A 115343-nucleotide genomic window follows, 5' to 3' on the forward strand; every position below is an offset into this window, starting at 1 on the left:
GCGGATAAAGTAGAGCTTTTATAGTTAGTTACTAATAGTCACAAAGCAGTCTTTTTGTTTGAATTTTATGCGGCATCGTATCAGGGGCGTCTTTTTTACCAAATTCACCGCAACTTGGCAGATCTGGTTAATACTGTTAGTTGTATTGCTAACCTAAACCGCAAACTTACAGGAGAGAATATGATTAACGCATACGCCGCACTGGAAGCCAACAGTAAACTGGTACCCTGGCAATATGAACCGGGTACGTTGGGCCGCGATGATGTAGAAATAGAGGTGGATTACTGTGGGATCTGCCATTCAGATGTGTCGATGTTAAATAATGAATGGGGCATGTCAGCCTACCCGCTGGTTGCCGGCCATGAAGTAGTGGGCCGCATCAGTGCTGTGGGGGAAGCGGTAAGCCATCTTAACATCGGGCAAGTTGTGGGGCTGGGTTGGCACTCAGATTATTGCAAGGTGTGCAGCAGCTGCGGTAGCGGTGACCATAACCTGTGCAATAAGGCGCAAGGCACTATCGTAGGCCACCATGGCGGTTTTGCCGATAAAGTGCGTGCTAACGCAGCCAGTGTTGTTGCGCTACCTCAGGGAATGGATGCCAAAACGGCCGGGCCGCTGTTTTGCGGCGGTATTACCGTATTTAACCCATTGGTGCAGTTTGATATAAAACCTACCGATAAAGTGGCCGTAATTGGTATTGGCGGGCTTGGCCATATCGCGCTGCAGTTTTTACGGGCCTGGGGTTGTGACGTAACGGCTTTTACTTCCAGTGACAGTAAAACAGAGGAGGCCAAAACGCTGGGTGCGCATCGATGTATTAATTCACGTAATAATGCGGAGATAGAGCAGGCAGCAGATCGCTTTGATTTAATTATCTCTACCGTGAATGTGGCGCTGGACTGGAATTTATATCTGTCGACATTAAAGCCAAAAGGCCGGCTGCACTTTGTTGGCGCTACATTAGAGCCATTGAATATCGGCGTATTTGGCCTGATTATGGCCCAGCGTTCTGTGTCTGGCTCACCGGTAGGCAGCCCTGCAACTATTGCTAAAATGCTGGAGTTTGCCGTGCAGCATGATATTAAGCCGGTAGTAGAAATGTTTAAGTTTGAGCAAATAAATGAAGCGTTAGAACATTTAAAAAGCGGTAAAGCACGTTATCGCATTGTGTTGGAGCGCTAAAACGGTGCACAAGTGTTAACGCATCAAACAAGCCCCAACCAAAAAATGCAAAGCGCCGGGTGATTGCCCGGCGCTTTGCATTACGCGTTAAACTTTATATGGCATAGCGCCCAGGTAGTCTTTTTTGCCGACATCAACACCATTGTGACGCAAAATGGCGTAGGTAGTGGTGATATGGAAATACAGATTCGGCATAACATGCTGGATTAAAAACTCATAACCGCTCAGGTATTTACCTTCCCAGCGTGGTTGAGTGATTTTTTGCGTGTCACCATGGATAAAATCGGCCTCTGTAAAGCTGGCCAGATATGCCACCGTATCACTGATACGTTTTTGTAATTGCGCTAATGTGGTTTCATCATCGGCATGCTTGGGGGCGCTGTCTGTTTTGCCGGTGATTCGGGCGGCACCAAGCTTGGCGGTATCACAGGCAATTTGCACCTGACGGATCAGATGAAATTGATCCGGCGCTAAACGCGAGTTCAGTAAAACCGCGACATCAATTTTTTTACTTTCGGCAAAGGTGGCAGCTTTATCAAGGATGGCGCTTAAATTCTGTAGCATTTTGCTAGATTGCACTACGGTAATATCGTAAAACATGGGTTAACCCTCTAAGTTGGTTGAAACTGTTTAGTTGGAGCTGGTTGGTTGAGTCTTGTCGGCTGAGAATGCGTTGCAACATAGTTGGGGCTTAAAGCCGGGTTTAACAATAGCGGCGCTAAAATAGTTAGCGCCGCAGCAAATGTTAAGCCGTGCGAGTAGTTGTGTTAGCAGCTGTGTTTGCGGTGCACCAGTTTATACAATAAGGGGAGCAGCAGTAACGTAAGCACAGTAGCTGAAATAATACCGCCTATTACCACTGTTGCCAGCGGGCGCTGAACTTCTGCTCCGGCGCCTGTGTTAAACGCCATAGGGATAAAGCCTAAACTGGCCACCAAAGCGGTCATCAGCACCGGCCTTAAACGCATAATAGCACCTTGCGTAATGGCATCTTGCAATACTGCGCCTTGTTCACGCAGCTGTTTAATCATCGCCAGCATGACCACGCCGTTTAGCACCGCTATGCCAGATAGCGCAATAAAACCTACTGCAGCAGAGATAGACAGCGGCATATCGCGCAGCATCAGTGCACCCAGCCCGCCGGTTAAGGCCAGCGGTATGCCGCTAAATACAATAGCGGCATCTTTTGCACTGCCAAGTGCGCTAAACAGCAAGCCAAAAATAAGCAGTAATGTCAGCGGCACCAGCCATGCCAGCCGGGCAGAGGCCGATTGCAACTGCTCAAAACTGCCGCCGTAGTCGAGCCAGTATCCGGCCGGGAGTATAAGCTGGGTATTCATAACCTGACGGGTTTGTGCAATAAAGCTGCCCAAATCGCGCCCGGCGATATTGGCGCTGACGACAATATTGCGCTTACCGCTTTCGCGGTTGATCTGATTGGGTGAGTTAATTTCATTAAAATGGCTGATCTCGCCCAGCGGCACATAGGTTAGTTCAGTTCCGGTATCGGGCAGAGCAACCGGTAACCGCTTTAATTGTTGCGGATCTGAGCGGATATTGTCAGCTAACCGCAGCACCAGCGCAAACGCCTTATCGCCTTCATAAATATGCCCCAGCTGCAGGCCACCGATAGCAGTTTGGATGGTCTGCTGCACCGTAGCGACGTCTATTCCCAGTAGTGCCAAATGGTTGCGCTCGGGTTCAATCGACAGCATAGGTAAGCCAGAGGCTTGTTCCATACGCACATCTTTCGCACCGGCAATATTACTGAGCAGCACCGTTGCCGCTTCTGCAGCTTTAGTCAACTCCGTTAAATCATCACCGTAAATACGCACAGCAACATCGGCTCGTACACCGGCGATAAGCTCGTTAAAGCGCATTTGTATCGGTTGGGTAAATTCATAATTATTACCCGGAATCGCTTGTGCTATCTTGCGCAGTTGTTCTGTTAAAGTGGCTTTGCTCAAATTAGGATCCGGCCAGGCCGATTGTGGTTTTAATATCACAAAGGTATCGGCGACATTCGGTGGCATAGGATCGGTGGCGATTTCTGCGGTACCAATTTTAGAAAATACATGCTTAACTTGTGGCATAGCAGCAATTTCACGCTCCAGCAGCAACTGCATTTGCAGTGACTGCGACAAACTGGTGCCAGGTATACGAAGCGCATGCAGTGCGATATCGCCCTCATCCAGCTGTGGCATAAACTCACTGCCAAGCTTGCTGCCCTGCCAGAAAACCAGCGCAACCAGCAGCAGTGCCGAAGCAATAACCGGCAAAGGATGGCGCAAAGTGCTGCTTAGTAAGCGCGAGTAACCACGTTTTAATATCCGCATTAAGCCTGAATCCTGTTCAGTTACTTTACCGCGGATAAAAATGGCAATGGCTGCCGGGACAAAGCTGATAGCCAGTAGCACAGCACCCGCCAGTGCGGCAATAACCGTAAAGGCCATAGGGTGAAACATTTTGCCTTCAACACCGCTTAAGGCAAATACAGGCAAAAACACCAGCATAATAATCAGTACACCAAATACCGCCGGAGTGAACACTTCCCGTGTGGCCAGATACACCTCGGCTAAACGCTCTTGTAGCGTTAATAAACGGCCATGGCGGTGCTGCGCCAGGCCTAAACGACGCAGACAGTTTTCGCTGACGATAACGGCACCGTCGACAATTAAGCCAAAGTCTATTGCGCCTAAGCTCATCAGATTACCGCTGACTTTATTCAGTGCCATACCACTGATGGCAAACAGCAGGCTAAGAGGAATAACCAGTGCGGTAATAAGCGCCGCGCGGATATTACCCAAAAAGATAAACAACACCACGATAACCAGCACGGCACCTTCAAACAGGTTTTTTTGCACGGTGGCAATGGTTTTATCTACCAAAGTGGTGCGGTTATATACCGGGTAAGCCTGAACACCCTCTGGCAGGCGCAGGTTTATGTCATTCAGCTTAGCTGCTACGGCTCTGGATACTGTTCTGCTGTTTTCACCCATTAACATAAACACTGTGCCCAGCACGGTTTCTTCACCGTTCAGGCTGGCTGCGCCGGTGCGCAGTTCTTTACCATACATAACGTCTGCCACATCACTCAGCCGCACCGGGGCATCGTCCCGCTTGGCAATAACCAGCTCGCCGATATCATTCAGGCTTGTAAACTGGCCGGGGGAGCGAACCAGCCATTGCTCACCACGCTGCTCAATATAACCGGCGCCGACATTGCTGTTGTTACGCTGCAGGGCTGTAGCGATATCATCCAGGGTTAGTTTAAAAGCCAGTAACCGCGCCGGATCGGGTGCTACCTGATACTGGCGCTGGTATCCGCCGATAGCATTAACCTCAGTTACGCCTTTTACTTTGACCAGCTGCGGTTTTATCTGCCAGTCTTGTATCGTGCGTAAGTCTTCCGCGTTGTACGGCTTGCCCTCTGCGGTACGTGCATCTGCACTGGCGCTAACCGAGTACATAAATATTTCGCCCAGCCCGCTGGTTATCGGGCCAAGGCTGGCCTGGCTGTCGGTGGGCAGGTTATCGCGCACACTTTGCAGCCGCTCCGAAACTTGCTGGCGGGCCCAGTAAATGTCGGTGCCTTCATCAAATACCACGGTAACCTGCGACATGCCATAACGTGATAACGAGCGGCTATATTGCAGTTTTGGCAGGCCAGCCATGGCGTTTTCAATAATGATGGTAAGGCGTTGCTCGGTCTCCAGAGGCGAATAACCCGGTGCTGAGGTATTAATTTGCACCTGAACATTGGTGATATCTGGTACGGCATCCATCGGCAGTTTTTGTGCCTGCCATAAACCCGCTATTGCCAGCAGCAGGGTAAGCAGCAATACCAGATAGCGCCGCTGCAACGCCTGTTTTAGGATCAAATCAATCATGGTGTGCTCCTAATGCTGGTGGCTTGCGCCAGATTTTAGTAAATCGGCTTTAAGAACAAAGCTGTTAGCACTGGCATATTCGCTACCAGCCTCCAGCCCGGTGAGCACCTCGATATAGTCATCATCCTCGCGGCCCAGTGTCAGCTTATGTACTTCAAAGCTGTCACCGTGGCGCACAAATACTGCAGGCTGATTATCAATGCGTTGCAGGGCGCTTTTCTTAATTGCAACCGCAACCTTAAGTTCTGCCGTATGGATAGCTGCTTTAATATGCATGCCAGGGCGCCAGTAACCGTCGTCATTGTTAATAAGGGCGCGGGCACGGGCGATATGGCCTTCGGTCATTTGTGCTGAGATATAGCTGATCGTGCCGATGGCTGCTTTGGCCTGATGCAAGCTGAAAACACTAACCAGCATATCCGGTTTTAACTGCGCAATATCAGATGGAAAGGCTGACAACTCTGCATAAACTTTGCTGTAGTTGGCAATCTCCAGCAGGGGCTCATCGCGGATCAGTTCGCCGTCATTTAAATAGCGCCGGGTAACCACACCGGCCAGCGGAGCATGCAGCTGATAGGTTTTTAAACTGCTAAGGTTGGTCAGGTTGGCCAATAATTGGCCTTTGCTGACATTATCACCTTGCTTTACCAGCACCTTATCCAGCACAGCAGCGTAGGGGGCTTTAACTGCTGCTTGCTGCTCTGGCACCGTGGTGATAACACCATACAGGTGAATTTTTTGTACCAGCGCTGTGGCTGCTGCCGTTTCAGTGCTGATTTGGTTTAGCGTTAGCATACGCTCGCTGATCTTTAGCGGTGGCTCATCGCTATGTTCATGCTCATCGCCATGTTCATCGTTGTGTTCGTCACTGTCATCATGCTCGCGGCTATCATCATGTTTATCGTATCGCGAGTCATTCTGTGTCTGGGCGGAGCCATGACTGCTATGTAGCGCTGCAGCGGCATTTGTCTGTAAACCAAGTAGATTAGTCGCCAACAAAACCAGCCAGATAACAACAGACAAGCGCGGTGTTTTTAATGGTTTTACGGTAAGTTGTTGCATTATTCATTCTCCATTGCTGGTAATGGCACAGGGCCGGATAACGCCATCGGTTGTCCCGTCAGGCGTTCCAGCTCAAGTAAGATCAGATGAAAGCGGCTCTGGCTTTCAAGCAGCTCCAGGTTGGCTTGCGCCAGTTCTTCATCAGCGGCCAACACACTGAGTAAATCAATCTGGCCTTGCTGATAGCCTGCGGTGCTGGTTGTCAGCAAATGCCCGGCTTGTGGCAGCAGTTGGTTGGCAATAGCCGCTATGACCGAGCGCAAGGTGTTTAGCTGCAGCAGGTAATGCTTTAGCAACAAGTTCAGCTCGGTATGGTTAAGCTGCTGTTGTGTTGCTGCCAGTTCCTGCTCTGCCTGTGCTGTCAGCCGGCTAGATTTGCTGGTGGCAGCACTGTATAGCGGCATACTGAACCCCAATACCAGCGAGGTATCGTTCTGGGCTTCATTACGCTTTACCCCGGCAGATAAGGTGATATCGGCTTTGCTGTCAGCTTCGGCTTGCTGCAAGCGGCTTTGGGCTAACCGTTGCCGGGTAAGGTAGCGGTTGGTCAGTGGGCTGCGTTGCAGACGGGTTTGCAGTTCGGCTAACCCCGGTAGCAGGGGCAGGGTAGAGAGGTTACCTGTTACGGCGCTAAAATCAGGCTCGGCATTCCAGCGCGCCGCCAGCTGATAACGTTGCAGCTCAAGCTGTTGATCTAATGTTGTTAGTGCAATCTTGCTACGCAACAGTTTCAGCTTAATGCGGCTGATATCTGCTTCATGCAGGTTGCTGGCTTTGCTGCGCTCCAGTGCGGTGTTAAGCAAAGCTGTTTCGCGGCCAATTTTTTGCTCTGTCAGTAGCCTTTGCTGCTGCAAATGCAGTAGCTGAATATATTGCCCGGTAGTATCCGCCAGCACATCAAGGCGGACTAATTCGTAGTCATCTTGCTGCAACTGAGACTGCCAGCCGGCAACATCGAGCCTGCGCTGGCGTTTACTGCCCAGTTCAATCTGCTGGCTTAAACTTAACGTCAGTTCAGCACCGGCCAGGCCTCGGTTGTCGCCACTGCCGAGAATATTTTCAACCGCAACATTCAGTTGTGGTACAGGGCGGTTGCCTGCCTGTAACAGGTTAGCTTCGGCAATTCGTTGTTGATAAGGATAGGCTTGCAGCACTGAGCTGCGCTGCAATGTGTGTTGTAATGCCTGTTGCAATGACAACGGTTCGGCATTTGCATTCAGTTCAGCGTTTGCGCTTAGCCCGGCGTTTGCGCTTATTTCTGCGTTTGCACTTAGGCAATAGCCGGTAACTGCCAGCAAGATGGGCAGCGTAAATCTCATACACATAGGTATGCTCCTGTTAGTTCAAATTAAAGTGAAAAACGAACAGGATTAAACGTTAGGAGGCGGTACCGGAGGGCTGTAACTGATGGTTTGGCAACTGCGGTTTGTGCCGGTGATGGCAACGCTGCTGAAATTAAGCAGCTCAACACCCTGTAAAAAGGCAATATGACAACTTACATGCGCATGCGGGCTGTGCTGATCTGTATCATCGCTGTGGTTGTTGTCGCTGAGGTTTGTATTACTGAGTTTGCTGTCGGTATGATTATCGGTCAGGTTGGTATAGGAGTGAGTATGATCCGGCAAATGCACAACCATAGCATCGCACGCCACGACAGCGTGGTTCAGCATGATTGCCAGCAGAATAATCAAACCTATGGTTTTGCGCAGCATAACACCCTCAATAACAAGGTGTTCATAGTAGCGTGTTGTTGCGCTATCAACAAGCGCCACGTGGCCTTAGCTTTCACGGTACTTGCCGGCGCTGTGGTCTAGCGATATTTTCGCTGGGCTTTACGCTTACGCTCAGCTTCACGTTCGGCTTTTTCTTTAGCTTTAGCGCCTTCTTCAGCTTTGGCGTCAATTTGTTCCTGGCTGACCATTTCCGGTGTTTCCAGGGTTATCGGGCCCAGATTGCCAGCGCGCAGTTCAGTAATTAATATGCTGCCGGCTTTTTCCAAATCCACGATCCCGCCTTTGCGCATTGCGCCGCGTTTAACACCAATGGCATCCATCAGGGCTAAATCGTTTTCTGGCAGTTCGGTTAAGCCAAAACGTTGCATTACTGCCTGAGGGTAGGTTTTTAACAGATAATCGGCAGCAAACATGGCTATATCGGCATAATCAAACACGGTATCTTTTATTGCGCCGGTAACCGCTAAGCGATAACCACAGGTAGGCGGGCTGAGCTTGGGCCATAAAAAGCCCGGTGTGTCGGTTAAAATAACATTATTTTCCAGCTTAATGCGCTGCTGCATTTTTGTCACGCCGGCTTCGTTACCTGTTTTGGCAATGGTACGCCCGGCAAGGGTATTAATTAAGGTCGATTTACCGACGTTAGGAATACCCATTATCATTGCCCGTGCTGCACGGATATCCAGATTACGCTCTGGCAGCATGTCGTTACACAGTTGCAGCAACGCCCTGATTTGCTCCGGGTTTTGCTGGCTGATCGGAATAGCTTTTACGCCGGCCTGTTGCTCAAAATGTTCAACCCAGCGCCGGGTTAGTACCGGATCGGCTAAATCGGCTTTGTTCAGCACTTTAATGCAGGGCGTGTTACCACGTAACTGTGGCACCAAAGGGTTTTCGCTGGAGAAGGGAATTCGGGCATCGAGCATTTCGATAATTATATCGACCTGCGGCATCACTTCAGCGATTTCTTTACGGGCTTTGTGCATATGGCCCGGGAACCAGTTAATAGACATCCGTTACAACCTTAAAATAGCAAATGGCAGGCAGTGGCAGCCATATAGCAAAAGCACCCACTGTTTTAGTGGGCGCTGCTATGATAGCGCAAAATGAATAGCTCAAAAATGGTAAAAGCTATGTTAGTGCAGTACGAACTGATAAAAACTCAGCACAGAAAGTGGTGCCAGCAGGGCTGAATAACAGGCAACACCGGGCAACTTAACAATGCCAAGGTTGCGAAATAACAATAATAGCTGGTACAGCCCCAGCAAAGGCGGCACTAGTGTTATCCAGACAGTACCGGCCAGAGAAGGAAACAACCAGCTTAAAGCTGGTGCGCAACTGCTGGCAACAACCAGTAATGCCACTAACAGTAAGTAGTGCTTGGCACTAAATTCCGGTAAAGGGCTCAGATTTTCCATTTTGCTCTGTAATATTTCAGGTTGGTATAGGTACTATAGAAAAACAATTTGTTATATACCCGCACTGTTTTGTTTAAATATGTAATACGGTCGCAAGCTTAGGCATTTACGCCTGCTTTAGCAATACATTTGTAGCAATTTTTTTACTATAGAGGCCCGTTTGCCTGGCATTATTCCGCAGCGGGAGGATCAAACCGGCGGATCTGCAAAATAATGCCTAGGTGAGGGTGGTCCAGATAATGTATCTCACCGCTGATCACCCGCCGGCTCTGCCGCACATAAACGGTATTTAGCTTATCTGCCGACGGAATACGCAGATTAAATTCGGTGTTAACAAATAAATAGTGATCCAGATGTAGCTTAAATAAGCCATCAAGCTGCCACACCTGGTCCGGTAAGCTACTGAGGCTTTGTTGCTCTGGCGCAATGGCTGGCAGTTGCTCACCAGCAGGTGGCGGTAGTTGGCTGTTAGCACTAAGTTGTTGTAGCAATGTATCAATTTGGCTTAGCAGTTGGGTATCGCTGCCAGTGTCGGTCAGGGAATAGCTTGGCGTGTTGCTGGTTAACGCGGCATCAGCAGTTGCTACTAGCGAATTGCGTGGCTGGCCCCAGTAGTCGAATTGTTGCGAGAAGTTTTTTCCGGCAAACCAGCGGCTGGCTATGGCGCGCCGCTCTGTTACCGGGGCCTGGCGCCAACTGGTGTGCAGTAGCAGTGACATGCCGGCCTGACGGTTAATTTTTTGGGCAATATCGCGCAGCTGCAGAGCGCTGTCATCAGCCAGATAAGGCGTATTCTGATGCTCGCCACGGCCGGTAATAGAGGCTGGCAGTTGTAACGGATAGGCTACTTTATTAATGGTATTACGTGGTTGAAACAGGTTGTATTGTTGCCACGGTTTTACTTGCGGCTCAAAAATACACATTGTTTGTGAGCGCAGCGGCATTAGCTTAAATTCGCTGGCAAAGCCGGTATCCTGTGGGCACAGCGGCAGTTCAGACAGTAAATTGGCGATGTCTGGCTGATAGCGCGGGGTTAACAAATCATAAGCACGGCCGGGTTTAATCGCTTTAACGCTGTCGCCAAAGGTTTCCTGGATCGCTGCACCGGGTGTCTGGCTGAACACCAGCATTTCCACCTCAAACCAGCGTTGTTGCTGAGCGCTTAGCGGGCTAGTTAGTAAAACACTGCTTAACAGGCAATACTTCAGGGCTTTAATCATTTGCTTACCTTATGTCGGGCAAAGTCAGACAGCATGTTTTCTATCAGGCTTAAACGTGCTTTGCTGTCATCTGTATTAATACTAAACCGCAGTTTCTGGCCGCCTTCAAGCTTGAAAATGCGCGACTGCTTTTGGATAAGTTCGATAATATAGCCGGGTGATACGGCGGTTCTGTCGCTGAATTCTATCACACCGCCTTTATTACTGGCTTCAATGCGGCGAATACCCAGCAGCTCTGCCTGTAGTTTAAACTCAGACAATGCTACCAGATTTTTTGCCGCATCGGGCAGTAAACCGAAGCGGTCAATCAGTTCTACCTGTACTTCATCCAGCTCGTCGGTACTGCGGGCAGATGCCAGCTTTTTATAGCAGGATAACCGCAGGTTTACATCGGGTATGTAGCTGTCTGGCAATAAGGCCGGGATACGCAATTCAATCTCCGTTTGCTGGCTTAGCATGGCATCCAGGCTGGGCTCACGGCCATTTTTTAGCGCATTAACCGCTTGTTCCAGCATATCCATATACAGGCTAAAGCCCACAGATTCAATCTGGCCGCTTTGTTCATCGCCCAGCAGTTCGCCAGCGCCACGAATTTCCAGATCATGTGTTGCCAGCGCAAAGCCGGCGCCTAAATCTTCCAGGCTGGCGATTGCCTCCAGGCGTTTTTCGGCATCTTTGGTTAAGCGTTTTGGCGGTGGCGTGAGTAAATAGGCATAAGCTTGATGGTGTGAGCGGCCAACCCGGCCCCGTAGCTGATGCAACTGTGCCAGGCCGAAATTATCCGCCCGGTTAATGATAATGGTATTGGCGGTAGGCACGTCGATACCGGTTTCAATAATGGTAGAGCAGAGTAAGACGTTAAAACGCTGATGGTAAAAATCAGACATGATTTGTTCAAGTTCGCGCTCACGCATCTGGCCATGTGCTATACCGATCAGCGCCTCTGGCAGTAGCTCAGCTAAATCGGCAGCGGCTTTTTCAATGCTGGCTACGTCGTTATGCAGAAAATACACCTGGCCGCCGCGCAGAATTTCGCGCATTACTGCTTCCCGGATCAAGCCGCTTTCGTACTGGCGCACAAAGGTTTTTACGGCCAGGCGCCGCGCCGGTGGCGTGGCAATAATGGATAAATCCCGCATACCCGACATCGACATATTCAGCGTACGCGGAATAGGCGTGGCCGTTAGCGTAAGAATATCGATATCTGCGCGCAGTGCTTTGATTTTTTCTTTCTGGCGTACACCAAAGCGGTGCTCTTCATCTACAATCAGCAGGCCCAGATCATGCAGTTTTATATCGTCCTGCAACAATTTGTGGGTGCCAATCAGAATATCCACTTTGCCATTTTTCACATCGGCCAGAATGGCTTTTTGCTCTTTTGCGCTGACAAAGCGTGATAATACTTCTACCCGTACCGGCCAATTAGCAAAACGGTCTTTAAAGTTTTCAAAGTGTTGCTGCGCCAGCAGTGTAGTGGGTACCAGAATAGCCACCTGTTTGCCGTCGTTCACCGCCACGAAGGCACCACGCATGGCCACTTCGGTTTTACCAAAACCAACATCACCACATACCAGCCGGTCCATCGGTTGCGGGCTTTGCATATCACGCAGCACGGCATCGATGGCATCTTGCTGATCGGCGGTTTCTTCAAACGGGAAGCTGTCAGCAAAAGACAGATACTGCTGTTCATCTAAAGCAAAGGCGTAGCCTTTATGCGCAGCACGCTGAGCATAAACATCGAGTAACTCTGCAGCCACATCACGCACTTTTTCGGCGGCTTTACGGCGGGATTTTTCCCAGGTGTCATTACCCAGCTTATGCAGCGGTGCATGCTCGGCGTCACTGCCACTGTAGCGGCTGAGTAAATGTAAAGAGGTAACCGGCACATACAACTTGCTGCTACCGGAATATTCAATGGTAACAAATTCGGCGCTGATACCGGCGGCATCAAGCAATTGCAAGCCCTGATAACGGCCAATACCGTGTTGTAAGTGTACTACCGGCTGGCCAATGCTCAGCTCAGCCAGATTGCGGATAACGGTATCGCTGGATACCTGCTGGCTGCGCTTTCGCCGCCGGCGCTGGCTAATCTTTTGGCCAAACAGCTCGTTTTCGCTTACCAGTGCCAGTGGTTTTGCCCGGCGCAGCAATACACCTTGCTCCAATGCGCCTACCACTATGCCTAAATCGTCGCTGCTGCGGCTAAAGGCATTAAGATCATCAAATTGTGATACATGCACCCCGGCTTTATGCAGCAGTTGCAGCAGGCTTTCGCGCCGGCCTTCACTTTCAACAAAAAATACCAGCTGGCCCTGTTGCTGCTTTAACTGCAGAATAAACTCTTGCAAAGCCTGCAGCGGGTTTTTTAACTGGTGATTCACGCTTAAATCGGGCAGGGTTTCTGCTGCTGCATTGGCGCTACCGGCTTTGGCGGGCAGTGGTGCAATACTTAAACGGATACGGCCATAGCTTTTTAAGCTGGCAAACAGCTGGTCGGTACTCAGATACAGCTGTGCCGGTGGCAGTATTGGCCGCAGTAAATCAATGGCGCGGTCGTCAAAGCGGCGCTTTAGCTCCTGCCAGAATTTATCGGCGCTATGCTCGGTGTCTCCCAATAGCAGGCAGCGGCTGTTTTCCGGTAAATAATCAAATAAAGTGGCAGTTTTTTCGGTAAATAGCGGCAGGTAATATTCAATACCCGCCGGTAACATGCCCTGGCTAACCTGCTGGTATAACGACTCTTTTTCGTTTCTGGCGTTAAAGCGTTCACGGTACGCCATGCGAAAGCGTTCTATTGCTGCCTGATCGGTTGGAAACTCGCGCGCTGGCAGCAGTTCTATAGCCTCTACGGCTTGCAGGCTACGCTGGTTATCCGGGTCAAAGGTGCGAATACCATCTACGTCGTTGTCAAAAAAGTCGATGCGATAGGGGACGTTGGCGCCCATCGGGTATAAATCTAATATTGAACCGCGGGCTGAAAACTCGCCGTGCTCCATCACCTGTTCAACACTGCGATAACCGACAGCTGCCAGTTGGCGTTTTAACGCGGCTAAATCAGCTTGCTGGCCTTTTTTAATCAGAAAACTGTTTTGTTCGAGAAAATCACGGTGGCAAATACGTAACAGCAGTGTACTAACCGGCACTATCACCAAACCATGCGTCAGGCGTGGTAACTGATACAGCGTTTTCAGCCGCTGCGATACGATATCCTGATGCGGCGAAAATATGTCGTACGGCAGAGTTTCCCAATCGGGCAGCGTAAGCAGCGGGCAGTCTTGCTGCTGATAAAACACGCCCAGTTCCTGCTCCAGTTTTAATGCAGTTGGCGTGTCGGGTACAACCAACAGGTACAAGGCCGGTTGTTGTGTAATCAGTTGCGCCAGTGCCAGTGGCAGGGCTGCGCCTTGTAAATTGCCCCAGTGTAGCTGATCCTGGGCATGTTTAAGCTGTGGCAGAGAAGAGATCAGATCCATTAAAACGACGAAGCCTTACAAAAAATGAAATAGGGTTACAGTGCTGACAGCGCTCTCAGGTGTCTTGCCGTTGACGCTGCTCTGCTTTTTGCTTTAGTAAACGCGATTGCTGATGCAGGCTGGCGCGTACGATCAGTTCGCGGTCTTCTTCACGAATACGGTTAAACACCACTTTTATCTGCCATTGGCCGTCTGCAGGCTCACAGCTGAGTACCTGGCCATAGCAAAATACCGCGCCATCGTTATTATCCAGAAATATTTTCAGTTCAAGTACTTGCATGGGCTGCAGTGCAATATCGGCTAAAAAGCAGCAACCGCTGCCGCCGTAACTCAGGGTAGAATAACGCTGGCTATTGATGTCTTGCTGTTGCAGTACATATTGCAGCAGCAAATCTATTTTACGTGCCTGTTGTTGCAAATAAAGCGCTAATTCTTCAGCCAGTTCGCCTAAGCGGTTTAACGAGCGTAAAGCTGAGTTATTCAGATTGCTGGCTTCAGAGGCCATTAAAAACGGCGCCGGGATCGCATTTTGCAATGCAGCTGCATCGGGTAAGGCAATATCCAGCGGCCGGGCATTGATGCTGATAGCATGTTCAATGCTGAAGTAATCCTGATAAGCATCATCTAACTGCTGTAATGTGAAATCACTCATGGCAATACCTTTGCAAGCTGCTTGTCACGACAGGCAATAATCTCTATGATCGACGCCACTTTACCATCTAACGTGGGCATTGTCCTGAATATTAGGATGCAGTTACCAGTCAGTTTATTAATCGGCTTACGCTATAGCCAGAGCCGAAAGGGTAATGCCTTTATCTCTTTCATTACGTTATTTTCCGTCGCCGGGATCTTTTTGGGCGTGATGGCGCTGACTATTGTCAGCTCGGTAATGAACGGTTTTGAGGGCGAGCTGAAAAAACGTATTCTCGGTGTGATTCCGCATCTGGTGCTGACTACGCCGGCAGACAATTCGCAAGATTGGCAACAACGCCTGATGGCAGGCTCTGCCGTGCTGCAAATTAACCCTTTTTTACAGGCAGAAGCGCTGGTGCAATCGCCCAGGCAGTTAACGGCTGTGTTGTTGCAAGGCGTAACAACCGATGCTTTACCGGCATTTATGCAGCAAGCATTGCTGGTTGGTGATTGGCAGAATTTTGCCTCGCAGCGCTACGGGGTAGTGCTGGGGCGTGGCCTGGCCGAGCAGCTGGAAGTATCAGTGGGCGACCCGGTACGCTTTATGTTGCCGCAGGCTGGTAGCTATACGCCAATGGGCTGGGTGCCGCGCCAGAGGTTGTTTACCGTAGCAGGTATTCTGGAAACTGGCTCTGATGTCGATAAGCTGATTGCAGTAACATCACTGGATGATTTAACCCGGCTATTAAGTGCCGCAGGCAAAGATCAGCAATGGCGAGTTACCCTCAAAGAGCCCTTTGCCGCACCTACACTGGGCGGACAACTTGCAGCAGAATCCGGCTTAAAAGTACAGGACTGGCGACAAAGCCATGGCAAATTATTTGCTGCCGTAGCGATGGAAAAAGCCATGATGTGGCTCATGTTACTACTGATTGTTGCGGTAGCCGCGTTTAATATTGTCTCTGCTCTGGTGATGATGGTAACCGACAAGCAAGCTGAAATTGCCATTTTAAAAACCCTGGGTATGACAGACCGGCAGCTGTTTACCGTCTTTGCGGTGCAGGGGATCAGTAACGGCCTGGCCGGTGCTGTAAGCGGCGCCGTTGCTGGTGTGTTGTTATGCTGGCAGCTAAACCCAATACTGCATATGCTTGGTTTATCAGTAGCTCCGGGCGTAGAGCTGCCGGTAGATATTCAGCTAGAACAAATCTTGTTAATTTTGCTAAGTGCCCTGGCTTTAACACTGATGGCAGTGTGGTATCCGGCAAAACGCGCTGTAGCAATAAATCCGGCGGACATTTTACGCGATGAGTAATGTATTAACGGCAACACAATTGTGCAAAAGCTACCGTGACGGCCAGCAGGTTACTGAAGTACTGCACGGTATTGATTTATCCATTAAACGTGGCGATATGCTGGCAATTGTTGGCAGCTCTGGCTCGGGTAAAAGCACCTTGCTGCATATTCTGGGTACTTTGGATCAGGCCGACAGCGGCAGCTTAAGTTTGTTAGGTCATGATGTCGCCCGGATGACATCGTCGCAAAAAGCAGCTTTGCGTAACGGCCAGCTGGGTTTTATTTACCAGTTTCATCACTTGCTGATGGATTTTACTGCATTAGAAAACGTTGCTATGCCATTGCTGATCCGCGGTTTATCTGCCACTGCTGCTAATCAGCGCGCCAACATGATGCTGGAGCGGGTAGGCCTGTCACACCGCAGCCATCATAAACCGGCAGAACTCAGCGGTGGTGAGCGCCAGCGTGTTGCTATTGCCAGAGCGTTAGTGGGGGAGCCGGCACTGGTATTGGCGGATGAGCCGACCGGTAATCTGGATCAGCATACTGCCGAGAGTATTTATCAGTTACTGCGCACGTTAAACCGCGAGCTTGGTACCAGTTTTATTGTCGTTACACATGATTTGGCACTGGCAGCCCGGCTGGATAGGCACGTCTCTATGCGCGATGGCCGCCTGGAGAACCCGCATGGCTAGTCTGGCCTGGCAGTTAGCACGGCGTTATCGTTCTACCCGCCATAGCAGCGGATTTATCCGCTTTATCTCTGCAAGTTCTACTTTGGGCATTGCGCTAGGTGTGGCTATTCTGATCCTGGCTTTATCGGTAATGAATGGCTTTGAGCTGGCACTGAAACAGCGTTTGTTGTCGGTGATCCCGCATGTAGAGCTGGAAGCTGTGCAGCATAACCTGCACGACTGGCAACGTAAGCAACAGCTGTTTGCTGAGGTTGCCGGGGTTGAAGCGGTAGCGCCTTATATTAAAAGTAATGGCATGCTAAGGGCCGGAACAGAAGTTAAAGCGGCAGAAGTGCGCGGCATTGATATTGTCTCAGAGCGCGGCATCAGTGATTTTGCCAGTTATATCAGTGCCGGGCAGCTTGATACGCTGCAGGAAAGCGACATTGTGCTGGGGCAGGGTATTGCCGATGCGCTAAATGTAAGTGTGGGTGAACAGGTACAATTGCTACTGCCAAAACTAACCGAAGATGGCCGCCTGGCCAGCCACAGCACTGCCAGCCTGACCGTCAGCGCTATAGTTGCTGTAGGCGGCCAGCTGGATTACAGTCATGTCTGGCTGGATATGGCCACGCTGGCGAAATTGTTGGCCTTTGAGCCGGGTACGGTGCAAGGCTTTGCTTTTCGGCTGGACGATATTTTTCAGGCACCGCAAATGGCGCGTGAGCTTGGCCGGGTATCCGAAGATTATGTTTACCTGCTGGACTGGTTTCGCAGCCAGGGCCATGTCTATCAGGACATTCAGATGGTACGCAGTATTTTATATCTGGTACTGGCATTGGTGATTGCGGTAGCCAGTTTTAATATCGTTGCCACGCTGGTCATGGCTGTGCGGGAAAAAGAAGGTGATATTGCCATTTTGCTTACCATGGGGGTGTCGCCAGCGATAATTATACGTACCTTTATGTGGCTGGGCTGGCTTAACGGCTTAATTGGCGCGGTAGCAGGCTTAGTTGTTGGTGTATTGCTGGCCAGCTATATTGAGCCGGTGTTTGCCTTTGTAACGAACGTGCTAGGTAAATCGCTGTTGGACCCAAGTATCTATTTTATTAATTTTGTACCGTCGTTATTGCAGTGGCAGGATGTATTGCTGACCTTTGGTGTGGCAATAGTGATGAGTTTACTGGCAACGCTTTATCCGGCGTGGCGTGCCAGTAAGGTACAACCTGCGCGTGTGCTGGGGCAACGCTAAAACGTTAAAGTGGTGGTTGGTTTTTCCGTTTTAATTTTTTGCCCAGTTGGGCTTTTCTTACCGATAAGCGCCATAGCCAGTCGATAACAAAATAGCCAACAATGGCGGAGCAAATTCCCATCAGCAAACAGCCTGCCAGAAAAGGTTTACCGATAGTATGAATACTATGCGCCAGCCAATCCCAGCTGGCCTCAAAAGCGAAAGGCTCCAGCGGCGTTCTTAGTACAACGCAACCTACCAGATAGCTAATGTAAAACAAAACTGGCATTGTGATAGGGTTGGTTAACCACACCAGCGCTACTGATAATGGCAAATTCACCCGCATCGGTATTGCAACAGCTGCAGATGCCACCATCTGAAATGGGATCGGCATCCAGGCGAAAAACAGCCCAACCGCAAAAGCGCCGCGGGCAGAGCGTCGGTTCAGGTGCCATAAATTACCATCGTGTAAAAGCGAGCCAAATATTTTAAGCAGCTTCTGCTGCTTGATTTTTTCTGGCGATGGTAAATATTTCTTAATAAAGTTCTTTGGCATTACAACCTATTCACAAAAAACAGACATGAAATCTTTTTGTATCGGTGTGCTTGCAGGCAGCCTATTGTCATTATTTTTGCCAATAGTGCCACCTTTTTTCACAGTATTTTTGCTGCTGCCGCTAACTATACTCTTGTTTGCGGTACGCTACCGGTTTTGTGCGGGGCTGGTCGCTTTTTTTTGTTGCTGGGTAACCCAGTTTGCCGCCTATCAAACCGAACAGCTGCAGCTGTTGAACTACAGTGCGCCACTGCACGGTAGCATTGTTGGTATACCAAAACACTATGCTGAGTATAGCCAATTTACATTACGACTGGAAAACAGCAGTGCTGCAGGGTATCAGATCCAGCTGAATTGGTCACAACCTCCTGTTCTGCTTCAGGAGGGCCAGCGCTGGCAGCTAAACGCACGGCTAAGGCCGGTGGCTGGCAGTGCTAACCCGGCCGGAGTTAACCGTGAAGCGCAGGCTTTACTGCAGGGCGTGCTGGCGCAAGGTTCAGTAATGACCGATCCTGAAGCGAAATTGCTGCCCCACTCAGTGTCATTGCGCCAGCGGCTGATAGCGAGGTTGCAGCAGGCCACAGCAGATCTGAATACTGCGCCATTATTACTGGCGCTGACTACAGGACAGCGCCAGTTTTCACCGGCGCTGTGGCACGGGTTGCAGCAGTCTGGTTTAGCGCATTTGCTGGCCATTTCCGGTTTGCATATTGGCCTGGTGTTTGGCTGGAGCTTTTTTGTGCTGCGTTTTATGCCCTGGCCGCTGCGTTACTTAGCCTGTCGCCAAGGCGTAGCGTTAACCGGTGCCCTGTTGGCGGCCTTTGGTTATGCCTGGCTGGCCGGTTTTGCTATTCCTACAATCAGAGCGGCATTTGCCTTACTGTTAATGGTTTTGGCCTGGCTGCAGTACCGGCAGTTGAGTTACAGCCATTACTGGCTATTACTTACAGCAGGGCTGTTGCTGGTACAGCCATTTTTTGTATTAAGTAAAAGTTTCTGGCTGTCGGTGCTTGCTGTGGCGGTTATTTTTACTGTGTTATGGCTGCAACCGCGTTATACCCGCCACTGGCGCAGTAAATTCTACCTGTTTTTGCGTTTTCACTTTTGCCTGACCTTATTTATGTCGCTGCTGAGCCTGTTATTATTTGACGGCAGTTCGGTATTGGCATTGGTATCGAATGTATTGTGGGTGCCGTGGTGCAGTTTACTGGCTATACCGTTGTTGTTTCTCAGTCTGTTGGCTGAATTAGCTCAGCTACCTGGCAGTAATCTGTTTTGGCAGTTAACCGATACACTGTTTCAGCCCTTGCTGTGGTGGCTTAATTGGAGCGCGTTACAAAGCAACAGCTGGTGGGCCTGGCCGGATCAGCACTGGCTGGTAATTTGCAGTTTGCTTATTGCCAGTGCGCTGTATTTATTGTCATACCAACGCCTGTTTCTTTATCTTGGCGTTGTGCTGGTGTTGCCATTAGTGCTGGCATTTGCCAGGCCTGCTCAGTGGCAGTTGCATCTGATTGACGTCGGGCAGGGGCTTGCAGTGTTGCTACAGTATGGTCAGCGCGGAGTGTTGTATGATGTTGGGCCACGTTATGGCCAGCACAGTGCCACGGCATCGCAGGTATTGCCTTATTTGCGCCAGCGCGGTGTACGCCAGTTGGATTATGTTATTTTAAGTCACGATGACAGCGATCATACCGGTGACTGGCAGTTGATCACGGCGTTTTATCCGCAGGCACAAATTTACACTGATATTGACCACATTGATAATGCACAACCTTGCCGTGCCATACCGCAACAATATTTAGCAGCCCGGCTGCAAATGCTGGCCACCGGCGGAGATTTTGGCAACAAGAATGACAGCTCCTGTGTACTGTTAATACAGCTGTATGACTGGCAAATTCTATTGCCGGGCGATATTGGTGCCAAGGTTGAACGGCAGCTTATTGCGCGCTATCCGCAGTTAACCGCTAACGTGCTGGTGCTATCTCATCATGGGAGTAACAGTTCCAGCCATTTTACTTTTTTACACCAGTTAGCGCCGCAATTGGCGTTAAACAGTGCCAGTTTGTATAACCGCCATCAGCATCCCGCCATTGCTGTGCAACAACGCTTGCAGATGCTGGGTATTCCACTACATAACACCGCGCATGGCGGTGCTATCAGACTGGATATTAGTGAGCAGGCGCTGCACTTAAGCGAATATCGCGCGCAAAGAATACCCTTTTGGCTGCAAAAGCCGGTGGGAAATGCTGAAACCTTGCTAACAACACGCTAGAATAAGCAAAATTTTTCTTAGAGAACTATTCTTTGGCTGCGTCTCAGTTTACTTCACCTGCTACTTTTCGTCGTTTGCTCAGCTATGTTAAGCCTTTCCGGCTGGGGTTTGCTGCCGCAGCGTTTGGCATGTTGGGCTATGCCCTGGTGGACGTGTTTTTTATCTCTCAGTTAGAAGACTTTATTGATATAGGCATTAACCAGAAAAACACCGATTATCTGCGCTATGCCCCGTTGTTTATAATCGGCATTTTTATTTTGCGGGGCGTGTTTAACTTTATCGCCAGTTACTGCCTTAACTGGGTCGGTACCCATGTGGTGCAGGAAATGCGCCGCCAGTTATTCCGCCACTATATCCGCTTACCGGTTAGCTTTCATGATCAACATTCTACCGGTGAGTTAATCTCTAAGGTGACTTACAATACCGAACAAATTAAACAGGCCACTTCAAAAGCATTAGCGGTGTTGCTGCGCGAAGGTGTTTTTGTTATCGGCTTGCTGGTGATGATGTTTTGGATCAGTTGGCAGTTGTCCTCTATTTTTCTGCTGATAGCCCCGGTTATTGCCATTGTAGTGCGGCTGGTATCGAAACGCTTTCGTTTGCTCAGCCGTAATATTCAGGGCGCGATGGGTGAAGTAACCACCTGCTCGGAGCAAATGTTAAACGGCCATAAAGTTATTTTGTCGTTTGGCGGGCAGCAGATTGAAGAGCAACGTTTTGCCAGGGTAAACAACCTGACCCGGCGCCAGGACGTTAAAATGGAAGCCACCCGCGCTATTAGTGTGTCGTCTATTCAGATTATTGCCTCTTTTGCGCTGGCGTTTGTTATTTACATGGCCAGTTTCCCCGAAATGCTCGACAGCCTGACTGCAGGTAAATTTACCACTATTGTGGGCTCTATGATGATGTTGCTGCGCCCGCTCAAGCAGCTAACCACTGTGAACAGTGAATTTCAGCGTGGTCTGGCTGCGGCTAACAGCGTATTTGATGTGCTGGACCAGCCGTTAGAGCAGGATACCGGTACTGCAGTTTTAGACAATGTCAGCGGTGAAATTCGCTTTGAAAGCGTAAACTTCAGCTACCCCGGACATGACAAACAAGTGCTGTTTGATGTCAGTTTTAATGCGCCAGCCGGTAAAACCATTGCTCTGGTTGGTCGCTCCGGCAGCGGTAAAACCACCATTTCCAGCTTATTACCGCGTTTTTATGAAATCAGCAGCGGCGGTATCTTTATTGACGGGCATAATATCCGTGATTGTACTCTGGCCTCGTTAAGGTTGCAGATGGCAGTGGTGTCGCAGCACGTAACTTTATTTAACGACAGTATTGCCAACAATATCAGTTATGGTTGCACAGAGCCGGTGTCTGAAGAGCGTTTGCTGGCTGTGGCTGAAAAAGCCCATGTACTGGAATTTGCCAGCCAGTTAAAAGATGGCCTGAATACCGTTATCGGTGAAAACGGCGTCAGTTTATCCGGTGGCCAGCGTCAGCGTATCGCAATAGCACGCGCGTTATTACGCGAAGCGCCGATCCTGATCCTCGATGAAGCCACCTCAGCGCTGGATACAGAATCTGAGCGTAAAATTCAGGCCGCACTTAATGAGTTGTTAAAAGGCCGCACCAGCATTGTTATTGCGCACCGGTTATCCACAATAGAAAACGCCGATAGCATTATCGTGATGGACCAGGGCCGTATTGTAGAGCAGGGTGATCACACCAGCTTACTGGCACAAAACGGCGCTTATGCGCAGCTGTATAAACTGCAGTTTGGCGAGCAGCAGTGAGCTTTATCGAACGGCTATGGTATCAGGGCCATAAAGCTTATTGGTTGTTATTGCCGCTGGCCTGGTTGTATGGCGTTATCACGGCATTACGCCGTGTGTTGTTTCGCTTGGGTATAAAACAGCAGGTAAAAGTAAAAGCGCCGGTTATTGTCGTTGGCAATATCAGCATTGGCGGCACCGGTAAAACGCCGTTTACGTTATTACTGTGCCAAACGCTGCGTAATCAAGGCTGGACGCCCGGCATTGTCAGCCGTGGTTATGGCGCTAACATTAAAGCACCTGTATTGGTGCAAACGGATGCAGCAGCAACAGAGGTGGGCGATGAGCCGTTACTGCTGGCACAGCGCAGTGGTTGCCCGGTAGTCGTGTGTCCGGACAGAGTAGCAGCCGCAGAATATCTGCTGGCCAATACCAAGGTTGATATTATAGTCAGCGACGATGGCTTGCAGCATTACCGTCTGGCGCGCGATGTGGAAATTATTCTGATTGATGGCAGCCGCGGTTTGGGCAATGGTCAGTTATTGCCAGCCGGCCCGTTACGTGAAGGCCCCTGGCGCTTAAAACAGGCCAATCTGGTCGTGGCAAACAGCCAGCCTTATGCTCAGGCAGATGGCGTAATGCAATTGCAGGCGGCAACGGCAAAAGCGCTGTGCAGCGAAGCAACCTTAACGCCTGGCCCGGTAACCCTGGTAGCCGGAATTGGTAACCCGCAGCGCTTTGAGCGCACGGCACTGGCAGCCGGTTTTAGCATAACAGCACGGCATTATTTTGCTGATCATCATAAATTCAGTGCTGCTGATTTTACTGATATTCAGGGCCCGGTGCTGATGACTGAGAAAGATGCGGTGAAATGTCGCGATTTTGCCCGCGCTGACTGGTTTAGCCTGGGTGTGGATGCAGCACTGGATAAGCCACTACAACAAAAACTAGATACCCTTTTAACTAATCTGCGGAGCAGTTATGGCACTTAAAGTAGCATTAACCGAAATTCTGGCCTGTCCGTTATGTAAAGGCAAACTGAAATATGATCAGGCTTCGCCGCAGCTGATTTGTACCTTTGACCGCCTGGCCTATCCGGTACGCGACAATATTCCGGTATTGCTGGCCGATGAAGCCCGTGAGCTGACATTGGAAGAGGCAGAACAATGGCGTTCATAGTGGTTATTCCGGCACGTTTCGCCAGCAGCCGTTTGCCGGGCAAGCCGTTGGCCGATATTGGCGGCAAAACGATGATTGAGCGTGTTTATCAGCAAGCGCAGCAAAGTGGCGCGCACCGGGTTGTTGTTGCCACTGACGACAGCCGGGTAGCCGCAGAAGTAGAGCGCTTTGGTGGTGAAGTCTGCATGACATGCGCAGATCATAATTCCGGCACCGAACGGCTGGCCGAAGTGGTCAATAAATTGCAGCTTGCAGCTGATACGGTAGTGGTTAATGTGCAGGGTGATGAGCCGTTTATTCCGCCGCTGATTATCCGTCAGGTCGCACAAAATCTGGCTGCGCAACAAAAAGCACAGATGGCGACATTAGCGGTGCCACTGATGGATGCGGCAGAGATTGCCAACCCGAATATTGTTAAAGTGGTCAGCGATAAACACGGTTACGCGCTGTATTTCAGCCGCAGTGTGATCCCCTTTGATCGCGATGGACAATTTCAGGCCGAATTAGCCAGCCATTATCGCCGGCATATTGGTATTTATGCTTACCGGGCTGCTTTTATTCAGCATTATATTGACTGGCCAGCCTCTGCGTTGGAGCAGATTGAAAGCCTGGAACAACTGCGTGTACTGTGGCATGGTGAGTCAATCCATGTTGATACCGCGCTGGAAACACCGGCAGTGGGCGTGGATACGCCAGCTGATCTGGAGCATGCCCGCGCTTATGCCGCCAGCCTGAACTGATGGCAGCCGCTTTTACCCTGGTAGCACAAACCGCAGATTTTGTGGTGTTGAATAAAGCCGCCGGCATCAGTTTTCATTCAGATGATGGCCCGGGCTTAGTGGTATTGGCGCAGCAGGAGCTGGGCTATAAGTTGTACCCGGTGCACCGGCTGGATAAAGTGACCTCGGGCTTAATTGTGCTGGCTCGCAGCAGTGCAGCGGCAGCGCAGTTGACACAGCTATTCAGCACTCATCAGATAGAAAAATACTATCTGGCGTTAAGTGTGGCCAAACCGGCAAAAAAACAGGGCTGGGTAAAAGGCGACATGGCATCAGCACGTCGGGGTGCCTGGAAACTACTAAACAGCCAACATAACCCGGCAGTAACCTATTTTATTAGTCAGGGTTTTGCAGAGTTGCCGTTTCGGGCGTTTTTAGTTAAGCCATATAGTGGTAAAACGCATCAAATTCGTGTGGCGTTGAAAAGCGTTGGTGCGGCTATTGCCGGCGATACGTTATACCAAGCGGCTGCCGCAGACAGAGTTTATCTGCACGCCTATGCGCTGCACTTTTTTCTGCATAATACCGAATACTATTATGTGCAAGTGCCAACAGAAGGTGCTTTATATCAACAACTGGGCCAGAGCGGTGCACTGGATAACTGGGCTCAGCCCTGGCAGCTGAACTGGCCACACTACACTTTACCTAAGCAGGTTAGCGAATAACGATGTCCGATTATCAATTACGTTTTGCCGGTATCGCCCGGTTGTACGGTGTGTCCGCGTTGGAGACTTTTCGCAACTCGCACGTTTGTGTTGTCGGCATTGGCGGTGTTGGCAGCTGGGCAGCTGAAGCTTTGGCCCGCTCCGGTATCGGCGAAATTACGCTGATTGACCTGGATGATGTCTGCATTAGCAATATTAACCGCCAGTTGCATGCGCTGAGCGATACGGTAGGGCAGGATAAAGTAGCGGTGATGGCACAGCGTATTAACGCCATTAACCCACAATGTGTTGTGCATCAGATAGAGGATTTTGTCACTACCGACAACCTGCGCGAGCTGATAACAGCCGATATGGATTATGTGGTGGATGCTATTGATTCGATTAAAGCCAAGGTAGCACTGCTGGCGCATTGTAAGCGAAATAAAATCAAAGTAATAAGCACCGGAGGCGCTGGCGGCCAAACTGATCCGACACAAATACAAATTACCGATCTCACCCAAACCATTAACGACCCACTATTGGCTAAAGTGCGTAACAGCTTGCGGCGTGACTACAATTACAGCCGTAACCCAAAACGCCGCTTTGGTATTGAATGTGTGTTTTCAACCGAGCAACTGGTATACCCGCAACCAGATGGCAGCGTTTGTCAGCAAAAAACCGCGCAGGTGAGCGCAGGCGGCGAGATAAGTAGTATGCGGCTGGATTGCAGCGGCGGTTTTGGTGCTGTTACCGTGGTTACCGCCAGTTTCGGTTTTGCCGCTGTGTCCAGAGTATTGAAAAAGCTGGCACAAAGTTAGAACTCTGATTGAGCCGCGCTACTTGCTCACACTGACACGCCGTGAATACGTCCCTGTAGGCTAGATTATAAACTTCATCCATGAAGTTTATCCTGCGGACCAGCGCAGCTGTTCAAATTCGCTCCCGGCGAATTTGTCAGCATCCATGCCTTCAACAACGGTCAGTGCAGAGCAAGCAGCCCGGATTCAAAGTCTGAAGCGTCGGCTTAGCAGCAAGATTTAATACGTTCGGCCATTGCGAGTAAACCATTGCCGCGTGACTGGCTTAAGTAAGGTTTTAAAGCTAACTGGTCAAACTTATGCCATAAGTCAAATTTGCACAGCTCGGCGGTTGTCATGCCATTAACCAGGCACAGCATAATTGCCATCAATCCTTTAACAATACGGGCTTCACTGTCGAGCACAAAGTAGTGTTTATCTGAAGCCTTGTCATGATAGTGCATCAGCCAGGCCCGGCTTTCGCAACCTTTTACCAACAGTTCCGGCTGCTTCATTTTTTCCGGAATAGCCGGCAGCTTTTTACCCAGCTGCATCAGCACCCGATATTTTGCCTGCCAGTCTTTGGCTAGTGCTATTTCCGTTAAATCGCGCTGCTGAATATCCAGCAGGGCGGGTTTGGTATCTGCTAATAATTGTTCTAATGTCATGCAGTTAAAATCTCCACGGCTTGCTCCAATGCGAGCAAACACCGGTTCACATCATCCAGCGTATTATAAGCGGCAAAGGAACACCTTATGGCACCTGGCCGTGCTAAGTAGCTAAATAATGGCATAGCACAATGTTGCCCCGACCTTACCGCTATTTTTTGCTGGTTAAGTAACTCAGCGACATCAGCAGGGTGCTCACTGTCAACATTTAATGCCACTATACCGGCATTATGCACAGACGAAGATAAAATATCTATGCCTTTTATAGCCGTTAACCCGTTGTAGAACTCTTTTAATAACAGCAATTTATGCTGCACGATTTGTTTGTTGTTGATTTTTTGTAGCCACTCAATGGCGGCAGACAGGCCGATAGCGCCTGCAATATTGGGCGTACCGGCTTCTAACCTGAACGGTAATTTGTTGAACGTAGTGTTAACAAAGCTGACACTGTCAATCATTTCACCGCCGGCAAAAATTGGTGTCAGACGCGTTAACTGTGTCGTTTTGCCATATAACACCCCAATACCGGTGGGGCCATAAAGTTTATGGCCGGAAAAAACATAAAAGTCGCAGTCCAGCTGTTGCATATCCGGCTGCTGGTAAACTATGCCCTGAGCACCGTCTACTACCGTAATCGCACCTGCGGCTTTTGCCAGAGCAACCATTTCAGCCACCGGCTGAATATGGCCCAAGACATTAGAAATATGGCTGAAACTGACCACTTTAGGTTTTAATTGCAGTAATTGCTGGTATGCCAGCATATCCAACTGATGATCGGTTGTTAACGGCACTACATCAATGATCACGCCAAAGCGCTGGCAGTGCAGCTGCCAGGGCACAATATTGGCGTGGTGCTCCAGTTGTGTCAGTAAAATACGGTCGCCTGGTTGCAGTACCGTATGCATCAAACCAAAAGCAATCTGATTAAGTGCTGCTGTGGCGCCACTGCAAAAAATAACTTCATGTAAATGCTGGGCATTAATATAGCTGGCAACAGTATTGCGGGCTTGCTCAAACAGCGCGGTGGCCTGCTGGCTTAACTGATGCGCGCCACGGTGTACATTGCTGTTGTATTGCTGATAAAACCGGGTAACAGCCTCAATCACCACCTGCGGTTTATGCATAGTGGCAGCATTATCTAAATACACCCAATCTGGCTGTTGCTGAAAAAAAGTAAATTGTTGGCGAAACTGCTGAACATCAAAAGCGGGCATAAGGGCAGGGAGGTCCACTGGCTAAGATAGCGCGATTTTGCCTGTTTTCTTAAGCTGGCGCAAATGCACCTAAAGGTTAGGCAACAAAAAAGCGGCCGAAGCCGCTTTTGCCAAATCAGTGAGATTAACGCTTATTCAGCGGTTTAAAATCACGGGTGTTGTAGCCGGTGTATAACTGGCGCGGACGGCCGATTTTGTGGCCTTTTTCGCCCAGCATTTCGTCCCAGTGTGAAATCCAGCCTACGGTACGCGACATCGCAAAAATTACCGTAAACATGCTGGTTGGAATACCAATGGCTTTTAAGATAATACCACTGTAGAAATCCACGTTCGGGTACAGTTTTTTCTCAATAAAGTATGTGTCTGACAGCGCAATACGCTCTAATTCCATTGCTACGTCTAACAGTGGATCTTTAACGTTCAGCTCTTTTAACACTTCATGGCAGGTATCGCGCATTACCTTGGCCCGTGGGTCAAAGTTTTTATACACGCGATGGCCAAAGCCCATCAGACGGAAGCTGTCGTTTTTATCTTTTGCCCGTGCTACGAACTCAGGAATACGATCAACAGAGCCGATTTGCTGTAACATCTTCAGGCAAGCTTCGTTTGCACCGCCATGCGCAGGGCCCCAAAGCGATGCTACACCAGCCGCGATACAGGCATAGGGGTTAGCGCCTGATGAACCGGCTAAACGTACAGTAGAAGTAGAGGCGTTTTGCTCGTGGTCTGCATGCAACATAAAGATACGGTCCATGGCTTTAGCCAGAATAGGACTAACTTTGTAATCTTCTGCCGGTACAGAGAACATCATGTGCAGGAAGTTTTCTGAATAGCTTAAATCGTTGCGTGGGTATACAAACGGCTGACCAACAGTGTACTTGTACGCCATAGCTGAAATAGTTGGCAGCTTGGCAATTAAACGGTGTGCGCTACGTTTGCGTTGTTCAGGGTCGTTGATGTCCAGATCTGAGTGGTAGAAAGACGACAGCGCGCCTACTACACCACACAGCATCGCCATTGGGTGGGCATCTACACGGAAACCCTGGAAGAACGAAGCGATTTTTTCATGCACCATGGTGTGGCGCGTGATAGTGTTTTTAAATTGGTTATATTGCTCAGCCTGCGGTAATTCACCTTCTAATAACAGGTAGCACAGTTCAAGGTAATCTGAGTGTTCAGCCAACTGCTCAATAGGATAACCGCGGTGCAACAGCACGCCTTCATCGCCATCAATGTAGGTGATTTTGGATTCACATGAGCCGGTAGACATAAAACCCGGGTCAAAAGTGAAGTAACCATGCTGACCCAAGGCGCGAACATCAATTACGTCAGTGCCGGCGGTGCCAGAGTATATTGGCAACTCGAACGATTTCCCATCGACCTGCACGACGGCCTTTTTATCTGCCATTGGATTTCTCCTGTTGTTGTAGTATCGGGTTAAAGGAATTTAGCAAATTGGTCGCTATTCTACCTGCAAACGACCCCTTAAAGTCAATTTTAATGCGTTTCTGCTTAATAAGTATTCGACTCTAGTATTATTGCTCTACTCTGTAAAATGTGTAATGTTCCAAATACGGATTTTTTCGAGTAAAACCAAACAAAAATTGTAATACCGAGTCGCGAAATATATACTATTGCGGTTTTTAAACAGTTCACTCAGCAAGCACTTTTTGCTGAATCCGGCAGGACTGATCCAGCTTGAGCAAAAAGGTGTATTGGTTTTGGGTGTTGACTGTTTATACAGCAATGACAACGACAATGACAACAAGAGCTCGATAATGGGCATCGATGGGCAAGCACTGTGAAAAAACAAAGACCAGTAAATCTCGACCTCTCTACCATATCGTTTCCGGCACCTGCCATAGCGTCAATTCTGCACCGTGTTACGGGCGTGGCATTGTTTTTTGCATTGGTATTCGTTATCTGGGCCTGGGCTTACTCGCTTCAGGACCAGCAGAGCTTTGACTATGTTAAAGCGCTGATGACGTCTCATCTGGCTAAATTCATTGCCTGGGGCACTATCACTGTTCTTATCTATCATTTGGTTGGCGGTATTCGCCATCTGATCATGGACATGGGGCACTGGGAAGAGCTGAAATCCGGCAACTTAAGTGCAAAAGTGACAATAGTGCTGTGGGTAGTATTAGCAGTATTAGCAGGAGTATGGTTATGGTTTTAAACCAGGCAAGTCTGAAACGCGATGGCGTGCAGGACTATGTATCTCTGAGAGCAACAGCCATAGTGCTGGCGCTTTACAGTGTATTTATTCTCGGTTTCTTCCTTATTACGCCGGAAGTTACCTTTGAAGCGTGGCAAGCCTTGTTTGCCAATACGCTGGTAAAAGTCTTTACCTTGTTAGCGTTAGTGTCTATTGCCGTGCACACCCGCATTGGTTTATGGCAGGTGCTGACTGATTACATCAAATCAGCGGCTCTGCGCGCAGTATTGCAATTCTTCCTTTATGCGCTGGCTTTCTCGTATGTTGCGGTTGGCCTGTTTGTTTTGTGGGGTGCTTAAGTGAATATTCCAGTAAGAGAGTTTGACGCCATTGTAATTGGTGCCGGTGGTGCAGGTATGCGTGCCGCGCTGCAAATTACGCAGTCTGGTTTAAGCTGCGCACTATTGTCTAAAGTGTTTCCAACCCGTTCGCACACGGTATCTGCTCAGGGCGGTATTACTGTAGCACTGGGTAACAGCCACCCGGATAACTGGGAATGGCACATGTTTGATACTGTTAAAGGTTCTGATTATATTGGTGACCAGGACGCTATCGAATACATGTGTAAAACCGGCCCGGAAGCCATTACCGAGCTGGAGAATATGGGCTTGCCTTTCTCGCGCTTTGAAAATGGCCGTGTGTATCAGCGCCCGTTTGGTGGTCAGTCTAAAAATTTTGGTGGCGAACAAGCTGCCCGTACCGCTGCTGCTGCAGACCGTACCGGTCATGCTTTACTGCACCTGCTGTATCAGCAAAACGTAAAAAATAAAACTCAGGTATTTTCTGAGTGGTATGCGCTTGATCTGGTGAAAAACCAGGACGGCGCTGTAGTAGGTTGTACTGCTATTGATATTGAAACCGGTGAAATCGTTTATTTCAAAGCCAAAGCAACTGTGTTGGCAACCGGTGGTGCCGGCCGTATTTATGCCTCTACTACCAATGCGCATATTAATACCGGCGACGGTGTAGGTATGGCCCTGCGTGCCGGTGTGCCGCTGCAGGATATGGAAATGTGGCAATTTCACCCAACCGGTATTGCCGGTGCCGGTACCCTGGTAACAGAAGGTTGTCGTGGTGAAGGCGGTTATCTGCTGAACAAAGACGGCGAGCGTTTTATGGAGCGTTATGCTCCTAATGCGAAAGATTTAGCCGGCCGTGATGTTGTTGCCCGTTCAATGATGACTGAAATCCGTGAAGGTCGTGGTTGTGATGGCCCATGGGGCGTACACATTAAACTTAAATTAGACCACTTGGGCGCGGAAGTATTAGAAAGCCGTTTACCAGGTGTGTGCGAGCTATCAAAAACCTTTGCTCACGTTGACCCGGTAAAAGAGCCGATCCCGGTTATTCCAACTTGCCATTATATGATGGGTGGTATTCCAACTAACGTACATGGCCAGGTTCTTAAACCTACTGCCGATGGCAACGAAACTATCGTGGCTGGCTTATTTGCCTGCGGCGAAATCGCTTGTGTATCAGTACACGGTGCTAACCGTTTAGGCGGTAACTCACTGCTGGACTTGGTAGTATTTGGCCGAGCAACCGGCTTGCACTTGGGTGAAGCATTGGCTGCTACGTCTGAAGCCCGTGCAGCTTCGCAATCAGACTTAGATGCTGCTTTAGCCCGCACTCAGCGCTGGGAAGAGTCCAAACCAGGCCAGGGTGAAGACCCGGTGCAAATTAAGAAAGATCTGCAAAAATGTATGCAGCTGAACTTCTCGGTATTCCGTGAAGGTGCCGCCATGGCTGAAGGCTTGGCTGAATTAAAAGAAATTCGTGAACGGTTAAACTTTGCCCGTCTGGATGACAAGAGTTCAGACTTTAATACCATGCGTATTGAATGTTTAGAGCTGGATAACCTGATGGAAACGGCATTTTCAACTGCGGTAGCAGCTAACTTCCGTACCGAAAGCCGTGGCGCTCATGCCCGTTTCGACTTCCCGGATCGTGATGATGAAAACTGGTTATGTCATAGTGTCTACACGCCGGATACTGAATCTATGTTTAAGCGTAAAGTGAATCTGGAACCTAAGTTCCGTGAATCCTTTGTGCCTAAAGCACGTACGTACTAAGAGGGCACAGCGATGAAGAAATTAGTTTTCTCAGTCTATCGTTACAACCCTGATGTCGACAAAGCGCCGCGCATGCAGGAATATACGCTGGACAACCCGGAAGGCCGGGACATGATGGTGCTGGACGCGCTGATCAAATTAAAAGAACAGGATCCAAGTTTATCGTTCCGTCGCAGTTGCCGTGAAGGTGTGTGTGGCTCTGATGGTCTTAACATCAACGGTAAAAATGGTCTGGCTTGCATTACGCCTTTATCAGCTGCAGGCTTAAAAGGCGGTAAAATTGTTATTCGCCCGCTGCCGGGCTTACCGGTAGTGCGTGATCTGGTTGTCGATATGAGCCAGTTTTACACCCAGTACGAAAAAGTGAAGCCGTACTTAATCAACGACAGTAAGTTACCACCTGCCGGTGAGTATCTGCAGTCGCCTGAAGAACGTGCTAAACTCGATGGCTTGTATGAGTGTATTCTGTGTGCATGTTGTTCAACCTCTTGCCCATCGTTTTGGTGGAACCCGGACAAGTTTATCGGCCCGGCTGGTTTACTGCATGCTTACCGTTTCCTGGCAGATAGCCGTGATACGGCAACAGAGCAACGCTTAAACGATCTGGATGATGCTTTCAGCGTATTCCGCTGCCATGGCATTATGAACTGCGTTAATGTTTGTCCGAAAGGTTTAAACCCAACCAAAGCAATTGGTGAAATTAAATCTATGTTGTTAAACCGGGCGCTGTAATGCGCCCTTTTTTGGTATGTGCGTGAAAGACAGCCAGAATGCATGCAATCAGGCTGTTTTTTTGCTACTTTTTCCAGGTGCGCGGAAATTAAGGGAAACTAAATGCACGAAGGTGTAATGAAGGCGTGGTTAGAGTCTTCTCATCTTGGCGGCGGCAATATGGCCTACGTTGATGAGCTCTATGAATCCTACTTAGCTGAACCTACCAGCGTTGGTGACGAATGGCGTGAGTTTTTCGCCAAATTACCAAAACTTGACGGCGTCGATCTTGAAACCCGTCACTCTGATGTCAGGCAGCAATTCGCAGATTTGGCCCGTAATAAACACCGCGAAGTGGTGGTGGTCAATTCCGGTACAGCTGCTGACAGTCGTCAGGTTAAAGTATTGCAGCTGATTAACTCTTACCGCTTTCGCGGCCATCAGCAAGCTAACCTTGACCCGCTAGGCCTGTGGAAGCAATCACGCGTACGTGATTTAGAGCTGTCTTACCACGACTTATCAGAAAGTGATTACGATACCGAGTTTAATGTTGGATCATTTGCCATTGGCAAAGAAACCATGAAACTGGGTGAATTACACAAAGCGCTGGAGAAAACCTACTGTGGTTCTATCGGTGCTGAGTATATGCACATTGTTTCTACTGATGAGAAACGCTGGATCCAACAGCGTTTAGAATCGATTCAGTCAGCACCGTCTTATGATAAAGCCGCTAAAACCCGTATTTTGAATGGCTTGGTCGCGGCAGACGGTCTGGAAAAATACCTGTCTTCCAAATTCCCGGGTGCCAAGCGTTTTGGTCTGGAAGGTGGCGATGCTATGGTGCCAATGCTTAAGGCCATGATTCACCGTGCCGGTGAACAGGGCGCTAAAGATTGTGTTATCGGTATGGCGCACCGCGGCCGTTTAAACACCTTAATTAACGTGCTGGGTAAAAACCCGTCAAAGTTATTTGACGAGTTTGCCGGTAAATATGAAGTCGTCGGCGCCGGTGATGTGAAATACCACATGGGTTTTTCATCTGATTTTGAAACAGCCGGTGGCAATGTGCATTTAGCGCTGGCGTTTAACCCGTCACACCTGGAAATTGTAAATCCGGTTGTGATTGGCTCGGTGCGTGCGCGTTTAGACCGTCGTGGTTGTACCGACGGCTCACTGGCGTTGCCAGTCACCATTCATGGTGACTCAGCTTTTGCCGGCCAGGGTGTAGTAGCGGAAACCTTTAATATTTCACAAACCCGTGCCTTTAAAGTGGGTGGTACTATCCGTTTAGTGATTAATAACCAGGTTGGTTTTACCACGTCTAAACAGGAAGATACCCGCTCTACGGAATACTGTACTGACATCGCTAAAATGGTACAGGCGCCTATTTTCCATGTAAATGGTGATGATCCTGAAGCGGTAGTATTTGTTGCACAGTTGGCAGTGGATTACCGCAATACCTTTAAGCGTGATGTGGTAATTGACTTGGTATGTTATCGCCGTAACGGCCATAACGAAGCTGACGAGCCAAATGCAACGCAGCCGCTGATGTACCAAAAAATCAAAAAGCACCCAACCCCACGTGAAATTTATGCGCAAAAGCTGGTAGCAGAGGGCTTGTTCAGCACTGAGCAAATCAGTGAAATGATTGAGCAATACCGTAATGCGCTGGATAAAGGCGATTGTGTGGTAGAAGAATGGCGACCAATGACTGAAACATCAGTTGACTGGACACCGTTCTTAGGCCATGACTGGGACTCAACTTATGATGCCAGCGTATCAGTAGAAAAACTGGTCGAGTTGGGCAAAAAAGCCACTGCCATTCCAGAGTCGCATACACTGCAACGTCAGGTTGGCCGTGTTTATGAAGATCGTGCCTTAATGCTCTCTGGCGAGAAGAAAATCGACTGGGGCTTTGCTGAAATTCTGGCTTATGCTTCCACGGTAGCCGAAGGCAGCCGTATTCGTATTGTTGGCCAGGACTCGGCTCGTGGTACTTTTTTCCATCGTCATGCGGTATTACACAATCAAACTGATGGCAGCACCTATACGCCGCTGGAACATATCAGTGACAAACAAGGGCCATTCCAGGTATACGATTCTGCGTTGTCAGAAGAGGCCGTGATGGCGTTTGAATACGGCTATGCTACTGCAGAGCCTCGCGCCATGGTAATTTGGGAAGGCCAGTTTGGTGATTTTGCCAACGGTGCACAGGTAGTTATTGACCAGTTCCTAAGCTCGGGCGAGCAGAAGTGGGGCCGGTTGTGTGGCTTAACCTTGTTGTTGCCGCACGGTTACGAAGGCCAGGGCCCGGAGCATTCATCAGCCCGTCTGGAACGCTTCCTGCAACTATGTGCTGATCACAATATGCAGGTCTGTATTCCGACTACGCCGGCGCAGGTATTTAATATGTTGCGCCGTCAGATGGTACGGCCAATGCGTCGTCCGTTAATTGTTATGTCGCCAAAGTCGTTACTGCGTCATCCATTGGCTACCTCAACGCTGGAAGAGCTGGCAGCAGGCAAGTTCCATAACGTAATTGGCGAGATAGACGATATCAAACCAGCTGATGTTAAACGTGTAGTGTTCTGTAGCGGTAAGGTGTACTACGAGTTACTGGAAGAGCGCCGCAAGCGTGAACAAAAAGACGTTGCTATTGTCCGTGTTGAACAGCTGTATCCGTTCCCGCATGACGAAATGGCTGAAGTGTTAAGCCAGTATCAGCATGTCACTGACTTTGTCTGGTGTCAGGAAGAGCCACAGAATCAGGGCGCCTGGTATTGCAGCCAGCATCATTTCCGTGCTGCTATTCCTAAAAACGGTCAGCTTATTTATACCGGCCGTGATGCTTCGTCATCGCCAGCAGTAGGTTATCTGTCGGTGCATAACAAGCAGCAACAGGCGCTGGTTAACGACGCTTTGACTATAAAATAATTGATTGTCCGGCCTGTATAACGGGCCGGTTAAACGAAATAAGACCAACCGGTAAAAGGTGAAAAAGTGGAAATTAAAGTACCCGTACTTCCAGAATCTGTTGCAGATGCAACCATCGCCACCTGGCACGTTAAAGCAGGCGAAGCCGTAACACGTGATCAGGTATTAGTTGATATTGAAACCGACAAAGTGGTACTTGAAGTTGTTGCTCAGGCCGATGGCGTAATGGGCGAAATCATTCATGACACCGGTGCTACCGTAACTGCTGAAGAAGTTATTGGTAAAATGGAAGCCGGTGGTGCACCTGCAGCGAAAAAAGACGATGCGCCAGCGAAGAAAGACGATGCCAAAGCTGATGCCGTACCTGCTACAGGTTCAGACGACAGCAACGACGATGCCTTAAGCCCGTCTGTGCGCCGCATGATTGCTGAAAAAGGCTTAGACGCCAGCAAAATTAAAGGCACTGGCAAAAATGGCCGTGTGACCAAAGAAGACGTAGAAAAGTTTGTCGCCGGTGCCCCAGCAAAAGCTGCAGCGCCAGCTGCTTCTGCACCCACTGCGGTAACCGGTGATCGCAGCCAGAAACGTGTGCCTATGACACGTTTACGCAAAACCATCGCGAATCGCCTGTTAGAAGCGAAAAATTCTACCGCTATGTTAACGACCTTTAACGAAGTTAACATGAAGCCGATTATGGACCTGCGCAAGCAATACCAGGACGTGTTTGAAAAGCGCCACGGCATCCGTTTAGGCTTTATGTCGTTCTACGTAAAAGCTGTGACTGAAGCGCTGAAGCGTTACCCAGAAGTGAATGCAGCGATCGACGGTGATGACATTGTGTATCACAACTTCTTCGACGTCAGCATTGCGGTGTCTACACCTCGTGGTCTGGTCACTCCGGTACTGCGTGATTGTGACAAAATGAATTTGGCTGAAATTGAAAAAGCCATCAAAGAATTAGCCCTTAAAGGCCGTGACGGTAAGTTGTCTATGGACGACTTAACCGGCGGTAACTTTACTATCACCAACGGTGGTGTGTTTGGTTCTCTGATGTCTACACCAATCATCAACCCACCTCAAGCCGCTATTTTGGGTATGCATAAAATCCAGGACCGCGTGATGGTAATCGATGGCAAGATGGAAATTCTGCCAATGATGTATCTGGCGCTATCTTACGACCACCGCATTATCGACGGTAAAGAGTCTGTAGGCTTCCTGGTAACCATTAAAGAATTGCTGGAAGATCCAACCCGTATCCTGCTGGATATCTGATTATTCGGCAAAAGTAAGCAAAAATGCTGTTGTTTTTTGACAACAGCATTTTTTATCGAACCGGTTGGCACTATAATATGCGCCGATCAAAGTCAGGCTGTACTAAACAGTGCAGCTTTCATATTCAAATGAACGGAAAATAGCCATGAATTTGCACGAGTATCAGGGTAAGCAACTGTTTGCCCAATATGGTTTGCCTGTATCTAAAGGCATTGCCGCAGCTACAGTTGAAGAAGCGGTAGCAGCTGCAGATAAAATCGGCGGCGATATGTTTGTTGTTAAAGCCCAGGTTCACGCTGGCGGCCGCGGTAAAGCGGGCGGCGTAAAGCTGGTTAAGAGCAAAGAAGATATCAAAGCTTTCGCAGAAAAATGGCTTGGCAAGAACCTGGTAACTTACCAAACTGATGAAAAAGGTCAGCCGGTTAGCCGTATCCTGGTTGAACCTTGTACAGATATCGCTAAAGAACTGTATTTAGGTGCAGTAGTTGACCGCTCTTCACGTCGTATCGTGTTTATGGCATCTACTGAAGGTGGCGTGGAAATTGAAACCGTTGCCCACGAAACACCAGAAAAAATTCTGAAAGCAGCAATTGACCCGTTGGTAGGCGCACAGCCATTTCAGGGCCGTGAGTTAGCATTCAAATTAGGCCTTGAAGGCAAGCAAGTGAACCAATTCGTGAAAATTTTCATGGGTCTGGCGCAACTGTTTAAAGACAAAGATTTAGCTCTGCTGGAAGTGAACCCTCTGGTTATCACTCCTGCTGGCGATCTGCACTGCTTAGATGCCAAACTGGTTATCGATGGCAACGCTCTGTACCGTCACCCTGATTTAAAAGCTATGCAGGACCCTTCACAGGAAGATCCACGTGAAGCACATGCTGCCTCATGGGAACTGAACTATGTAGCGTTAGGTGGCGACATCGGCTGTATGGTTAACGGTGCCGGTTTAGCTATGGGTACTATGGACATCGTTAAATTACACGGTGGCCAACCAGCTAACTTCCTGGACGTTGGCGGCGGCGCAACCAAAGAGCGCGTAGTTGAAGCGTTCAAAATTATCCTGTCTGACGACGCTGTTAAAGCGGTATTTATCAACATTTTCGGCGGTATCGTACGTTGCGATATGATTGCTGAAGGTGTTATTGGCGCAGTAAAAGAAGTTGGCGTTAAAGTACCGGTAGTTGTACGTCTGCAAGGTAACAATGCAGAGCTGGGTGCTAAAGTGCTGTCTGAAAGCGGCCTGAATATTATCGCTGACACAGACCTGACTAGTGCTGCCAAGCAAGTAGTTGCTGCAGCGGCTAAGGCATAAGGGGTTATCAATGAGCGTTTTAATTAATAAAGATACCAAAGTAATTTGTCAGGGCTTCACGGGTGCTCAGGGTACTTTCCACTCTGAACAAGCCATTGCTTATGGCACTAAAATGGTTGGTGGTGTGACTCCGGGTAAAGGCGGTCAAACTCACTTAGGTTTACCAGTATTCAATACAGTTAAAGAAGCAGTAGAAGCAACTGGTGCAGAAGCATCAGTAATTTACGTACCAGCTGCTTTTTGTAAAGATTCTATCCTGGAAGCGGCAAATGGTGGCATCAAGCTGATCGTTTGTATCACTGAAGGCATTCCTACACTGGATATGCTGGACGCTAAAGTACGTTGTGACGAATTAGGCGTACGCTTAATTGGCCCTAACTGCCCGGGCGTGATCACGCCAGGCGAATGTAAAATTGGTATTATGCCAGGCCACATTCACTTACCAGGTAAAGTAGGTATTGTTTCACGTTCAGGTACTCTGACCTATGAAGCAGTAAAACAAACTACCGATTACGGTTTCGGCCAGTCTACCTGTGTAGGTATTGGTGGCGACCCAATTCCAGGTTCTAACTTCATCGACATCCTGAAATTATTCCAGGACGATCCACAAACTGAAGCCATCGTAATGATCGGTGAAATTGGTGGTTCAGCTGAAGAAGAAGCGGCTGCTTACATCAAGCAACACGTGACTAAGCCAGTTGTGTCTTACATCGCCGGTGTTACTGCACCAGCTGGTAAGCGCATGGGCCACGCAGGAGCTATCATCTCTGGTGGTAAAGGTACAGCTGACGAGAAGTTCGCTGCACTGGAAGACGCCGGTGTTAAAACCGTGAAAAGCTTAGCCGATATCGGTAAAGCACTGAAAGAATTGACTGGCTGGTAACAGGTTGTTGATTTAGCTTATAAAAACCCGCTTATGTAGCGGGTTTTTTGTTTTAAGCACTAGCATGGTGTTTTATTACAATTCAGTGTACGGTTCAGTTTTAAGATTACACTTGGATTAAACCGATGAAAGTGGGTGTTTTCCCCGGCAAGTTTTTACCACCGCACCGCGGTCATATTACCGCGATACTTCGCGCGCATGCCCTGTGTGATAAATTGTATGTGGTGATCAGTGAGCGTACGGTTGAAGATGGGCAACTGTGTAAAAGTGCCGGTATTGCTTATATCAGCGGCGTACTGCGCCAGCGCTGGTTATCTCAGGAGTTACAAGGGCTGGGTATCGAAGTACTGCTGCAAAATGAAGATGCAATGACACCTTTTCCACAAGGCTGGGGCGCTTACGCCATGCAGCTTAAACACACCGTGCCTGAGCCTTTTAGTGTGATTTATGGCGGTGAAGAAAGTTATCGTGACGGCCACAATCGATATTTTCCTGGCATTGAGTATAAAGTACTAGACCCACAGCGTACTCAGTGGCCCATAAGCGGCACAGAAATTCGTAATCACCCGTATTTGCACTGGGACTATATCGCCGGCTCTGCCAGGCCGTTTTTCGCCCGTAAGGTACTGATCACCGGGCCGGAGTCTTGCGGTAAAACCACACTAACGCGCAAACTGGCCAAAGTGTATTGCACCTCCTGGTCGGAAGAGCTGGGCCGTGACTATCAGCACGATGTTGTCGGCGGCAATGGCGACTTATTTGATCTGGAAGATTTTAATCGTATAACGCATTTGCAGTATGAGCAGGATTTAACCGCCTTGCGCAGCGCCAACAAGGTGTGCTTTTTTGATACCGATGCCGTGGTTACGGCGTTTTTCAGTCAGGTATTTTTAGGCCAGGTGGCAAGCCGGATAGAAAGTTTTATCGATCCAACCAAGTACGACCTGGTGATAGCGCTTAAACCCACTGTGCCATGGGTCGCCGATGGTATGCGTGAGCTGGGCGAGCAGGCCACCCGTGAATTGAGCTTTGACCAACTGATGGCGCTGTATCAGAGCTATGGTTTTGATGTCAGCCGCTTTTGCATGATAGATGCGCCGGACTATTATCAGCGTTTTGAGGGCTGTATCACTGCAGTTGAAAAATTGCTTTATGGCTGTGCTGAATCAACGATATAAAATAAATCTCCTGCCGGAACTTCTCTTAAGACTACTTTAAGTATTCTCCTCCAGACTGGTTGTAACGGTAAAACAGGAGCCCGTTATGACCAGTCTTATGCACAGCGCCAAACTCAGCGGTAGTACAAGCGTCAACAACGTCGTAACTGAGCCCGGCGAAAGTTGCTTACAGTTAGTGTTACCTGATCAGCCACAACGCAGTTCATTGCAGCAATTTATTCAACAAGGTTTTGCTACTAACTATCAGGCTAACGTGCAGCATTTTATGCCTAATTTATTAGGTGTAAGCCGCAATGGGCAGTGGCAGGCCGTATTGGGGTTGCGCAGTGCTGCTAAAACGCCGTTGTTTATTGAGCAATACTTGCCTGATGCCGTAGAGCAATTACTTGCCACTCACGGTTTGTCTGCTGAGCGTCACCAGTTGATAGAAATCGGCCATTTGTATGCGTCAAACCGGCAAAGCTTATTACAACTCTTCGTACTGATGGCTTATGCGCTGGACCAGTTAAATTACCGCTATTTATTATGTGCCGCCACGACACAGGTACGCGGTATTTTAAGCCGCCATGGCATTGAGCTGACCGAATTGGCTGAGGCAAAAGCGGATGCTTTAGGTGAACAGGCGGCGAGTTGGGGAACCTACTACGACACCAATCCAAAAGTGTGCGTGATGGATTTAGCCGCCGTGACCCGGCTTATTCATCGCGAAGAGAAGCTCACGGCTTTAGCGCATCAGCACTGGCCGCAGTTACATCAGTTGGTTGCCCGCTTGCCGGCAGGAGACTGCTAATGCGTATTGAATTACCCGCCACGGCTATGCTGCGCGATCTGGCAACGGAGATAAGTTACCCGCAAGCCCAGATCAAAAAACAGATGCGCTTTTGGCAGGAACTATTATCAGGCTATGGTGCGCGGCGTATTGCGTTGGCTGCCAATAGCTCAGCGCAGTGGGCGCTGCTAGATTTAGCCTGTCTGGATGCAGATTTATTATTGGTGCCACTGCCAACTTATTTGACTGGTAGCCAACTGACGCACGTGATGTCGCAGTTGCAGCCAGATATTTATATTTCAGATACTGAGCAACTGACAGCCGAATTTACCCTGTTGGAACAAGTCGGTGATTTATTAATGTATCGCCGTGAATTAGCCGGCTCTGGTGCAGCTATTACACCGGGTTGTCAAAAAATCACCTTTACTTCAGGTTCAACCGGACAGCCAAAAGGTGTGTGTTTATCGGCAAAAAGCCAGCTTGATGTGGCGCACAGCCTTATTGAACGTATTAAACAACATTCACCTAAACACCTGTGTTTATTGCCTTTAAGTACGCTATTGGAAAACATCGCAGGTATTTATGCGCCATTGTTAGCGGGTGGCGAGGTGCTGATAGCACCGGATTTAATGCGCGGTTTTAACGGGAGCCAGCTGGTTAGCCCACAGGCTTTACTTCAGCTTATAACTAGCGTAGCACCCAAAAGTCTGATTTTAGTACCGGAATTACTGCAACTGCTGGTGATGGCGAGAACTCAGGGCTGGCAAGCTCCGTCGTCACTGCAATTTATCGCTGTAGGAGGTGCTCATGTTTCTGTTGCGTTATTGCTGCAGGCGTCACGGCTTGGATTGCCCGTGTTCCAGGGCTATGGCTTAAGTGAATGTGCATCTGTGGTCGCGCTATCAAGTTTTGATGCCCGGCAAAGTACCGCCTTGGAACTCGAATTAGTCGGTTTGCCGTTAGCGCATCGTGATATCGAAATTATCGATGGCGAAATTGTCGTAAACCAACCTTTTTTGGGCTATTTGGGCGATGCTGCCTCTGCTGGCAATAAGGTTTTTACCGGTGATTTAGGCGAACTGGATGCAAAAGGGCAGTTACGCATTCTGGGGCGGCGTAAAAACTTACTTATTTCCAGCCTGGGCCGAAATATTTCACCGGAATGGCCTGAAGCCTTGCTTACACAAAGCGGTTTAATTCGCCAGGCGGTGTTGGTTGGTGATGCCAAGCCTTACTGTGCGGCACTTTTATATCTTGCTGATCCCAAGTCGGCAGCGTTGTTGCCAGCCTATCTGCAGCAGGTGAACCAGCAACTACCAGATTATGCGCAAATAAAAGCTTATCACCTGCTAACCCAGCCTTTATCTGTGGCAGATGGCACCCTAACAGCCAATGGCCTGCCGCGCCGTGCTGAGGTGGTTAAAAAATACCAACGTCAAATTCATGATTTATTTGTACCTACTACAGCAATTGGAGAGTCCTATGAGTTTTTATCAAACGTTGGTTAACGCAACGCAAGCAGAGCGGGCTTATTTGCTGGACGCTCCGATGATCCGCCGCACTTTTGCCGGCGACTTTACGCTGGATCATTATGTGGCTTTTTTAAATCAGGCATATCACCACGTTAAACATACAGTACCTCTGTTAATGTCGGTGGGAGCTCTGCTGCCAGAGTCGAAAGAATGGTTACGCGAAGCGGTGGCAGAATACATCGAAGAAGAGCTGGGCCATCAGGAGTGGGTGCTAAATGACATAGCCGCCTGTGGTTATGACAAAGAGCAGGCCCGCACCAGCACACCAGCCTTTGCTACTGAGCTGATGGTATCTTACGCCTATGACTCGGTGCGTCGGGTTAACCCGTTGTGTTTTTTTGGCATGGTACTGGTACTGGAGGGGACATCCATCGCATTAGCAGAACAGGCCGCCGGCAAAATTGCCGCTACTTTACAGCTACCACGGCGTGCCTTTAGTTATCTGAACTCACATGGTGCTTTAGATCAGGACCATATCAAGTTCTTTGAAAGCCTGATGAATAAAATCACCGAACCGGCTGAGCAGGCACTGATTATTCACAGCGCCAAACGCTTTTTTCACTTATACGGTGACGTGTTTCGTAGCCTTGAACAGCCTCATGGTCTGAGAAAAAAAACGCAGGCAGAGGAGTGTGTGGCATGAGCTTTTTAGCGGGTAAAACGGTTCTGCTGACTGGTGCAACCGGCGGTATAGGCTCTGAAGTGGCCGGGCAGTTAAGCGCTGCGGGAGCCAGGCTTATTCTGACCGGGCGCTCAGCCGTAAAACTCAAAGCGTTACAACGCCAGTTGGCGGTTGAAACCCTGGTGTATTGCTGCGACTTAACCCGTGTGACAGAGCAACACGCTTTGCTGCAGTTTTGCCAGCAGCAGGGCGGTATAGATGTGCTGATCAATAATGCCGGTATCAGCCAATTTGGTTTATGCCAGCAACAACAGTTCAATGATCTGATTAATATTAATTTACTGGTCCCCATGCAGCTGTGTCAGCTGTTTTTACCGGTTTTACGCCAGCGTAAGGGCCAGATAGTTAACGTGGGCTCCGCCTTTGGCAGCATCGGTCACCCCGGCTTTACCGGCTATTGCGCCACCAAGTTTGGTTTACGTGGTTTTACTGAAGCTTTACAACGTGAACTGGCCGACAGTGGCATACAAGTGAAATATTTTGCGCCAAGAGCCACAGAAACCAGTATTAACTCCAGTGATGTAGTACAACTGAATCAACAACTTGGCAATAGCATGGATAGCCCGGCCTGGGTGGCAGAGCAGTTAATTAAACAGCTGAAGTCCAATGAACTGCGCCGTTTCCTTGGCTGGCCCGAGCGTATTTTTGTGCGCCTGAACGCGGTGTTCCCGGCGCTGGTCGATATGGCTTTAAAAAGTAAATTAACACTGATTGAATTATTTGCAGTGGGCAAAAACCACTAACGAGGTAAATATGAACACATTAAGCAAAACATTGCGATTATTGGTTTTTATGCCGGCTTTATTACTAACTTCAACATTGATGGCGGCATCGGCTTATGCCGATGTACTTCAGGATATTAAACCCTTGCAGGATCGCTGGGCAGAGGTAAATTACGGCACAAATGAAGAGCAAAAAGAAGCGGCGTTTGCGGCTCTGCTGGAGCAGGCTGATGCTGTGGTGGAGGCCAACCCTGACAAAGCCGAAGCACTAATTTGGCGTGGCATTATTAAATCCAGCTATGCCGGTGCTAAAGGTGGTTTGGGTGCTATGTCGCTGGCTGAAGGTTCAAAAACTGATCTGGAAGCGGCACTGCAACTTGATAGCCAGGCGCTGCAAGGTTCGGCCTACACCAGCTTAGGTGTGTTGTATTACAAGGTGCCCGGTTGGCCCATTGGTTTTGGTAGTGATAAAACCGCAAAGCTGATGTTAGAAAAGGCTTTAACTATTAACCCACAAGGTATTGATCCTAATTATTTTTATGCAGAATTTTTAACGCAAAAGCGCGACTATAAAGCAGCCATGAGCTACATTGACAAAGCTAAGCAGGCCGGGCCGCGCCCCCAGCGTGAAACTGCCGATACAGGCCGGTTGCAGGAGCTTGCTGCACTGGAAGCAAAAGTGGTAAAAAAACTAAAACGTTAAACGGCAGCGTCAGGCACTAATGCTGGAGAGGCAATGAGACTGTTACTGGTAGAGGATGATTTAGATTTAGCCAAAGGCTTGCTGCTGGCATTATCTGCCCAGGGGTTTGTGGTTAACCATGTCAGCACAGGTAAACATGCCTTAAGCAGTATTAAAGCCAAAGATTGCGACGCGGTGATCCTCGATCTGGGCCTGCCTGATATGGATGGCCTGGATTTGCTTAAACAAAGCCGGCAAAGAGAAGGTAATTTGCCGGTTTTAGTGCTTACTGCCCGTGATGGTATAGATGATCGTATTCGAGGCCTGGATTTAGGTGCTGATGATTACCTGGTAAAACCTTTTGCAATGCCGGAGCTTTTCGCCCGTTTACGGGTGATCGAGCGCCGCCTTGGCACAGCGGCCACACATTTAATTAAACTGCAGCAGGTAGAGCTTGATACTAGCGCGCATCAGGTACGGGTAGAGGGTGACGTTGTAGGTTTGTCGCGTCGTGAGTTTATGTTGCTCAAAGAACTCATGGAATCCGCCGGTCGGATAAAAACCCGCGAACAGCTGGAAGCCAGCCTGTATGCCTGGGGAGAGGAAGTGGCCAGCAATGCTCTGGAAGTGCATATTTCCAATTTACGCAAAAAGCTGCCGAAAGACTTTATTAAAACCTTACGCGGTGTGGGCTACAGCGTGAGTATGGTATGACCGTGCTATGAGATCACTTCGCCGCTATTTAGTTACTGTCCTTATTGCGCTTTTTACTTTGATCAGTTTTTTAGCCGCTTTACAAAGCTACAGGCAAAGTGCCGGCAGGGCAGAGGCGTTGTTTGATCAGGATTTACAAGTGCTGGCGTCGAGTTTGGCACAGCAGTATCAAGCTGGCTCGCAGCAGGAGCTGGGGCTGGCACTGCAGGTTTGGCAAAACAATCAACTGGTGTATCGCAGCCCACTAGCACCTGACACAGCTATGGCAGAAAGTGCGGGCTTTACCGAGCATAATTTTGCTGGCAAAAGATGGCGGGTGTTTCGCCAGACGCCAACAGCCCTGCTAACTGTGATAGTGGCCCAGCCACTGCAGCAACGCCAGCAACTGGCCGACGAAGTGATTACCGCCTCTATATACCCTGTGGTACTTAGCCTGCCGCTACAGGCATTACTGATTTGGCTGGTGGTAAGCAAAGCATTGTCGCCAATTAAACGCTTTTCGGCTCAGTTGGCTTCAAAAAAGGCCAATGATTTAACACCAGTAGAGCTGGAGCAGGTACCTGCTGAATTAGACCAGATGCTGAAAACCACCAATCTGTTATTTGCCAGGTTAGCAGATGCTTTTGAACGGGAAAAACGCTTTGCCTCTGATGTTGCGCATGAGCTGCGCACACCGTTGAGTGTATTGCAGGTGAACTTACATAATGCCTCACAACAATGGCAGCAATCGGGTATAGCTGATCCGCAAGATTCTATGCTGGCGTTACAGGCCGGTGTTGAGCGTATGAGTGCCCTGATAGAACAAATTATGCTGTTAAACCGCACTAACCCTGAGCATTTTCAGGCTCGTACAGAACAACTGGATTTAGCCGGTTTATGCCGTCAGGTGGTTGCCGACTGGTACCCACAGATTGAGAAAAAGCAGCAACAGATTGAGCTTTTGGGGCTGGAGCACTTGTCGCTAAAAGGGGATGCTTTTGCGTTACGGTTGTTAGTCAGTAACCTGGTGGGGAACGCCAGTAAATATACCCAGGGCGGTGGCGCTATCCAACTGGAGTTACTGACCCAGGCAGGAAAAGCAGTACTGATAGTGCAGGATAACGGCCCGGGTATACAGCCAGAAGAGTACAGCAGAGTATTTGATCGTTTCTACCGGGTAGGTGGCGACAGGCATCAATCGGGTACTTTGGGTTCTGGTTTAGGTTTGGCTATAGTGCGCGATATCGTTAATTTGCATCAGGGGCAGGTGCGCCTTGGCGCCGCAGATTCTGCCAGCGGCTTAAAAGTGACAGTGGAACTGCCTTTGTGAAAATAAACAGGATAAAGGGAATACCCTGGCAACATCTTGCATTGATAAGTCTGGCTTTACCTGTGCAGGCAGAACAAGCGCTATTTGAATTGCAGATTAAAGATCACTTGTTTCATCCGTCGGTGCTTTATGTGCCGGCAGGTGAAAAAATAAAGCTGCTGGTGTTAAACCAGGACCCATCACCAGAGGAATTTGAAAGCTTTAGCTTAAACCGTGAGAAGGTCATTTTAGGCAATGGCAAAGCCACTTTGTTTATAGGGCCACTGCAACCGGGCCGCTACCATTTTTTTGGTGAATATAACCCCGACAGTGCCCAGGGGGTGCTGATAGCGCTACCCGAAGCGCAGTGGCAACAGCGTAGGGCTGACAATGCTAATTAATACCGTGCTGATGTTTTTACGCGAGTTGTTGCCGTTATTTTTACTGCTGGCTACCTTACTGGTATGGCACAGAAACCATTGGCGGCGTTTTATTCTGCTGTTTTCTTTGCCAGCCATCCTGATGCTGACACTTTTTAGCAGCAATATGCTTTGGATCTCTGAGCAACTTGATGGCTTCGGGCTGGAGTTATTGTACAGCCTGCTATACACCGGTTGCTTTGCGCTATTGTGTGTTGCCGCAGCTAAGCGTAATGCAGCAATGTTGTTGTCGGCCTTTGCCTGTGCCTGTTTGCTCAGTATCAATGGCAGCAATTTACTGCTGTATATCTGGTTGCCCACTCAGGGCAATACCGACCCATCGGCTTTACTTTTGGGTATGGCCTTAGGTGTAGGCATTGGCAGCAGTATTGCCGTGCTGTGGTATTACCTGCTAACCGAGCTAAAACAATGGCGTATGCTCAGTTACCGGTTGCTGCTGTCGCTACTGGGCGTACGTCAGTTAATGATGGCTTCAGCGTTGCTTATTCAATCCGACTGGCTGCCCGCAGGCCCGCAATTATGGCAAACCGAACAATGGCTGCCGGAGCAGTCTGAATTAGGTTTCTTTTTGCAGGCTTTACTGGGGTATGAAGCCACTCCGGTTTTATCACAAGGCCTTATATATATTGCCGGCCTGGGGTTATTACTCTGGTGTAGCCGTAACCTGAAAAATAACATAAGGAGTGCGCAATGAGGTTTTCTCCTTCAGTGCTTTATGCAGCCTGTGGCGCTTTGATGTTGCTGGTAAGCGGGCATAGCCTGGCCGATGGCAGGGTAGTAGACAAGGTATATCACCCTTATGTACAGGCGCTTGAGCGCAGTGTTGAATATCGCTACTTTTATCAGCGTCAGGCTGATCACCCCGACAACAACACTATGGGGCAAAAGCTGGGTTATGGTTTTTCGGTAGCAGAGCGCGCCGCACTGGAAATTTATCTGATAGCAGACAGAGTAAGTCCTGAAGATTATAAGCTGTCTGGCTACGAACTCGAATTGCGCTGGATGCTGACAGAGCAAGGCCAGTATAGCGCCGACTGGGGCCTGCTGTTTGAACTTGAGCGGCAGAACAATCAGGACAACTTTGAATTTACTACCGGGCTGTTAATGGAGAAAGAATTTGGCCCCACCAGTCTGACGCTCAATGCGCTGGCAGTGTACGAATGGGGTAAAACCATTGAAACTGAATGGGAAGGGGAGTTCAGGGCGCAATACCGCTATCGTTTGTTACCCGCAGTGCAACCCGCTATAGAATTATATGTCGGAGAAAATTACAAAGGCGCCGGACCAAGTTTAATGGGCGTGCATAAGTTTGATAAGCAAAAACAGCTGAAATGGGAGTTCGCGGTGATTATGGCGATTGATAATGATACTGTTGATCGTACTTTGCGCTTTGCGCTGGAATATGAGTTTTGATAGTACAAATGAAGCAGATACATGGCTGCTGGTCGGCCTCATAGCCGTTGAGCACCGGTTAAAAACATTTTTTCCATTGTATCCAGCATGTCTCTGGGAGCGATCCGACCCGAGCGCTCAGAGTTTACCAAAGCGGATAACATACCTATCATCAACTCAGATAATGCCGCTGCGCTGATATCAACACGGAAAAAACCTTCCTGTTGGCCCCGTAAAAAAAATTTGTCAAAAATGGCCTCAAACTCTACCCAGCGATGTTCAGAGTCTGATGTTTCTAACAGTTGTGGCTCCCAGGTATTAGAGACAAAAACAAATAGCTCTTTGTGACACAAATGGCCTTCAATCAGCGCCCGGAATGCCTGTAAAACCGGTGCTGTTTCCAGTTCAGCAGCGGCAATAGCCAAATCAAACTGGCGAACGGATTCAGAAAACAGCCGTTCAATTATTTTGTCGCGGGTAGGGCACATCCGATACAAAGTGGCTTTGCTGACGCCAACAGCTTTGGCCAACTCCTGCAAAGAGGCTCTGGGGTTGTCCACCATGGCCATAGCAACAGCCAACAACAAGGGATCTGTAGCTTCACTTTTTATCATCATCTTATCCATATCAACAAAACTGCCTGGAGCATTCTACGCGGTTAAACACTATGGATCACTATACTTTTGCTTTTTAAAAGAATCAAATGAATCTATGTTGATTCATTTGATTCTTGGTGGTATCGTGCGCTCATTCAAATTAAGCTTGCTAAATGAGGTAGTGGTGATGGGTAAGGGTAAGAATCTGCTGGCTATTACTTTGGCCATGATCCTGATTGGCTGTGCACCAGAGCCTGTGGTTGAAGCTGACACTGTGGTTAAAACCGTTGATGCCATGGTGGCGACAAAGGCGCCACTGGACATCACCGAAGATTTGCCGGGACGAGTTGCTGCCGTTCGGCAGGCCGAAGTGCGTGCCCGTGTTGCTGGCATAGTGCTCAAACGTGAATTTGCCGAAGGAAGTCTGGTCAGTGCTGGTCAGGTTTTATTCCAGCTCGATCCTGCCCCTATGAAAGTGGCGCTGGCAAAGGCTCAAGCTGAACTTGCAAAAGCCAAAGCGGCCCAGCAAGAAGCCGACGATCTGCTGAGGCGATATAAGCCACTACTGGCCACCGCCACAGTAAGTCAGCATCAATTTGATAACGCAAAAACTAACCTGCTCAGCGCAGCAGCTGCAGTTCAGGCTGCTCAGGCGGATGTAGACAATGCCAAACTCAATCTTAGCTACACCAGAGTTACAGCTCCTATTGCAGGGCGCATCGGCAGAGCTTTAGTCAGTGAAGGCGCTTTAGTGGGGCAGAATGAGGCGACTCAACTTGCCGTCATTCATCAGCTGGACCCTGTGTATGTCGACATGAATTTATCCTCAGGCAGTGAAATGCAACGCCAGCACAGCTTAAAGCAAGGTTATGGCCAGGTGGTCAATCAACTGAACATTCTGGATAACGCAGGGCAGCCAGCTCAGCAGGGACAGGTATTATTCGCCGAAAGTCAGGTGGATCAAAACACCGGAACTTTAACGCTCAGAGCAGAATTTGCCAACAAAGATCAGCAGTTGTTACCCGGCATGTATGTCAAAGTCCGGACCCGACTTGGTTTTGTGCCAGATGCTATTCTAATACCACAGCGCGCTTTGAGCCGGGATCATCAGGGTCAGCAATGGGTGTGGGTACAGAACAATAAAGGTGAAGCTGAACCCAGGGAAGTCAGCACTGGCGTGATGGTAGGGAAGGATTGGCAGATCACTGCAGGTCTTGCTGCAGGCGATATTGTGCTGACCAGCGCCACCTCACAGCTACAATCTGGAGATAAAGTTCAGGTGCAGCTGGCTGATGATGTTAAGCACGCAGCTGCTACTGCGCCTTCCATTTCTGTTTCACACTGAGATAAAAAATATGTCTGAATTTTTTATATCCCGCCCTAAATTTGCCTGGGTAGTGGCCATTTTTATTAGCATGGCAGGACTGTTCGCCTTGCCTTATCTGCCTGTTGCTCAGTTTCCTGTGGTCGCGCCACCGCAAATTATTGTGACTGCAACTTACCCTGGTGCTTCTGCCGAGGTGATGGTTGAGTCTGTTACCTCTGTGATAGAAGAAGAGCTCAATGGCATCAAAGATATGCTTTATTTTGAGTCGTCCAGTGGTTCTTCCGGTTCTTCAGACATTACAGTTACCTTCAAACCCGGAACCTCTGTTGCTGTCGCTCAGATGGAAGTGCAGAACAGCCTGAAAAAAGCCGAATCAAGGTTACCTGCCGCTGTGACTCAGCAAGGCTTGCAAGTGGAGGAGTCCAGTGCTGGTTTTCTGATGTTTTACGCTCTGAGTTACAAAGAGGATGATGGTTCTAAATCCATGGTGGCCTTGTCTGAGTTTGCCACCCGTTCGCTTAATAAAGAAATACGTAGGGTGGAGGGCGTAGGAAAGCTGCAATTTTTCTCCTCAGAAGCCGCAATGCGAGTGTGGCTGGATACACAAAAGCTGGTGTCCTACGGTTTGTCTGTTGAGGATGTCAGTAGTGCTATCCGGACTCAAAATATTCAGGTGCCTGCCGGAAGCTTTGGCAGCAGTCCTGGCAACACAGAGCAGGAAGTCAGTGCATCTATAGTGCTTGATGGCACGCTTAAAACAGTGGAAGACTTTGGCCAGATCCTGCTCAGAACCACAGCCAATGGTGCCGCGCTTTACCTCAAAGACGTGGCTCGTATTGAAATTGGCATGCAAGATTACAATTTTAATACTCGTCTGAATGGTAAAAATGCGGTCATAGCTGCCATTCAGTTGGCGCCAGGTGCCAACGCTATCCGTACAGTAGATGCAGTCAAAGCCAGATTAGATCAGTTGAGTCAGTATCTGCCGTCCGATATGGAAATATCAGTGCCTTATGACACCTCAAGGTTTGTCAAAGCTGCTATTGAAAAAGTGGTGTACACCTTACTGGAAGCCATAGCTCTGGTTTTTCTTGTGATGTTACTGTTTTTGCAAAACCTGCGTTATACGCTGATCCCAATACTGGTGGTACCGGTTTGTCTGATGGGGACCTTTGCGGTGATGTACCTGCTGGGCTTTTCCGTCAATATGATGACGATGTTTGGTATGGTACTGGCCATAGGTATTCTTGTGGACGATGCCATAGTGGTGGTTGAAAACGTCGATCGCCTGATGATGGAGGAGGGCCTGACGCCTAAGCAAGCGACGCAAAAGGCCATGAAGCAGGTGTCAGGTGCCATAGTGGGGATCACGCTGGTGCTTAGCGCGGTATTTTTACCTTTGGCCTTTATGAGTGGTTCAGTCGGCGTTATTTATCAGCAGTTTTCTATGGCTCTGGCTGTGTCTATTCTACTGTCGGGTTTTTTGGCCCTCAGCTTAACACCAGCGCTTTGTGCCAGTTTGTTAAAACCAGTAGATGGTGCTATGCACCTGAACAAATCAGGTTTTTTTGGCTGGTTTAACAGGTATTTCGCCGAACTGACTTCTGGTTACTGCAAGGTTAACCAGCGCCTGATCCAGCGGGCTGGTCGCTCTATGTTGCTTTATAGCCTGTTGATTGTTGTTTTAGTTTACGCTTATCGTACAGTACCTGCGTCTTTTGTGCCTGAAGAAGATCAGGGCTCACTGATGGTGGATGTTCAGCTTCCTGCAGGCGCAACCTTTGGCCGCACCGAAAAGGCTGTGGCTCAGGTCGAAGACTATTTAAGCAGTCGTGACAGCATGAAGTGGGTCACCTCAGTGATGGGCTTTAGTTTCTCCGGAACCGGGGAAAATGCAGCTATTTTGTTTCCGGATTTGAAAGACTGGTCAGAGCGCTCTGAGCAGCAGTCTGTTGCCGCTGAAACTGAGCTGTTAAATGCCCATTTTGCCAACTTTAAGGATGCTGCTGTGATGGCTATGGCGCCTCCAGCAATAGAGGGATTAGGCAGTTCGGGCGGTTTTTCCTTACGTCTGCTGGACAGAACCGGAGTAGGTCGCGAACAAATGCAGTTGGCACTGGATACAGTGTTAACCAAAGCCAATCAGTCTCCTTCAGTTGCCTATGCCATGATGGAAGGGTTGCAGGATGCTCCTACACTGCAACTTGCTGTGGACAGAGCCAAAGCTGATGCTATGGGGGTGTCTTTTAATGCGATCAGTGATGCGGTATCAACAGCTTTTGGCTCAGCCATGCTGAACGATTTTAACAATCAAGGCAGGCTGCAAAGAGTGGTGGTTCAGGCGCAGAGTGAGCAACGTATGACTCCACAGAGTCTGCTGCAACTACACGTGCCATCCCGTAATGGCAATCAGGTCCCTGTCAGCTCTTTCGCCAGCCTTGAGTGGACAAATACACCTGTGCAGCTGTCCCGTTACAATGGCTATCCGTCATTTAGCATCTCCGGAGATGCGAAACCTGGTGCCAGCAGTGGTGAGGCCATGAAGGAAATGGAACAAATCATCTCGGCCTTGCCACAAGGTGTAGGTTATGAGTGGACTGGCTTGTCTTATCAGGAGAAATTGTCAGGCTCTCAGGTCTCTCTTTTGATCAGTCTATCTATTCTGGTGGTGTTTTTAGTTCTGGTGGCTTTGTATGAAAGCTGGTCTATCCCACTTTCTGTGCTGTTGATAGTTCCGGTTGGGGCGCTTGGTTCTGTATTAGCTGTCGCAGTGTTGGAGCTGAGCAACAACGTATATTTTAAAGTAGGCTTAATCACTATTATTGGTTTATCAGCCAAAAACGCTATTCTGATCATAGAGTTTGCCAAAGAGCTGCATCATCAGGGGCTTACCTATGCTCAAGCTGTGTTGCAGGCAGCGCGTATGAGATTCAGACCTATAGTGATGACCTCCGTCGCTTTTATGCTTGGGGTACTGCCGTTGACTGTTGCAACAGGTCCTGGTGCAGCAAGTCAGCAAGCTCTGGGCAGCAGTGTGATGGGCGGTATGGTCAGCGCTACTATATTGGGCGTTGTACTGGTGCCGGTGTTTTACGTTTGGGTGATGACTTTGTTTAGCAAGAAAGTTGTAGTGGACAAGTCAGTGAACACCTGACTATCCACAAGTCAGGACCTTCAAAAAGTGCTTCCGACTTCATAGTTAAGTCTTAAGTTTGTCTTAAGTATCCACTTCTATGCTGGCCTCAATTAAAAACAGAGGCCTCTTTATGTCTGTTGTTAGCGTCGAAAAATCCTCCTTTCTTGCCAATTTGTTTTGCTTAGGTCCTTATCGTTACTTGATCCGTACTGCGGTACTTGGGTTGGTGCTGTTGAGTTTAAGCAGGCTGGCACTGGTGTTGTGGCAATTCGACAGAGTGGAAGGCACGGCATTGCTGTTTGATGTCTTAGTCCAGGGGATACGCGCCGATATTATTGTGGTGTCATTGTTTTTGGTGTTGCCAGTACTGTTGATCCCGCTGGCTTCAGTGCGGGGACTGAATAAAGTCTGGTTTCAATTCAGCTATCTGTGGTGCCTGCTGGCGTTAGTGCTGCTGGTGTTTATGGAGCTGGCGACGCCGGCTTTTATTTTGCAGTACGATGTGCGGCCAAACCGGCTTTTTGTCGAGTACCTGAAGTACCCCAAAGAAGTGTTGTCGACTTTATGGTTTGGTTTTCGTTGGCCTTTAGTTTTTGGTCTGGTCGCCACTCTGCTCTTAACCTGGTTGATGCGGCGGATATTTCGCTCTGGGAAATGCACGCTTCAAAGCTGGTCTTTGGAAAAAACACTTGGGCTGTGGTGTCTGGCTTTGCTGTTGTTATTTGCCGGTATTCGTTCCACCACAGACCATAGGCCTGCTAATCCGGCGATGTTTGCTATCACATCGGACTCCATGGTCAATTCGCTGGTATTAAGTTCAGCTTATTCAGTACTTTATGCTTTGTACAATTTAAAGCATGAAGCGCGCTCCAGTCAAATCTATGGCAAATTGCCGACAGAACAAATGCTGAAGCAGAGTCTGGACTGGCCCTGGTTAAAATCTTACCAATTTAACAATCCACAATACCCAACAGCACATTGGCAACAGGCGGTGATTAAGCGTGAGAAACCACTGAATTTGGTGATCGTAATGCAGGAAAGTCTGGGGGCTACTTTTGTACAATCTTTAGGTGGTTTAGCGGTCACGCCGGAGCTTGAAAAATTAAAGCAGCAGGGCATCTGGTTTGAGAATTTGTATGCCACAGGTACCCGCTCGGTGCGTGGTATTGAAGCTGTAGTGGCTGGTTTTCCGCCGACACCAGCGCAAAGCACAGTGAAGTTATCCAATAGCCAGCAGCATTTCACTACGCTTGCTTCTATTCTCAAAGCGCAGGGCTATCAGACTCAGTTCGTTTATGGCGGTGAAGCGCATTTTGACAATATGCGCAGTTTTTTTACCGGCAATGGTATGGATCAGATTGTCGATCAAAGCCAGATGCAAAACCCTGTGTTTACCGGCAGCTGGGGCGCCAGTGATGAGGATGTATTTACTGCTGCGCACCAACAATTAACGGCTTTGCATCAGCAGGATAAGCCATTTTTTAGCCTGATTTTCACCTCCAGCAATCATGAGCCTTTTGAGTTTCCTGATGGCCGTATTGAGTTATATGAAGAGCCCAAAGATACCGCCAATAACGCGGTGAAATATGCCGACTGGGCCATGGGGCAGTTTTTCCAAAAGGCAAAACAAAGCGACTATTGGCAAGATACCTTGTTTTTAATAGTGGCCGATCATGACAACAGAGTGTACGGCGACAACCTGATCCCGGTCGAAAAGTTCCATATTCCAGGGCTGATTTTAGGTGCGGATACAAAGCCAGAACTGCTGAAAACCCTTGCCAGTCAGATTGATTTAGCACCCACCTTATTATCTATGATGGGTATATCCAGTTGCCATACCATGACAGGACGGGACTTTACTCTGGATAATATCAGCCCCGGCCGCGCATTATTGCAGTTTGAGGATTACTTTGCTCTGATGCAGAGCGACAAACTGGTGATCCTCAAGCCTGATGGAAACAGTGTTGAAGCAAGGTATCAGCCAGGACAGCAAAAACTTAGTTTAAGCAGACATGCTGTGCCGCAGGCAAATAAAGATAAAGCGTTGGCGCTGGTGCAATTACCATCCTATTTATACCGCGAGAAAAAAAATGTCAGCACGGCACTATGTCCAGATAAATTGCCAGCAAACTAATCTGTGGTGGGATTTTTATGCTCTGAGACCATACCCGCCGGTATTTTTATTCAGCCAGAATAATTAGCCCCGCCTGGCGGTAGTCAGAAGCATTTCTGCTGTTATAATGCCGCCATATTTCAGTAACTTTAGCCAGTGCAGCCGCGCTGGTTTTTCAGATAGGGATTTGAATTTTATGGCGGACGTAGAACATCGCCCAACTAATTTTATTCGGCAGATTATTGATACTGATTTAGCCTCCGGCAAACACAGTGCTGTGCAAACCCGTTTTCCGCCTGAGCCTAATGGTTACTTACACATTGGCCATGCTAAATCTATCTGCCTGAACTTTGGTATTGCTCAGGATTACCAGGGTAAATGTAACCTGCGGTTTGATGATACCAACCCGGAAAAAGAAAACGTCGAGTTTGTTAACTCTATTTCGCGCGACGTGAACTGGCTGGGCTTTCAGTGGGATGGCGCTGTACGTTATTCTTCAGATTACTTTGACGCTCTGTATGGTTATGCGGTTGAATTAATTAACAAAGGCCTGGCCTATGTTTGCTTTTTAAATGGCGAACAAATGCGTGAGTACCGTGGCAATTTAACCCAACCGGGTAAACCCAGCCCAACGCGCGATACCAGCCCGGCGGAAAACCTGGCGCTGTTTGAAAAAATGCGTGCAGGTGGTTTTAAAGAAGGCGAGTGTTCGCTGCGCGCCAAAATTGATATGACATCCAGCTTTATGGTTATGCGCGATCCGGTTATTTACCGTGTTAAGTTTGCCCATCACCATCAAACCGGTGACAAGTGGTGCATTTACCCGATGTACGACTTCACCCACTGTATTTCTGATGCACTGGAGGGGGTTACGCACTCGCTGTGTACGCTGGAATTTCAGGATAACCGCCGTTTGTATGACTGGATTTTGGGTAACATTACTATTGCCTGCCACCCACAGCAGATTGAGTTCTCACGCTTAAATCTGGAATTTGCGGTAATGAGTAAGCGTAAACTGCAAACGCTGGTAGAAAAACAGGTTGTATCCGGTTGGGACGACCCGCGTATGCCAACCATTGCCGGTTTGCGCCGCCGTGGTTATACCGCATCGGCTATTCGAGAGTTTGCTAAACGCATTGGTGTGACCAAGCAAGACAATGTCATTGAAATGAGCGCGCTGGAAGCATGTATCCGCGAAGATTTAGATGCAACTGCACCGCGTGCCATGGCTGTACTTGATCCGCTTAAGGTTACAATTACTAACTTTCCTGCCGATGGCGTGCAATGGGTTGAGGCGCCAAATCATCCGAAAGATGACAGCATGGGCAGCCGTAAACTGCCGTTTGGGCCGGTGGTGTATATCGACCGCGCCGATTTTCGCGAAGAGGCGAACAAAAAGTACAAGCGTTTAGTACTTAATGGCGATGTGCGTTTACGCAATGCTTATGTGATCCACGCCGATGAAGTGGTAAAAGACAGCGAAGGTAATATTGTTGAATTAAAATGCAGCTATTTACCGGAAACACTGGGTGAAAACCCGGCAGATGGCCGTAAAGTGCGTGGCGTAATTCATTGGGTAGAAGCTAAACACGCAGTGCCAGCCGAGTTCCGCGTTTATGATCGTTTATTCAGCGTGGCCAACCCTGCAGCAGAGGAAGACTTCCTGCAGGTGATTAATGCGCAGTCGTTAGTGATTAAACAAGGTTTGGTTGAGCCGTCATTACAAACAGCTAAAGCTGAACAGGCTTATCAGTTTGAACGTGAAGGTTATTACTGCGCAGATAATAAAGACAGCAGTGCTGACAAGCTGGTGTTTAACCGTACCGTAGGGCTGCGTGACAGCTGGGGTAAAGAAGACGAATAATAATCCTCTGTAACCAGATAAATAAAGGCCGCATTGCGGCCTTTATGCATGTTAAACGGTTATTTCTTCAGCAAAACACCCAGACCTACAATGGCAGCTATGGCCCCCCCCACCAGAAACCAAATAGAGTTGTCTGTTGGGTTACCTGTTACTACCTCAGTTACCTGAGACGCGGCGGAATTGTATTCGGTGTAACCAAAGTATAATAAAATGACACCGGCGACTAAAATTGCTAAACCCAGAATTTTATTCATGTTTATCTCCTGTCTTCTCTCTTAATCAGGCTGTTGTTCTGTATTTTTATAAAGTAAATATCAGGTTTAAGCTGACTGTTTTCAGCAAATTAGATAATACTTCAGTGATAACATGGCACAGTTATTCGGTGAAAAATAGTGATACGTATAATTTTACTTTATTTTTGCCTGTTTACGGCTAGCGGTGCTGCGGAGTTAGTGCGTTATCCTGCGATTGCGCACGTTGAAGACCCGCGGTCTGTTTATCCGTTAGCCTTACTGGAACAGGCATTGGCACAATCGGAGCGGCAGTATCAGCTGCAAAGCTCGTCTGAGCGTATGTCTAAATCACGCAGTATAGTGTTTTTAAAAGAGCAGGCCGAGCTGGATGTACTGTGGACGATGACGTCTGTTGAGCGCGAACTGGATTTGCAGCCTATTCGCATTCCCATTTTTAAAGGACTTAGCGGTTATCGTATTATGCTGATACGCAACGATCAGCAGGCTAAATTTTCAGCCAGTGCTAAACCAGAGCAAATCCGCCGTCTGGTGTATGCGCAGGGCCATGACTGGGTAGATGCAAAAGTACTGCAGCTTAACGGCTTTTCGGTAATTGGCGCAGCCGGCTATGACAATTTATTCTCCATGCTGGAAAAAGGCCGGGTGGATGCAGTGCCACGCAACGCGCTGGAAATTGCTGATGAAGCCGCACTGCTTACAGAGCGTAATATAATGACAGAGCAAAACTGGGTGCTTTATTATCCTACTGCCAGCTATTTCTTTGTTAATTCTGCTAACGAGCAACTGGCAAAGGATATTGAAAACGGACTGCGTAAAATGGTTGCCGATGGCACTTTTGATCAGCTTTTTTATCAGTTTTTTGCCAATCATCTGGCAGAGCTAAAACTGGATAAGCGGCAAATAATAAAGCTGGATAATCCGCTTTTACCTGCACAAACGCCTATTAAAGATGGCCGACTCTGGTATTATCCGCAGTAAGTGTCGTATTTTACCCAACCTCTGGATGTATGATGGACCTATTCTTAGCGGTGCTGTTTTTTGCCTTTTCTACCACTATTACACCTGGCCCTAACAACGTAATGATTATGTCATCCGGCGTTAATTATGGCGTCAAGGCCAGCGTGCCGCACTGGTTGGGAATATGTTTGGGTTTCCCGCTAATGGTACTGCTGGTGGGGCTGGGATTTGGTGCTGTGTTTGAGCGTTATCCACATCTGCACCAACTGATTAAAGTGGTTGGGGTGGTTTATCTTATCTGGCTGGCCTGGCACATTGCCAGCGCTGAGCCCAAAGCAATAGAGAAAGGCAAAAGTAAGCCATTCAGCTTTATACAGGCTGCATTATTTCAATGGGTTAATGGCAAGGCATGGGTGATGGCCAGTGGTGCTGTCGCCGCCTTTACTGCGGTAGGGGGCGTGTATTGGCTGGAGGTGAGCGTAATTGCCGCCGCTTTTTTACTGGTCGCTTTTCCTTGTGTGGGGGCCTGGCTGGTGTTTGGTGCAGCGCTTAGAGCGGTGCTAACTCAGCCTCTGTTTCAGCGTATATTTAATGTTTGCATGGCCATTATTTTGCTGTTATCGGTAGTGCCGGTAGTGATCGAAATCTGGCATTATTATTTTATGCCAGCAACATAATTGTGGTTTGATAGTTTGGGTTTTGCACAGATGAATGGCAGTGAGGAAAAAATAAAGCTGGAGCATGAAGCGGCAAGGCTGTTTATGCGTTTATACGAGCAGCGCTTTGGTATTGCTATGCGCCATATCTGGCATAACGAGCCGGCCCGGCCGGATGTATCCTGTTACTATGACGAGCAAAAGCTGGATTTAGAAATTGCTCATCTTTATGGTAGCGAAGCAGAAGCTATGCATATTCTCGGGCGTGAGCTTGGCACTAATACCCACAAAGAACTTATGGCGCTGCTGCGCACACCGGCGCAACATCGGTTGTTAACCGCACTTAACCGCCTGATCAGCAATAAAGCCGAAAAAAACTATCACACTGAAAGGGTCTGGTTGGTGATCCGTAATGCCAACCCGTTATGGACCCGTCGCGATATTTTGCAGTATTACAAACAACTGCATATGCCAAAACGGCATCCGTTTGAACAAATCTGGTTAATTGGTGATATGCAGGGGCAAAGCGGCATAATGGCACTGTACCCTGCAAGCCTGACCGCATTGGAGCTTGGCTGATGCTGGCATTTTATCAGCGCTGGGCGCGGCGTATGTATCCGTTAAGGGCTGTGTTTGTCGTGCTGTTTTTACTGGCAGTTAGTGCCTTTGGCTGGCTGCTGTTTAGCGCAACACCGGATTTTGCCCAGCGCTGGCAGCTTACTGCGGTATTATGCGGTGTCAGTAGTTTACTGCTCTGGCTGTGGGCCGTAGTGTTTTATCCTGAGCTGCCCACGGCAGATAACAATGCTGGCACGCTACATAAAATTAAAATACGCCTGCAACGGCTATGTTATTACCTGTTGGCTATGCTGGTAACTGTGTTACTACTGGCGACAACATACCTTGGCTTGCGTGTACTTAAAGGTATAATCGCCACCTTGTTTTTTAGCTGACGATATATTTGATGCCTGCAACTGCCCGCCGCTGGGATATATTCTGCGCTGTTATAGATAACTTTGGTGATATCGGTATTTGCTGGCGGCTAAGCCGGCAACTGGCTGCCGAACAGGGTATTGCAGTGCGGTTGTGGGTGGATGATTTAACCAGCTTTAACAAAATTTGCCCACAGGTAGATATTAACCAGACACAGCAGAATATTGCCGGTGTGACTATTACGCTATGGTCTGACAATACCGACTGGCAGGCAAATGGTATCGCCAGCGTAGTGGTAGAGGCTTTGGCGTGTAATGTGCCAATGCCCTATCAGCAATTGATGGCACAGCAAGATGTAAAGCCGTTATGGCTTAATCTGGAATACTTATCGGCAGAAGCCTGGGTAGAGGGCTGCCATGCGCTGCCGTCGCCGCAGCCACATTTAGCACTGGACAAATATTTCTTTTTCCCCGGCTTTACTGCTGGCACAGGTGGTTTGCTGCAAGAGGCGAATGTGCAACAGCTTGGCGCGCAGTTTCTGGCTGATACTGCCGCGCAGCAACAGTTCTGGCAGCAGCTAGGGGTTGATAACCACGGGGATTACCAGCAAAAAATTTCGCTGTTTGCTTATGATCATCCAAAAATTGAAAGTTTACTTGCCTGCTGGCAACAGCCAGGTATCAACACCTTGTGTCTGGTGCCTGAAGGCGCACTAGCCAACCAGTTAATTCAGTTTTACCCGCAGTTAAAACAGCACGGCGAGCTGGTAATAAATACGCTGACATTAAAAGTGTTGTCTTTTATGCCGCAAGACGATTACGACAAGCTGCTCTTTGCCTGTGATATCAACTTTGTTCGCGGTGAAGATTCTGTTATCCGCGCGCACTGGGCTGCTAAGCCGTTTATCTGGCAAATTTACCGTCAGGCAGAGCAGGCGCATCTGGATAAGCTGCAGGCTTTTATGCAGCGTTACTGCGCGCAAATGCCTGAAGATGTTGCTGATAACTTGCAAGAATTCTGGCTGGCCTGGAATACCGACAGCCAGCTTGAGCACAGCTGGCAAAAATATAGTGCAAAGCTGGCGCAAATCGCCGAATATAACCGGTATTGGCGCACAGCGTTAACGGCAAACGGAGATCTTGCCAGCAACCTCGTGCACTTTGTTGAAAAAAAATTTATAATGCGACGCAATTTTTCCTAACGAGAAGATATTTCAGTCATGATGAAGACAGCTCAAGAACTGCGTGCTGGCCAGGTGATTATGGTTGGCACAGAACCAATGGTAATTTTAAAAGCCGAGTTTAACAAATCCGGCCGTAACTCTGCCGTGGTTAAAATGAAAATGAAAAACCTGCTGAATGCGCAGGGCATGGAAACGGTATACCGTGCTGATGACAAGTTTGAACAGGTTCTGCTGGAAACTAAAGAAGTAACCTATTCTTACTTCTCTGATCCTATGTATGTATTTATGGATCAGGAATACAACCAGTTCGAAGTTGAAGCAGAAAACATGACCGAAGCACTGAAATACCTGGTAGATGGTATGGAGTGTTCAGTAGTGTTTTACAACGAGCGGCCAATTTCGGTTGACCTGCCAACTGTAGTAGTACGCACAGTAACGTACACTGAGCCGGCAGCTCGTGGTGACACATCTGGCAAGGTATTAAAACCAGCAAAAATTGAAACTGGTTTTGAGCTAATGGTTCCTGCGTTCGTGGAAGAAGGTGACAAGATTGAAATTGACACCCGTACCGACGAATACCGCAGCCGCGCCAAGTAATACTGGCAGGTTGAATGTAAAAAAGGCGCTTAAAGCGCCTTTTTTATTAGCTGATCATGTCTGGCTGCATTAAAGCTTTTCCCCGAACTTGACGGGCTCTTTGCCTGTATTACGAAGCACGACTGTGCCTGCCAACTTGTCATGCCACCCCTGTTTTCGCTTGTCTATGCCTATCCAGATGAATCCGAGACAAAAAGGAAGCGTGGCTACAATGTAAGCAAAATACCTGCCTATTGCCTGGCCTGTGCTCATTTTATTGCCGGTGGTTGCATCTACAATTTCCAGTTTAGTGGCCATTTTCCCCGGTGTGCCAAGAAAGCGTAGCCAAAACCATATTGTTGCAATAAATGGAACGACATAACTTAGCATAACATCCCAAAAGCCATGGATAAATTTATCACCAAACCAATATTGCTCACCGTAAATAAAGCTAAGCGGCACAAATAAGACAATAAAAATAACAACCATATCAATTAATACAGCACCAAGTCTGATCCAAAAACCAGCATACTCTTTGTTATCCATAAATTAAGTATTCCTCAGAATGTTTTAGTGTTGAAAGATTTTAAAACCGCGGTAATAGCCGCCTGGCTTTGTATTCTGTTACCCTTAGCCGAAATATGTACATTTTTAATGGTTTACTTTTATGCCAACAGAAAAACACAAAATGCTATCGGGAGACTGGTATAACCCGCTGGATAAAGAACTTAGTGCTGAGCGTTTGGTTGCGCGTAAGTTACAGCATCAGTTTAACCAAAGCGCGCCTGATGATGAAGCACTGCGTAAACAATTGCTAAAGCAGTGGCTATCCAATACCGGCAAGCATTTCTACGCTGAGCCACCGTTTTACTGCGACTACGGCTATAACATTAAAACCGGCACTAAGGTGTTTTTTAACTTTAACTGCGTGGTGCTGGATGTTGCGCCGGTTCACATTGGCAATAATGTTTTTTTTGGCCCTGCTGTGCAAATTTATACCGTAAACCACCCGCTAAATGCTGCGCAACGGCGCACGCTGATAGAGCAGGCGTTGCCGGTAACAATAGAAGATGATGTCTGGGTTGGTGGCGGGGCGATACTGTTACCCGGCGTAACGATTGGTAAGGGCAGTGTAGTGGCCGCCGGTAGTGTGGTAACTAAAGATGTGCCTGCAGGGGTAGTCGCAGGCGGTAACCCGTGCCGGGTAATTAAAGCTGTATCTGATGAGTAAGGTGCGGCGGCCAGTTAAGTAACATTTAATAAGTAAGTAGTAGAAGTTATGTCGATACATATTCGTTTGATTAACGAGGCAGATCTTGACGCCATAGTAGCGATACAAGATAGCTGTTACGCCGATGAACTGTTTGAAAATGCCTGCCTTATCAGCAGGCGTTTGGCATCACAGCCGCAAAGTTGCTGGCTGGCAGAAAATAATGAAGGTGAGGTGCTGGCGTATTTGTTCAGCTACCCGTCGCGTAATAGGCAGGTAGCGCCGCTTGGCAGTGAATTTGGCTACTACGCTGATGCCGAACTGTTGTATCTGCATGATATGGCCGTAAGCCATAACGCCAGAGGAATGCGCCTGGCACCACAGCTGTTGGCATATGCCGAGCAGTATGCAGCTGATTTGGGTTTTAGCACGCTCGCACTGGTTGCAGTGCAGGGCTCTGTACCTTACTGGCAAAAACAGGGCTTTGAAGTACTAACACTTACCGGGACTACCGCTTTGCAGGCCCTGTCAAGCTATACCGGCCAGAATGCAGTTTATATGCAAAAGCAAATACAGGGGTAAAAGTTACGTAATTTGTTCAAGTTGTGTCTGGTATCAGATGCGGGTTTGTCACTATACTGAACACAATTTATGTTATCAGGACGTTACGATGAAATTATTTTATGCTGCTATTGTCGTGTTGCTATTTACCGCACAAGCCAGCGCCTGCGGTTTCAGATTAAGCGATGGTAAATTGTTACGCTGCGGCATGACACGAATTGATGTGCTGTCGCTGGCTGGCGAGCCGGTAGCAAAAGATGTGGAGACGTTGGGGGTAGATATTGGTGAGCCGGTAAAAGGCACCACTGTTGAAACCTGGTCTTACCGGTTAAAAGGCGATATCGGCGGGGAATACCTGGTGTCGCTTACACTAAAAGGTGGCAAAGTATCTGCGATAAACTCCAGACAACTGAATCGTACTTAAATTGTTACAATATTTGGCTTTTTATGTTCTAAGGTAAGTGTGATGTGCTTGTATTGTTAGTGAAGTTGGTTTAGAAAGAGTGCTTAACTTTTTATAAGGTACGGTTATGCGTGGGCTTTTTTTTAACAGTATTAGCACTGTTTTACTTTTTTCTTTGCTCACGGCTTGTGGTAGCGGTGGTGATACAGCAAACGATCAGGGTGGGGTAGTTACTCCACCACCTGTTGTTATCTCACCACCACCGGCAAATGAAATGCTGCCTATACCGGATAACCGCTACGTAGACCAATACCAGATACTGCTTGTTGGTAATAGTCATGTCACTTCAAACAATTTGTCGTCAGTGCTAAGTGCTTTACTGGAACAAGGCACTGGTAAAACCTCCGTTGCTACTGTGGCGCCGGGATGGGCATATCTTGATGAAAGATTGAGCGATGGTGTCACACTGGCTGCGCTGCAATCCCAAGACTGGAGCCATGTAATATGGCAAGCACAGAAATACTCAACCACCGGTCAGTACTCTTATTCTACTGTGGCGTCAGAATATTGGGTTGCGCTAAGTAAACAGTTAGCGGCCACACCTATTATGTTTCCGGAACACCCACGGCGGGGTAATACTGAGGAAGGCATGCGGGTCTATTTACTGCATTTGGGTATTGCTGGCAGGGAAGCAAGTTGTGTGGCACCCATTGGACCTGCCTGGGATAATGCAGTAGGCATGCTACCTCAGACATCTTTTCATACTGACGGCAATCATGCGTCACTGGCCGGAACGTTACTAACAGCGCTGGTGTTTTACGAGATTATTAGTGGTGAATCAGCCGATGGTTTACCTTACATGCCACAGATTGCATTAGCGGAGCAGCTTCAGGCTCAGTTAAGACAAATTGCATCTGCTACTTTACAGCAATACTCTGGTTGCACTTACTAGCGGATTATCTGCAGAAATGGTCTAGCGTGACAATAAGTATAAGTCGCTTAGTGTCATCGTATTACCGCCGAGTTTTAACTGGCTAAGCAGCAGCAGGGCGCTGCTGTAGGCATCTTCCAGTGCGTGGTGATTCGCCATATCTGGCAGGCCGTGCCTTTTCAGGCAGTTGGGTAGCTTAAGTGCATCATGTTTTACTACCTTACCCTGGCGCAGCAGGCGTTGCCATTCCATTTGCATAGTGTCAATAAAGCGAAAACGCGGCGCTTTGCCAAAACAGCGCTGGCAGGCAAAACGCAGACATTGCTCGTCCAGCCTACTGTGGTGGGCGACAAATATGTAGCCGGCGTATTGCGATAACAACTCAGTGAGTATCTGTGCCAGATCATGGGCATTTTTTAACTGATGATCGTGTAAGCCATGGTATACCGCACTCTGGCCCACACTGACCGGGCTGTTTATCAGATAATGCTTTGCTTCAGCCAGCACAATTTCCTGCCCTCTGACGGGCACCCAACCAATGCTGACGATATGGTCTTTGCGCGGAGTAAGCCCGGTAAGTTCAAGATCCAACACCAGAAAATTAGCCTGCTCTACCGGGGTTGAAGACGCAGGAAAGGGGGTATTAATAAAATGGTTTACCACTTCACTTAAGGCGGTGTTTTTACGAAATAGCCAGCCGAACACCTTACAGCTCCCGGCAAAAACGATGCTTTACCCGGTTTTGTGCTTCGTTTATTACGGCAAAACTGTCTTTTAACTGGTGCCGTGCCAGGCCGGACACCTCTGCCGGGTTTAGCAGGTTAGTAACATCATGACTGTTTTGCAGGTCATGCTGATGTTTTTCCCAGCGTAGTTGTGCTAACAGATCAAAAGCATCGTTTAAATTCTGACCGTCTTTACTATCAATAATACCTTGAGCTGCGAGCTGTTGCAGACGGCTACGGGTGTTAACCTCATGTATCCCGGCGTAGAGTGCATACACTCTGACCAGATCGGTTATCAGGCTGATACCCCTTTTTTTTAAATCCAGGCCTTTTTTATGCTTACCATCCTGTTCAAGGATGAAATTTTTAAAGAAACCCAGCGGGGCTGTGCGCTGCAAAGCTGCCTGCGCCAGATGATACAAAAATAACGGAGCTTCAGTCGTGCGTTGCAACACATCTTCTTGTAGCGCATTAAACAGGCCTTTACTACCTTCAATAACCCGTAAGTCAAAGAAAATACTGGCTTTTAGCAATGCTTCCGGCGTTGGCGTGGCAATCCAGCGGGCAAAGCGGCCAGACCAGCCTTTTAAACTTAACCGTAGTTCGGGATTGGTTGCCATAATATTGCCAGGGCAAAGTGTAATTCCGCATTGTGCTAACCCCTGACAAACGAATTCGGCCAGCGCACTGAAATACTCACCAACCACACCAACAGGGTCTTTTTCCAGCAGCAGTGCGTTGTCCTGATCGGCGTTTAGGCTTTGGTCCATCCGCGCCTGAGAGCCAAAAGCCAGCCAGCTGAATACACAGGGCGGTTCGCCCAGTTGCTGCTGCGCCAGATAAATCAGGCGTTGGGTAAGAGCATCTGTAATGGTGGTAATAATGTGTCCGGCTTCATATGCCGGCACCTGTTGTTTACTTAGTGTAATGGCCAGTGCCGCTATTTGCTGGCTGCAACGTTCCAGGCCATCAGTTGACTGCTGGCGGTGTATTTCGCCAATCAGATATACCGGATGATCCTGCTGGCTACGGATAATATCTGTTGCGGTTAACATGCCGCAGCACAGACCTTGATCTGTTACCGGCAGATGGTGAATATTATGCTGGCTCATCTGCTGCACAGCTTCATACAGGTAAGCATGGCGATCGATGCTTTGTGGCTGACGCGTCATCACCTGGCTTACCTGAGTGCTGGCGGGTAAGGCATGTGCTAACACTCTGCTGCGCAAATCGCGATCGGTCAGAATGCCGACCAGTTTACTGTTTTCCTCTACCAACAGCGACGATACGCGACTGTCAGACATCAGTTTTGCTGCATCCTGTGCTGTTTGTTCTGGCCGGATGGCAATTTTACGTTGTTGTACAACATCACTTATTTTTAAGGTAAAGCGTGAGGCCTGCTGTTGTTCACTGTATTGGTGCAACCGCCGGCTAAACAGGCGCTGGAAAAAAATATCGATATTTTTGTACTGATAACGGCATTGATGAAACGCTTCTGCTTCCAGCCAATACACCAGACCATCTTCTTCACAGAGCAGGGTGTCGCTGTCAGTGAGGCTGGTGAGCAATTGCTGATAACCATAGAAATCGCCGTTTTGCAGTTTAGTCAGCAACTGCTGCTGATCGCTGTACAGCGTAAAAATTCCGGTGCGGACTATCAGCAAGCGATCGGTGTTAATTTTTACGCTGTCCTGCGCCTGATAATAATAAACGTTGATATGGGCTGACAACTGGCCAAGCGCTGCGGCGTCGAGTTGATCGAATGGCGTAGTTTCGGCAAGAAATTTTGTAACGTCAGCAACTTCCATTTTTTCTCCGGTTAAACCGAATCAAAGTATTAATAATATCCTCAGCTGCGGCAAAGCGCGCTAATCAGAGGATCGTCACTACTCAGCTTTTTCCAGTTGCCGTCCAAGGCTGTATCACCTTCGGGAATCTGCAGCTGGGCATTAAAGTCAGCCTGGGCATACCGTTGACAATGCACTACCTGTGGGACACGCCGGGCCTGAGCACGCCGTTCAAAGAAGTACAAATCAACCAGTTTTACTTGCGGGTTAATATTATTTGCCGAGGCATTAGCCACGTCAGCTGCGATAAATCGTAGCGTTTGCGGATACAGGTAACTCCAGGGCCGCAACGCAGTTTGTTGCTCAATCTTTTTTATGACTACTACACCAGCGGGTAAGCGGCTGGCAGTATGCTGATACCAGGTGTATTCACTTTGGATCTGAAACCCCAGCATGGCGGCTCCGGCAAATACCGGTATTAGCCAGCGCGGAGCACGGTTTTTGCTTAACTTACGTAGTAACAGTGCAATACCTGCAGCGCCAAGCCCTGCGAATACCGTTGCAATCAGTTCCCATAGCATAGTGTTGTCCCTGAAAAAGACGGGCTTTCACCATGAAAGCCCGCTTTATTATTTTTGCCTTGCTCTGACTTCTAAAGCAAGTTTACTGTGTTATTTAGTGGCCGGTAGCTGAACCCGCACCTTTTGGATAACGCACGCTTTCAACCAGTTCCTGAATACGAGCCGGTGGCGGTTCTGTCGCAGACGATACGATAAAGGCAACAATAAAGTTAATCATTGCACCTACAGCACCGAATGACAGTGGCGATATGCCAAATAGCCAGTTGTCAGGTGTGTTAGCCAGTGTTGCTGTGCCAGGAATAAAGAACCAACCCAGAAACAGGAAGATGTAGATCACAGTTGACAGCAAGCCTGCCAGCATACCTGCAATAGCACCTTTGTTATTTACCCGTTTAGAGAATATACCCATCATCAGCGCAGGGAAGATAGACGCCGCGGCAATACCAAATGCCAGTGCCACTACCTGCGCTGCGAAACCAGGCGGGTTCATCCCCAGCCAGGTGGCCACAACTATGGCTACGGCCATAGAGATCCGCGCGGCCAGCAACTCACCTTTTTCACTGATATCCGGATTAATCGAGCCTTTAATTAAGTCATGGCTGATAGCCGACGAAATGGCCAGCAATAAGCCTGCAGCGGTAGATAACGCTGCGGCTAAACCACCCGCTGCAATTAACCCCACAACCCAGCCAGGTAAATTAGCAATTTCAGGGTTAGCTAATACCAGAATGTCATTATTAACGGTTAACTCGTTACCATTCCAACCACGTTCGTCAGCGGTTGCTTTAAAGGCGGCGCTGTCGTTATAAAGCTGAATACGGCCATCGTTATTTTTATCTTCAAACTTGATTAAACCGGTTAGCTCCCAGTTTTTAATCCAGTCCGGGCGTTCTGCATATTCTATAGCGTCAGCAGTAGGGCCTGCAGGGTAAATAGTGGTTAACAGGTTTAACCGTGCCATAGAAGCAACAGCTGGCGCTGTTAAATACAGCAGGGCGATAAACACCAGAGCCCAACCGGCTGACCAGCGTGCGTCAGACACTTTAGGCACAGTGAAGAAACGAATAATAACGTGTGGTAGACCGGCTGTACCAATCATCAGTGACAGCGTAAATAGCACCATATTTAATTTATTCGATACGTCAGCCGTGTAATCAACAAAGCCCAAATCACGTACAACCATATCGAGCTTTTGCAGCAACGGCACGCCAGATTCAATATGGTCTGAGAATAACCCCAGCGGAGGCAGGAAGTTACCGGTCAGTTGTAATGAAATAAACACGGCAGGGATAGTATAAGCAATAATCAGTACCACATACTGTGCTACCTGAGTATAGGTAATACCTTTCATACCGCCCATTACCGCATACAGGAAAACAATCACACCCGCTATGATAAGGCCGGTACTACTTTCTACTTCCAGAAAGCGTGAAAATGCTACACCGGCACCGGTCATCTGGCCGATAACGTAAGTTACCGAAGCAATAATTAAACAGGCTACCGCAACAAAACGGGCATTTTTACTGTAAAAACGATCACCGATAAATTCCGGCACTGTGAACTTACCAAACTTACGCAGGTAGGGCGCAAGTAGCATAGCCAGCAGTACATAACCGCCAGTCCAGCCCATCAGATAAGTAGAGTTAGCATAACCACCGGCGGCAATTAAGCCGGCCATAGAAATAAATGATGCAGCTGACATCCAGTCAGCGGCTGTTGCCATACCATTCATGACCGGGTGTACGCCACCACCGGCTACATAGAACTCTTTGGTGGAGCCAGCCCGGGCCCAAATCGCAATGGCGATATAGAGCGCGAATGAGCCGCCAACAAAAATAAGGTTAATTGCAAATTGACTCATGACGGGTTTACTCCTCGCTTAAGCCAAATTCTTCATCAAGCTTATTCATTCTCCAGGCATAGAAGAAGATTAAGACGATAAAGGTTAAGATAGACCCCTGTTGTGCAAACCAGAAACCAATGTCGGTACCGCCTACAGTGATGCCTGACAGCATGGGCCTTAACAGGATCCCAAAACCATATGACACCAAAGCCCAGACGATGAGGCTGCCAATGATCAAGCGAAGATTCGCTGACCAGTAAGCCGCCGCGTTGCGATCGTGCTCTGTCATAATTAACACTCCTTTCCTTTGTTATTTTTATCTCGCAAAGTTAATCTAGCAGTAGTTAACACAAGTGAAAGCCCGACTTTAGTCGAAGCCGCAGTGCAGATAGTTGACTTGTGGCCCGCGCTGAGCCAAAAGTAAAACAGAATAATAACGGGAGAATGCAGTGGCCGCGTGGGTAGTTGCCTTATTGGCGTTGTTGTATGTCGGTGGTTTGTTCCTTATTGCCAACTGGGGCGAGCGCCATGCCGATGATAAACTAATACGAAAGTATGGGGGGCTGATCTATAGCCTGGCGTTAGCCGTGTATTGCACTTCCTGGACTTACTACGGTGCAGTAGGGACGGCTGTTACCCAGGGCTGGGATTACATACCCATTTATCTGGGACCCATTCTGCTGTTTATGTTTGCCCAGCCGTTTTTATTTAAACTGCTGTATGTGGCGAAAAAACAAAACGTTACCTCTGTCGCCGACTTTATCTCTGCCCGCTACGGTAAACGCAAAAATATTGCGCTGCTGACATCATTAATTTGTCTGGTGGTAGTGGTGCCTTATATTGCATTGCAGCTAAAAGCCGTAGCCAGTTCTTATCATGTGTTACTGGGCGGTGATTTTAGCGATGAGGCTGCCAACTGGTGGCAGGACAGTGCCTTTTTAAGTGCTCTGGCAATGGCTTTTTTTGCTATTTTGTTTGGCACGCGCAAGTTACACCTTACCGAGCAAAGCCGTGGCGTGATGGTGGCTATTGCTTTTGAGTCGGTAGTAAAGTTATTTGCTTTGCTGATGCTCGGGCTGGCAGTGTATGTCTTTGTGCTGGCAGATGACACCAGTGTGTTTGAGCGTTTTGCTGAGCATGCCATGACACAGCAGCAAAGCAGCAATGGCCAGGGCGTGGTAGAGTTTTTTACCAAAACCATCCTGGCCATGGCGGCGGTGTTTTTGCTACCGCGGCAGTTTCACGTCGCTTTTGTCGAAAACGTATCACATCATCATTTGCGGCACGCCAGGCGCTGGTTCTCACTGTATTTGTTTTTAGTCACCATATTGGTTATTCCAATCGCCATTGGCGGTATGCAGCTGTTTCCAAATGCGCTTAATTCTGCTGACAGCTTTGTGCTACTTATTCCGGCGCAGTCTGGCTGGAGCACGCTAAGCGTGCTGGTATTTATTGGCGGTTTTTCAGCAGCAACATCGATGATTATTATTGCTACGCTGGCGCTGTCGACAATGATAAGTAACGATGTAGTTATGCCAGGTTTACTACGTAGCAGTAAGAGACAAGGCTTACCACACGATTACAGCCTGTTAATTTTGTTAGTACGGCGCAGTATGATCATTCTGGTGATGGCGCTGTCTTATCTGTATTACCGTGTATTTGCACGTAATTATGAGCTGGCGGAAACCGGCTTGCTGGCCTTCGCGCTGGTGATCCAGTTAGCTCCGGCGGTGATCGGCGGCTTATACTGGCGCCGCGGTAATGCCTGGGGCGTATATCTGGGACTGGCGGTAGGTTTTTCACTGTGGTTTTTCACGCTGATGCTGCCGCAGTTAGTCAGCACCGGTGCTATAGACAGCAACATTATGCAAACCGGTTTGTTCGGCTGGCCCTGGCTGGTGCCCACAGCGTTATTTGGCACACAACTGGATAGCTTAAGCCATGGCGTGCTGTTCTCGTTAGGTTTTAATCTGCTGTTTTATATTCTGGGTTCGTTAATGGTGCAGGTTAACCTGCAAGACAGGCTGCAGGCCGTAGCCTTTGTTAAGCCTAATTTACCGGTAAACCATCAGGACACGCCTGCAAGGCGTATTCGTATTCGCAATAAAGACTTAAAAATTCTGCTGGAGCGCTTTGTTGGCGCCAGCCGTGCCAACGAGTGTCTATTGGAATATGGCCGTCGCCAGCACACTGCGTTGCAGCTGGATGATTTACCCAGTGTCGGCCTGGTAGAGCATGTTGAGCGCGAGCTAGCCGGTGTTATAGGCGCCTCTTCAGCATCGGCCATGGTTAATGCTGTACTGGAAGGTCGTCAGCTTGGCTTTGAAGATGTGGTCACGTTATTTGATGACACAACGCAGGCGATTCAATTTTCACGTAAAATTCTGTTTTCTACCCTGGAGCACTTAAGCCAGGGCGTTAGTGTAGTAGACCGGGAGCTAAAACTGGTAGCCTGGAACCGGGCTTATCTGGACATGTTTGATTACCCCGAAGCTATGGTGCGGGTAGGTCGGCCTATAGCCGACATAGTGCGCTTTAACGCCGAGCGCGGCTTGTGCGGGCGGGGTACGGCAGATGAACATGTAGAAAAACGCATCGGCCATATGCAGAACGGCACCGCACATGTTTTTCAGCGGGTACGCCCCGACGGTAAGGTAATAGAAATGCGTGGCAACCCGATACCGGGCGGCGGCTTTGTTACCAGTTTTACCGATATCTCAGACCATGTTAAAGCCGTACAGGGGCTGGCGGAGGCGAAACAACATTTGGAAGACAGGGTACATGAGCGCACCCAGACCATTTCTGAAATTAACCATGAATTACTGGGCGAGGTACGCCGGCGGCGTGAAACTGAGCTGCAATTGTTGCAGGCCAAAGCGGAAGCTGAGGCCGCTAATGCGTCTAAAACCCGTTTTCTCGCATTGGCCAGCCACGATATCTTGCAGCCGCTGAATGCGGCAAGGCTATTTACCGCAGCGCTGGCAGGCAGCAAAGATACCGGCCAGCAACAACATATTATTGGCCAACTGGATAACTCGCTAAAAGCGTCAGAAGAGCTGATTTCCACCTTGCTGGAAATTGCCAAACTGGACGATGGTAAGCTGTCTCCCGATGTGCAAACCGTTTCGTTAAAAGAGCTGCTGTCTCAGTTATCAGATGAGTTTAATTTGCTGGCGCAGCAAAAAGGCCTGGGGTTGGCAGTAAAAGCAGCTGATTATCAGGTGCAAACTGATCCTATGTACTTAAGGCGTATTTTGCAAAATATGCTGTCAAATGCGATAAAGTACACAAAAAAAGGCCGTATTGTGCTCGGTTGCAGAAAGCGGAAAAACCAGCTGTTAATTCAGGTTTGGGATACCGGTCCGGGCATTGGCGAAGCTGATTTGCAGCGTATTTTCGAAGATTTTTATCGTATTGACGCAACGGCAAAAGGCGAGCAGGGGGTTGGCCTGGGGCTTGGTGTTGTCAATCGCATGGCAAAATTACTTGGCCATACATTGGCAGTAGCGTCGTGGCCGGGCAAAGGCAGTGTCTTCAGCATCAGTTTACCGCTGGTAGAGGTAGAGCACAGGGTAGAGCTTCCGTTGCCTGTTATGGCGATGCAGCGTCCGGTGCTGGGGTTATCTGTGGTATGTGTTGATGATGACGCAGCAAACCTGGCGGCACTAAAGGTGCTGCTGGAGCAATGGCAGGTACAGGATGTGCAGTGTTTTTATGATGAACAAAGCTTGCTGGAGTATGCGCAGTTAAACCGTGCCCCTGATGCACTTCTAATTGATTATCAGCTTGGGCAAAATTTAAATGGCCTGCAGCTGTATGAAAAAATTAAACCGGTATGGGGGCACGTGAATGGCATTTTAGTGTCGGCGTCGCCAGAGACTGGCCTGGCACTTAAAGCCAGACAGCACGGGCTGATGTTTCTGGCTAAACCTATTAAGCCGGCGGCACTTCGCGCCAGTCTTAACCACCTCAGAATGCTTAAACGCGCTCAGGAGCAAAATAACCCGGTAGCCTAATCGGTTTCATTCTGAGTTTTTAGTGCGGCTGCGTCATGGCTCTGTCAACAGGTGGTTCCAGCGTCAGGCGCTGAGCCTGAATAACCACCTGAGTGCGGTTAGTCACGCCAAGTTTGCGAAATATTGCAGTAATGTGCGCTTTTACCGTGGCTTCTGAAATATGTAAATCGTACGCGATTTGCTTGTTAAGCCAGCCCTCGGTCAGATAGTACAACACTTTATATTGTTGCTGAGTTAACTGAGCTACGCGGGCAGCCAGATCCAAATCATCTTCTGCTTCGCGACTGTGGATATCCAGCACCTGATTTTTCAGCCTAAGCGGTACCCATAACTCCCCGGCTATAACGGCGTTTAGCGCAGCACTGATGTCCAGCGGGTTAGCTGACTTGGGCACGTAGGCTGAAGCGCCAAAGGCCATAACACGGCGAATAACATCCAAATCTTCACTGGCAGAAATCACTACTATTGGCAGTGCAGGGTAGTTTTTGCGTAACTGTATTAACCCCAGAAAACCGCAGTTTCCCGGCATATGCAGATCCAGCAGCAGTAAGTCGGTATCAGGGTGTTGTTCCAGTGCAACACAGGTGCTTTCAAAGCTATCCGTTTCAATAGTCGCTTTAGTGGCAAAGGTGCTGCTGATGGCGTTTATCAGCGCATTGCGAAACAGCGGGTGGTCGTCTGCGACGATCAGTTTTGCCATCTTGTCCTCCAGCGAAGGGTATTTTAATTATTATGCCATTCTTGTTAGAAAGGCCGCGAATGCGGCCTTTAATACTGAGGTTAGCAGGGCGCTGTGTCAAGCGCGTACTTGCCAGATAGCTTATTTACGGTTTAACCGGTTGGTCACCAGCGTTTCAACCACAGATGGATCAGCCAGTGTGGAAATATCACCTAACTGATCATGCTCATTAGCGGCAATTTTACGCAGAATACGTCGCATAATTTTGCCTGAGCGGGTTTTCGGTAAACCGGTAGGCGCCCACTGAATTAAATCTGGTGTGGCAATAGGGGATATTTCTTCCCGCACCCAGTCACGCAATGCCTTGGTGAGCTCTGCGCTGGGTTCAATACCCACCCTTGGTGTAACGTAAACATAAATGCCCTGGCCCTTAATGTCATGCGGATAACCCACTACCGCAGCTTCTGCAACCGAATCATGGGCAACCAGACAACTTTCAATTTCGGCCGTGCCTAAGCGGTGGCCGGAAATATTCAATACGTCATCTACACGACCTGTTAACCAGTAATAACCATCTGCATCACGTTTGGCGCCATCACCGGTAAAGTACAGGCCAGGGTAAGTGCTGAAATAGGTTTGTTCAAAGCGCTCGTGATCACCGTAAACGGTACGCATTTGTCCCGGCCAACTGTCTTTAATGACCAGATTGCCCTCACACTCGCCGCTTAGTTCTTTACCTTCGTTATCAACAATCGCCGGTTTAACGCCAAAGAATGGCCGGGTTGCAGATCCGGGCTTAAGCTCAGTACAACCTGGCAGAGGTGTGATCAAAATACCGCCGGTTTCAGTTTGCCACCAGGTGTCTACAATAGGGCAATTACCGTTGCCGAATTTCTCGTGATACCAGTTCCAGGCTTCCGGGTTAATCGGTTCACCCACGCTGCCAAGTGTTTGCAAAGATGCAAGGTTGGCACCTTCTACCGGTGCATCACCATGCGCCATCAGCGCGCGAATAGCGGTAGGAGCGGTGTAAAGGATGTTTACCTTATATTTGTCGACAATTTGTGCCATGCGTTTAACGCTGGGGTAATTGGGGACCCCTTCAAACAACACGCTGGTGGCACCATTGGCCAGCGGGCCATAAACAATATACGTATGTCCGGTTACCCAGCCGATATCGGCTGCACACCAGTAGATGTCGCCATCGTGATAGTCAAATACATACTGGTGAGTCATCGACGCCCACACCATATAACCGCCCGTGGTGTGCAATACGCCTTTGGGTTTGCCGGTAGAGCCCGAAGTATACAAAATAAATAGTGGATCTTCAGCGTTCATGGGCTCGGCAGGGCAATCAGCACTTTGCCGGTTTAGTAAGTCGTGATACCAAACATCACGGCCGTCGTGTCCGGCCTGCATATCGACATTTTTACCCACATGCTTAACCACCAATACATGCTTAACCGGTGATTCAGCGCCTAAATGAGCCAACGCCATATCAGTGTTATCTTTTAAGTTGGTTACCCGGCTGCCGCGCAGAGCCTGGTCAGCAGTAATAACCAGTTTAGAGTCACAGTCGACAATACGGCTGCCCAGTGCATCCGGCGAAAAGCCGGCAAACACCACAGAGTGCACAGCGCCAATGCGGGCACATGCGAGCAGTGCTACGGTGGCTTCCGGGATCATTGGCAGATAAATAGTTACCCGATCGCCTTTTTTAACACCCAGCTCTTTCATACCATTGGCCAGTTTACATACTTGCTGATGCAACTGCGCATAAGTAACCGATTTTTGTACGTCTGGTGAGTCGCCTTCCCAATAATAGGCAACCTGATTGGCGCGCTCAGGCAAATGCCGGTCCAAACAGTTATAACTGGCGTTGAGTTCACCATCGCTAAACCAGTTAATATTCACTTTACCGCTGTCAAAGCTGGTATTTTTAACCTTGGTAAAAGGGGTAAACCAGTGCAGACGTTTACCGTGTTCCGCCCAGAATGCTTCCGGAGAGCTAACAGACTGCTGATACATCTGCATATATTGCTCGTTAGTTAAAAGTGAGCGCTTGGCTGCACTGGCGGGTACCGGATAAACTAATGGATGTGACATAACTTCCCCTGTGAGAGCTTCATAAATTTACTGTTATCTTTCTATCGAAGCCGCGTGTTATTTGAAATTAGACCTTAGTCTAGCCAAATCCGCGTGTTGTAGCCAACCTGATACTGTTCGCCTTAATATGCAGCATAACTGCGACTAAAGGCTAATTGCAGTAACGGCGAGTCTGAACCAAAGTTGAACCGAAAAATTACCATTACAAGAACAAAGATGGAGAGACGAGAAAATGAAAAAAATAACAACAATATCTTACCTTGCAGCCTGCGTGGCATTAGGCGCAGGCAGTGCACACGCTGCTGGTTTTGATATCGGCGGCACCAATGTCACTTTTGGCGGCTATGTAAAGCTGGATGCCATGGTAACTGATGCTGATGGCGAAGTTGCAGCTCTGGGGCGGGAGTTTTATGTACCTTCGCTAACTCCCATCGGCGGAGAGAGTACCACACGTTTTGATATGCATGCCCGCCAGTCACGCTTCTTCTTTTCTACGGCAACAGAGCTTGAAGATGGCAGTAAAATTACCGGCCATCTTGAGTTTGATTTTATGACCAGTAATAACGGCAACGACGAACGTACCACTAATGGTTATAGCCCGGTTATGCGTCATGCTTTTATTAAATACAAAAACTGGACCTTAGGCCAAACCTGGTCAAACTTTATGGATGTCGCCTCGCTTCCGGATACATTAGACTTTGTTGGTAACCCCGATGCCGCTATCTTTATCCGGCAGGCTCAGGTGCGTTATACCCATGGCAATTTTTCTTTTGCAGTAGAAAACCCTGAAAGTACCGTTACGCCATTCGGCGGCGGTGCCCGTATTACCACTGATGCTAATGCAACACCGGATTTCACAGCCAGCTACAATCTGAAAACAGACTGGGGTGTGGTGAAAGTGGCCGGTTTATTACGCCAGATTGCCATTGATGGCACTCATAGTGGTGTGCGCTATGATGACGAAGTCACCTCTTATGGCCTGTCAGTAAGTACCAAAATTGATTTGGCTAATAAAGATGATATTCGTATCACTTTGAATACCGGTAAAGGTCTTGGTCGCTACGTCGGCTTAAATACCGTAAACGGTGCAGTGTTGGATGCCAATGGTAATCTGGAGACTATCGATGTAACCGCATTCTCAGTAGCGTATCGCCACCTGTGGAATGATCAATGGCGTTCTACCTTCCTGTATTCAACTTTGATGGCGGACAATGAAACAGATTTAACTGGTTTAGGTGTTACCAAAACCACGCAAAGCTACAGCGCTAACCTGTTGTATCAGGCAACGAAAAAGCTGATGGTAGGTATTGAGTATAAGTTTGCTAACCGCGAAGTAGAGTCAGGCCTGGATGGCGATATGAACCGTGTTCAGTTCAGTGCTAAATACGATTTTTAATTAGCTGTCGTTTTATGTTTTAAATGGTTTTGATTAAAGCCAGTTAATAAAAAAGCCAGACAATGTCTGGCTTTTTTGTGTCTGACACTTTGCAGTGTCAACTGATATGCTTACTCATCAGATTTTGGCTTGGTCATTGGTGCGCTTACTGCCTGGCGTGCAAACGCGGAACCGGCAGGACGCTCAGAGCTGGCTACAACCGGCCTTTCTTGTGCTGGCATTACAACAGGCGTTGCTACTTCAGCATTGCTGTCCTGTGTGCTGGCTTCCGGTTTGGTCATAGTGGCAACTACCATCTGTGCATAACGCCCGCCTGCAGGTTTCGCTGCTACCGGCTTAGCTGCTTCTGCCACAGGGGCAGAAGGTGCTACTGCAGGAGCCGCTTCTGTTTTCACGACTTCTGCTTTAACAACTTCAGTTGCAACAGCTTCTGTTTTAGGTGTAACAGGCTCTGCAACCTCAGCTTTTTCAGCTACAACACTATCCACGGCTTTTTCAGGAGCTGGTGCGGCTTCGCTTGTGCTTGCCGTAGCAGTAACTTCCTTATCCGCTTTTTTGGCCGCTGGTTTACGACGGCTGCGCGTTTTCGGTTTTTCTGCAGCAGCCGGTTCGACCTGCTCAATGTTGTCAGCATCAACCACCGCTACAGCATCAGCCTGGGCTACTTCGGGCTGCACTTGCTCAACCTGTGCTGGCACAGCTTTTGGCTCTTCGGCTACCACAATAGTATCTGCTGGTGTAGCGTCAGCTTCTGCTTGTCCGGCATCGGCGTCAGTTTGTTCCTGCTCTTTTTTACGCTTTTGGCCTGCAGCCCGTAAATGACGTGGTGAACGACGGTTACGGCTGCGTGGCTCTGCGGTTTCCTGCTCGCTAGTTTCAGCTGTAGCCTCTTCGGTTGTGTCAACAGTAGTCGTGTCAGTCGTTTTGGCTGTTGTAACGTCATCTTTTGGCTGTACTACTGCTGATTCGACCACAACTGCTGCTTCAGTATGTTCAGCTTTAGTGGCAGTCACTGCATCAGTAACAGGTTCGGCAGTTGTCACTTGAACCGGCGTTTCAGGTAATGCCGCAGACGTAATCTCGGTAACGGCTGCTGTTACCACTTGAGTGGTTTCTGCCGCAGGCGCTTTATCCATACGTACAGAGCGGCGTGTGTTACGACGTTGACGGCGCTCAACTATACGTTGCGGTGCATTGTCATCTTCAGGTTCTTTGTTGGCAACATGGGCTTTCTCCACAGGTTTTCTGGCTTCCTGCTGTGGGCGTGGTGCACGCGGCTCTTGTGGCGGACGTTGCTGACGCTCAGGTTTCTGAACCGCTTCATCTTTTAATTGCGGTGCTACCGCTTTATCGTCACCTTCATTACGGCGGCGCGGTTTATTGCGGCGACGGTTGTTGTCGCGGTTGGCATCACGGCTGTTGTCGCGATTACCATCACGGCCATTTTCACGATTAGCGCTACGCGGATTGCTGCGCTCATTTGGCTTGGCTACTGGCTTCACATCGGCCTTGGTTTCTGCCGGGGCAAACAACTTACCAAACCAGTTGCTGATTGCCTGAAATAAGCCAGTACTTTGCTCAGGTGTTTTATCTACCGCGGCGGTTGGCGCAGTTGCCGGACGCGCGGCAGTGCTATCTGCAATGTTAATTGCTGAAATAGCGGGCTTTTCTTTAACGGCATCAGAAGCCGGATGGTACAGCGTTGATGTGGCCTCTGGCACTTTCACCATGTTGTAGCTGGCATCGTCGATTTCTTCATCGATACGAATGCGGATAACTTCATGGTTTGGTGTTTCCATATGTTCGTTAGGAATAACAAACACGCGGATACCATGGCGTTTTTCGATGCGGCGTATCGCATCGCGCTTTTCGTTCATCAGGTAGGTAGCAACAGATACCGGTACCTGAGCATGAATTTGACTGGTATTGTCTTTAATTGACTCTTCTTCAATTAAACGCAGGATAGACAGTGCAGATGACTCGGTGCTACGAATCGTACCGCGACCATGACACCGCGGGCACACATGCGTGGCTGATTCACCCAATGACGGGCGCAGACGCTGGCGTGACATTTCCAGTAAACCAAAGCGGGAGATACGGCCAATTTGCACCCGGGCACGGTCGTGTTTTACCGCATCTTTTAAGCGGTTTTCTACTTCGCGCTGGTGGCGTACCGGCGTCATGTCGATAAAGTCGATTACAATCAAGCCGCCTAAGTCACGTAAACGTAACTGGCGCGCAATTTCATCGGCCGCTTCAAGGTTGGTGTTAAATGCCGTTTCTTCAATATCGCCGCCTTTGGTGGCTTTAGACGAGTTGATATCAATGGCGGTTAAAGCTTCAGTGCTGTCGATTACGATAGAGCCGCCTGATGGCAGGCGTACTTCGCGGCGAAACGCTGATTCAATTTGGGTTTCAATCTGAAAGTGCATAAACAGCGGCACTTCGCCCTGATACAGCTTAACGCGGTGGGCAAAATCCGGGCGGAACTGCTGAATGTATACTTTGGCTTCTTCGAAAATACGCGGGTTGTCGATCAGGATTTCACCAACATCGCGGCGCAGGTAATCGCGGATGGCGCGAAATACCACGTTGCTTTCCTGATGAATTAAAAACGGTGAAGGGCGCTTTTGCGCTTCTTCGGTAATAGCAGACCAATGTTTTAACAGCGCTTTTAAATCGTAGTCCAGCTCTTCATAGGATTTACCTACGCCAGCGGTACGGACAATTAAGCCCATTCCGTCGGGCATTTCTAACTGGCCTAAAGAGTCTTTTAGTTCCTGACGCTCGTCGCCTTCAATCCGGCGTGAAATACCACCAGCGCGCGGGTTATTCGGCATTAATACTAAGTAAGAGCCTGCAAGGCTGATAAAGGTAGTTAACGCAGCACCTTTTTGGCCACGTTCTTCTTTATCAATCTGGATAATAACTTCCTGGCCTTCTTTAACCACTTCTTTAATATTGGGGCGACCATCAAAACTGTAGCCAGAAGGGAAGTATTCGCGGGAAATTTCTTTCAGAGGTAAAAAGCCGTGGCGATCAGCACCGTAGTCAACAAAAGCCGCTTCTAAGCTGGGTTCGACCCGGGTGATTTTACCTTTGTAAATATTAGCTTTTTTTTGTTCATGGCCCGGGCTTTCAATATCCAGATCGTACAGTTTCTGGCCATCGACCAGCGCAACGCGGATTTCTTCTTCCTGCGTCGCGTTAATTAACATTCTTTTCATCGTTAGTGACTCGCATTTTGCAGCCACAACGCAGCCCAACGGGCACCTGCGTGTTCAGACGTTATCAAACACTAATGGGTGCAGTCTCACGACTGGAATGTCTGAAGAAACCAAATTGTCACTGCGTGGGCTTTTGTGATGGCTTCGCAGTTTATGCTGTTTTCGTTTTTGGATCTGAAACACACCGCCTTACGGCGCTGCGTTATAGCAATATCTTTTATGCTCTGGTTGACCGGAACTCATGTTTTGCCGTTGTTGATAACAGATTACGCAACATTATCTCAGGCAAATGGCGTTTGGTTTACGCCGGGGGTATAAAAAACGTTGGTTTTCACCACGATTTCGGTATGATCACTCCCCCAAGCGCTGCCGCACAAATTCTCTTACATCACTTTGAGCGCCCTAATTGCCAGTTTTTGGCAGAATTAGCGGGGGGATTATCCCACTAATGCGCAGCCGATAGCAACTGAAATCTAATATTAGCAGAGTATTCAAAACCCATGAGCGATGAAATCAAGTTACCTGTGCAATTAATTGAAATAGAACCTGATTTTATTGGTCAGCGCATAGACAATTTTTTACTGGCACGGCTAAAAGGCGTGCCCAAAAGTGTTATTTATCGGGTTTTGCGAAAAGGAGAGGTGCGAGTGAACAAAAAACGCATCAAACCTGAATATAAACTGCAGCAGGATGATGTGGTGCGTATACCGCCATTAACTGTTGCCGCTGAAGGCGAACCGGTATCGGTGAAACTGTCGATGGTGAAAAACCTCGAACAGCATATTTTATTTGAAGACAACGACCTGATTGTACTTAATAAACCCTCTGGCATGGCGGTGCATGGTGGTAGTGGTTTGCAATTTGGTGTGATTGAAGCACTGCGGGCACTGCGACCACTGGCGAAACATCTGGAGCTGGTACACCGGCTTGACCGCGATACTTCAGGTTGTTTACTGATTGCAAAAAAGCGCTCGGTGCTGACCCATTTGCACGAACAGCTACGCAATAAAACGGTAGAGAAAAAATACTGGGCACTGGTCGCTGGCGACTGGGACAACAAGGTTCGTAAAGTTACTGAGCCACTGAAAAAGAATACGCTGCAATCTGGTGAACGCGTAGTGCGGGTAGATGAAGCTGAAGGTAAACCCTCAGAAACGCGGTTTCGTATTTTACAGCGTTATCAGCAAGGCACGTTGGTAGAAGCTTTTCCGGTAACCGGCAGAACGCACCAAATTCGCGTGCATACTGCTTGTAAAGGCCACCCGATCGCTTGTGACGATAAATATGGCGACAACACCTTTACCTCACAGATGCAACAGGTTGGCTTAAACCGCTTGTTTTTACATGCTAAAACCCTGAGTTTTATCCATCCGATGACTGAAACAACCATGCGGGTAGAAGCGCCGCTGGACCCCAGCCTGGAACAGGCGCTGGCAAAACTGACGAGAAAATAATCCAATGCAAAATGCTGTAACAGACAAAGTATCTCTGGTGGTGTTCGATTGGGACGGCACTGTAATGGATTCCATCGGCCGTATCGTGTCGTCAATGCAGGCTGCTGCAAGGCATTCAGATTTATTAATACCCAGTGATTTTGCCGTTAAACAAATTATCGGTTTAAGCCTGGACCCGGCACTAAATGTGTTGTTCCCCGGCGTAACGGCTGACAAACGCCAGCAGTTATTTGAACATTACCGCGACCACTATGTGATTCACGATACCACACCAACGCCGTTGTTTGACGGTGTCGAACAGGTGTTACAACAGTTAAAGGCACAAAATGTGCTGTTAGCCGTGGCTACCGGTAAAGCGCGTAAAGGCTTACAGCGTATGTTCGATGAAACCGGGTTGGCAAAATATTTTGATACCAGCCGCTGTGCTGATGAAGCTCAATCGAAGCCGCATCCGGATATGCTGCAGCAAATTTTGCTGGAACTGGATATAAAAGCTGAGCATGCCATCATGGTGGGTGATACCAGCCATGATATGAAAATGGCTCAGGCGATAGCAATGCCGCGAATTGGGGTAACCCATGGCGTGCATGGCCGCGATGTACTAAGCCAGTTTGCGCCCAAAGCCATTATCGATACGATACCGGAATTATTGCAGGTTATTTAATCCTGATAGTTTTGGCGTCTCCGGTTTGCTCACGTCAACACGCCGTGAACCCATCCCTGGGGGCTCGATTATAAACTTCATCCATGAAGTTTATCCTGCGGACCAGCAGAGCTGTTCAAATTCGCTCCCGGCGAATTTGTCAGCATCCTGGCCTGCAACGGTTGACTTAGAGCAAGCCGGATCCACCTTATATGCTAATCCAGGAATAGCACATTAATGCCTTCATTTAACAGCATCTGGTTTAGCCGTATCAGCGGCAGGCCAATCAGGCTATTGGGGTCGTCACCACTAAGTTTGCTGAATAAGCTAATGCCCAGGCCTTCGCTTTTAAAGCTGCCGGCGCAATCCAGCGGTTGTTCTTTTTTGATATAAGCGATAATTTCTGCATCGGTTAAAGTGCGAAAGCTAACGTTAAACGGTTCAACAATAACCTGTATATTGCCGGTTTGCGCATTAACTAATGCCAGTCCGGTAAGAAAAGTTACCTTGTTACCGCTAAAACGGCGTAATTGCGTAAGTGCGTTTTCTGCGGTATGGGGTTTGCCGATAATATCATTATTAAAAACCGCCACCTGATCAGAGCCAATAACCAAACCGGTGCTTAAACCTGCGGCAACAGCTTGTGCCTTGGCAGCGGCTAAACGACGCACCAATTGTTCTGCACTCTCGTTTGCTAGTGGCGTTTCGTCAACGTCCGGTTTGGCGGTGTGAAACTGCGGCGTTAACTTCGCCAGCAACTGGCGGCGATAGGTTGAGGTAGAAGCCAGATACAGCGCTGGCAAAGTGGGCTCAGTCATTGATAAATAGCCTTTTTATGCAGAATGTGCGGCACTATAATCAGAATGATAAAAATGCGCGAGAAAAACCATAAATATCTGCCAGATCCCTTTGACAGCAATGGGGCGCTTCTATATGATGCGCGCCTTATGCAAAAAGTAAAAATACCCGTTACTATAGATCCGGTTAAAGCAGCGCAAAAGCGCTCTGATTACGAAGGCTTCGTGCCGCTAGTAAATTTAACCCGGTTAACACAAAGCTTGCTTAATCCGCAGGGCGAGGTAACGGTACGAGTTGAATGCGGTACTGACCAGCAAGGCCTGACTGTAATACAGGGTGGTACTTCTTGCGAAGTGAGTGTAACCTGCGAACGTTGTGGTGAAGCCATGATGGTGTCGCTGGACTGCAATTTTGCATACACTCCGGTTAAACCGGGTGATGACAGTGCTTTGGAGTTAATTCCTGAGCGATACGACGTGATCGAGAAAAACGAACACGGCGAAATAAATTTACGACAGTTAGTGGAAGATGAGTTGATTCTGGCTCTGCCACTGTTCCCGATGCACGACGAAGCGGTTTGCGCCGTTAGTGCGGCATCGATGAGCTTTGGCGATATAGGTCCGGAACCGGAAAAACCCAATCCTTTTGCTGTACTGGCAGAATTAAAGAAAAAGTGAGTTTAGGAGAAATACCATGGCTGTTCAGCAAAACAAAAAATCACGTGCACGTCGCGATATGCGTCGCTCACACGATGCATTAACTGGCCCAACGCTGTCAGTTGATTCTACTACAGGTGAAACGCATCGTCGTCACCACATTACTGCCGATGGTTACTACAAAGGCCGTAAAGTAAAATAAGTCTGGGTGCACCTGGTGCAGCCAACTAAGCTGACACTTGCATTAGACATGATGGGGGGCGATCACGGCCCCCATTCTACTATTCCTGCCGCGCTGGCAGCGATTTGTGAGTTTCCGGAACTAAATCTCGTTTTATGTGGTGATGAAGCCATGCTCACTGAGCAACTAAAGTTGCACGGTGTATTTCCTCATCCTCAGCTTCATATCCGCCACAGTACTCAAATTGTTTCCATGGCTGATAAGCCTTCCGTTGCGCTACGCTCAAAACGCGACTCGTCTATGCGGGTGGCGCTTGATTTGGTTGATAAAGGCGAGGTTCAGGCCTGTGTCAGTGCCGGCAATACCGGTGCATTAATTGCTATGGCGCATTTTGTGCTGAAAATGCTAAACGGTGTAGACCGCCCGGCATTGATCAGTGCATTGCCTGCAGTTGAGGGACACCCTATTTATATGCTGGATTTAGGCGCTACAGTAAACTGTGATGCCGATACCTTATTTCAGTTTGCCGTAATGGGCGCGGTGATGGCTGAAGAAGTGATCGGTATCAGCCAGCCTAAAGTTGCGTTACTGAATATGGGCGAAGAAGAAATTAAAGGTTCAGATCAGATAAAGCGCGCGTCTATGCTGTTGTCTGACTGTAACGATATTAATTACATCGGCTATATCGAAGGTAATGATATTTTTACCGGCAAAGCGGATGTTATTGTCTGTGACGGTTTTGTCGGTAATGTTGCGCTTAAAACCTGTGAAGGCGTAGCTAAACTTATTTTGCGCCGCTTCGAGTCCAGCATTAAAGACAGGGTAACTGCGCAATTATTCGGCTGGTTAATCAAACCTTTTATAAAAAACCTTTATCAGGGCGTGAACCCCGACCACTATAATGGTGCAAGTCTGATAGGATTGCGCGGAATTGTAGTGAAAAGTCATGGAAATGCGACTAAAGATGCATTTCTCAGTGCCATCCGGCAAGCGGTGCGTGAGGTTGAACGCCAGGTGCCCGCAAAAATTAAAGACCGGTTGGAACACGTATTAATTGATAAAGCGTAGGTCCTCATGTATTCACGCATTATAGGTACCGGGAGCTATTTCCCGTCGCAGGTTCGCAGTAACGCCGATCTGGAATCAATGGTAGAAACTACCGACGAATGGATTATTGAACGCACCGGGATCAGAGAGCGCCGTATCATCGGTGACAACGAAACCGTGGCAACGATGGGCGCCCAGGCGGCATTAAAAGCCATTGAAGCGGCCGATATTGATAAAAACAGCATAGATATGATTATCTGTGCCACCACAAGCGCATCACGCGCTTTACCAAGCTCCGCTTGTGAAATTCAGCGCGAGCTTGAAATTCCTGCTATTCCTGCTTTTGATATTGCCGCCGCCTGTGCAGGTTTTTGCTATGGCCTGAGCGTAGCAGATCAGTACATTAAAAGTGGTATTGCCAAACGCATTTTGGTGATTGGTTCTGACTGTTTATCGCGTTTAATATCGCCTGAAGACAGAAGCATGGTGATTCTGTTCGGTGACGCCGCCGGTGCGGTGATACTGGAAGCGTCAGAGCAACCGGGTATTTTATCTACCCATATTCATGCCGACGGCAAATATTCCGAGCTGCTGTATGTCGATAACCCCATTCGTGGTGATGAGCAATCGGTGCACCAGTCCTGGGGTTCAATGAAAGGCAACGACGTATTTAAAGTTGCGGTGACCAAACTCTCTGAAGTCGTAGAGCAAACACTGGCAGCAAATAATCTGGATAAATCACAGATTGACTGGCTGGTGCCGCATCAGGCTAACCTGCGTATTATTTCGGCTGTAGCGCGTAAACTGGATATGTCGATGGAGCAGGTTGTTATTAACCTTGACCGTTATGGCAATACCTCAGCCGCTACTGTACCGACCGCATTGGATGAAGCTATTCGTGACGGCCGTATTCAGCGTGGTCAAACCTTATTACTGGAAGCCTTTGGTGGCGGTTTCGCCTGGGCTTCGGCGCTGGTGCGTTACTAAACTACAGCAGAATTTTTATTTCTTGCAGGACTGAACATGACAACAAAACTTGCAATCGTATTTCCAGGGCAGGGCTCGCAAAGTGTTGGTATGCTGAGCGAACTGCATCAGCAATATGATGTGGTAAAAAACACCTTTGCTGAAGCCTCAAGCGCACTGGGTTATGACTTATGGGCGTTGGTAGCCAATGGCCCGGAAACCGATCTGAACGAAACACACCGTACCCAGCCAGCTTTGTTAACCGCCTCGGTTGCAGTATGGCGGTTGTGGCAGCAGCAAGGTGGCGCGCAGCCTGCTTACTTTGCCGGTCACTCGTTGGGCGAATACTCCGCTTTGGTCTGTGCTGGTGTGCTATCTTTGGCCGATGCAGTAAAACTGGTTGAAAAGCGCGGTAATTATATGCAGTTGGCAGTGCCGGCCGGTGTTGGCGCTATGTCAGCCATTATCGGGTTAGACGATGCGGCTATTGCCACCGCGTGCGAGCAAGCGGCACAAGGCGAAGTGGTATCGCCGGTTAATTATAATTCTCCCGGACAGGTGGTTATTGCCGGTCATAAAGCCGCCGTTGAGCGTGCTGGTGAGCTGTGTAAAGCGGCCGGTGCCAAGCGCGCGCTACCTTTACCGGTAAGCGTGCCATCGCACTGCGCTTTAATGCGCCCGGCAGCAGAAAAATTAGCCACAGATCTAACGGCACTTAATTTTAACGATGCTGTCATACCGGTGGTGAATAATGTCGATGTTGCTATTGCTGCCAACTCCACCGCAGTAAAAGACGCTTTGGTACGGCAGTTACACAGCCCGGTACGCTGGACCGAAACCATCGAATGGCTTGCGGCGCAAGGTGTTACTGATGTGTTGGAACTGGGTGCAGGTAAAGTATTAAGTGGCCTGATTAAGCGGATTGACAAGAATTTGGCTGTAGCTTCGGTTGGCGATATCGCCTCATTACAGGCCGCGCTGGCTGCAGAATAAGGATTAAGCATGACAAGTTTTATTTCACTGGAAGGTAAAGTGGCACTGGTTACCGGCGCCAGCCGTGGTATTGGCCGCGCTATTGCCGAGCAATTAGCGGCATTGGGCGCCAAAGTCGTCGGCACAGCTACCTCTGAAAAAGGTGCTGCAGATATCAGTGGTTATTTAGGTGACAAAGGCTGCGGACTGGTGTTAAATGTGGCCGACACCACATCAATTGAACAATGTTTAGAACAAATTAAAAACCAGTTTGGAGATATTGATATTCTGGTTAATAATGCCGGCATTACACGCGATAACTTGCTGATGCGCATGAAAGATGAAGAGTGGTTTGACATTATGCAAACCAACCTGACATCGGTGTACCGCTTAAGTAAAGCCGTTATGCGTACTATGATGAAAAAACGCTTTGGCCGTATTATCAGCATAGGGTCGGTAGTGGGCTCTATGGGTAACGCAGGTCAGACAAATTATGCTGCAGCGAAAGCCGGTGTGTTAGGTTTTACTAAATCACTTGCACGCGAAGTAGCATCACGCGGTATTACTGTTAATGCTATTGCGCCGGGTTTTATTGATACTGATATGACCAAAGAGCTGTCGGATGAACAAAAACAAGCTATTTTTGCTCAGGTACCGGCAAATCGTTTAGGCCAGCCGGAAGAGATTGCTGCCACCGTAGCATTTTTAGCATCAAATCAGGCTGCCTACATTACCGGTGAAACAATTCACGTTAACGGCGGTATGTATATGGTGTAAGCCGGGGTTTAAAAGCAGGTTTGACCAGCGTAAAATGCTGATCGCATCACTTGCAACCCACTAAGCTTACGCATAAACTAGCGCCACACAAAATTGCACGAACTGTTGCGATTTATATGAGAAAAAGGAAGAAAAGATGAGCAACATCGAAGAACGCGTTAAGAAAATCATTATCGAACAACTGGGCGTTAAAGAAGACGAAGTGAAGCACGAAGCGTCTTTTGTTGACGACCTGGGCGCTGACTCACTGGACACTGTTGAGCTGGTTATGGCGCTGGAAGAAGAGTTCGATACTGAGATTCCAGACGAAGAAGCTGAGAAAATCACGACTGTTCAGTCTGCTATTGATTACATCAAAGCACACGCTGAGTAAGTTATCAGCTTACAGAACGGGTAGCTAAGCTACCCGTTTTCGTTTTAAGATCGATGAAAATTTCCATGGCGGAGGGTTTTGTGGCAAAACGTCGTGTGGTTGTTACCGGTTTAGGCATGCTTACGCCGCTGGGTAATGATGTTGCCTCAAGCTGGCAAGGCTTACAGCAAGGTAAAAGTGGCATATCGCTGATCGAGCATTTCGACACCAGTGCTTACACCACCAAATTTGCTGGTTTGGTAAAAAACTTTGATGTAGAACCGTTTTTTTCAGCTAAAGATGCGAAAAAAATGGATCTGTTCATTCAGTATGGTGTGGCTGCCGGTATTCAGGCATTTCGTGACTCAGGCATCGAAATTACTGAGCACAATGCGCCGCGTATTGGGGCGGCAATTGGCTCAGGTATTGGTGGTTTGGGTTTAATTGAAGAAAACCACACTAAACTGATTAATAGTGGCCCTAAACGGTTATCACCGTTTTTTGTGCCATCTACCATTATTAATATGATTGCTGGCCAACTATCCATTTTACTTGGGTTGCAAGGGCCGAATATCAGTATTGTTACTGCCTGTACTACAGGCGTACACAACATTGGCCATGCGGCACGGATGATAGTGTACGGTGATGCGGATGTGATGATAGCCGGTGGTGCTGAAAAAGCCTCTACGCCTTTGGGTATGGGGGGCTTTGGTGCTGCAAGGGCTTTATCTACCCGTAATGAGGCGCCAGAGCAAGCCAGTCGCCCCTGGGACAAAGGCCGTGATGGTTTTGTACTGGGTGATGGTGCCGGTGTTATGGTGTTGGAAGAATATGAACACGCCAAGGCGCGTGGCGCTAAAATCTATGCTGAGTTGGTAGGTTTTGGTATGAGCGGTGACGCTTATCATATGACTTCGCCACCAGAGAACGGTGCCGGTGCAGCCTTAGCGATGAAAAATGCGCTAAAAGATGCACAGGTAAACTCAGAGCAGGTTGCCTACATTAATGCGCATGGTACCTCAACACCTGCAGGTGATATTGCTGAAACCAAGGCAATTAAATCGGTATTTGCTAATAATCTGGATAAGCTGATGGTTAGCTCATCCAAGTCGATGATTGGCCATCTGTTGGGAGCTGCCGGTTCGGTAGAATCTATTATTACCGTGCTGTCGCTGCAGGATCAGCTGGTTACACCGACCATTAATCTGGATAACCCGGATGATGGTTGTGATCTGGATTATGTACCACACGAAGCGCGCCAGGTATCAATGGAATATGCTTTGTGTAATTCGTTCGGTTTTGGTGGAACTAACGGCTCTATACTGTTTAAACGTGTATAATTTGCTGTTTTAACACGCATAATCTGTTGTGTTGATGATGAAGGCTGCCATAGTGCAGCCTTTGTTTTATCCGCATTTTAAGGCATACTGCCGCTAGTTTGACTTTTCCGGTAGCGGCCATGCAAACCCTTATCAGTGCCAGAGATCGCAGTTTTAATTATGGCGATGGTATTTTTACCACTATGCAGGTACGCGGTGGCAGTATACAGCTGTGGCCTTTGCATTTGCAGCGTTTACAGCGCTCTGTTGCCCAGCTTGGGTTTACTGCAATTGACTGGCAAAGCGTGCAGCAACAAGCGCAAGCCGCAATAACAGCACCAGAGCAGGTCATTAAGATATTGATTTCGCGTGGTGAAGGTGGCCGCGGTTATGCTATAGCAGATGTCGCAGCACCAGGCATTTATATTTCTGTTAGCCCCATGCCGGATTACCGCCTTGCACAACAGCAAGGCATCAGTTTAGGCATGGCGACATTAAAGCTGGCAGTACAGCCGCTGTTGGCCGGGCTTAAACATAATAACCGGCTGGAACAGGTGTTGCTAAAACAAGAGCTGGCAAACACTGCATATGATGACTTACTGGTGCTGGATCAGCAGGGGTTTATTACTGAGGTCAGTGCCGCCAATGTGTTTTTACACCGCGACGGCGCCTGGCACACCCCAGAGCTGCAGCGTGCCGGAGTGGCAGGCGTGATGCGCCAGCATATTTTGCAGCAGGCAGATATCGCCCTGATTAACTGGAGTATTACTGAACTTGCGTCGGTTGACGCTATTTTCATTTGTAATGCTTTAATGGGTATAGTGCCGGTACGCAGTATAGAAGGCAGAGCTTTATCTGTCAGTAAGGTACAACAGTTTTCAAAGCAGGTACTATGTTAAAAACACTAAAAATTATTCTGCTGTTGGGCGTATTGCTGGGCCTCAGTTATTACTTTGGTGTACGTTATGTACAGCAAATTCCGCTTAATTTACCTGACGGCATTCACACAGTATCTTCCGGCAGCTCAGCTGCCAGGCTCTGCCGGCAGTGGCAACAGCAGGCGCTGCTAAGTGATACCCAATGTTTGATGCTGCGGCTTTACCTGAAATTACATCCTGAAGAGGCCGGCGTGCAGCAGGGTGTTTACCGCGTATCTTCAGAGCAGACTTTATTACTTCAGGTGCTGGCGTTGTTTCGCAGTGGCAAAGAAGCCCAATTTGCCATAACGCTGATTGAAGGTGAAACCCTGCAACAAAGCCTGAACCGGATAAATAAAGCCGAGTATTTACTGCAGGATGTTACAACAGCAGAGCAGGTAACGCAGGCGATGGTATGGCCACAAGAGTGGGGGGAGCAGCCGCAGAGCAGCGAAGCGCTACTGTACCCGGATACTTACTATTACACCGCAAACAGCAAGGCCAGTGCATTAGTTAAACGTGCGCAGCACGCTTTGCTGGCTGAGCTTGAGAACGCCTGGCAGCAGCGCCACCCGGACTTACCACTACAAAACCCATATCAGCTGCTGATACTGGCTTCTATTATTGAGAAAGAGAGCAGCTATCCACCGGAGAAAACCCTTGTCGCTTCGGTGTTTGTTAACAGGTTACGCAAAAATATGCGTTTGCAAACCGATCCTACCGTTATTTACGGGCTGGATGATTTTAATGGCAATATCACCCGGGCAGATTTAAATAATCCGCATTCATATAATACTTATCGTCATCACGGCCTGCCGCCGGGGCCAATCAGCCTGGTGAGCCGAGCTGCTATGTTGGCAGCAGCACAGCCGGCTGAAACAGAGCTGTATTACTTTGTCAGCAAAGGCGATGGCACACATCAGTTTTCATCAACCTTAGAGCAGCATAATGCTGCCGTTCAAAAATATATTCTGGGATCGACGCCATGACGGCAACAGCTAAATTTATTGTGGTAGAAGGCCTGGAAGGTGCTGGTAAAAGTACTGCTATCAGCCATATTCAACATTATTTGCAGCAATTGGGCAAAGAAGTGATCTGCACCCGAGAGCCGGGCGGTACACCGTTGGCTGAAAGTTTACGCAGCCTGGTAAAACAGGTGCAAACTACAGAAACCGTGGCACCACAAACTGAGCTTCTGCTAATGTATGCCGCGCGGATGCAATTAGTGTGTAATGTTATACAGCCTGCCTTAGCTCAGGGTAAATGGGTATTAGCCGATCGGCATGATATGTCATCGCGCGCTTATCAGGGCGGTGGCCGTCAGTTAGATGAGCAATTTATTAATCAGTTACGCCAGGCGGTGCTGGGCGATTTACGACCGGATTTAACCCTGTATCTGGATATTGATCCGGCCATCGGGCTGGAGCGTGCCCGCCAGCGCGGCGAGCTGGATCGTATAGAGCAGGAACAATTGGCGTTTTTCCAGCGCACCCGGCAGAAGTATCTGCAAATTGCTGCCAGTGAAGCTAATATTGTTGTCATTGACGCCAGCCAGCCAGTAGCCAGCGTACAGCAGCAACTTACCACTGCGCTTAATAACGCTTTGGGGCAGTAAATGCAGCCCTGGCTTATACCTTATCAGCAACAGTTAACAACCTTATTGCAGAATAATCAGCTGGCGCATGGCTTGTTAATATCAGGCCCGGCAGGTATAGGTAAAAGTGAGCTGGCAAATTGGCTGGCGGCATCATTGTTGTGTACCGAGCAGGCCAAACCCTGTGGTCAGTGTAAAAGTTGCTTACTGCGTCTGGCAGGCAGCCATTCAGATCTGCTGATTGTTGACAGTTCAGGCAGCAGTATTGGTGTAGACAGCGTACGCCAGCTCAGCCAGTTTATGTATGGCCGGGCGCAGCAGCAACTGAATAAAGTTGTACTGTTGGCCGATGCAGAGAAATTAACTGAGGCTGCGGCTAATGCGCTGCTAAAAACACTGGAAGAGCCGCCGCAAAACAGCTTTTTGTTATTACAAAGCCGGGCCAGCAATACCTTAGCGGCAACCTTGCTAAGCCGCTGCCAGCACTGGACATTAGCTGCCGAATTTAGCGCCGATACACAACAATGGCTTGCCCAGCACAGTAACAGAGCGGTGCCCGAATTTTTACTGACATATTGTGCCGGTGGGCCGTTAAAAGCGCTGAGTATGCTTGAATCCGGCGAAGCAGATCAGCTACAACTCACGTTGCATAGCCTGAACCAGTTTCTGACAGATAAACTGACACTGCAGGACATAGTTAAACAGCTCGACAGTGTCAGCGAATTACGTCAGTTACTGGGCTGGTTTTTAACCCGGCAGCTGCTACCGGCTATGGCAGGGCAGGAGCCACACCGGTTATTAGCCATTCATCAGCTGTACAGCCGTTGGTGTCGTGACGAAATGCAAATTTTAGGGCAGAATAAAGCACTTGCGCTAAGTGCATTTCTTGCTGAATTAAAACGGTTGCACGGCTAGCCGGAGGACATATGGAAGAGCTGTCGTTAGGATTCACCGATGTCAAAGAGCTGTACCGCAGTTATATGCCATTTCTGAAAAACGGTGGGCTTTTTGTGCGTACTTCCCGCCAATACAAAATGGGCCAGTCACTGGCGTTAAATGTTACCTTGCCTGATGCGCTGGAAACCATTGTCGTGTCTGGTAAGGTTGCCTGGATAACGCCGCATGGCTCGCAAAGCTCCAGCCCGGCAGGTATTGGTGTTGGTTTTATCGATGATAAAGCGCAACTGGGCACCCGGATTGAAAAACTATTAGGTGGCCTGCAAAACTCTGCCGAAGCCACTTATACTATTTAACAGGTAATCAGCGTTGTGTTTGTAGATTCTCATTGTCATTTAGACCGGCTAGAGCTGGAAAAACTGGGCCTTAACTTAGATCAGGTGATTACTGCCGCTCAGGCTAAACAGGTGCAGCATATGTTATGTGTTTGCGTCAGTCTGGCTGAGTTTGAGCAAATGTCCGCGCTGGTAGCTGGATATCCAATGGTGTCGGTATCCTGTGGTGAGCACCCTTTACACCAGCATGATCAGGTTGATGCCGCTCTATTACTGCAAAAATGCAGCCTGGAACACGTTGTTGCAGTAGGTGAAACCGGGTTGGATTATTTTTATTCACCAGACTCCAAACTAAGCCAGCAAGCGGCTTTTGTCAGCCATATACAGGTGGCGAACCAGGTAAATAAGCCGCTTATCATCCACACGCGCGACGCGCGTGAAGATACTTTAGCCTTAATGCGCAGCCATAATGCCGAGCAAGCCGGTGGTGTATTGCATTGTTTCACTGAAAACTGGGACATGGCCAAAGCCGCGTTGGACATGGGCTTTTATATCTCGATTTCCGGCATCATGACCTTTCGTAATGCTGAGGAACTGCGCGATGTGGTAAAAAAGCTGCCAATGGACCGGTTACTAATAGAAACCGACTCGCCTTATCTGGCGCCAGTGCCGTTTCGCGGCAAAACCAATCAACCGGCTTATGTCACTGCCGTAGCCGAGGCTATTGCGCAGGTGAAGGACGTTAGCCTGGAGCAACTGGCACAGGCCACGACAGAGAATTTTTATAACCTGTTTAAATGGGTGAAAAAAGTCGCCTAATATCAACAACCTGATAAAAGAAGCCCGGAACCAATCCGCATTGTTCCGGGCTTAGGGGAATGGCTCATAGGGAATGAGCCGTGCGCTATCGTTACAACTGCTAATGTTCACAAGGTAAGTTCCAGTTTAGTTAATACACAAATTTTTGCTTGTTAGTACATTTGAAACAAAGGTACTGATAGCTATCCTTTTTTAGACTTTTATGCCCAACTTATACGAAAGTTATCCCCAGCTTATGCAGTGAAACAGGCAAGATGACTGTGTTGCCCCTGATTTCGGGGCAATATTAGCCGCGACTATTTTTAGTACATCATTGTATTAACCTTGATTACTTTATAAGTAAAAAGTCTAAAAAATTATTTTAGCTGTCTTTCCAAGCCTAGTGCCCGGTTATCTTATGCCCTGTAAACTGATAAAGACAAAATTCCGACCAATTGTCGACAATGCGGTTGCCTTTAGGCTTGACTTAGCAGTTTAAAGCCGTTAAAACAGTCTTAATTTATTTTTATGTCGACAATTAAGCTTTATGCAGCATCCATCCTTACGTTCTCCTATTACTGCCGCCGATCGGGTTTTGCTGGAAATTCAGCGTGCTATTGTTGAAGGTGAAATCGCGCCAGGCAGCAAAATCAGTGAGCCCGAGCTGGCAAAACGCTTTGATTTAAGCCGCGCGCCTTTGCGTGAGGCCTTAGCACGGTTAGAGCGTTGCCACTTAATAGAGCGTATTCCTAACGCCGGTGCCAGGGTAGTGAAATTGTCGACACAAGGGTTGCTGTCTTTATACCAGCTACGTGAAACCTTAGAAGGTATGGCCTGCCGTTTAGCGGCAGAGCATATGGCCGACAACGAAATTGCTGAGTTGCGTGCTTTGCTTGATCAGCATCTGAACACCCAGCGGGTACGCGAAGGCGAAAGCTATTATCAGGAAGCCGGTGATCTGGATTTTCATTACCGTGTCATCCTGGGCAGTAAAAATGACTATCTGATTAATATACTCTGCGACGAGCTGTATTACCTGGTACGCATGTACCGTGTGCAATTGGGCATGAACGGGCCACGGGTATCACGGGCATTTGACGAACATAAAGCTATTCTTAATGCCATTGCCAACCGTGATGGTGAACTGGCCGATTTATTGATGCGCCGCCATATAGCAGCATCAAGGCGCAATATTGAAAAACAACTGGAACAAACGGGGACTTAACATGAGCACAGTTACTGCCGGACAAAAATTCCGCGCCGCGATAAGCGCTAACACACCGCTGCAAATCGTCGGCACCATTAATGCCTATACGGCAATGATGGCAGAGCGCACCGGCCATCAGGCGTTGTATTTGTCTGGCGCCGGTGTGGCCAATGCCTCTTTTGGCTTGCCCGACTTGGGCATGACATCACTAAACGATGTTTGTGAGGATATCCGCCGTATTACCGCCGCTACCAGCCTGCCGTTGTTAGTCGATGCCGACACCGGCTGGGGCGGGGCTTTTAATATCGCCCGTACGGTAAAAGAGATGAGCCGCGCCGGTGCCGCCGGTTTTCATATTGAAGATCAGGTGGCGCAAAAGCGCTGTGGCCACCGGCCAAATAAAGAGATTGTATCTTTAGATGAAATGGTCGACCGCGTAAAAGCCAGTGTCGATGCCCGCACAGATGAAAGCTTTTTTATAATGGCACGCACCGATGCCTTGGCACAGCAAGGGCTGGACGCGGCCATTGAACGCGCGCAGGCCTGTGAAGCAGCCGGAGCCGATGCCATTTTTGCCGAAGCGGTGTATACGCTGGAGCAATATCAGGCTTTTACTAAAGCGTTGAAAGTGCCGGTACTGGCCAATATTACTGAATTTGGCCAAACGCCGCTGTTTAATAAAGCCGAATTGGGCGCTGTAGGTGTGGCGATGGTGCTGTATCCGTTAAGTGCGTTTCGGGCGATGAATAAGGCAGCGCTTAATGTATACCAGTCTATTTTAGCCAATGGCGATCAGAAGGCGGTGGTAGACAGTATGCAAACCCGCGCCGAGCTGTACGACTTTTTGAACTACCATAGCTTTGAGCAAAAACTGGATCAGCTGTTTAACAGCAAACAGAAATAAGCCAGATTAAATTAAAAGAAAATGGGGACAAGACAATGGCAAATGCAAAACAATTAACCGGTGCCGGCCTGCGTGGCCAGGTGGCAGGGAAAACGGCGTTATCAACGGTAGGCAAAACCGGTTCAGGCTTAACCTATCGTGGTTATGATGTAAAAGATTTAGCCGCCAGCTGCAGCTTTGAAGAAGTAGCGCACTTAATTTTAAAAGGCGAGTTGCCAACAGCTGCAGAGCTTAATGCCTACAAAGCCAGGCTTAAAAGCCTGCGGGCGCTGCCACCGGCATTAAAAGATGTGTTGGAGCGTATTCCGGCCAGCGCCCATCCGATGGATGTGATGCGTACCGGTTGCTCTATGCTGGGTAACCTGGAAACTGAAGAGAGCTTTGCTCAGCAACAAGACGCCAGCGACAGGATGTTAGCGATTTTCCCTGGTCTGGTGAACTACTGGTACAACTACAGCCACCATGGTAAGCGCGTCGAGGTAGAAACCGACGCCGATTCAGTTGCAGAGCAATTTTTGTGGACCTTACACGGTAAAAAGCCAACGGCTTTGCATGTGGAAGTGATGCAGGCTTCACTGATTTTATACGCCGAGCATGAGTTTAATGCCTCTACCTTTACCGCCCGCGTTTGTGCTTCAACCCTTAGCGATATGCATTCCTGTGTTACCGGCGCTATAGGTTCTCTGCGCGGCCCGTTGCACGGCGGTGCCAATGAGGCGGCGATGGAGTTGATTGAAAAGATGGCTAACCCGGATGATGCTGAGCAAAAACTGCTGGGCATGCTGGAGCGCAAAGAAAAAATCATGGGCTTTGGCCATGCAGTGTATTCCGACTCAGACCCACGCAATGCGGTAATTAAAGCCTGGTCTGAAAAGTTAGCCAAGGCCAATGGCGATACCCGCCTGTACGATGTATCTGAGCGTTGTGAAGCAGTAATGTGGCGTGAGAAAAAGCTGTTTTGTAATGCCGATTTCTTCCACGCTTCGGCCTACAACTATATGGGTATTCCTACTAAGCTGTTTACACCGATTTTTGTTTGCAGCCGTTTAACCGGCTGGGCCGCGCACGTAATGGAACAGCGCGCCGATAATCGTATTATCCGGCCAAGTGCTGATTATGTTGGCGTAGAGCCGCGTAGCGTAAAGCCTCTTGCTGAGCGGTAAGACAAAAAGCTTATAAACTTCGGTGTATTGGAACGGTTGCAACACCCATTCTGCTCGCCATAGCAACTCGCCCTAATGCCTACGGCAGGGCTCAGACACTCTATGGCTGCGCAAATGGGGTTCCAACCTACCATCGCAGCGACATAAGAACACTTTAAAGAGGGCATAGCCCTCTTTTTGCCAGACAGAGTAAATACTATGAACAGCCAATACCGTAAAAAACTGCCCGGCACCGCGCTGGATTACTTCGACACCCGGGCCGCTGTAGATGCGATAGAACCGGGCGCTTATGCCAAACTGCCTTATACCTCGCGCGTGCATGCCGAAAACTTAGTGCGCCGCTGCGACCCGGCCATGCTTACTGATGCATTAAAGCAGCTGATCTACCGCAAACGTGATTTAGACTTTCCGTGGTTCCCGGCGCGCGTGGTGTGCCACGATATTTTAGGCCAAACCGCACTGGTAGACTTAGCCGGCCTGCGTGATGCCATCGCTGAAAAAGGCGGCGACCCGGCCAAAGTAAACCCGGTAGTGCCAACCCAGTTAATCGTTGATCACTCTTTAGCCGTAGAGCACGGCGGCTTTGAAAAAGATGCCTTTGCCAAAAACCGTGCTATTGAAGACAGACGCAATGACGATCGTTTTCACTTTATTAACTGGACGAAAAAAGCCTTTAAAAATGTGGATGTCATACCGCCTGGCAACGGCATTATGCACCAGATCAATTTAGAGCGGATGTCGCCGGTGGTACATGCCTTAGACGGCGTGGCCTTCCCTGATACCTTAGTGGGTACCGACAGCCATACGCCGCATGTCGATGCGCTGGGCGTTATCGCTATTGGCGTAGGTGGCCTGGAAGCGGAAAGCGTCATGTTAGGCCGTGCCAGCTGGATGCGCCTGCCGGATATTATCGGCGTAGAGCTAACCGGTAAAGCGCAACCCGGCATTATGGCCACCGACATAGTACTGGCGCTGACCGAATTTTTACGCAAAGAAAAAGTGGTGTCGGCGTATCTGGAGTTTTATGGCGAAGGCGCCAGCAGCTTAAGCCTGGGCGATAGGGCTACTATCTCTAATATGACGCCGGAATACGGTGCCACAGCAGCGATGTTCTCTATTGATCAGCAAACGCTGGACTATTTAACCTTAACCGGCCGCGAGCCACAGCAGGTAAAACTGGTAGAAACCTACGCCAAAGAGGCCGGTTTGTGGAGCGACAGCTTAAAAACGGCCGAGTACGAGCGGGTGCTGAAGTTTGATTTATCAAGCGTTGGCCGCACTATGGCCGGGCCATCTAACCCGCATGCACGGTTGTCGACCAGTGACTTAACGGCCAAAGGCATTGCCGGTAAATACCTGTTGGAAGAGGGTAAAATGCCCGACGGCGCGGTGATTATCGCCGCTATTACCAGTTGCACCAATACGTCTAACCCGCGCAATGTTATTGCTGCAGGTTTATTAGCCCGCAACGCCAATAAGCTGGGATTAACGCGCAAGCCCTGGGTTAAAACCTCGCTGGCGCCCGGCTCCAAAGCCGTACAACTTTACTTAGAAGAAGGCCATTTGCTTAGCGAGCTGGAGCAGCTGGGCTTTGGTATTGTCGGTTTTGCCTGCACTACCTGCAATGGCATGAGCGGCGCACTGGATCCGGTTATTCAAAAGGAAGTAATAGAGCGCGACTTATATGCTACAGCAGTGTTATCCGGTAACCGTAACTTTGATGGCCGTATTCACCCGTACGCCAAACAAGCGTTTTTGGCTTCTCCTGCACTGGTAGTCGCCTACGCCATTGCCGGCACCATCCGGTTTGATATCGAAAAAGATGTGCTGGGTTATCATGACGGCAAGGCCATTACGCTAAAAGATATCTGGCCGGACGATGCAGAAATTGATGCGGTAGTGGCCCAAAGCGTAAAACCGGAGCAGTTCCGTAAAGTGTACGAGCCGATGTTTGCTGTAGAAGTAGATTACGGCGACAAAGTTACGCCACTGTATGACTGGCGGCCACAAAGCACTTATATTCGTTGCCCGCCCTACTGGAAACAAGAGGGGGAAGGGGCTATCGCCGGCGAGCGTAGTTTAACCGGTATGCGGCCACTGGCACTGTTGCCGGATAACATTACTACCGACCATTTATCGCCGTCAAACGCTATTATGCTCGACAGCGCCGCCGGCGAATACCTGCATAAGATGGGCTTGCCGGAGGAAGATTTTAACTCGTACGCTACTCACCGTGGCGATCACTTAACCGCACAGCGTGCTACCTTTGCTAACCCCAAGCTGATTAATGAAATGGCCGTGGTAGATGGCAAGGTAAAACAAGGCTCGCTGGCACGGCTGGAGCCGGAAGGCAAAGTGACTCGGATGTGGGAAGCGATAGAAACCTATATGCAGCGTAAGCAGCCGTTAATTATTATTGCCGGTGCCGATTATGGCCAGGGCTCGTCACGTGACTGGGCCGCCAAAGGTGTACGGCTTGCCGGGGTAGAAGCGATAGCGGCCGAAGGCTTTGAACGTATTCACCGTACTAACCTGGTGGGTATGGGGGTATTACCGCTGGAGTTTATGCCGGGCACTAACCGAAAAACGCTGCAGCTGGACGGCACAGAAACCTACGATGTAACAGGTGAGCGTACGCCACGCAGCACGCTAACGCTGGTTGTTCACCGCACTAACGGCGAAAAGCTAGAGGTGCCGGTAAGGTGCCGGTTGGATACAGCCGAAGAGTTGTCGATTTATGAAGCCGGCGGTGTATTGCAGCGCTTTGCGCAGGACTTTTTGCAAGGCGCGGTTTAACTGCAACGAATAGCCGGAAGTCTTTTAGGCTTCGGTTGCAACTCCCCGAATAGCTCGCCACAGCAACTCTCTCGCTGCTGGCGCGCTCGCTCAGACACTCTGTGTCGACTTTTCGGGGATTCCAACCTTCGCTTTCACGTTCAACTGATATCGACAAGGGAGGGCCGATACCTCTTTATGTCATCACAGAGTGTCTGAGCCCTGCCGCAGGCATTAGGGCGAGTTGCTGTGATGAGCAGAAAGAGGTTGTCGGCCCGTACTAAGAAAATTTCGTAACAAGAGATCAGTACCTATGTCTGCACCACAAATAAAAATCGCTGCCACCTACATGCGTGGCGGCACCAGCAAAGGCGTATTTTTTAAACTGGCCGATTTACCCAAGGTGGCGCAAGTGCCGGGCACGGCGCGTGACAACCTGCTGCTGCGGGTTATTGGCAGCCCGGATCCGTATGGTAAACATACCGATGGCATGGGCGGCGCTACCTCCAGCACCAGTAAAACGGTGATACTAAGCCAAAGCAGCAAGCCTGAGCATGACGTTGACTACCTGTTTGGCCAGGTAGCGATAGACAAGCCGTTTATCGACTGGAGCGGTAACTGCGGCAACTTAACGGCAGCTGTGGGTTCCTTTGCCATTAGCAACGGCCTGGTCGCTGCTGAGCGGATACCACAAAATGGCATCTGCACGGTGCGCATCTGGCAGGCGAATATTAACAAAACCATTATTGCTCATGTGCCAATAACCAACGGCGAAGTACAGGAAACCGGTGATTTTGAACTGGACGGTGTTACTTTCCCGGCGGCAGAAGTACAAATTGAGTTTTTAGACCCGGCCGCCGATGCAGGCGAGGGCGGTGGCGCTATGTTCCCCACCGGCAACCTGGTTGATGATTTAGAAGTGCCGGGTATAGGCATTTTTAAAGCCACACTAATTAACGCCGGCATCCCGACTATTTTTGTCAATGCTACCGATATTGGTTATACCGGCACTGAGCTGCAAGACGCCATAAACGGTGATGCCGCGGCGCTGGCCCGGTTTGAAACCATCCGTGCTTACGGTGCAGTAAAGATGGGCCTGATAACTGATATCAGCGAAGCTGCAGCACGGGCCCATACCCCCAAAGTCGCTTTTGTTGCACCGCCTGCAAGCTATGTATCATCCAGCGGCAAGCAGGTAAATGCCGGCGATATCGATCTGCTGGTGCGGGCATTATCCATGGGTAAACTGCACCATGCCATGATGGGCACGGCAGCGGTAGCCATTGGCACCGCAGCCGCAATACCCGGCACCCTGGTAAACCTGGCTGCCGGCGGTGCCGCACGCGAAGCCGTGCGCTTTGGCCACCCGTCCGGCACTTTAAGAGTGGGTGCAGCAGCAACACAGGTAAACGGTCAATGGACAGTAACCAAAGCCATTATGAGCCGCAGCGCGCGGGTATTAATGGAAGGTTGGGTACGCGTACCGGGTGATTGTTTCTGAAAAAAGGCGCTGCTGCGCCTTTTTTATAACAGTTGTGACAGCGGGCTTTTTACGCCGGCGGCACCGCGGTTTAGCACATGAGTGTAAATTTGCGTAGTGCGTACATCGGTATGGCCAAGTTGTTCCTGCACCGTGCGAATATCGGCACCGGACTCTAATAGGTGCGTAGCAAAAGAGTGGCGTAATGTGTGGCAGGTGACGTTTTTGCGGATACCCGCTTTTTTTGCTGCCAATTTAATTTCGCGCCTGACACAACTTTCGTCGAGATGATGACGGCGCAAAAGCTTAGAATCCGGGTCTACGCTTAGCTGCAATGATGGAAACAGATACTGCCAACCCAGCTCTTTTGGCGCTGCCGGATATTTACGCGCCAAAGCAAACGGTAACCACACGCCGGCATACTCAGGGTTTGCTATATCCGCCTGAAAATATTGCAGCACATGCTGGCTTTGCTGTTTTAGCGAAACAACTAATTCCGGCGCCAGAGTAGTACGTCGGTTTTTATTACCTTTACCCTGCCATACCATTACAGACAGGTAGTCGTAATCAATATCATGCACGCGCAACCTAACAGCCTCCATCAAGCGTAAACCACTACCGTACATTAACTGCGCAAGCAATTTGTAACGCGGTTCAATAACCTTGAGCAGAGCGATAACTTCGCTACGAGTTAGTACAACAGGTAACTTCGGCGTAACCTGCGAGCGATTAAAATTGAGATTTAATGACAAAGGTTGCTGCAATACTTTGCTGTATAAAAAGCTTAGTGCATTCAGAGCAGCAGCTTGGGTGCGTGGTGCTACATTTCGTTGGTTAGTTAAATAGGTTAAGAAGCATTCGACATCACGATCTTTTAATTGTGCCGGGTGTTGCTTTTTGTGAAACAAAATATACATCTTTATCCAGTACACATAGCCTTCAACCGTCCTTTTGGCATAACGGCGGGCATACATAAACTCAGCGATATACTGTAAAAACGGCGAGGCCATAACATTCACCAAAAAATAAATTAACATGTATACATATACAGTAGTTGGTGAATTTATTGTAAGCAAGTTAATCGCAAGGTTTAACCCCGCTTTCTCCACATTTGATGCAGTGCCACGTTAAAAATCTGTTGATTTCAAGGGGCTTATTGGATAGCTTGTTGTTTATTATTAAAGATAGAAGGGAGCAAACGCTGCGTGAAAGCGTGTACGCTCCAAACTATAAAGCTGTTATGTGGTTGCGAATAGGAACTTATGAATACTCCCGAAAAACTACTATATGAAGGTGAGGTTGTTGCGAACCTCGATAAGTTTGGCTACGAAACTCCATGGGTATTTGCTCGGCCTCAATTTATTAACGCTGCTCTAGAACTCAAGTTATCTAAGCTAGCTGAATTTCGTAATTACGATATGGAACTCAAAGAAATGGACTTACCTGATTCTGAAGAAGAGATACTTTGGGAGAATAAACTGTCAGAGCTAGAACTAACACATAATGATTTAAAATTAGATAAAGACGCGCCTTGGTCTGTATTGTATAACGATGGAGAAATTGGAGAAGTACGTTCGCTTTCATTCTCAAGTGGTTTTTTGCAATGGCGCCCCTAATAAAAGCACATAACAAATCAATTAACTACGCCCCTTCGGGGCTGGACAGCTTACGCGTTGCTCCAGCTGCCAGTTATTGAGGCGTTATATAACAAGAGGCAGATTCAAGTGAGTAAAGCCCTGATCATCGTTGGCTGTTTAGTTCTTTTATATGCGGTTGCAGGCTTCGCGGTAGACTTCTTGCCAGTTGATGCGTTTCAATCGTCATCTAATGATTCTTACTTAAAAATTGCGCCTACTGATGAAAGCTCATTTGATTGGGCCCAATTTCGGTTACCAGCTTTAGTTGTTGGGGCAATATTGGTTGTCATTGGCAAGTTTGTCGGTGGTAAAAATTAGCATGTTATATAACAAGGCGCATCACGCGCAGCCTGCGGCTGCTGGGACGTCAAACGCTATCGCGTTTTTCCGCCCGTGTGCTTTGCGTTAGCAGGTGTTCGGGTTTTAACGGTTTTAGTCAGTAGTTTTGTTCCGGCTCTGCTCGCGTTTGGTTTTCTTAGCGGCAGCGCCAAAAGTTAAAGTTCGCCAGTTTGTGGGTTTGCTGCAAACGATGGTGGCGGTAGCGTTGTTCTTCCGGGCTTCGCTTAAACAGGTTTACAGGTTCCGGTTGGTCGCCGTATCGCAGCTGGCCGGTGTCGTTTTTAATACAAGCAGCCGTGCCGCTGTTCGGGTTTGCCAGTGCGGCAAGCCGCGAAAGTCCGGTTCAGGCTGCTAACAAGCAAAGCCAGCCGACGCGTACCGCGCAGCTGCTTTGAGCGTTAAGGCTGGTTCATTGAAAAAGCTCATCTGCGTCATTTCGTTCGTAATAAGTGCAGTTGCCTTAGTGTCATTCTTTAGTGTTGACAGTTGTCTGGATGCCGGTGGTTCTTCGAGCAAATTAGGGTTAATTTGCACTGGTGCCAATAGTGACTTTATACCGCAATACCAGCGTGTAGCTCCGTTGTTTTGGTTGTCGGTATTTTTCTTATCAAGTACTGTAGCACTTTGTATTCATAAGGTGATGCCAAGTGCAAAGCCTTAACAAGGCGCTGTTGTCGCCACTGTCGTGGCTGGGACGGCTTACGCTGCGCTTCAGCCGCCCCAAAGCTTTGCGTTAGGCTATTTACATGAATTGGATTCAGTCTGGAATTGACGGATTACTTAAAGCAATGAGCTCGAATGATAGTGGTAAAGCTGATGCACTTGATCATTGTATATGGACAGTTCTTAGCTCTTCCGCAGATGAGCTTGAACCCTACGTTGCAAACCTTTGGTCTGAGACTATGGATGAGCTCCCAATCTCAATTCAGTGTTTAATAGCAAAACAATATGCACTGGAGAAATTAGCTTATGCCGAGTCAAATGAGTTTGTTGAAAAAGCCTGTGGTTTCTTGGCTGCGCATGGCGAACCAGGTATCGACAAAGCATTATCTGGGACTATTGAAAAGTTACTTTTTATCAATAGAGCCTAACAATCCGCGTCATTCGGGGCCTACGGCCCCTGCGACGCTCACACGTTCGCGCGCATGCGCGGGGCGTTAGCAGGTGTTCGGGTTTTAACAGTTTTAGTCAGTGGTTTTGTTCGGGCATTGCTCGCGTTTGGCTTACCAAACGGCACTGGCAAATAGTCAAAGCTCGCCCGTTTGTTGGTTTACTGCAAACGGTGGTGGCGGTAGCGTTGTTCTTCTGGGCTTCGCTTTATTGGTTTTACAGGTTCCGGTTGGCTCGCCGTATCGCAGTTGGCTGGTGTAGTTTTTAATAAAAGCAGCCTTGCCGTTGTTTGGGTTTGCCAGTGCGGCAAGCCGCGAAAGTCCGGTGTAGGCTGCTAACAAGGCCAGTCAAGCGACGCCAAACAGCGTCGCGCTTGCTGGCAGCGTTAGGAGACAAAGGATGTCATCCGGAGTACCACAAGCTAATAAGTTTTATGAGGAAGTTGCTGAAACCAAAGTTGTCTGGTTCGGAGTTCTACCTGGTGAAATACTGCTGGAATTCGATTTGAAGGATAAAAAGGTCTCTTTCCCTGTCTGGTCTTCTAAATCTCGGATAGAGCGTTTAAAGAAACTCAATCCAGAATTGCTTGGTAAGGTTGAACCGAGAAGTGTGGTTTGGGGGCAATTCAAGGAACACTTTTTGCCAATCCTTCCACCTGAAACGAAGGTCGTAGGTGTCAATCTCAGTGGCAAAAAACTAACGGGTATCGATATTCCCGCGCCACTTTTGGTCAAGCAAGTGGAGGCATTCTGGTAATGTCTCCTAACAAACAAATATTATCGCCAGCAAAAAGCGCTGGCTGCGACGTCAACCCGCTGCGCGGCTTTCCGCGCTAAATTTGGGCGTTAGCAGGTGTTCGGGTTTGAACGGTTTTAGTCAGTAGTTGTATTCCGGCTCTGCTCGCGTTTCGTGTTCTTAGCGGCAGCGCCACAAGTTAAAATTCGCCAGTTTGTCGGTCTGCTGCAAACGGTGGTGGCGGTAGCGTTGTTCTTCGTGGCTTCGCTTAGTAGTTTTACAGGTTTCGGCTGGCTCGCCATATCGCAGCTGACTGGTTTAGTTTTTAATAAAAGCAGCTTGCCGTTGTTCGAGTTTGCCAGTGCGGCAAGCCGCGCAAGTCCGGTGTGGGCTGCTAACAAGCAAAGCCAGCCGACGCGTACCGCGCAGCTGCTTTGAGCGTTATGCGTAGTGGAGAATCATGCCAAGACAGATAGCTAAAGTCGGCGATACTTTTTGGGTGCCAATTGAAGATAATTCTTCGGTCCTCGGACAGATTGTTGAAATACAAAAAGAAGTTTTGAATTCGATAACATGCGCATTCTTTACCGTGCGGAATACAGATGAAAACTGTGATATCGAACATCTCTTCAGTCCTATTTCTGTTCAGTTTGTGACCAAAGATCTTTTTAATAATGGGACATGGAGTCGTATCGCAAATACGCCAGTACAAATATCAAATTGCAAACTTCCATATCGGGAAGCAGAGACAGATGGGTGGATTGGAGCTACGGTTATTGGTTCGGGTAACATCCAAATGTTTTTATCGGCTTTCTTTGGTTTGCGTGCATGGGATGAAATGCATGACCCAAATTATTATCAAAAGCTGTTATTACCTGGGGTGCAGCGGCATGGCTACGCATAACAATACGCAGCACTCGCTCCCGCTGGTCGCTGGGACGCCAACCCGCTGCGCGGCCTGTCGCCCGTGTGCTTTGCGTTAGGTGTCATCGAAGATTTGTGAATATGGAATTACCAAATATCGCCAAGCATAGAGCTGAGAGAATAAAAGAGTATTGTTGTGTTAGGCTATTCTCGGCAATTGAAGATCCTAAAGGTTATGGGGAAATTCAGGTTAGGCATACTAAATTTACAGGTGAAAGTGCTTGGTATATTGAAGTGCCAGAAGAAGTAGTAGGTGGTAATAACATTATCCTATTCTGTCCTTGGTGCGGTTCAAAACTTCCAAATAAGCCACCAAAGCAGTAAAAACACCTAACAAGCCAAGTCAACGGGACAATTTTAAGCTGGCTCCCGTCGCTTCGCTCCTAATTTTAGCCAGCTTAAAAGTGCCCTTGCTTGGGGCGTTAAGACCCTATGAGAAAATTTCGGAATCTACCAAAATCAAAAAACACCGAGATCTCTAAAGATTTTGGCAACTTGTTAAAAATGAATGATGACTGCTCACCTGATGAGTGTCGCTGGGTTGCTGTAACAGTCTTTGATCATTGGTTACACACATCAAATTCCTTTGACAGGATCGAAAGTGCTTCTGATTCTGATAAGGAGCTTTGGGGCTCCAGGATTAATAACTTTCTACGTCAGTTAGTAGAAGTTGAGACACCTACTTGCTACAAAGAAATAGGTAAATGGTCGAAGAGGAAGCTGCAATTTCGCGAGTATATTGGCTTTAAACCAATGTCTGAATATATAACAGACCTTTTTAAAGAAACTTACTCTCCTCAGTTGGCATTTGTAGAGCATAGATTTCATGTATGGTTTCAAGATTATTGGGTTATTTATTTGATATATAAGGATGCTGAATTACTGGATGAAGTTTTTGATATAGCCGCAGAAAATGATTTATTTTTTCTTCCTGTTTACTCAATAGGGCATCTGAATCAGTACTATGAAATTGAAGATAAATTGAAATCAAAAGGTCTTAACAAAGCAATGCACGCGATAAACGCGTGATTGCAGCGTTAGCCTTGACCAACGCAATTGTAGCTATGTGAGATAAGTAAAAAGCATGTTAAACAAGATTATTAAAGCCACTTTAGTTAGCACTCTTTTAATAAGTTCTAGCATTAATGCCTCTACTACTGGTTTAAAAATAGAGGAAGACGGTTTTGTCGGAAAATATTATCCGTCTGCATCAAATGAGCAGAGGATTGCTGTATTGGTCTTGGGCGGGTCTGAGGGAGGGGTGCCTGAAAGGCTTGCAGAACCAGTTGTTGACGCAGGATATCCGACGTTAGCTTTAGCCTATTTTAATGCTGAAGGATTACCAAGGGAACTAGAGAAGATCCCGTTGGAATATTTTACTCAGGCTAAGTCTTGGTTAAAAAGGCAGTCCAATGTAAAGCCAGATGAGTTAATTATCGTTGGTTGGTCTAAGGGAGCCGAGCTGGCACTGCTGTTGGCATCAAAAGATGATCAGATTACACGGGTGGTGGCAATAGCACCAAGTTCAGTAGTTTGGGCAGGAATTTTAAAGGATTGGACGAAAGTGCCTGCATCGAGCTGGATGGAGAAAGGACAAGAGTTAACTCATGTTCCGTTTAAACCGTCGGGTCCGGTAAACGGTTTGCGGGATCTGTATACTCAGTCATTAGCGAACCGAGTTGATAGCAACAACGCAGATATTTCTGTCAATGATATAAGTGCACATGTGGTACTAATGACCGGCGAGAATGATGAAATTTGGCCATCGCCTCAAATGGCGAATGACATTTGCGAGAAAATGAATGCAAAGCGAGATAATCAGTGTGAGCATCTCAATTACGAAGGTTTAGATCACTTGCTAAATTATAAGTTTTTGAACAAAGATGCGGCCATGAATCACACGTTTATCAATAAGCTTAAAGGCGGCTAACAAGCAAAGGCAAAGCGACGCGTACCGCGCTTGCTTTGGACGTTAGGGCTTATGCAAACTATCTACAAAGTACGGCTTATGTTCGAGTGGGGTGGTGGCTGCATATGGTGTGGTAATGATGCTGCGCTCGAAAAATTTGATGTTGGACCTATCGAAGAAAAGATATCGCTGTCAGAGGCCACGCTTCAAGAACTCGACATATTATCGACTTGGCACGACAAAGCACTTAATTGGGAATACCCGCCTGATCCAAGTCCTTGGAGTCAGGCGGAGTTCAAAGAGTTTGAGGCTGCCGCACTTGCCATGCGGGCAAAACTGCAAGCAGAGCTTGGGCCGGGTTTCGAGGTAATTTATGAGTCAGTTCCGTGAATCAGCACCTAACAATCGCAGGCACAGCGACGGTTTTTTCGTTGCGGCTTCGCCTTCACTACAAAACCGCGCGTGCTGCGGGCGTTAGCAGGTTTTCGGGTTTTAAGGGTTTTAGTCTGTAGTTTTGTTCCAGCCTTGCTCGCGTTTGGCTTTCCTAGCGGCACTGGCAAATAGTCAAAGCTCGCCAGTTTGTGGGTTTGCTGCAAACGGTGGTGGCGGTAGCGTTGTTCTTCGTGGCTTCGCTTAACAGTTTTACAGGTTCTGGTTGGCTCGCCGTATCGCAGCTGGTCGGTTAAGTTTTAATTAAAAGCAGTCTGCCGTTGTTCGAGTTTACCAGTGCGGCAAGCCGCGAAAGTTCGGTTCAGGCTGCTAACAAGCAAAGGCAAGGCGACGCGTACCGCGCGCTTGCTTTGGGCGTTAGCTTCTTCATAACAAAAGAGGTATTAGATCTTGGATATAGATTTCACCTCACTAATTACTGGCGCAGGATTTACAGCCGTAGCGGGTTGGCTAGCTTCGTTCCTGGCTTTGCGAAAGAGTGAGAAAAGTATTCAGATAACACAAATAACACAAGAAAGAACTAAGTGGCGAAGCGCTACGCGGGAACTTGTACAAAATATAGTCATTGCCTTTTCTGGAGAGCAAGAGCCAAGTAATGAACAGAAATCGAAATACCGGGCAGCATTGGCAACCTCTCTGAACCCAAAGTCAAATCATGATAACCAAATACTCACGGAATACGATAATTTGACACATGGTGGCGATACGGCCCGATTTACATTGGCTATTGCGTTATTGCTCAAACATGATTGGGAGCGTGTAAAATGGGAGTGCTTACCAATCTACAAAAAACCATTCAACTACATGGTTAAAGAAAACAGGGCGTGGCGCAAGGATGACTATCGTTCTCTGCCCAACAAAGCTAACAAGCAAAGTAAGGCGGACGCATAAATGCGCCGCTTCTTTGGGCGTTATACGCATTATGACTCAGCCATATAGATTGCGGATTAAAACTGCGGTTAAGATAAAAATCGGCCTACTTGTGTTGGCTGGCGTGTTATTACTTGCTGCCATTTTGTGGCAATTGGTTAACTCTGACCTATTTAAGCGGGAAGATCGGATTGAATTCAAAAACTATCAAGTAGTTACGCCTGAATCAGTACGCAAGACCGGCAAAAATGGCTTTTATAAACATGTGGCAATAATAAAGTTGCCCTCTGGCAAGTTCACGCAGCTTCAAGTTACGGAAGCTTTAGGCTTAGAAGGCAAATATTGCATTGCGGAATCATATAAAAATGGGCATTTTGTTTCTTACATTAATGCAGAGTTCGACAAATGCGTATAACAAGCGCAGTCACAAACGGCCACTGCGTGGCCTGGACCTCAACCGCTGCGCGGGTTTCGGCCTGTGCTGCGAGCGTTAGCTGGCCGAGTTACCCACTGACTGTAAACCAGGAAAAAATGTTTTTGATCAAAAAAAACGAAGTTACATTTATGCTCTGGTGGAAATTCATTGGGGCAATCGTAATGAGCGTATTTATGGTGTTTGCCATTCGTGAGGGAAGCTTTTTTGTTTCTGTTAGGGGGGAAGTAATAACGATAGAGAATAGACCAATAATGTTCCCTATTTTGATAGTCTCTTTCGTTTTAATGACGATGTTGTCATATTGGCAAGGCGGTTATGGCCTTTATCAAAAATATTTTGTTAACCAAAAACAATAAGGCAGCTAACAAGCGCAGCCACAAACGGCCACTGCGTGGCCTGGACCTCAACCGCTGCGCGGGTTTCGGCCTGTGCTGCGAGCGTTATGTGTGAATGACTATGGATTGGCGTCTAATGGAAGTATTCAACGGTATCGATCTCAATGATTCTTTCGTTTTAGATTGGAGCTATGAGAATAACTGCCTGTACTTTGAGCTGGAGGCCAGCATCTGGCCAGAGTCCAAATATTATGCTGAGCCAAAGCCAAACGAATATACGTGTTACCGAAAAGCAATACTTCAATTCACTAATGCAGTTTCCGTATCTGGTTTAAAGCCCAAATCGGCTGTAATGTCATCAACTGATCCAGACGGTACGCTTGATTATGGCAACATTGATACATTGCAGGTAGTCGACGGTGGATTTGAGCTTACCGGCAATTTTGGCAATATAAAAATATCTGGCGGGGAGCTTCGATTTGAAATTCACACCTAACAATCCGCGTCATTCGGGGCCTGCGGCCCCTGCGACGCTCACAAGTTCGCGCGCATGCGCGGGGCGTTATATTTTTTGAGTAGTCATGAGCACAATAATTAGAACTGTAATAACGTCACTACTTTTATTTATGTTGCCGATAACCGCTTATCAGGCATACAAAATATTGTTTATTGGTAGCTGCGATCCAAAATTTGGCTGTTGGGGCACCTTCGAACTTAGCTTGTTAATTGGCTCAGCGTACTGTTTTATATCTCTAGTTGCATTAATCACGGTTCAGTTGGTATCCAAAGTAAACATGCTCAACGTGTTAGCTGTGCTGGTAACACTGCTACTCGGAGCAGCACATTGGTTTGTGCTTTCGATTGAGCTTTTAGATTCACTAACCATGCAAGTGTTATTTTGGCTGGCGCTGTCAGGTGTGCTTTATTCACTTGCAGCTGTAATTTCAAAAAAATATAACAAGCAAAGCCAGCCGACGCGTACCGCGCAGCTGCTTTGAGCGTTAGCTGAAAAGGAAAGTCAGTTGAATATTTCGAGATTCATTTTTGTCTTCTTAACGTTTTTATCATTCTCAGCATATGCAGATAAGCGGACTTATATTAACTTGGATGGCACGGCGGATGTTCTTAATTTATACGGGATCAATCTAAAGGCGATGGATCCAGAACACAGCCCTATCGGATTCAGATATACAGTAACGTACCCGACAAAAGTAAGAAATGGATACGAAATTGAGCTGGTGAGATTGCAGATAACAGAAGATAAATACGAGGTTTTCCAAACTGATTTATTTTCAGGCATTGCCGAGAATTCAACCAATAAGCATACTTTTAATTTCAAAAATGGCATGGGTAAAATACTTTCAATCAGCTTTTTATATCACTCTGTCGTTGAATCAAAAGTTATTAGCATAGGAGTTGAAGATATCAGTTCTGCACCAGTTAAGTTCGTGATGTGAACAATCAGTGTTTTCAGGTTCGCAATTGGCAGCTGACGGTTGGTTTTCAGCTAACAAGCAAAGGCAGCCGACGCTTACAGCGCGGCTGCTTTGAGCGTTAGGCTTCTCGAGAAAATGGATAAAGTTGTCGTTGAAAATGGTTTTTGGGATGGCCCAAGAAGTGGAATAACTATAATAAAAGGCATGCCATACAGGTTTGTTTCTGATTTTGGTGATGCTCAAGACAGAACTGAAATTTTCAGTTTGTATTCAATTTCGCAAGAGGAAATGGATTTAGAGCAGGAGCAGTGGGCCATTTTTATTAACTGGAATAATGATTATGAAGCGGGTAAAGCATCAACAAATACGCATCCAGCAAATGGTGGTATTTCTGAACGCTGGGATGAATTAGAAGAAATTCTAAATGAATCAAGAAATCAAAACGAGACTCCAGCTTTTAAGGCTACTGCTATCTTTAAGGACAAGAATCAGGAAAAACGTTATGACTTCAGCGGTCCAGACTACATTGTACAGTGGTCGTTTTTGGAACAAGCCTAACAAGCTGCTGTAGTCGCTCGCAGGCTCGCTGGGACGCAAACACATGGGCTGCGTCGCTTCGCTCCTAAATTTTAGCCCATGTGTTTCCGCCCCTAAGCAGGGCGTTAGGGCTTTATGGAGATTAATCAATTGTTTAAGTTTTTATTAATGATAACGTTATCAGCTTCCTTTCTTACTGCGTGCCAAAGTACAGGCACAGTGGATAAATCAGTAACTGGATTAAAAAAATGTGAAAGCGAGGGAGAGCTGGCATTCCAATACGCAGTAACAAAACCTTTCATACTAGAGACTTTTGCCCAAAATCCTAAAGAAGGTAAGGCTGGCGAAGCTTGGCGGTTTTTAGCACTTATTATTGACGATGATAAAAAATACTCAGGAATTTCTCAGGATACGAAAATGGCTATAGCTAAATCAGTTACAGATGCTAATCTGTCGGATGATTTCAAAGTTGATGCTTTTTTGTTCCGAGAATACTATAAACTGAGTTGTAACAATAAGGCTAATGGCTCATCAACTTACGCCTTACAAGAAATAGATTCGAATGAAATATTATCTTGTTGGGACAACAGAAATGGTTCTGTAACCTTAAATGCGTGCATGTTTCAGTTGGCAAGTAAACCCTAACAAGCAAAGGCATCTGACGCGTACCGCGCAGCTGCTTTGAGCGTTAGGCATGCAGCATAGACATCGGAGTCAAATCGAATGGATGATAACGTAGCGTTGGTTCAGCGGCAGTTGGACGCTTACAACGATAAAAATATTGACGGCTGGTTAAGTACTTATGCAAAAGATGCAAAACAGTTCAATTTACACGGTGAGTGTTTCGCTACCGGCCATGAAGAGATGCGCAAGCGCATTGCCGTTCGATTTGAGGAGCCCGATTTACATGCTCGTCTATTAAGTCGCATTGTTATGGAAAATATCGTAGTAGATCATGAAGTGATTACTCGAAACTTCCCTGAGGGCAAAGGCGAGATTGAAATGCTGTGTGTTTATGAAATAGAGAATAGCTTAATTAAAACAGCGTCTGTCTCCGTTGGTCAGCCTAAAGTGTATGGTTCAAAAAATGCCTAACAATCGCCATCAAAAACGCGCCCTTTGGGCGCTCGACTCGCAACACGTTGCTCGCGTTTGTGGCGGGCGTTAGCTTTGCGGAAAGTGCGATGAAAGATCCTTGGAATCCGATAAACGAAGAATTGCGAGAATGGGCATTTGATGCCGATACGCTTTGGCCTACACAAGATTTTGATCTTTCTGTGGCAGAGCTTTACCTTTCGGAAATCATCTTGGAATTGGCTTCAGACAATAAGTGTCCAAAACAGCGATTCTTTTTGAAATGTGCATATATTATTGTCGGTGATGCTGTACGGACTGATTACCACACTGAAAGCAAAGAAGACGTAATGTCTTTCTTAGACAGCGCAGAGAAAACAGGCAATTCATACTTGTTAAAATTTATTGAGCAATCTAAAGACCTCATTCGGAACCCATCAAAATTCGATTATGATCAGTGGTGTGATGGAGGTCTAGCCTATGCGCAGTTCAAAAGCTAACAAGTCAAAGCACGCGGACTTGGTAAAGCTGTCACCTTTTTCGCTTGCGCAAAAAAGCCGCCAACTTCACCAAGCCGGTGTTTGAGGCGTTAGCTACTTAGGATGGTTATGAGATTTTTTCTGGCAATAACTGTATTCCTTATTTCAGGAACAGCATTCGCATGTTCCTGCTCAAATCTTATTACTAAGCGGGATTTCGAAAAAGCGGACTATGTTTATATTGGCAGGGTAATGTCTGCTGCGGTTACACCTGATGAAGTTGTTGAAA

General features: G+C 48.3%; 114 protein-coding genes (1 of these 114 only partly in view). 87 read left to right on the top strand and 27 right to left on the bottom strand.

Annotation, left to right across the window (positions count from 1 at the left end):
• The first annotated feature begins 180 nt into the window (after positions 1 to 180).
• On the top strand, positions 181 to 1182 hold the full coding sequence (ahr, locus tag MJX74_RS05220; protein WP_240221449.1) for an NADPH-dependent aldehyde reductase Ahr: 1002 nt from the start codon (positions 181 to 183) through the stop codon (positions 1180 to 1182).
• Positions 1183 to 1269: 87 nt separating this feature from the next.
• Here ahr and MJX74_RS05225 read toward each other — a convergent pair whose 3' ends face one another.
• The 10 genes from MJX74_RS05225 to MJX74_RS05270 form a co-directional block, all read right to left on the bottom strand.
• Positions 1270 to 1782, bottom strand: coding sequence for a DUF1993 domain-containing protein (locus tag MJX74_RS05225; RefSeq protein WP_240221450.1), 513 nt, complete (start codon positions 1780 to 1782; stop codon positions 1270 to 1272).
• Between the two features lie 167 nt (positions 1783 to 1949).
• The gene (locus MJX74_RS05230; RefSeq protein ID WP_240221452.1) at positions 1950 to 5072 is read right to left on the bottom strand and encodes an efflux RND transporter permease subunit; all 3123 of its coding nucleotides are present in this window, start codon (positions 5070 to 5072) and stop codon (positions 1950 to 1952) included.
• Positions 5073 to 5081: 9 nt separating this feature from the next.
• Entirely contained in the window at positions 5082 to 6134 is a 1053-nt protein-coding gene (locus MJX74_RS05235; RefSeq protein WP_240221454.1) for an efflux RND transporter periplasmic adaptor subunit, read from the bottom strand.
• A complete protein-coding gene (locus MJX74_RS05240) occupies positions 6134 to 7459 on the bottom strand; it encodes a TolC family protein (RefSeq protein WP_240221456.1) in 1326 nt (441 codons plus the stop codon). Before MJX74_RS05240 ends, MJX74_RS05235 begins: the two co-directional genes overlap by 1 nt.
• 45 nt (positions 7460 to 7504) lie before the next feature.
• Complete coding sequence (locus MJX74_RS05245) at positions 7505 to 7906, bottom strand: cobalt transporter (protein ID WP_240221458.1); 402 nt, start codon at positions 7904 to 7906, stop codon at positions 7505 to 7507.
• A gap of 38 nt (positions 7907 to 7944) precedes the next feature.
• The gene (gene ylqF / locus MJX74_RS05250; RefSeq protein WP_240221460.1) at positions 7945 to 8880 is read right to left on the bottom strand and encodes a ribosome biogenesis GTPase YlqF; all 936 of its coding nucleotides are present in this window, start codon (positions 8878 to 8880) and stop codon (positions 7945 to 7947) included.
• A gap of 123 nt (positions 8881 to 9003) precedes the next feature.
• On the bottom strand, positions 9004 to 9285 hold the full coding sequence (locus MJX74_RS05255; protein ID WP_068231394.1) for a hypothetical protein: 282 nt from the start codon (positions 9283 to 9285) through the stop codon (positions 9004 to 9006).
• A gap of 170 nt (positions 9286 to 9455) precedes the next feature.
• Complete coding sequence (locus MJX74_RS05260) at positions 9456 to 10505, bottom strand: CsiV family protein (protein WP_240221462.1); 1050 nt, start codon at positions 10503 to 10505, stop codon at positions 9456 to 9458.
• A complete protein-coding gene (mfd, locus tag MJX74_RS05265; RefSeq protein ID WP_240221464.1) occupies positions 10502 to 13978 on the bottom strand; it encodes a transcription-repair coupling factor in 3477 nt (1158 codons plus the stop codon). The genes MJX74_RS05260 and mfd overlap by 4 nt, the downstream gene beginning before the upstream one ends.
• 55 nt (positions 13979 to 14033) lie before the next feature.
• Positions 14034 to 14630: a PilZ domain-containing protein gene (locus MJX74_RS05270; protein ID WP_240221467.1), complete on the bottom strand. Its 597-nt coding sequence runs from the start codon at positions 14628 to 14630 to the stop codon at positions 14034 to 14036.
• A 45-nt stretch (positions 14631 to 14675) separates the two neighbouring features.
• Between MJX74_RS05270 and MJX74_RS05275 the strand changes: the two genes are divergently transcribed.
• The 3 genes from MJX74_RS05275 to MJX74_RS05285 are packed head-to-tail and all read left to right on the top strand — an operon-like array spanning position 14676 to position 17833.
• Positions 14676 to 15926, top strand: a complete 1251-nt coding sequence (locus MJX74_RS05275; RefSeq protein ID WP_240221469.1) for a lipoprotein-releasing ABC transporter permease subunit — start codon at positions 14676 to 14678, stop codon at positions 15924 to 15926.
• The gene (lolD, locus tag MJX74_RS05280; RefSeq protein WP_240221471.1) at positions 15919 to 16602 is read left to right on the top strand and encodes a lipoprotein-releasing ABC transporter ATP-binding protein LolD; all 684 of its coding nucleotides are present in this window, start codon (positions 15919 to 15921) and stop codon (positions 16600 to 16602) included. Before MJX74_RS05275 ends, lolD begins: the two co-directional genes overlap by 8 nt.
• Entirely contained in the window at positions 16595 to 17833 is a 1239-nt protein-coding gene (locus tag MJX74_RS05285) for a lipoprotein-releasing ABC transporter permease subunit (protein ID WP_240221473.1), read from the top strand. Before lolD ends, MJX74_RS05285 begins: the two co-directional genes overlap by 8 nt.
• A gap of 4 nt (positions 17834 to 17837) precedes the next feature.
• On the opposite strand, the gene MJX74_RS05290 is transcribed toward MJX74_RS05285, so the two are convergent.
• The gene (locus tag MJX74_RS05290; protein ID WP_068231410.1) at positions 17838 to 18368 is read right to left on the bottom strand and encodes a DUF2062 domain-containing protein; all 531 of its coding nucleotides are present in this window, start codon (positions 18366 to 18368) and stop codon (positions 17838 to 17840) included.
• A gap of 25 nt (positions 18369 to 18393) precedes the next feature.
• Between MJX74_RS05290 and MJX74_RS05295 the strand changes: the two genes are divergently transcribed.
• The 7 genes from MJX74_RS05295 to tcdA are packed head-to-tail and all read left to right on the top strand — an operon-like array spanning position 18394 to position 25826.
• Complete coding sequence (locus MJX74_RS05295; protein ID WP_240221475.1) at positions 18394 to 20643, top strand: DNA internalization-related competence protein ComEC/Rec2; 2250 nt, start codon at positions 18394 to 18396, stop codon at positions 20641 to 20643.
• Between the two features lie 32 nt (positions 20644 to 20675).
• Positions 20676 to 22427, top strand: a complete 1752-nt coding sequence (gene msbA / locus MJX74_RS05300) for a lipid A export permease/ATP-binding protein MsbA (RefSeq protein WP_240221476.1) — start codon at positions 20676 to 20678, stop codon at positions 22425 to 22427.
• Positions 22424 to 23398, top strand: a complete 975-nt coding sequence (gene lpxK / locus MJX74_RS05305) for a tetraacyldisaccharide 4'-kinase (RefSeq protein WP_240221477.1) — start codon at positions 22424 to 22426, stop codon at positions 23396 to 23398. Before msbA ends, lpxK begins: the two co-directional genes overlap by 4 nt.
• Positions 23388 to 23585 (top strand): Trm112 family protein, encoded by a 198-nt coding sequence (locus MJX74_RS05310; RefSeq protein ID WP_068231421.1) that lies wholly within the window; start codon positions 23388 to 23390, stop codon positions 23583 to 23585. Before lpxK ends, MJX74_RS05310 begins: the two co-directional genes overlap by 11 nt.
• Positions 23573 to 24325 (top strand): 3-deoxy-manno-octulosonate cytidylyltransferase, encoded by a 753-nt coding sequence (kdsB, locus tag MJX74_RS05315; RefSeq protein ID WP_240221478.1) that lies wholly within the window; start codon positions 23573 to 23575, stop codon positions 24323 to 24325. Before MJX74_RS05310 ends, kdsB begins: the two co-directional genes overlap by 13 nt.
• Complete coding sequence (locus MJX74_RS05320; protein WP_240221479.1) at positions 24325 to 25029, top strand: TIGR01621 family pseudouridine synthase; 705 nt, start codon at positions 24325 to 24327, stop codon at positions 25027 to 25029. Before kdsB ends, MJX74_RS05320 begins: the two co-directional genes overlap by 1 nt.
• Before the next feature lie 2 nt (positions 25030 to 25031).
• Positions 25032 to 25826 (top strand): tRNA cyclic N6-threonylcarbamoyladenosine(37) synthase TcdA, encoded by a 795-nt coding sequence (gene tcdA / locus MJX74_RS05325; protein ID WP_275692666.1) that lies wholly within the window; start codon positions 25032 to 25034, stop codon positions 25824 to 25826.
• Positions 25827 to 26032: 206 nt separating this feature from the next.
• Here tcdA and MJX74_RS05330 read toward each other — a convergent pair whose 3' ends face one another.
• The 3 genes from MJX74_RS05330 to MJX74_RS05340 all read right to left on the bottom strand — a co-directional run bounded on the left by MJX74_RS05330 (position 26033) and on the right by MJX74_RS05340 (position 29095).
• Complete coding sequence (locus MJX74_RS05330; RefSeq protein WP_240221480.1) at positions 26033 to 26473, bottom strand: SufE family protein; 441 nt, start codon at positions 26471 to 26473, stop codon at positions 26033 to 26035.
• The gene (locus MJX74_RS05335) at positions 26470 to 27687 is read right to left on the bottom strand and encodes an aminotransferase class V-fold PLP-dependent enzyme (protein WP_240221481.1); all 1218 of its coding nucleotides are present in this window, start codon (positions 27685 to 27687) and stop codon (positions 26470 to 26472) included. The genes MJX74_RS05330 and MJX74_RS05335 overlap by 4 nt, the downstream gene beginning before the upstream one ends.
• Before the next feature lie 124 nt (positions 27688 to 27811).
• On the bottom strand, positions 27812 to 29095 hold the full coding sequence (locus MJX74_RS05340; RefSeq protein ID WP_240221483.1) for a citrate synthase: 1284 nt from the start codon (positions 29093 to 29095) through the stop codon (positions 27812 to 27814).
• A gap of 393 nt (positions 29096 to 29488) precedes the next feature.
• Here MJX74_RS05340 and sdhC point away from each other — a divergent pair, with 393 nt between their 5' ends.
• The 19 genes from sdhC (at position 29489) to MJX74_RS05435 (ending at position 48509) form a co-directional block, all read left to right on the top strand.
• Positions 29489 to 29866, top strand: a complete 378-nt coding sequence (gene sdhC / locus MJX74_RS05345) for a succinate dehydrogenase, cytochrome b556 subunit (RefSeq protein WP_082694707.1) — start codon at positions 29489 to 29491, stop codon at positions 29864 to 29866.
• Positions 29857 to 30204, top strand: a complete 348-nt coding sequence (gene sdhD, locus MJX74_RS05350) for a succinate dehydrogenase, hydrophobic membrane anchor protein (protein WP_068231434.1) — start codon at positions 29857 to 29859, stop codon at positions 30202 to 30204. The genes sdhC and sdhD overlap by 10 nt, the downstream gene beginning before the upstream one ends.
• Positions 30205 to 31977, top strand: coding sequence for a succinate dehydrogenase flavoprotein subunit (gene sdhA, locus MJX74_RS05355; protein WP_240221485.1), 1773 nt, complete (start codon positions 30205 to 30207; stop codon positions 31975 to 31977).
• 12 nt (positions 31978 to 31989) lie between these two features.
• A complete protein-coding gene (locus MJX74_RS05360) occupies positions 31990 to 32709 on the top strand; it encodes a succinate dehydrogenase iron-sulfur subunit (RefSeq protein WP_092793490.1) in 720 nt (239 codons plus the stop codon).
• Between the two features lie 102 nt (positions 32710 to 32811).
• Positions 32812 to 35622: a 2-oxoglutarate dehydrogenase E1 component gene (locus tag MJX74_RS05365; RefSeq protein ID WP_240221488.1), complete on the top strand. Its 2811-nt coding sequence runs from the start codon at positions 32812 to 32814 to the stop codon at positions 35620 to 35622.
• Between the two features lie 66 nt (positions 35623 to 35688).
• The gene (gene odhB / locus MJX74_RS05370; RefSeq protein ID WP_240221490.1) at positions 35689 to 36894 is read left to right on the top strand and encodes a 2-oxoglutarate dehydrogenase complex dihydrolipoyllysine-residue succinyltransferase; all 1206 of its coding nucleotides are present in this window, start codon (positions 35689 to 35691) and stop codon (positions 36892 to 36894) included.
• Positions 36895 to 37039: 145 nt separating this feature from the next.
• Entirely contained in the window at positions 37040 to 38206 is a 1167-nt protein-coding gene (sucC, locus tag MJX74_RS05375) for an ADP-forming succinate--CoA ligase subunit beta (protein WP_240221492.1), read from the top strand.
• Positions 38207 to 38216: 10 nt separating this feature from the next.
• Positions 38217 to 39089 (top strand): succinate--CoA ligase subunit alpha, encoded by an 873-nt coding sequence (sucD, locus tag MJX74_RS05380; protein ID WP_008899439.1) that lies wholly within the window; start codon positions 38217 to 38219, stop codon positions 39087 to 39089.
• 125 nt (positions 39090 to 39214) lie between these two features.
• Complete coding sequence (nadR, locus tag MJX74_RS05385; protein WP_240221494.1) at positions 39215 to 40267, top strand: multifunctional transcriptional regulator/nicotinamide-nucleotide adenylyltransferase/ribosylnicotinamide kinase NadR; 1053 nt, start codon at positions 39215 to 39217, stop codon at positions 40265 to 40267.
• Between the two features lie 85 nt (positions 40268 to 40352).
• Positions 40353 to 41057, top strand: a complete 705-nt coding sequence (locus tag MJX74_RS05390) for a thermostable hemolysin (protein ID WP_240221496.1) — start codon at positions 40353 to 40355, stop codon at positions 41055 to 41057.
• The gene (locus tag MJX74_RS05395; RefSeq protein WP_240221498.1) at positions 41057 to 42544 is read left to right on the top strand and encodes an AMP-binding protein; all 1488 of its coding nucleotides are present in this window, start codon (positions 41057 to 41059) and stop codon (positions 42542 to 42544) included. The genes MJX74_RS05390 and MJX74_RS05395 overlap by 1 nt, the downstream gene beginning before the upstream one ends.
• Entirely contained in the window at positions 42519 to 43211 is a 693-nt protein-coding gene (locus tag MJX74_RS05400) for an iron-containing redox enzyme family protein (RefSeq protein WP_240221500.1), read from the top strand. Before MJX74_RS05395 ends, MJX74_RS05400 begins: the two co-directional genes overlap by 26 nt.
• Positions 43208 to 43993 (top strand): SDR family oxidoreductase, encoded by a 786-nt coding sequence (locus MJX74_RS05405; protein WP_240221502.1) that lies wholly within the window; start codon positions 43208 to 43210, stop codon positions 43991 to 43993. The genes MJX74_RS05400 and MJX74_RS05405 overlap by 4 nt, the downstream gene beginning before the upstream one ends.
• A 10-nt stretch (positions 43994 to 44003) precedes the next feature.
• The gene (locus MJX74_RS05410; protein ID WP_240221504.1) at positions 44004 to 44675 is read left to right on the top strand and encodes a tetratricopeptide repeat protein; all 672 of its coding nucleotides are present in this window, start codon (positions 44004 to 44006) and stop codon (positions 44673 to 44675) included.
• Positions 44676 to 44708: 33 nt separating this feature from the next.
• Positions 44709 to 45368, top strand: coding sequence for a response regulator (locus MJX74_RS05415; RefSeq protein WP_240221505.1), 660 nt, complete (start codon positions 44709 to 44711; stop codon positions 45366 to 45368).
• 7 nt (positions 45369 to 45375) lie between these two features.
• Positions 45376 to 46677 carry an ATP-binding protein gene (locus MJX74_RS05420; protein WP_240221506.1) on the top strand — a complete coding sequence of 434 codons (1302 nt, stop codon included), beginning with the start codon at positions 45376 to 45378 and terminating at the stop codon, positions 46675 to 46677.
• Complete coding sequence (locus MJX74_RS05425; protein ID WP_240221507.1) at positions 46674 to 47057, top strand: cupredoxin domain-containing protein; 384 nt, start codon at positions 46674 to 46676, stop codon at positions 47055 to 47057. The genes MJX74_RS05420 and MJX74_RS05425 overlap by 4 nt, the downstream gene beginning before the upstream one ends.
• The gene (locus tag MJX74_RS05430; protein ID WP_240221508.1) at positions 47047 to 47790 is read left to right on the top strand and encodes a hypothetical protein; all 744 of its coding nucleotides are present in this window, start codon (positions 47047 to 47049) and stop codon (positions 47788 to 47790) included. Before MJX74_RS05425 ends, MJX74_RS05430 begins: the two co-directional genes overlap by 11 nt.
• Positions 47787 to 48509 carry a hypothetical protein gene (locus MJX74_RS05435; RefSeq protein ID WP_240221510.1) on the top strand — a complete coding sequence of 241 codons (723 nt, stop codon included), beginning with the start codon at positions 47787 to 47789 and terminating at the stop codon, positions 48507 to 48509. The genes MJX74_RS05430 and MJX74_RS05435 overlap by 4 nt, the downstream gene beginning before the upstream one ends.
• Before the next feature lie 38 nt (positions 48510 to 48547).
• Here MJX74_RS05435 and MJX74_RS05440 read toward each other — a convergent pair whose 3' ends face one another.
• Positions 48548 to 49057: a TetR/AcrR family transcriptional regulator gene (locus MJX74_RS05440; RefSeq protein WP_240221512.1), complete on the bottom strand. Its 510-nt coding sequence runs from the start codon at positions 49055 to 49057 to the stop codon at positions 48548 to 48550.
• On the opposite strand from MJX74_RS05440, the gene MJX74_RS05445 reads away from it, so the two are divergent.
• The 4 genes from MJX74_RS05445 (at position 49050) to glnS (ending at position 57524) form a co-directional block, all read left to right on the top strand.
• Positions 49050 to 50429: an efflux RND transporter periplasmic adaptor subunit gene (locus tag MJX74_RS05445; protein WP_240221514.1), complete on the top strand. Its 1380-nt coding sequence runs from the start codon at positions 49050 to 49052 to the stop codon at positions 50427 to 50429. The two genes, MJX74_RS05440 and MJX74_RS05445, sit on opposite strands and share 8 nt — an antisense overlap.
• Before the next feature lie 10 nt (positions 50430 to 50439).
• Positions 50440 to 53565, top strand: coding sequence for a multidrug efflux RND transporter permease subunit (locus MJX74_RS05450; protein WP_240221515.1), 3126 nt, complete (start codon positions 50440 to 50442; stop codon positions 53563 to 53565).
• A gap of 112 nt (positions 53566 to 53677) precedes the next feature.
• Positions 53678 to 55681 carry an LTA synthase family protein gene (locus MJX74_RS05455; protein ID WP_240221516.1) on the top strand — a complete coding sequence of 668 codons (2004 nt, stop codon included), beginning with the start codon at positions 53678 to 53680 and terminating at the stop codon, positions 55679 to 55681.
• Positions 55682 to 55856: 175 nt separating this feature from the next.
• Positions 55857 to 57524: a glutamine--tRNA ligase gene (glnS, locus tag MJX74_RS05460; RefSeq protein WP_240221517.1), complete on the top strand. Its 1668-nt coding sequence runs from the start codon at positions 55857 to 55859 to the stop codon at positions 57522 to 57524.
• Between the two features lie 59 nt (positions 57525 to 57583).
• Here the strand turns inward: glnS and MJX74_RS05465 are convergent, their stop codons facing one another.
• The gene (locus MJX74_RS05465; protein ID WP_068231502.1) at positions 57584 to 57778 is read right to left on the bottom strand and encodes a DUF3185 family protein; all 195 of its coding nucleotides are present in this window, start codon (positions 57776 to 57778) and stop codon (positions 57584 to 57586) included.
• Between the two features lie 138 nt (positions 57779 to 57916).
• On the opposite strand from MJX74_RS05465, the gene MJX74_RS21875 reads away from it, so the two are divergent.
• From MJX74_RS21875 to efp, 6 genes are read left to right on the top strand one after another with little or no spacing between them, the layout of a single operon-like run.
• Positions 57917 to 58756, top strand: a complete 840-nt coding sequence (locus MJX74_RS21875; protein ID WP_240221518.1) for a transporter substrate-binding domain-containing protein — start codon at positions 57917 to 57919, stop codon at positions 58754 to 58756.
• A gap of 32 nt (positions 58757 to 58788) precedes the next feature.
• Positions 58789 to 59412 (top strand): LysE family translocator, encoded by a 624-nt coding sequence (locus MJX74_RS05475; protein ID WP_240221519.1) that lies wholly within the window; start codon positions 58789 to 58791, stop codon positions 59410 to 59412.
• Complete coding sequence (locus MJX74_RS05480; protein WP_240221520.1) at positions 59413 to 59970, top strand: hypothetical protein; 558 nt, start codon at positions 59413 to 59415, stop codon at positions 59968 to 59970.
• Positions 59970 to 60344 carry a hypothetical protein gene (locus tag MJX74_RS05485; protein ID WP_240221521.1) on the top strand — a complete coding sequence of 125 codons (375 nt, stop codon included), beginning with the start codon at positions 59970 to 59972 and terminating at the stop codon, positions 60342 to 60344. The genes MJX74_RS05480 and MJX74_RS05485 overlap by 1 nt, the downstream gene beginning before the upstream one ends.
• An 11-nt stretch (positions 60345 to 60355) precedes the next feature.
• Positions 60356 to 61525, top strand: coding sequence for an elongation factor P maturation arginine rhamnosyltransferase EarP (earP, locus tag MJX74_RS05490; RefSeq protein WP_240221523.1), 1170 nt, complete (start codon positions 60356 to 60358; stop codon positions 61523 to 61525).
• A gap of 18 nt (positions 61526 to 61543) precedes the next feature.
• On the top strand, positions 61544 to 62104 hold the full coding sequence (gene efp, locus MJX74_RS05495; protein ID WP_218141359.1) for an elongation factor P: 561 nt from the start codon (positions 61544 to 61546) through the stop codon (positions 62102 to 62104).
• Between the two features lie 69 nt (positions 62105 to 62173).
• Here efp and MJX74_RS05500 read toward each other — a convergent pair whose 3' ends face one another.
• Positions 62174 to 62629 carry an RDD family protein gene (locus tag MJX74_RS05500; RefSeq protein ID WP_240221525.1) on the bottom strand — a complete coding sequence of 152 codons (456 nt, stop codon included), beginning with the start codon at positions 62627 to 62629 and terminating at the stop codon, positions 62174 to 62176.
• Between the two features lie 121 nt (positions 62630 to 62750).
• On the opposite strand from MJX74_RS05500, the gene MJX74_RS05505 reads away from it, so the two are divergent.
• From MJX74_RS05505 to MJX74_RS05520, 4 genes are all read left to right on the top strand, one after another.
• A complete protein-coding gene (locus tag MJX74_RS05505) occupies positions 62751 to 63314 on the top strand; it encodes a sugar O-acetyltransferase (protein ID WP_240221527.1) in 564 nt (187 codons plus the stop codon).
• 48 nt (positions 63315 to 63362) lie between these two features.
• Positions 63363 to 63875, top strand: a complete 513-nt coding sequence (locus MJX74_RS05510) for a GNAT family N-acetyltransferase (RefSeq protein WP_240221529.1) — start codon at positions 63363 to 63365, stop codon at positions 63873 to 63875.
• Positions 63876 to 63963: 88 nt separating this feature from the next.
• Positions 63964 to 64278 (top strand): DUF2845 domain-containing protein, encoded by a 315-nt coding sequence (locus MJX74_RS05515; RefSeq protein WP_240221531.1) that lies wholly within the window; start codon positions 63964 to 63966, stop codon positions 64276 to 64278.
• 106 nt (positions 64279 to 64384) lie between these two features.
• Positions 64385 to 65209 (top strand): hypothetical protein, encoded by an 825-nt coding sequence (locus MJX74_RS05520; RefSeq protein WP_240221533.1) that lies wholly within the window; start codon positions 64385 to 64387, stop codon positions 65207 to 65209.
• A 21-nt stretch (positions 65210 to 65230) separates the two neighbouring features.
• Here the strand turns inward: MJX74_RS05520 and MJX74_RS05525 are convergent, their stop codons facing one another.
• The 5 genes from MJX74_RS05525 to MJX74_RS05545 all read right to left on the bottom strand — a co-directional run bounded on the left by MJX74_RS05525 (position 65231) and on the right by MJX74_RS05545 (position 70413).
• Positions 65231 to 65893: an exonuclease domain-containing protein gene (locus tag MJX74_RS05525; protein WP_240221535.1), complete on the bottom strand. Its 663-nt coding sequence runs from the start codon at positions 65891 to 65893 to the stop codon at positions 65231 to 65233.
• 1 nt (position 65894) lies between these two features.
• Positions 65895 to 67721: a DUF294 nucleotidyltransferase-like domain-containing protein gene (locus MJX74_RS05530; RefSeq protein ID WP_240221538.1), complete on the bottom strand. Its 1827-nt coding sequence runs from the start codon at positions 67719 to 67721 to the stop codon at positions 65895 to 65897.
• Positions 67722 to 67762: 41 nt separating this feature from the next.
• Entirely contained in the window at positions 67763 to 68281 is a 519-nt protein-coding gene (locus MJX74_RS05535) for a hypothetical protein (RefSeq protein ID WP_240221540.1), read from the bottom strand.
• Positions 68282 to 68375: 94 nt separating this feature from the next.
• The gene (locus tag MJX74_RS05540; RefSeq protein WP_240221542.1) at positions 68376 to 70142 is read right to left on the bottom strand and encodes a sodium:solute symporter family protein; all 1767 of its coding nucleotides are present in this window, start codon (positions 70140 to 70142) and stop codon (positions 68376 to 68378) included.
• Between the two features lie 7 nt (positions 70143 to 70149).
• Positions 70150 to 70413 carry a DUF4212 domain-containing protein gene (locus tag MJX74_RS05545; RefSeq protein WP_068231556.1) on the bottom strand — a complete coding sequence of 88 codons (264 nt, stop codon included), beginning with the start codon at positions 70411 to 70413 and terminating at the stop codon, positions 70150 to 70152.
• A 160-nt stretch (positions 70414 to 70573) separates the two neighbouring features.
• Here MJX74_RS05545 and MJX74_RS05550 point away from each other — a divergent pair, with 160 nt between their 5' ends.
• On the top strand, positions 70574 to 74140 hold the full coding sequence (locus MJX74_RS05550; protein WP_240221544.1) for a PAS domain-containing hybrid sensor histidine kinase/response regulator: 3567 nt from the start codon (positions 70574 to 70576) through the stop codon (positions 74138 to 74140).
• Between the two features lie 19 nt (positions 74141 to 74159).
• Here the strand turns inward: MJX74_RS05550 and MJX74_RS05555 are convergent, their stop codons facing one another.
• Together MJX74_RS05555 and acs are read right to left on the bottom strand one after the other, a co-directional pair.
• A complete protein-coding gene (locus MJX74_RS05555; RefSeq protein ID WP_240221546.1) occupies positions 74160 to 74840 on the bottom strand; it encodes a LuxR C-terminal-related transcriptional regulator in 681 nt (226 codons plus the stop codon).
• A 120-nt stretch (positions 74841 to 74960) separates the two neighbouring features.
• A complete protein-coding gene (acs, locus tag MJX74_RS05560; RefSeq protein WP_240221548.1) occupies positions 74961 to 76925 on the bottom strand; it encodes an acetate--CoA ligase in 1965 nt (654 codons plus the stop codon).
• 232 nt (positions 76926 to 77157) lie between these two features.
• On the opposite strand from acs, the gene MJX74_RS05565 reads away from it, so the two are divergent.
• Entirely contained in the window at positions 77158 to 78321 is a 1164-nt protein-coding gene (locus MJX74_RS05565) for a DcaP family trimeric outer membrane transporter (protein WP_240221550.1), read from the top strand.
• A 110-nt stretch (positions 78322 to 78431) separates the two neighbouring features.
• Here MJX74_RS05565 and rne read toward each other — a convergent pair whose 3' ends face one another.
• A complete protein-coding gene (gene rne / locus MJX74_RS05570; protein ID WP_240221552.1) occupies positions 78432 to 81548 on the bottom strand; it encodes a ribonuclease E in 3117 nt (1038 codons plus the stop codon).
• A gap of 500 nt (positions 81549 to 82048) precedes the next feature.
• On the opposite strand from rne, the gene rluC reads away from it, so the two are divergent.
• Both rluC and MJX74_RS05580 read left to right on the top strand, forming a co-directional pair.
• Positions 82049 to 83002 (top strand): 23S rRNA pseudouridine(955/2504/2580) synthase RluC, encoded by a 954-nt coding sequence (gene rluC / locus MJX74_RS05575; RefSeq protein ID WP_068231573.1) that lies wholly within the window; start codon positions 82049 to 82051, stop codon positions 83000 to 83002.
• A 4-nt stretch (positions 83003 to 83006) separates the two neighbouring features.
• Entirely contained in the window at positions 83007 to 83666 is a 660-nt protein-coding gene (locus MJX74_RS05580; RefSeq protein WP_240221554.1) for an HAD-IA family hydrolase, read from the top strand.
• 194 nt (positions 83667 to 83860) lie between these two features.
• Here the strand turns inward: MJX74_RS05580 and MJX74_RS05585 are convergent, their stop codons facing one another.
• Positions 83861 to 84463, bottom strand: a complete 603-nt coding sequence (locus tag MJX74_RS05585; RefSeq protein ID WP_275692667.1) for a Maf family protein — start codon at positions 84461 to 84463, stop codon at positions 83861 to 83863.
• A 129-nt stretch (positions 84464 to 84592) separates the two neighbouring features.
• Here MJX74_RS05585 and yceD point away from each other — a divergent pair, with 129 nt between their 5' ends.
• From yceD to prpF, 19 genes are all read left to right on the top strand, one after another.
• Complete coding sequence (yceD, locus tag MJX74_RS05590; protein ID WP_240221556.1) at positions 84593 to 85120, top strand: 23S rRNA accumulation protein YceD; 528 nt, start codon at positions 84593 to 84595, stop codon at positions 85118 to 85120.
• A 16-nt stretch (positions 85121 to 85136) separates the two neighbouring features.
• Positions 85137 to 85301, top strand: coding sequence for a 50S ribosomal protein L32 (gene rpmF, locus MJX74_RS05595; protein WP_008223049.1), 165 nt, complete (start codon positions 85137 to 85139; stop codon positions 85299 to 85301).
• A gap of 6 nt (positions 85302 to 85307) precedes the next feature.
• On the top strand, positions 85308 to 86348 hold the full coding sequence (plsX, locus tag MJX74_RS05600; RefSeq protein ID WP_197412163.1) for a phosphate acyltransferase PlsX: 1041 nt from the start codon (positions 85308 to 85310) through the stop codon (positions 86346 to 86348).
• 6 nt (positions 86349 to 86354) lie between these two features.
• A complete protein-coding gene (locus MJX74_RS05605; protein WP_068231581.1) occupies positions 86355 to 87314 on the top strand; it encodes a beta-ketoacyl-ACP synthase III in 960 nt (319 codons plus the stop codon).
• A 36-nt stretch (positions 87315 to 87350) separates the two neighbouring features.
• On the top strand, positions 87351 to 88286 hold the full coding sequence (fabD, locus tag MJX74_RS05610) for an ACP S-malonyltransferase (RefSeq protein WP_240221558.1): 936 nt from the start codon (positions 87351 to 87353) through the stop codon (positions 88284 to 88286).
• A 9-nt stretch (positions 88287 to 88295) separates the two neighbouring features.
• A complete protein-coding gene (gene fabG, locus MJX74_RS05615; RefSeq protein ID WP_240221560.1) occupies positions 88296 to 89042 on the top strand; it encodes a 3-oxoacyl-ACP reductase FabG in 747 nt (248 codons plus the stop codon).
• A 136-nt stretch (positions 89043 to 89178) separates the two neighbouring features.
• Entirely contained in the window at positions 89179 to 89415 is a 237-nt protein-coding gene (gene acpP, locus MJX74_RS05620; protein WP_068231583.1) for an acyl carrier protein, read from the top strand.
• An 80-nt stretch (positions 89416 to 89495) separates the two neighbouring features.
• Positions 89496 to 90734, top strand: coding sequence for a beta-ketoacyl-ACP synthase II (gene fabF / locus MJX74_RS05625; protein WP_240221563.1), 1239 nt, complete (start codon positions 89496 to 89498; stop codon positions 90732 to 90734).
• 119 nt (positions 90735 to 90853) lie between these two features.
• Positions 90854 to 91612: an aminodeoxychorismate lyase gene (gene pabC / locus MJX74_RS05630; RefSeq protein ID WP_240221565.1), complete on the top strand. Its 759-nt coding sequence runs from the start codon at positions 90854 to 90856 to the stop codon at positions 91610 to 91612.
• Complete coding sequence (gene mltG / locus MJX74_RS05635; protein WP_240221567.1) at positions 91606 to 92619, top strand: endolytic transglycosylase MltG; 1014 nt, start codon at positions 91606 to 91608, stop codon at positions 92617 to 92619. The genes pabC and mltG overlap by 7 nt, the downstream gene beginning before the upstream one ends.
• Positions 92616 to 93245 (top strand): dTMP kinase, encoded by a 630-nt coding sequence (gene tmk, locus MJX74_RS05640; RefSeq protein WP_240221568.1) that lies wholly within the window; start codon positions 92616 to 92618, stop codon positions 93243 to 93245. Before mltG ends, tmk begins: the two co-directional genes overlap by 4 nt.
• Complete coding sequence (gene holB, locus MJX74_RS05645) at positions 93246 to 94139, top strand: DNA polymerase III subunit delta' (protein WP_240221569.1); 894 nt, start codon at positions 93246 to 93248, stop codon at positions 94137 to 94139.
• Positions 94140 to 94150: 11 nt separating this feature from the next.
• Positions 94151 to 94477, top strand: a complete 327-nt coding sequence (locus tag MJX74_RS05650) for a PilZ domain-containing protein (protein ID WP_068231597.1) — start codon at positions 94151 to 94153, stop codon at positions 94475 to 94477.
• 15 nt (positions 94478 to 94492) lie between these two features.
• Positions 94493 to 95275, top strand: a complete 783-nt coding sequence (locus MJX74_RS05655; protein WP_240221570.1) for a TatD family hydrolase — start codon at positions 94493 to 94495, stop codon at positions 95273 to 95275.
• Positions 95276 to 95801: 526 nt separating this feature from the next.
• A complete protein-coding gene (locus MJX74_RS05660) occupies positions 95802 to 96479 on the top strand; it encodes a GntR family transcriptional regulator (protein WP_240221571.1) in 678 nt (225 codons plus the stop codon).
• Position 96480: 1 nt separating this feature from the next.
• Entirely contained in the window at positions 96481 to 97365 is an 885-nt protein-coding gene (gene prpB, locus MJX74_RS05665; RefSeq protein WP_240221572.1) for a methylisocitrate lyase, read from the top strand.
• Positions 97366 to 97400: 35 nt separating this feature from the next.
• Positions 97401 to 98528: a bifunctional 2-methylcitrate synthase/citrate synthase gene (gene prpC, locus MJX74_RS05670; protein WP_240221573.1), complete on the top strand. Its 1128-nt coding sequence runs from the start codon at positions 97401 to 97403 to the stop codon at positions 98526 to 98528.
• A gap of 198 nt (positions 98529 to 98726) precedes the next feature.
• Positions 98727 to 101324, top strand: a complete 2598-nt coding sequence (acnD, locus tag MJX74_RS05675; protein ID WP_240221575.1) for a Fe/S-dependent 2-methylisocitrate dehydratase AcnD — start codon at positions 98727 to 98729, stop codon at positions 101322 to 101324.
• A 292-nt stretch (positions 101325 to 101616) separates the two neighbouring features.
• Complete coding sequence (prpF, locus tag MJX74_RS05680) at positions 101617 to 102804, top strand: 2-methylaconitate cis-trans isomerase PrpF (RefSeq protein WP_240221577.1); 1188 nt, start codon at positions 101617 to 101619, stop codon at positions 102802 to 102804.
• Positions 102805 to 102827: 23 nt separating this feature from the next.
• Here the strand turns inward: prpF and MJX74_RS05685 are convergent, their stop codons facing one another.
• Entirely contained in the window at positions 102828 to 103793 is a 966-nt protein-coding gene (locus MJX74_RS05685) for an integron integrase (RefSeq protein WP_240221579.1), read from the bottom strand.
• 252 nt (positions 103794 to 104045) lie between these two features.
• On the opposite strand from MJX74_RS05685, the gene MJX74_RS05690 reads away from it, so the two are divergent.
• The 20 genes from MJX74_RS05690 to MJX74_RS05785 all read left to right on the top strand — a co-directional run.
• A complete protein-coding gene (locus MJX74_RS05690) occupies positions 104046 to 104399 on the top strand; it encodes a hypothetical protein (RefSeq protein WP_240221580.1) in 354 nt (117 codons plus the stop codon).
• A gap of 108 nt (positions 104400 to 104507) precedes the next feature.
• Positions 104508 to 104738 (top strand): hypothetical protein, encoded by a 231-nt coding sequence (locus MJX74_RS05695; RefSeq protein WP_240221581.1) that lies wholly within the window; start codon positions 104508 to 104510, stop codon positions 104736 to 104738.
• Positions 104739 to 105505: 767 nt separating this feature from the next.
• Entirely contained in the window at positions 105506 to 105850 is a 345-nt protein-coding gene (locus tag MJX74_RS05700) for a hypothetical protein (RefSeq protein ID WP_240221582.1), read from the top strand.
• A 418-nt stretch (positions 105851 to 106268) separates the two neighbouring features.
• Positions 106269 to 106625 carry a DUF2750 domain-containing protein gene (locus MJX74_RS05705; RefSeq protein WP_240221583.1) on the top strand — a complete coding sequence of 119 codons (357 nt, stop codon included), beginning with the start codon at positions 106269 to 106271 and terminating at the stop codon, positions 106623 to 106625.
• Positions 106626 to 107064: 439 nt separating this feature from the next.
• Complete coding sequence (locus tag MJX74_RS05710) at positions 107065 to 107508, top strand: Imm26 family immunity protein (protein ID WP_240221584.1); 444 nt, start codon at positions 107065 to 107067, stop codon at positions 107506 to 107508.
• 101 nt (positions 107509 to 107609) lie between these two features.
• Entirely contained in the window at positions 107610 to 107852 is a 243-nt protein-coding gene (locus MJX74_RS05715) for a hypothetical protein (protein WP_240221585.1), read from the top strand.
• Between the two features lie 108 nt (positions 107853 to 107960).
• Positions 107961 to 108557, top strand: a complete 597-nt coding sequence (locus tag MJX74_RS05720; protein ID WP_240221586.1) for a hypothetical protein — start codon at positions 107961 to 107963, stop codon at positions 108555 to 108557.
• Between the two features lie 55 nt (positions 108558 to 108612).
• Positions 108613 to 109458, top strand: coding sequence for an acyl-CoA thioester hydrolase/BAAT C-terminal domain-containing protein (locus MJX74_RS05725; RefSeq protein WP_240221587.1), 846 nt, complete (start codon positions 108613 to 108615; stop codon positions 109456 to 109458).
• Positions 109459 to 109509: 51 nt separating this feature from the next.
• The gene (locus MJX74_RS05730; RefSeq protein WP_240221588.1) at positions 109510 to 109827 is read left to right on the top strand and encodes a hypothetical protein; all 318 of its coding nucleotides are present in this window, start codon (positions 109510 to 109512) and stop codon (positions 109825 to 109827) included.
• A 450-nt stretch (positions 109828 to 110277) separates the two neighbouring features.
• Positions 110278 to 110778 (top strand): hypothetical protein, encoded by a 501-nt coding sequence (locus MJX74_RS05735; RefSeq protein ID WP_240221589.1) that lies wholly within the window; start codon positions 110278 to 110280, stop codon positions 110776 to 110778.
• Positions 110779 to 110809: 31 nt separating this feature from the next.
• Positions 110810 to 111172 carry a hypothetical protein gene (locus MJX74_RS05740; RefSeq protein ID WP_240221590.1) on the top strand — a complete coding sequence of 121 codons (363 nt, stop codon included), beginning with the start codon at positions 110810 to 110812 and terminating at the stop codon, positions 111170 to 111172.
• Positions 111173 to 111198: 26 nt separating this feature from the next.
• Complete coding sequence (locus MJX74_RS05745; protein WP_240221591.1) at positions 111199 to 111549, top strand: hypothetical protein; 351 nt, start codon at positions 111199 to 111201, stop codon at positions 111547 to 111549.
• A 115-nt stretch (positions 111550 to 111664) separates the two neighbouring features.
• A complete protein-coding gene (locus tag MJX74_RS05750; RefSeq protein WP_240221592.1) occupies positions 111665 to 112024 on the top strand; it encodes a hypothetical protein in 360 nt (119 codons plus the stop codon).
• 85 nt (positions 112025 to 112109) lie between these two features.
• Positions 112110 to 112526, top strand: a complete 417-nt coding sequence (locus MJX74_RS05755; RefSeq protein ID WP_240221593.1) for a hypothetical protein — start codon at positions 112110 to 112112, stop codon at positions 112524 to 112526.
• A gap of 24 nt (positions 112527 to 112550) precedes the next feature.
• Positions 112551 to 112985 carry a hypothetical protein gene (locus MJX74_RS05760; protein ID WP_240221594.1) on the top strand — a complete coding sequence of 145 codons (435 nt, stop codon included), beginning with the start codon at positions 112551 to 112553 and terminating at the stop codon, positions 112983 to 112985.
• 114 nt (positions 112986 to 113099) lie between these two features.
• Positions 113100 to 113522, top strand: coding sequence for a hypothetical protein (locus MJX74_RS05765; protein ID WP_240221595.1), 423 nt, complete (start codon positions 113100 to 113102; stop codon positions 113520 to 113522).
• Between the two features lie 114 nt (positions 113523 to 113636).
• On the top strand, positions 113637 to 114146 hold the full coding sequence (locus MJX74_RS05770; protein ID WP_240221596.1) for a hypothetical protein: 510 nt from the start codon (positions 113637 to 113639) through the stop codon (positions 114144 to 114146).
• 78 nt (positions 114147 to 114224) lie between these two features.
• A complete protein-coding gene (locus MJX74_RS05775) occupies positions 114225 to 114596 on the top strand; it encodes a nuclear transport factor 2 family protein (RefSeq protein WP_240221597.1) in 372 nt (123 codons plus the stop codon).
• 89 nt (positions 114597 to 114685) lie between these two features.
• On the top strand, positions 114686 to 115075 hold the full coding sequence (locus tag MJX74_RS05780) for a hypothetical protein (protein WP_240221599.1): 390 nt from the start codon (positions 114686 to 114688) through the stop codon (positions 115073 to 115075).
• A 108-nt stretch (positions 115076 to 115183) separates the two neighbouring features.
• Positions 115184 to 115343, top strand: the beginning of a protein-coding gene (locus MJX74_RS05785) for a hypothetical protein (protein WP_240221601.1). 218 nt of this gene lie beyond the right edge of the window; only the first 160 of its 378 coding nucleotides appear in the window; it begins with the start codon at positions 115184 to 115186; the stop codon falls past the right edge of the window.

This window comes from Rheinheimera hassiensis, assembly GCF_022436675.1.
Classification (GTDB): Bacteria; Pseudomonadota; Gammaproteobacteria; order Enterobacterales; family Alteromonadaceae; genus Alishewanella; species Alishewanella hassiensis.

Bases quoted from the DNA above. Each gene is read 5' to 3' on its own strand.
- ahr (WP_240221449.1), top strand. From the start codon at position 181: ATGATTAACGCATACGCCGCACTGGAAGCCAACAGTAAACTGGTACCC.
- MJX74_RS05225 (WP_240221450.1), bottom strand. From the start codon at position 1,782: ATGTTTTACGATATTACCGTAGTGCAATCTAGCAAAATGCTACAGAAT.
- MJX74_RS05230 (WP_240221452.1), bottom strand. From the start codon at position 5,072: ATGATTGATTTGATCCTAAAACAGGCGTTGCAGCGGCGCTATCTGGTA.
- MJX74_RS05235 (WP_240221454.1), bottom strand. From the start codon at position 6,134: ATGCAACAACTTACCGTAAAACCATTAAAAACACCGCGCTTGTCTGTT.
- MJX74_RS05240 (WP_240221456.1), bottom strand. From the start codon at position 7,459: ATGTGTATGAGATTTACGCTGCCCATCTTGCTGGCAGTTACCGGCTAT.
- ylqF (WP_240221460.1), bottom strand. From the start codon at position 8,880: ATGTCTATTAACTGGTTCCCGGGCCATATGCACAAAGCCCGTAAAGAA.
- MJX74_RS05255 (WP_068231394.1), bottom strand. From the start codon at position 9,285: ATGGAAAATCTGAGCCCTTTACCGGAATTTAGTGCCAAGCACTACTTA.
- MJX74_RS05260 (WP_240221462.1), bottom strand. From the start codon at position 10,505: ATGATTAAAGCCCTGAAGTATTGCCTGTTAAGCAGTGTTTTACTAACT.
- mfd (WP_240221464.1), bottom strand. From the start codon at position 13,978: ATGGATCTGATCTCTTCTCTGCCACAGCTTAAACATGCCCAGGATCAG.
- MJX74_RS05270 (WP_240221467.1), bottom strand. From the start codon at position 14,630: ATGAGTGATTTCACATTACAGCAGTTAGATGATGCTTATCAGGATTAC.
- MJX74_RS05275 (WP_240221469.1), top strand. From the start codon at position 14,676: ATGATCGACGCCACTTTACCATCTAACGTGGGCATTGTCCTGAATATT.
- lolD (WP_240221471.1), top strand. From the start codon at position 15,919: ATGAGTAATGTATTAACGGCAACACAATTGTGCAAAAGCTACCGTGAC.
- MJX74_RS05285 (WP_240221473.1), top strand. From the start codon at position 16,595: ATGGCTAGTCTGGCCTGGCAGTTAGCACGGCGTTATCGTTCTACCCGC.
- MJX74_RS05290 (WP_068231410.1), bottom strand. From the start codon at position 18,368: ATGCCAAAGAACTTTATTAAGAAATATTTACCATCGCCAGAAAAAATC.
- MJX74_RS05295 (WP_240221475.1), top strand. From the start codon at position 18,394: ATGAAATCTTTTTGTATCGGTGTGCTTGCAGGCAGCCTATTGTCATTA.
- MJX74_RS05310 (WP_068231421.1), top strand. From the start codon at position 23,388: ATGGCACTTAAAGTAGCATTAACCGAAATTCTGGCCTGTCCGTTATGT.
- kdsB (WP_240221478.1), top strand. From the start codon at position 23,573: ATGGCGTTCATAGTGGTTATTCCGGCACGTTTCGCCAGCAGCCGTTTG.
- MJX74_RS05320 (WP_240221479.1), top strand. From the start codon at position 24,325: ATGGCAGCCGCTTTTACCCTGGTAGCACAAACCGCAGATTTTGTGGTG.
- tcdA (WP_275692666.1), top strand. From the start codon at position 25,032: ATGTCCGATTATCAATTACGTTTTGCCGGTATCGCCCGGTTGTACGGT.
- MJX74_RS05330 (WP_240221480.1), bottom strand. From the start codon at position 26,473: ATGACATTAGAACAATTATTAGCAGATACCAAACCCGCCCTGCTGGAT.
- MJX74_RS05335 (WP_240221481.1), bottom strand. From the start codon at position 27,687: ATGCCCGCTTTTGATGTTCAGCAGTTTCGCCAACAATTTACTTTTTTT.
- MJX74_RS05340 (WP_240221483.1), bottom strand. From the start codon at position 29,095: ATGGCAGATAAAAAGGCCGTCGTGCAGGTCGATGGGAAATCGTTCGAG.
- sdhD (WP_068231434.1), top strand. From the start codon at position 29,857: ATGGTTTTAAACCAGGCAAGTCTGAAACGCGATGGCGTGCAGGACTAT.
- MJX74_RS05360 (WP_092793490.1), top strand. From the start codon at position 31,990: ATGAAGAAATTAGTTTTCTCAGTCTATCGTTACAACCCTGATGTCGAC.
- MJX74_RS05365 (WP_240221488.1), top strand. From the start codon at position 32,812: ATGCACGAAGGTGTAATGAAGGCGTGGTTAGAGTCTTCTCATCTTGGC.
- sucC (WP_240221492.1), top strand. From the start codon at position 37,040: ATGAATTTGCACGAGTATCAGGGTAAGCAACTGTTTGCCCAATATGGT.
- sucD (WP_008899439.1), top strand. From the start codon at position 38,217: ATGAGCGTTTTAATTAATAAAGATACCAAAGTAATTTGTCAGGGCTTC.
- nadR (WP_240221494.1), top strand. From the start codon at position 39,215: ATGAAAGTGGGTGTTTTCCCCGGCAAGTTTTTACCACCGCACCGCGGT.
- MJX74_RS05390 (WP_240221496.1), top strand. From the start codon at position 40,353: ATGACCAGTCTTATGCACAGCGCCAAACTCAGCGGTAGTACAAGCGTC.
- MJX74_RS05395 (WP_240221498.1), top strand. From the start codon at position 41,057: ATGCGTATTGAATTACCCGCCACGGCTATGCTGCGCGATCTGGCAACG.
- MJX74_RS05400 (WP_240221500.1), top strand. From the start codon at position 42,519: ATGAGTTTTTATCAAACGTTGGTTAACGCAACGCAAGCAGAGCGGGCT.
- MJX74_RS05405 (WP_240221502.1), top strand. From the start codon at position 43,208: ATGAGCTTTTTAGCGGGTAAAACGGTTCTGCTGACTGGTGCAACCGGC.
- MJX74_RS05410 (WP_240221504.1), top strand. From the start codon at position 44,004: ATGAACACATTAAGCAAAACATTGCGATTATTGGTTTTTATGCCGGCT.
- MJX74_RS05415 (WP_240221505.1), top strand. From the start codon at position 44,709: ATGAGACTGTTACTGGTAGAGGATGATTTAGATTTAGCCAAAGGCTTG.
- MJX74_RS05420 (WP_240221506.1), top strand. From the start codon at position 45,376: ATGAGATCACTTCGCCGCTATTTAGTTACTGTCCTTATTGCGCTTTTT.
- MJX74_RS05430 (WP_240221508.1), top strand. From the start codon at position 47,047: ATGCTAATTAATACCGTGCTGATGTTTTTACGCGAGTTGTTGCCGTTA.
- MJX74_RS05435 (WP_240221510.1), top strand. From the start codon at position 47,787: ATGAGGTTTTCTCCTTCAGTGCTTTATGCAGCCTGTGGCGCTTTGATG.
- MJX74_RS05445 (WP_240221514.1), top strand. From the start codon at position 49,050: ATGGCCATAGCAACAGCCAACAACAAGGGATCTGTAGCTTCACTTTTT.
- MJX74_RS05440 (WP_240221512.1), bottom strand. From the start codon at position 49,057: ATGGCCATGGTGGACAACCCCAGAGCCTCTTTGCAGGAGTTGGCCAAA.
- MJX74_RS05450 (WP_240221515.1), top strand. From the start codon at position 50,440: ATGTCTGAATTTTTTATATCCCGCCCTAAATTTGCCTGGGTAGTGGCC.
- MJX74_RS05455 (WP_240221516.1), top strand. From the start codon at position 53,678: ATGTCTGTTGTTAGCGTCGAAAAATCCTCCTTTCTTGCCAATTTGTTT.
- glnS (WP_240221517.1), top strand. From the start codon at position 55,857: ATGGCGGACGTAGAACATCGCCCAACTAATTTTATTCGGCAGATTATT.
- MJX74_RS05465 (WP_068231502.1), bottom strand. From the start codon at position 57,778: ATGAATAAAATTCTGGGTTTAGCAATTTTAGTCGCCGGTGTCATTTTA.
- MJX74_RS05475 (WP_240221519.1), top strand. From the start codon at position 58,789: ATGGACCTATTCTTAGCGGTGCTGTTTTTTGCCTTTTCTACCACTATT.
- MJX74_RS05485 (WP_240221521.1), top strand. From the start codon at position 59,970: ATGCTGGCATTTTATCAGCGCTGGGCGCGGCGTATGTATCCGTTAAGG.
- earP (WP_240221523.1), top strand. From the start codon at position 60,356: ATGCCTGCAACTGCCCGCCGCTGGGATATATTCTGCGCTGTTATAGAT.
- efp (WP_218141359.1), top strand. From the start codon at position 61,544: ATGATGAAGACAGCTCAAGAACTGCGTGCTGGCCAGGTGATTATGGTT.
- MJX74_RS05500 (WP_240221525.1), bottom strand. From the start codon at position 62,629: ATGGATAACAAAGAGTATGCTGGTTTTTGGATCAGACTTGGTGCTGTA.
- MJX74_RS05505 (WP_240221527.1), top strand. From the start codon at position 62,751: ATGCCAACAGAAAAACACAAAATGCTATCGGGAGACTGGTATAACCCG.
- MJX74_RS05510 (WP_240221529.1), top strand. From the start codon at position 63,363: ATGTCGATACATATTCGTTTGATTAACGAGGCAGATCTTGACGCCATA.
- MJX74_RS05515 (WP_240221531.1), top strand. From the start codon at position 63,964: ATGAAATTATTTTATGCTGCTATTGTCGTGTTGCTATTTACCGCACAA.
- MJX74_RS05520 (WP_240221533.1), top strand. From the start codon at position 64,385: ATGCGTGGGCTTTTTTTTAACAGTATTAGCACTGTTTTACTTTTTTCT.
- MJX74_RS05530 (WP_240221538.1), bottom strand. From the start codon at position 67,721: ATGGAAGTTGCTGACGTTACAAAATTTCTTGCCGAAACTACGCCATTC.
- MJX74_RS05535 (WP_240221540.1), bottom strand. From the start codon at position 68,281: ATGCTATGGGAACTGATTGCAACGGTATTCGCAGGGCTTGGCGCTGCA.
- MJX74_RS05540 (WP_240221542.1), bottom strand. From the start codon at position 70,142: ATGAGTCAATTTGCAATTAACCTTATTTTTGTTGGCGGCTCATTCGCG.
- MJX74_RS05545 (WP_068231556.1), bottom strand. From the start codon at position 70,413: ATGACAGAGCACGATCGCAACGCGGCGGCTTACTGGTCAGCGAATCTT.
- MJX74_RS05555 (WP_240221546.1), bottom strand. From the start codon at position 74,840: ATGGCAAAACTGATCGTCGCAGACGACCACCCGCTGTTTCGCAATGCG.
- acs (WP_240221548.1), bottom strand. From the start codon at position 76,925: ATGTCACATCCATTAGTTTATCCGGTACCCGCCAGTGCAGCCAAGCGC.
- MJX74_RS05565 (WP_240221550.1), top strand. From the start codon at position 77,158: ATGAAAAAAATAACAACAATATCTTACCTTGCAGCCTGCGTGGCATTA.
- rne (WP_240221552.1), bottom strand. From the start codon at position 81,548: ATGAAAAGAATGTTAATTAACGCGACGCAGGAAGAAGAAATCCGCGTT.
- rluC (WP_068231573.1), top strand. From the start codon at position 82,049: ATGAGCGATGAAATCAAGTTACCTGTGCAATTAATTGAAATAGAACCT.
- MJX74_RS05580 (WP_240221554.1), top strand. From the start codon at position 83,007: ATGCAAAATGCTGTAACAGACAAAGTATCTCTGGTGGTGTTCGATTGG.
- MJX74_RS05585 (WP_275692667.1), bottom strand. From the start codon at position 84,463: ATGACTGAGCCCACTTTGCCAGCGCTGTATCTGGCTTCTACCTCAACC.
- yceD (WP_240221556.1), top strand. From the start codon at position 84,593: ATGCAAAAAGTAAAAATACCCGTTACTATAGATCCGGTTAAAGCAGCG.
- rpmF (WP_008223049.1), top strand. From the start codon at position 85,137: ATGGCTGTTCAGCAAAACAAAAAATCACGTGCACGTCGCGATATGCGT.
- MJX74_RS05605 (WP_068231581.1), top strand. From the start codon at position 86,355: ATGTATTCACGCATTATAGGTACCGGGAGCTATTTCCCGTCGCAGGTT.
- fabD (WP_240221558.1), top strand. From the start codon at position 87,351: ATGACAACAAAACTTGCAATCGTATTTCCAGGGCAGGGCTCGCAAAGT.
- fabG (WP_240221560.1), top strand. From the start codon at position 88,296: ATGACAAGTTTTATTTCACTGGAAGGTAAAGTGGCACTGGTTACCGGC.
- acpP (WP_068231583.1), top strand. From the start codon at position 89,179: ATGAGCAACATCGAAGAACGCGTTAAGAAAATCATTATCGAACAACTG.
- pabC (WP_240221565.1), top strand. From the start codon at position 90,854: ATGCAAACCCTTATCAGTGCCAGAGATCGCAGTTTTAATTATGGCGAT.
- mltG (WP_240221567.1), top strand. From the start codon at position 91,606: ATGTTAAAAACACTAAAAATTATTCTGCTGTTGGGCGTATTGCTGGGC.
- tmk (WP_240221568.1), top strand. From the start codon at position 92,616: ATGACGGCAACAGCTAAATTTATTGTGGTAGAAGGCCTGGAAGGTGCT.
- holB (WP_240221569.1), top strand. From the start codon at position 93,246: ATGCAGCCCTGGCTTATACCTTATCAGCAACAGTTAACAACCTTATTG.
- MJX74_RS05650 (WP_068231597.1), top strand. From the start codon at position 94,151: ATGGAAGAGCTGTCGTTAGGATTCACCGATGTCAAAGAGCTGTACCGC.
- MJX74_RS05660 (WP_240221571.1), top strand. From the start codon at position 95,802: ATGCAGCATCCATCCTTACGTTCTCCTATTACTGCCGCCGATCGGGTT.
- prpB (WP_240221572.1), top strand. From the start codon at position 96,481: ATGAGCACAGTTACTGCCGGACAAAAATTCCGCGCCGCGATAAGCGCT.
- prpC (WP_240221573.1), top strand. From the start codon at position 97,401: ATGGCAAATGCAAAACAATTAACCGGTGCCGGCCTGCGTGGCCAGGTG.
- acnD (WP_240221575.1), top strand. From the start codon at position 98,727: ATGAACAGCCAATACCGTAAAAAACTGCCCGGCACCGCGCTGGATTAC.
- prpF (WP_240221577.1), top strand. From the start codon at position 101,617: ATGTCTGCACCACAAATAAAAATCGCTGCCACCTACATGCGTGGCGGC.
- MJX74_RS05685 (WP_240221579.1), bottom strand. From the start codon at position 103,793: ATGGCCTCGCCGTTTTTACAGTATATCGCTGAGTTTATGTATGCCCGC.
- MJX74_RS05690 (WP_240221580.1), top strand. From the start codon at position 104,046: ATGAATACTCCCGAAAAACTACTATATGAAGGTGAGGTTGTTGCGAAC.
- MJX74_RS05700 (WP_240221582.1), top strand. From the start codon at position 105,506: ATGAATTGGATTCAGTCTGGAATTGACGGATTACTTAAAGCAATGAGC.
- MJX74_RS05705 (WP_240221583.1), top strand. From the start codon at position 106,269: ATGTCATCCGGAGTACCACAAGCTAATAAGTTTTATGAGGAAGTTGCT.
- MJX74_RS05710 (WP_240221584.1), top strand. From the start codon at position 107,065: ATGCCAAGACAGATAGCTAAAGTCGGCGATACTTTTTGGGTGCCAATT.
- MJX74_RS05715 (WP_240221585.1), top strand. From the start codon at position 107,610: ATGGAATTACCAAATATCGCCAAGCATAGAGCTGAGAGAATAAAAGAG.
- MJX74_RS05720 (WP_240221586.1), top strand. From the start codon at position 107,961: ATGAGAAAATTTCGGAATCTACCAAAATCAAAAAACACCGAGATCTCT.
- MJX74_RS05725 (WP_240221587.1), top strand. From the start codon at position 108,613: ATGTTAAACAAGATTATTAAAGCCACTTTAGTTAGCACTCTTTTAATA.
- MJX74_RS05730 (WP_240221588.1), top strand. From the start codon at position 109,510: ATGCAAACTATCTACAAAGTACGGCTTATGTTCGAGTGGGGTGGTGGC.
- MJX74_RS05740 (WP_240221590.1), top strand. From the start codon at position 110,810: ATGACTCAGCCATATAGATTGCGGATTAAAACTGCGGTTAAGATAAAA.
- MJX74_RS05750 (WP_240221592.1), top strand. From the start codon at position 111,665: ATGGAAGTATTCAACGGTATCGATCTCAATGATTCTTTCGTTTTAGAT.
- MJX74_RS05755 (WP_240221593.1), top strand. From the start codon at position 112,110: ATGAGCACAATAATTAGAACTGTAATAACGTCACTACTTTTATTTATG.
- MJX74_RS05765 (WP_240221595.1), top strand. From the start codon at position 113,100: ATGGATAAAGTTGTCGTTGAAAATGGTTTTTGGGATGGCCCAAGAAGT.
- MJX74_RS05770 (WP_240221596.1), top strand. From the start codon at position 113,637: ATGGAGATTAATCAATTGTTTAAGTTTTTATTAATGATAACGTTATCA.
- MJX74_RS05775 (WP_240221597.1), top strand. From the start codon at position 114,225: ATGGATGATAACGTAGCGTTGGTTCAGCGGCAGTTGGACGCTTACAAC.
- MJX74_RS05780 (WP_240221599.1), top strand. From the start codon at position 114,686: ATGAAAGATCCTTGGAATCCGATAAACGAAGAATTGCGAGAATGGGCA.